The following is an 85,703-nucleotide window of genomic DNA, read 5'->3' as shown; positions in this document are numbered from 1 at the left end:
GCAGCCGCCACCGCTCGCCGGCATCTTTCACGCCCCCGATACGCCGTTCGATCAGCGCGAGCTCGTCCAACGAGAACCCGCGGGCCTTCTGTACTGCCAGGGACTGTTTGCGGGTGAATTTCGTCGGCCCGTAGTACACCTTTTGCATCGCATCCCACGCGCGTGCCCGATCCGGCGCCATCCCGGCACCCAGGGCAACAGGCAGGTCGAAGTGCCGCAGCGTCTCCATGGATGCTGCGGCCATCGCCTGAATAAACGCGTCGAACGGGTTCATGCCACGAACACTAAAACAAGCGCAACCCCACACAACCCCCGAACCGAAATCTGTGGACAACTCGCCACACCAGTAACAAAGTTGTCCACAGCCGGGCAAGACCCTTACGTTTTCCCCGTGATGGGGGTAGCGTTCCCGCGCCATCCGCTATTGAAACTAATCTTCATCAAGTGTTGAAAAGAGTTTTCATTAGTTCGGTGGTGTTCCTGCTCGCGGTGCTGGGCATCACGCCGGCGCACGCGCAGGTGCAGCGCCTGGATCAAGGCCACATCGACGCGTTCAACGTCACGGCAGACGGCGGCGAGCTGACTTTGGATCTGAAGGAAGACGCCACCGGCAGCCACGTGCGCCACGCTCCGGAGGACGTGGAATTGGTCGTCGGCCAGGATGCGTACACGGAGCGCACGGCGGAGATCCCGGAGATCGGCAAGGCCGGCTATATGCTGCCGCAGACGCAGCGCTCGGATCTGATCTGGCCGGGCTGGGATACCCAGGGCGCGCGCGATATCGGCGCGATTGATCTGGAGTTTGTGGAGGTTACCGGCCCCGGCGAGGTCTACCTGTTCCAAACCGGCAGCTTCGGCTCCCTGGATCCGGTGCTCGATGGCGGCTCGACGCGCCTTGAGACGGGCTCCGTGATCGCCCAGGAGGAGCCGGCGCACGTCCATGCGAACTGGCTGTTCACCGAGCCCGGCACGTATCAGATGCGCGTTGTGGCCACCGGCGACGGCGCGAGTTCGAACGAGGCCACCTACACCTGGATCGTCGGCGACGGGGAGGCGGCGTCGGCGGCGAAGGCTGAGGCGCCTACGGAGGCACCCGCCGCGCAGTCCAAGGCGGCGACGAGTGCTGCGCAGTCGAGCACCGCAACGAAGAAGGCTGCTCAGCAGCAGCCCGAGAAGCAGGCCCAAAAACCGGCCCAGAAACCTGCGCAGCAACCGGCCGAGAAACCGGCGCAGCAACCAGCCCAGCAGGAGCAGCCCGCCGAGGAGCGCCCGGACACGCTTGCGGAGACCGGCACGACGGTGATGACCGTCCCGTTCGCGGTCCTCGGCCTCGGCGTGGCGGTGTTCGGCGCGTCGATGTGCTGCCTGGATACGGCGTTGCGCCGCAAGCTGTTGGCACTTGCGGGGGTTGGGAAGTGAGGCGTGCCCGGGCGTTGGCGGCGTGCGCGTTCGCCGTTGCTCTTACGGGCTGCTCGCAGGCTCCGGGGGAGGTTGAGGGGTTGAGCGTGGTGGCGTCGACAAGCATTCTTGCGGACGTTGTGCGCAACGTCGCCGGCGATAACGCCGAGGTCAAGACGCTGATGCGCCGCGGCGCCGACCCGCACTCGTACGAGCCGACGCTGCACAACACGCGCGATATCGCGTACGCGGACGCGGTGTTTACCAACGGGTTGTTGCTGGAGCCGCAGGCGCTGACCCGCACGATTGATGCGACGGCGCGCCCGCAGGCTCGGGTGGTGGCGCTGGCGGAGCAGACGCAGCGCTTCGGCTACGCGCCGATTCCGCTGGTGGAGGACGCGAGCCTGGACACGGTGTGGCTGGGGTTGCGGTTTGCGGCGGATCTGCCGCGCACGGCGGTGGCGGAGCTTGAGCTTGTCGACGCCTCCGGCCCCGGCACCGCCTCCGCCTTCATCCTCGGCACCTTCGGCACCCCGGAGCTGCTGTTCGACTCCACGGGTGGTGCCACCACGCTGCCGGTGGACGCGCACACCCACGTCAGCTGGGCGTTTTCCGCTCCCGGCGTGTACGAGCTGAAGCTTCGCGCTTCGGTGCGCGACGCGGTGGACGCGCCGGTGCGCAGTCAGACGGAGCAGACGGTCACCCTCGTGGTGGGCCAGGACCCGGCGCAGGCCGCTCCGGGCAAGCATGCGGTGGAGCGCGGGCACGTTGACATCGCCACGGTCGCCGGCAACGACAACACGCAGCTGACCCTGCGCACGGACGACGAGGGCGACCTGGATCCCGCGGGCACGGTGGTCGTGGTGCCGTCGAAGACGCTGCAGCCGATCCCGCCGCAGCGCGAGTTCCGCTTCCTCGGCGACCCGGGCGAGGAGACGTACCTGCTGCCGCAGGCGGTGCTGGGCCGCCACGTCCACGGCGAGCTGGATCCGCACATCTGGCACGACCCGGCCGCGATGGACGCGGTGGTGCAGGTGGTGCGCGACGAGCTTTCTGCGGCGGATCCGCGCCACGCCAGCGCGTACGCCGACAACGCGGAGCGCTACCGCGCCCAGCTCAAGCAGGTGGCGCAGGAGGTGCGTGAGCAGCTCGACCAGGTCCCGGAGGCCAACCGCAACCTGGTCACCACCCACCACGGCTACGCGTATCTGGCGCGCGCGTACGGGCTGCGTGTGGCCGGGTTTGTCACCCCGAACCCGAGCGTGGAGCCGAGCCCGCGCGACCTGATGGCGCTGTCGCGCACGCTGGAGAACCTGGGTGTGCCGGCGGTGTTCGTCGAGCACGGCAACGAAGACGAAACGCCCGTTTTGAACGAAACCGCTGCCTCGCACGGGGTTGAGGTGTGCCCGATCTGGGGCGACACCTTGGACCCGCCGGGGGAGGGGCCTGCGCAGACGTATGTGGATCTGGTGCGGGCCAATGGGGCGTCGATAAGCAAATGTTTGAAAGGACAACCATGAAGATTCCCGCCATTATCACCGCCGCAATGATCGCGGCCGCACCCGTCGCTGCCGCCCAGGTGCCGGACAACGACCCGGCGTTGCAGCAGGTCGTCGGCGTCGACGAGCAGGTCGCCCCGCTGGGCGAGCGCGCCGTCATCGACGCCGGTCACGCGGACCTGGGCCCCGTCTTCGCCGACGGGAAAATGCAGTTCCTGGTGCGCGACGACACGCAGGACACGCCCGTGTGGCGCCACCTCGAGGACGTGGTCTTCGCCGTCGGCGACGGCGCGAAGCAGACCCTGCCGGAGACCGACCAGTTCGCGTTCACCGGCGCGAAGCCGGGGGCCGAGGTGTGGGTGATCCCGCAGACCGAGGCCGCCGGCGTGCCGTGGCTGGGGTGGAACTCGCAGGCGCCGTCGCTTCTGGAACGCTCCGCCAACGGGATGAGCCTGGAGTTCGGTGGACACGAAGGCCCGGGCCAGTTCTCCCTGTTTGTCCAGCCCGGCGGGTTCCACGAGCCGCAGCAGTTGTGGAACGAGCAGGAACCCGGCACGCAGTCGATGTGGGTGGAGCCGAACACGCACAGCCACGCCAACTGGGTGTTCACCGAGCCGGGCGCCCACCTGGTGGGTGTGCGCGCGACGGTGGAGGACCAAGACGGCACCGTGCACACCGACGAGCAGGTCGTGCGCATCGCCGTGGGTGTTGACCCGGCGGAGGCGGCGGATGCGACGTTCGGCGAGTTCCGGGCTGAGGGGCAGGCCGGCGCGGAGCAGCAGAACAACGGCCTGAAAATCGGGCTGCTGGCGGGCGCGGGCGTGCTGCTGATCGCTTTGATTGCGCTGTTTGTTGTGCGGGGCCGCCGATGAGAAGGATTGAGGTGCGCGACCTGGCGGTGTCGTATCCGGGCCGCGACGTGTTCCGCGGGGTGGACCTCACGCTGCGCGGCGGCGAGTTCGTCGGCCTGCTCGGGCCCAACGGCGCGGGCAAGACCACCCTCATGCGTGCGGTGCTAGGCCTTATCCCTGCGGACGCCGGGACGGTCTCCGCTGGCAGGCGCCCGGTGCGCAAGGTGGTGGGGTACGTGCCGCAAGCGCACAACGTGGCCTGGGATTTCCCCATCGACGTCTACGACGCCACGCTCAACGCCACCCTGGGCCAGCGCCCGTGGTGGCAACGCGCTGGCGAGCGCGAGCACCGCGCCGCCGAGCGAGCTTTGGAAATGGTCAACCTGACCGACCTGGCCGCGCGCCCAATCCACGACCTGTCCGGCGGCCAGCGCCAGCGTGTGCTCATCGCGCGCGCCCTGGTGCGGCGGCCGGGCATGCTGCTTCTCGACGAACCGTTTACCGGCCTGGACATCCCCACCACCGAGCACCTGCTGCGGCTATTCCGCCGCCTGGTGGACCGGGGGCTCGGCGTTGTCATGTCCACCCACAACATCGCCGAGGCCATCGATTCCTGCGACCGCTTGGTGCTGTTCAACCGCGGCGTTGTCGCTGATGCCGCGACGCATGAGCTTAACGACGACGCCCCGTGGACCCGCACCTTCTCTGTCGACGAGGATTCGCCGTGGCTGCGCGGCGTGCGAGCGCATTTGGAGGCTGCCCGTGCCTGAGATTTCGTTTGTGCAATTCCTGGCCGACATGGCCAACCCCCAGCTGGCGTTTCTGCCGCGCGCGCTGGCAGCCGCGGTGATCGCGGCGGTGCTGTGCGCGGTGGTGGGCTGTTTTGTGGTGCTGCGCGGCATGGCCTTTATCGGCGACGCGGTGGCGCACGCCGTCTTTCCGGGCATCGCGGTGGCGTTTGCCTGGCAGGTCTCCGTGCTGCTGGGCGGGGCGGTGGCCGGCGCGATCGTCGCGGTGCTGATCGCCGTGATGTCTCAGCGGCGCACCATTAAAGAGGACTCCGTGATCGGCATCGTGTTCACCGCCGCGTTCGCCTTCGGCCTGGTGGTGATCTCCCGGGCGGAGGGCTACACCGCCTCCGTCAGCTCGTTTTTGTTCGGCTCGCTGACGGGCGTCAGCTCCGCCACGCTGGCCGTCCACGCCGTCGCCGGCGCGCTAATCGTGGCCGTGGTGGTGGCGCTTCGCCCGTGGCTCACAGCGGTGGCACTGGACCGGGAGACCGCCCGCGCGATGAACCTGCCGGTCGCCGCGCTGGATCTGGCGCTGTACCTGTGCGTGACCTTCGCGGTGGTGCTGGCGGTGCAGACGGTGGGCAACATCCTGGTGGTAGCGCTGCTGATCACCCCGGCCGCCGCGGCGCGGCTGTTCACGGACAAGCTGGGCACGATGATGTGTATCGCCGCCGCGTTCGGCGTGGCCGGCAGCGTGGCGGGGGTGTGGCTGGCGTGGTCCTACGACTCGCCCACGGGCGCGACCATCGTTTTGGCCGTGACCGCCATCTTCGCGCTGAGCTGGCTGTTCGCCCCGAAACGCGGTGCGCTGGCCGGCTGGATTCAGGGGGTGCAACGGTGAAGCGATTCGTCGCAGCAGCAGCCGCAGCGGTGCTCACGCTCGCGGCCGCACCGCTTGCGCAGGCCGCGGAGCACAACCCCGGCGACCCGGGCCACAGCGTGGAGGTCCCGGAGATCGACCACCCGTGCGCCGGGCGCAAACTGCTCTACCACTCCCACAACGACGCGCTCTACGGCACCTACAAAAACGACAAGCTCACCGTGATGGCGGTGGACGGCCAGCAGGTCACCGACCAGGAAAAGGTTTGCTTCCGCCTTGCCCCGGACGCGGACGCGGACGGCAACGACGTCTCGACGCTCACCGTGCCCGAGGACGGCTCCCTGGACTTCCTCGGCGAGCCCGGCAGCACCGTGTGGGCCGCGCCGCAATCCGCGGACTGGACCGACAGCTGGCGGCCCATCTGGTCTGGCCTGGGCGCGTTCGACCCCGCCCATGAGGCGGGCGAAATCCCGGACAACTTCGTCGATAACGTCATGCACTTCGACCTGGTGGACATGGACGGCCCCGGCGACGTCAACGTGTTTTTCTCCTCGCGCGTGGGCGACCCGGAGCGGCTGTTTAGCTCCGCAGACGAGGACATGCGCACCATCACCTACGACGTCGGCGGCCACGGCCACTTCACCTGGACGTTTTCTGAACCAGGCATCTACAAGATGACCTGGCAGGGCCGCGCCGAGCTCAAAGGCGGCGGGGTGGAGCGCTCGGAGCCGGTGACCCAGTACTGGCTCGTCGGCGACGACGCCACCGTCGGCCTGCCCGAGGGCACCACCACCGACCTGCGCACCCCCAACACCACGGAGGAAACCACCACCGCCAGCCCCACGACGAGCGCGAAGCCGAAGCCCGCGCCGCGGCCCACGTCGTCGACCACGTCGCAGTCCACGTCCACGACCGCGCCAACGCCGACAAGCACCGGTTCCGCCGCGGCCGAGGACCGGCGCAAGCTCATCGAGGCCGGGCATATGGATATGGCGTTGGTGGCCGAAGGGGCGTCGATAGGCGCAATGCTCATCGACGACTCCGACCCCCACAACCAGGCCAAACGCGAATCCGGCAGCTTCATTTTTGCCGTGCCCGACGCGGCCAGAAAGACGCTGCCGGCAGGCGCGCGCGAGAGCTTTCCGGAGTCGCCTGAGGCGATGTGGATCCTGCCGCAGGCGCAGGAGAAAAACCTGCCCTGGCTGGGCTTTTCCACCACCCGGGTGGGGGCCGACGCGCTGTTGCAAGGTTCGAAGGTCACAGTGTCCATGCGCGACGTGTCCGGGCCCGGACGCATCTACACCTGGCACGAGGACCTGCGGGGCCTGCGCGTGGAGCTGGACTCCGGCGACGCCTCCAAGCAGATCGAATACCCGGTCAACGCCCACGACCACCAAGGCTTCGGGTTCACCGAGCCCGGCGTGTACACCGCCACCTTCGCCTTCGCCGGCACGTCCGCCTCCGGCGAGGACTTCTCCGAGGACCTGGTGGCCGCCTTCGCCGTGGGCGACGAGGCCGTCGCCGCCGCACGCGACGGCCGCCTCGGCGACGCAGGCGCTTCCGGTGCCGGTGCCGGTGCCGGCAAGGGCAAGCTCACGCTGCCGGGTGCGCTGGCGGAAGGCATCCGCTCACTGGAAAAGGAGATTAAGAAGGCGGGCGACACGCTCGCGCCGCTCGCGCGCAAGACCAACGACGGCGGCAAAGGCGGTTCAGGGGCTGTTTCGACGCTGGCAACGCCGGCGCAGACAGCGAAGGATCGTCGCCAGGCGTCTGAGCCCACTCACGCCCAGCAACCAGCGCCCGCCCAGGCTGCGCCCGCCCAGGCTGCGCCCGCGCGTGCAGCGGAGACAAACTCCGCGAAACCAGCGGCGCAGGCGCAGCGCGCGCCGGAAGGCAGCCGAGCCAGCAACTCCTCAAGCAAGCCCAGCAACCGGCAAACCAGTAAAAGCAAGACCAGTGCCGACTCCCGGGAAGACTCCAAGTCCGCGAAGCCCGCAACGGTCTCCAGCAGCCCCGCGACGTCTGAGGCCCCAGCCGCGCCCGACGACTACGCCTCGTCGCGCAACCCCGCTGGCGGCAGCGGCACCGGGGTCCATTCGTCGCTCGACGCAGCCGGCGCGCAGCCAGACGGCCAGGAGGCGGACACGTCGCCGACCGCGGGCGGATTCTGGGCGGGCCTCGCCATCGGCGTGGGCGTCATGGCGCTGATCGGCGGGTGCGTCCTGTTCGTCGCGGCGGCGAGGTTGCTGCGGCGGGTGGAGCGGAGCGCGTCGTAAGGCAACGGCCCCAGCGCGCAAACCAGGAGTAAGGACCCCGGAGGACGGCTCAAAAAGGGCCGTCCTCCTGGTTTGTTGCTCCTAGTCTGTCTTGCGGGAACGAGGATGTGGGGCGCGGATGGAACGAAGCGCGTCGTAAAGCAAGGGAACCGGAGCCATCTCCACAACGTCAAACGGGTGGGGAGGGTTTTATGGCGAGCTATATTCCGCGGCCGAGGCCGGGATTCTTGGACGATTTGGAAAGAGTGCGGGGAAGGGGAACGCCGAGATGGCGCAATCTAAAAAGCCAGCGTCTCTACGAGTACGACCCTTTACGTGGCCACATTGAGGGTTATAACCTGCGAGGGGAGCACGTCGGCGTCTTTGACGCAGTGAGCGGGACGCAAATTGGAGATCCAATTCGTGGAAGGAAGATCGATGTTTAAGCCTTTTGTGGATCGCTGTTTGGCAGGCGAGGTGGAGCCAAACGACATCGACGACTGGGTGACGGCCTGGCACAACTCTGAACCGGGTAGTGAGCAAATGAGTCTCTACGAATACCTTGGATTCACCGAGGTTGAGGGGCGGATGTGGTCGCGAGACGCCAGGGCTCTAGCGCCGATCCTGGAGAACCGCCGCCAAAACCGTCAGCCCGCGTAACCCGCGATTTGGTCAAACCCGCTTCGACCCGCTAACATTCCCTACCGAAGTTTGAACGGCCGCAAAGGCCGAGCTCAAGTTTCACCGAAGACCGTCGGTCACTCTCGTGAGGGAGTCGAAGGCGCTCCACTTACGGGGCCGACCCACGCAGGAGAAACGCGGCACACTCCAACGTATGCCTCGTGCTTCTGCACGGGGCATTTTTGCTTGATACGCGTCAGCTTCGCGCGAAGCGAACGTCGATAGGCAAGATGCTCCGGGCGGATTGAACAACATGAAGTTATCGGAAGGAGGCGTGTGTCATGGCAAACCCGAAGAACACTGCGGAACTTGCAGCTCTGAAGGAGAAGTTCGCTGAGGCGGATTCCATCGTGCTGACTGAGTACCGTGGCCTGACCGTCGGCCAGCTGCAGCAGCTGCGCGGCGATATGGGCTTCGATGTCGAGTACCACGTCGCCAAGAACACCCTCATCAAGATCGCTGCAAACGAGCAGGGTATTGAGGGTCTCGATGATCTTCTCACCGGCCCGACCGCCGTCGCGTTCATTAAGGGCGACGCTGCTGTCGACGCTGCGAAGGTGATGAAGAAGTTCAACAAGGACCACGACGCGTTCGTGATCAAGGGCGGCTACATGGACGGCAACGTCCTGGACGCTTCCCAGGTCGACGCTCTGGCCGAGATGGACAACCGCGAGACCACCCTTGCCAAGCTTGCTGGCGCATTCGAGGGCTCTCTGGCAAAGGCAGCCGGCCTGTTCCAGGCTCCGGCATCCAAGACGGCCCGCCTTGTCGCTGCACTGCAGGACAAGCAGGAAGCCGCATAAACACTCTTTTACACCCGGGCTGTAAACGCCCAACAACAGAAAGGAAGCCACAATGGCTAAGCTCACCAAGGATGAGCTCATCGAGCAGTTCAAGGAAATGACCCTCATCGAGCTCTCCGAGTTCCTGAAGGAGTTCGAGGAGGTCTTCGACGTGACCGCAGCCGCTCCGGTTGCTGTTGCAGCTGCAGGCGCTCCGGCCGCTGGCGGCGAGGCTGCCGCTGAGGAGAAGGACGAGTTCGACGTCGTTCTCGAGGACGCTGGCGACAAGAAGATCGGCGTGATCAAGGTTGTCCGCGAGCTGGTTCCGGGCCTGGGCCTGAAGGACGCCAAGGAAATGGTCGAGGGTGCTCCGAAGGCTATCCTCGAGGGCGCTTCCAAGGACGACGCCGAGGCTGCCAAGACCAAGCTCGAGGAGGCTGGCGCAAAGGTCACCCTCAAGTAAGAGCTTTTTGCTTGACGACGACACCCCCGTCGCCGGTATCAACCGGCGGGCGGGGGTTTCGCGTGTCTGGGGTGCGCTACACTTTCCCACCATGCTGCCCACTTCCCGCATTCTTTCCGTGTTGCTCGCCGGCGTCGGTGCTGCGCTGGTGGTGGCGGGGCTGTTGGCGCCGAACGTGCTGCTTTCCGGCAACCGACTGCCGTTGGCGCTGGGGGAGGCCACGTGGACCATCACGGACCCGAACGGCACCCGCGACGGCGAGGCGGCGCCGGTGACGCGCCAGCTGCACATGGAGATCCAGGAGCCGTCCGATTCCGACACGGCGAGCGTGCGCGTGGGCGACACGCTGCGGGCGGGGGAGTCTGGCTCGGACTTCAACGACCTGCTTACGGCGTCGACGTGGTCGTTCGCGGTGGACCGCGTCACGGGTGCGGCGACCGGGCCGGCGGAGGCGCTTTTGGTCATGGGCATGCCCGCAACGCAATTGCCTATCGACGGCGCGTGGTTGACCTTCCCCGCCCCCGCGACACAGGACACAGTGGAGGTCTTCGACCCGGTGCTGCGCGGCGCCGCGCCGGCAGAGTTTGCTGGCGAGGAGGAGATAGCCGGTCGCACCGTGTACCGCTACGCGCAGCACATCGCACCGACGAACGTTGCCATGCGCTACGCGGACCCGCGCAACACGCTCACGATTGATGGGGAGCGCACCTTCCTGCACCACGCCGCCGACCGCGACATCCTGGTGGACCAAGAAACTGGTGTGGTCGTGGGCATCGACGAGAAGGTGGACGACTACTACGCAGACGCCGAGGGCACCGGGGTTCAGAATGTGGTCACCTATGACGGGGTGATGGACCGGCAGGACGTCGAGAAGCTTGTGCAGAAGGTGGGCGACGCGCAGACCGCCGCGGCGGACCGCGGGCTGTGGCGCGTGCTGGCCTGGGTTGGTGCGGCGCTGACCCTTGCGGGCCTGGCGGGCGCGCTGCGTCCGGGGCGTGCGGCGCGTCGCGATTGACCGCGCGCGGATGGCGGGTGGTAGGCTTCCGGCAGCAACCGCACGAGGCGCCCAGACGGCATCGGGCAGACCGGCGGAAGTGATGGCGGGGGCCTTTACAAACGGGGGAGATTACTCTATGGTTGTTCTTTGCGCTGGAAGCCGTCTCCAGTACGCATAGAGAGCCTTGTGCAACGGGATTGGAAAAACCCGATTTGACAAGGTGATTTTGTTGTCTCTGGGGGCGGGTCTTCCGAAGCAGACCGAATGCTAACTTATCCTGCGGAAACGCCACTGGGCCGCGAAGCCAGACGCGGTGCGGTGAGCCTCCGCCAGAGGTGCTGGAAGGACCCAACTTGGCAGTCTCAGACCAGACCATGAACATGGCTGATATCCCCGGGGCTCCCGAACGTTACTCGTTCGCGAAGATTAATGAGCCGATCACCGTCCCCGGGCTTCTTGATGTGCAGCTCGAATCGTTTGCGTGGCTCGTCGGCACGCAAGAGTGGCGCGAGCGCGAGCAGGCCAACCGCGGCGACGATGCACGCATCACGTCCGGCCTGGAGGACATCCTCGACGAGATCTCCCCGATCGAGGACTACTCCGGCAACATGAGCCTGACGCTGTCCGAGCCGCGCTTCGAAGACGTGAAGTACACGATCGACGAGTGCAAGGACAAGGACATCAACTACTCCGCGCCGCTGTACGTGACCGCGGAGTTCATTAACAACGACACGCAGGAGATCAAGTCCCAGACCGTGTTCATCGGCGACTTCCCGCTGATGACGGACAAGGGCACCTTCATCGTCAACGGCACCGAGCGTGTCGTCGTCTCGCAGCTGGTGCGCTCCCCGGGCGTGTACTTCGACGAGACCATCGACAAGTCCACGGAGCGCCCGCTGCACTCCGTGAAGGTCATCCCGTCGCGCGGCGCGTGGCTGGAGTTCGACGTGGACAAGCGCGACACCGTCGGCGTGCGCATCGACCGTAAGCGCCGCCAGCCGGTCACCGTGCTGCTGAAGGCACTGGGCTGGACCACCGAGCAGATCACGGAGCGCTTCGGCTTCTCCGAGATCATGATGTCCACCCTGGAAAACGACGGCGTGTCCAACACCGACGAGGCGTTGCTGGAGATCTACCGCAAGCAGCGCCCGGGCGAGCAGCCGACGCGCGACCTTGCGCAGTCCCTGCTGGAGAACTCCTTCTTCAAAGCCAAGCGCTACGACCTCGCACGCGTGGGCCGCTACAAGGTCAACCGCAAGCTCGGCCTGGGCGGTGACCACGACGGTCTGATGACGCTGACCGAAGAGGACATCGCCACCACGCTCGAGTACCTTGTGCGCCTGCACGCCGGCGAGACCGAGATGACCTCCCCGGCCGGCGAGATCATTCCGATCAACACCGACGACATCGACCACTTTGGTAACCGCCGCCTGCGCACCGTGGGCGAGCTGATCCAGAACCAGGTCCGCGTCGGCCTGTCCCGCATGGAGCGCGTCGTGCGCGAGCGCATGACCACCCAGGACGCGGAGTCCATCACCCCGACATCCCTGATTAACGTGCGTCCGGTCTCCGCCGCGATCCGCGAGTTCTTCGGCACCTCCCAGCTGTCGCAGTTCATGGACCAGAACAACTCCCTGTCCGGCCTGACCCACAAGCGCCGCCTGTCCGCGCTTGGCCCGGGCGGCCTGTCGCGTGAGCGCGCCGGCATCGAGGTGCGAGACGTGCACCCGTCCCACTACGGCCGCATGTGCCCGATTGAGACCCCGGAAGGCCCGAACATTGGCCTGATCGGTGCGCTGTCCACCTACGCGCGCGTGAACCCGTTCGGCTTCATTGAGACGCCGTACCAGAAGGTCAACGACGGCAAGCTCACCGGCCAGATCGACTACCTCACCGCCGACGAGGAAGACCGCTACGCCATCGCCGAGGCCGCGACCCCGATGGACAAGGACAACAACCTCACCGGCGAGCGCATCGAGGTCCGCCTGAAGGACGGCGACATCGGCGTCGTCGGCCCGCAGGGCGTCGACTACCTTGACATCTCCCCGCGCCAGATGGTGTCCGTCGCAACCGCGATGATTCCGTTCCTGGAGCACGACGATGCGAACCGTGCGCTGATGGGCGCCAACATGCAGAAGCAGGCCGTGCCGCTGCTGCGCGCCGAGTCGGCCTACGTGGCCACCGGCATGGAGCAGCGCGCCGCCTACGACGCTGGCGACACCGTCATTTCCAAGAAGGCCGGCGTGATCGAGAACGTCACCGGCGACTTCATCACCGTCATGGACGATGAGGGCGGCCGCGACACCTACATGCTGCGCACCTTCGAGCGCACCAACCAGGGCACCTGCTACAACCAGACCCCGATCGTCTCCGCGGGCGACCGCGTCGAGGCCGGCCAGGTCATCGCAGACGGCCCGGGCACCAAGGACGGCGAGATGGCGCTCGGCCGCAACCTGCTGGTTGCGTTCATGCCGTGGGAAGGCCACAACTACGAGGACGCCATCATCCTCAACCAGCGCGTGGTGGAGGAGGACATCCTCACCTCCGTGCACATTGAGGAGCACGAGATCGACGCCCGCGACACCAAGCTGGGCGCCGAGGAAATCACCCGCGAGATCCCGAACGTCTCCGAGGACGTGCTCAAGGACCTCGACGAGCGCGGCATCATCCGCATCGGCGCGGACGTGCGCGACGGCGACATCCTCGTGGGCAAGGTCACCCCGAAGGGCGAGACTGAGCTGACCCCGGAGGAGCGCCTGCTGCGCGCCATCTTCGGCGAGAAGGCCCGCGAGGTGCGCGACACCTCCCTGAAGGTGCCGCACGGCGAGCAGGGCAAGGTCATTGCCGTGCGCCGCTTCTCCCGCGAGGACGACGACGATCTGTCCCCGGGCGTCAACGAGATGATCCGCGTGTACGTGGCTCAGAAGCGCAAGATCCAGGACGGCGACAAGATGGCCGGCCGCCATGGCAACAAGGGTGTCGTGGGCAAGATCCTGCCGCAGGAGGACATGCCGTTCATGGCTGACGGCACCCCGGTGGACATCATCCTGAACACCCACGGTGTGCCGCGTCGTATGAACATCGGCCAGGTGCTGGAGATCCACTTGGGCTGGCTGGCCAAGGCCGGCTGGACCGTCAACCCGGACGACCCGGCGAACGCCAAGCTTTTGGAGACGCTGCCGGAGCACCTCTACGACGTGCCGGCCGATTCGCTCACCGCAACTCCGGTGTTCGACGGTGCCTCCAACGACGAGATCGCAGGCCTGCTTGCCAACTCCAAGCCGAACCGCGACGGCGACGTCATGGTCGACGGCGAGGGCAAGACCACCCTGTTCGACGGCCGTTCCGGCGAGCCGTACAAGTACCCGATTTCCGTCGGCTACATGTACATGCTCAAGCTGCACCACCTGGTGGACGAGAAGATCCACGCCCGTTCCACCGGCCCGTACTCCATGATTACGCAGCAGCCGCTGGGCGGTAAGGCCCAGTTCGGCGGCCAGCGCTTCGGCGAGATGGAGGTGTGGGCGATGCAGGCGTACGGCGCCGCCTACACCCTGCAGGAGCTGCTGACCATCAAGTCGGATGACGTGGTGGGCCGCGTGAAGGTCTACGAGGCGATTGTCAAGGGCGACAACATCCCGGATCCGGGCATCCCGGAGTCCTTCAAGGTGCTGCTCAAGGAGCTGCAGTCCTTGTGCCTGAACGTGGAGGTCCTCTCCACCGACGGCACCCCGATGGAGCTCGACGGCGACGACGACGAGTTCGATCAGGCCGGCTCCTCGCTTGGCATCAACCTTTCCCGTGACGAGGGTGCAGCGGCGGACACCGCCTAAGCGCTAGGTAGCCGTCGTAAAGCTTTTGCTTTTCGACGGCACGACGAACGAACAGCACACATCTAGAAGAAAAGGAACTTTTACGTGTTTGACGTAAACCTCTTCGACGAGCTTCGCATCGGCCTGGCCACCGCCGACGACATCCGCCGTTGGTCCCACGGCGAGGTGAAGAAGCCCGAGACCATTAACTACCGCACGCTCAAGCCAGAGAAGGACGGCCTGTTCTGCGAGCGCATCTTCGGCCCGACCCGCGACTGGGAGTGCGCCTGCGGCAAGTACAAGCGCGTCCGCTACAAGGGCATCATCTGTGAGCGCTGCGGCGTTGAGGTGACCAAGTCCAAGGTGCGCCGCGAGCGCATGGGCCACATCGAGCTGGCCGCTCCGGTGACCCACATCTGGTACTTCAAGGGCGTTCCGTCCCGCCTGGGCTACCTGCTGGACCTGGCGCCGAAGGACCTCGAGCGCATCATCTATTTCGCTGCGAACATTGTCACCTCCGTTGACGATGAGGCCCGCCACAACGACATGTCCACCCTTGAGGCGGAGATGTTGATGGAGAAGAAGGATGTCGAGGACGACACCAACTCCGAGATCGCGGACCGCGCGCAGAAGCTGGAGGAGGACCTCGCTGAGCTCGAGGCTTCCGGCGCGACCGCCGCTGCCCGCAAGAAGGTGCAGAACGCTGCGGACAAGGAAATGCAGCACATGCGCGAGGCTGGCGAGCGCGAGGTTGAGCGCCTGGACGAGATCTGGACCACCTTCCAGAAGCTCGCTCCGAAGCAGATGATCATCGACGAGAACCTCTACGAGGAGCTCGTTGACCGCTACGAGGACTACTTCACCGGCGGCATGGGCGCGGAGGCGATCCAGACCCTGATCCGCAACTTCGACCTCGACGCCGAGGCCGAGGAACTGCGCGGCATCATCGCCGAGGGCAAGGGCCAGAAGAAGGTCCGCGCGCTCAAGCGCCTGCGTGTCGTCGCCGCGTTCCAGCGCTCCGGCAACGACCCGGCCGGCATGATCCTGGACGCGATCCCGGTGATCCCGCCGGAGCTGCGCCCGATGGTCCAGCTCGATGGCGGCCGCTTCGCCACCTCCGACCTGAACGACCTGTACCGCCGCGTGATCAACCGCAACAACCGTTTGAAGCGCATGATCGACCTGGGCGCGCCCGAGATCATCGTGAACAACGAGAAGCGCATGCTGCAGGAGTCTGTTGACGCTCTGTTCGACAACGGCCGCCGCGGCCGTCCGGTCACCGGCCCGGGCACCCGTCCGCTGAAGTCCCTGTCCGACCTGCTCAAGGGCAAGCAGGGCCGCTTCCGTCAGAACCTGCTGGGTAAGCGTGTGGACTACTCCGGCCGTTCCGTGATTATCGTCGGCCCGCAGCTGAAGCTGCACGAGTGCGGTCTGCCGAAGCGCATGGCGCTCGAGCTATTCAAGCCGTTCGTGATGAAGCGCCTGGTGGACAACGACTACGCGCAGAACATCAAGTCCGCCAAGCGCATGGTGGAGCGCCAGCGCCCCGAGGTGTGGGACGTCCTCGAAGAGGCGATTTCGGAGCACCCGGTGCTACTCAACCGCGCGCCGACGCTGCACCGCCTGGGCATCCAGGCCTTTGAGCCGAAGCTGGTCGAGGGTAAGGCCATCCAGCTGCACCCGCTGGCTTGTGAGGCGTTCAACGCCGACTTCGACGGCGACCAGATGGCAGTCCACCTGCCGCTGTCCGCAGAGGCGCAAGCTGAGGCCCGCGTGCTCATGCTGTCGTCGAACAACATCCTGTCCCCGGCGTCCGGCAAGCCGCTGGCGATGCCGCGCCTGGACATGGTCACCGGCCTGTACTTCCTGACCATGGAGAAGGGCCCGCAGGAGATCGGCGGCGAGGGCGCGTACGCACCTGCCGACGACAACGGCCCGGCCCGCGGCGTCTACTCGTCCTACCGCGAGGCCATCATGGCCTACGACCTGGGTGTGCTGGGCCTGCAGGCCCCGATCAAGGTGCGCATCGACCACCTGCGTCCGACCCCGGAGATCGAGGCCGAGCAGTTCCCGGACGGCTGGGAAAAGGGCCAGGCGTGGATGACGGACACCACTTTGGGCCGCATCATGTTCAACGAGCTGCTGCCGTTCAACTTCCCGTACCAGGAAGGCGCCATGGTCCGTAAGGGCGGTGGCGGCGGCAAGCTGCTGCTGGGCGACATCATCCAGTCCATGGTTGAGAAGTACCCGATGATCACCGTCGCGCAGGTGCTGGACAAGATGAAGGACGCAGGCTTCTACTGGGCGACCCGTTCCGGCGTGACCATCTCCATGGCCGACGTGCTCATCCTCCCGAACAAGACCGAGGTCCTCGAGCAGTACGAGAAGGAAGCCGAGGCCATCGAGCGCAAGTTCTGGGAGAAGGGTGCGCTGACCGAGGAGAACCGCTACGACCGCCTGGTCGAGCTGTGGCAGGACGCCACCAACAAGGTGGGTCAGGCCGTGGAGGACCTGTATCCGGACGACAACCCGATTCCGATGATCGTGAAGTCCGGTGCTGCCGGTAACATGCGCCAGATCTGGACCCTGGCCGGCATGAAGGGCATGGTCGTGAACTCGCGCGGCGAGTACATCACCCGCCCGATCAAGACCTCCTTCCGCGAAGGTCTGTCCGTGATGGAGTACTTCAACAACTCCCACGGTTCCCGCAAGGGCCTGGCCGATACCGCGCTTCGTACCGCGGACTCCGGCTACCTCACCCGCCGTCTGGTGGACGTGGCGCAGGACGTCATCGTCCGCGAGGAGGACTGCGGCACCCGCCAGGGCGTCAAGGTCCCGGTGGCTGAGGCGGCAGGCGACTCCTTCGTGCGCCACGACCTGGTTGAGACCTCCGTGTCCGGCCGTGTCCTGGCAGCCGATGTGAAGGACGCCGACGACAAGGTCATCGCCGAGGCTGGCACCGAGCTGACCGAGGAGCGTATCGACGAGCTCGTGGCAGCCGGTATCGCCGAGATCAAGGTCCGCTCCGTGCTGACCTGCCAGACTCCGACCGGTGTCTGCGCGAAGTGCTACGGCAAGTCCATGGCGTCCGGCCAGCTCGTCGACATCGGCGAGGCAGTCGGCATCGTGGCCGCGCAGTCCATTGGTGAGCCGGGTACGCAGCTGACCATGCGTACCTTCCACCAGGGCGGCGTCGGCGGCGATATTACGGGTGGTCTGCCGCGTGTGCAGGAGCTGTTCGAGGCCCGCGTGCCGAAGAACCGCGCCCCGATCGCGTCCGTGGCCGGCACCATCTCGCTCGAGGACGAGGGCAACTTCTGGACCCTGACCATCCACCCGGACGACGGCTCCGACCTGGTGGTCTACGAGAAGCTGTCCAAGCGCCAGGGTCTGGCCCAGGTGCGTCGCCCGATGGAGTCCAACCCGGACGCCATGATCGAGCGCGGCCTGCGCGAGGGCGACCACGTCGAGGTGGGCGAGCGTCTGCTCCGCGGCGCCGCCGACCCGCACGACGTGCTCGAGGTCCTCGGCCGCCGTGGTGTGGAGAAGCACCTGATCGACGAGGTCCAGGCCGTGTACCGCACCCAGGGTGTGTCCATCCACGACAAGCACATCGAGATCATCATCCGCCAGATGCTGCGCCGCGGCACCGTCATCGACTCGGGTTCCACCGAGTTCCTGCCGGGTACCCTGGTGGATCTGTCCGAGGCACGCCAGGTCAACGCCGCAGCGGTGGCGGACGGCGGCGAGCCGGCGGAGATGCGCTCCGAGATCATGGGCATCACCAAGGCGTCGCTGGCCACGGAGTCCTGGCTGTCGGCGGCCTCCTTCCAGGAGACCACCCGCGTGCTCACCGACGCCGCGATCAACAAGCGCTCCGACAAGCTGATCGGCCTGAAGGAGAACGTGATCATCGGCAAGCTGATTCCGGCCGGTACGGGCATTTCCCGCTACCGCAACATCCAGGTCAAGCCGACCGAGGCGGCTCGCTCCGCGGCGTACTCGATCCCGACGTTCGGCGACTCCATCTACGGCGATGAGGGCTACGGCGAGTTCACCGGTGCCTCCGTCCCGATGGACGAGTTCGGCTTCGAGGAGCTGTAACACCAGGCCCAGCATTCTGGCTTAGCTAGGTCTGCGTGAGAAACGCCCGGCTTCCCCGCGAGGGGAGGCCGGGCGTTTTGCTTTTCGACGGGCCGCTCTACCGCACCCGGACGCCGCGGGCCGCGCGGGTGATCCCCACGCCGCCCATGAGTGCGAGGCCGCGAACGCGGATCACGGGTGCGTCGGCAGGCAGCTGCGCGACGGAGAGGGTGCAGGAGGGGTGGTCCTCCATCCCGAAGCCGCCCATGATGCCCACGCCGTCGTCGATCACGCGGACGTCCTCGGGCACGATGATGTCGATGCCGCCCATGATCGAGAGTGCGTAGATCGTGGTTTCGCGCGAGGCGAGCCGGGCTTCGCGCAGGTCGAGCGCGTTGCCGCCCATCAGGGTGATGGAGGTATGCGTCGGTGCCACGAGCCACTGCCCGGTGCGTTCGGTCCCGCCCATGACACACAGGGAAAACGAGGAACCACCGCTTTCGCCAGAAACCCTCGTTTGGGAGGGAGCGGCCTCCCGCTCGGCATGCGCGACGGGGGAGAGATCCTCCACCAATGCGGGGAGCTCATCGGCGTACGTGGCGGCGTAGAGAGCGCGGGAGCGCTCGTCGAACTCGGACATGGAGAGCTGCCCGTCGGCGAACGCTTCCTGGAGATGCTTGGCGGCGGTGTGACGCTCTGCGTCGGAGGCGCGTTTACGGGGCGGGGTGGGGTTGTCCATGACTTGGACAGTAGTGGACAAAGTTGGCAAGAGCAGGAGAACAGCACGCGAAATTGGGCGCGTTCTGCTTAGATTCGACGTGTGAACGAGAAGGCGGCGGGAAGCCAGCCCGTGCGGGGTCTGGCCAAGTCGGTCGCGGCGGACCTCAGGACGAGGACGAACGCGACCATCGCGGGCTTGCTCGCGCTCGCCGGTGTGACGGGGCTTGCCGGCGGCTTCGGGGAGGCGGCGCCGGAGGAGGTCGTCTCCGCCGCTGATCTGGACCAGCCGGAAGAACTGGAGGTAGCGCCCCTGGCTGTCCAGGTGCAGCGCACCTACCTCCTCGACGGAGCGCGGGTGGTGCACATGCGGTTGACAAACACCGCGGAGCGTCCCATCTACGCTCTGCAGTGGCAACAGGCGTTTCACCTCGAGGATTCGTCGCTGGCGGCAGACGCGCAGCCGAAGTTCCACAAGATCGACGCGCGACTCACCGGCGACGAGGACCTCGAGAGCGTCCCGCTGCCGCACAACCAGGTGCTGAATCCGGACGTGCCCCAGGACATCGCGCTGGTGTTCAGTGGCGACGGCAGCGGCGACACGCTGGTGGTGTGGTCGATGGAGTACCGCAAGTCGTTCCTGGACGGCGACAAAACCTGGTTTGCCAAGGAGCGCGTCGCGGAGGTGGAGCTGCAATGAATTTCCGCAAGGTGTGGACCACAGCCGCGGCGCTTGCGTTGCTTGTGTTGGGCATGCAGCTTCGCGACGTGCTGCCCAACGCCGCAGACCGTGCCGCCGAAAGCTTCGACTACGCCAGCTCAGCCCCGATTATCGGCGACGTGGACGACGTGCAGGTCACATTGGCCGCCAATTTCAACGGCACGGCTTCCAAGCGGTGGAGGACGAAAGCCAGATCGGCCTTTACGCCCCGGAGGGCTTCACCATCTGGGCGGTGCTGACCCAGTGGAATGCCTCGGAAGAGTCCGTGCTGGAAAACTGCCGCATGTGGGTGACCGGCTCAGACGGCAAGGAGTACCTGCGTAAAGACGGCCTTTTCGGCACACCCATCGACGACTTCAGCGCCCTGCACGCATGCACGCCCCCGGGGGAGGCCGGCCCGGTGGTCCGGGTGGGCGAGATTGGGTCCACCGAGCTGCACCTCGAGCCGGGGGATCCACGCCCGGGCGAGTGGCGCAAGGTCACCCCGCTCGCGCTGCCGGACGGCGTGCAACCGGAAAAGCTGCATTTTGGGTGGGACTTTCCCCACTTTGTCACGGTGGAGCTGCCGGAACCGAAGGTTTACGTGGATGCGCCTGCGGATTCCTCTTCTTCCGGCGAGTAGCTGTGGCGCAGGAAGAAATCCAGGCCTGAGGCGATCAGGCACACCACAACCAGCAGGTAGACCGCCCGCGCGACCACGAGCAGGTAACTGAGGGCTTGTTCCGCGACCACCTTGCTGTCCACAGGACCGATCAGGGCGCGCCCCAGCTCCACCACGCCGAGCTCGACGCTGGTGGCGAGCATGAACATGATGCAGAAGATGGTCATCGGAATCAGCCCCGCCCGCGCGAGCGTTCCCAGCCCCTTGAGCGTCGCCTTAATCGGCCCTGCCACGGGTTTGAGCGCCTCGTCGACTGCGTGCTTTGCTTCGTTGTGGGCGGCGGTCTGCATCCGTTTGCGGATGCTTATCGACGTCCCCTTCGGCACCTCCTCCACCTTCGCCTCTTCCACCTTCTTGGCGGTGAGTGTGGTGCCGAAGACAACGGCACCGAGCGTCAGCCAGGCGACCGGGACGGTCACCAGCTGGTTCAGCGCCGGTAGCTGGTCGGAAAGCCACTCCCACGCTGCGCCGAGGGCACCGGTGTGCTCGGCGGCGTCGGTCTTTAATTCCTCGTAGCGCCGGTGGACGGGGGCGAGACTGCGCCAGGACAGGGCCCAATCCTGTACCGCGCTTAAACGGTTGGTCAGAAACACCGACACCGTGGTCATCCACAGCACTTCCAGGTAGGCGGCGAGGTAGGTCAGACCGAGGCCCTTTTCCGCCAGGGCGAAGTAGCCGATGATCTTGCGCAGCACGATCGTGCCGGCGATCAGGCCGATGAGGGCGGCGGTGTCGTCGATAAATGCGCGCGAGAAATCCGCTTCGAAACCTTGGTTGAAGTACTCGTCGTAGGTAGTCGCCCGCCGGAACGCGGCGAGGTCTTCTTTGAGCAGGCCGTGTGTGGAGTACACGGTGAGAAACGAGATGAGCATGCCGCCTGCAGAAAGCAACCGCACCTTGGAAGAGCCGTCGTTGCGGCTCGGGAATGTCGCCGCGAGGAAGGGAAGAGAGGGGCGCAGAAGCCACAGCGAGAAGATGATGGACAGCATCACCATCAGCGGGGCCAGCGGCATGACCAGGCTGGCGGCGAGGCTGCTGAACGTGGAGAGCCACACTGCGAGCCAGATCACCGTCTGGCGCGCGGCCAACCCGAGGCAAATGACGGTGACCAGTTGGGGCAGGTGCCGAAATAGCAGATACGCTGCGCGTGCCGGAATCGCGGCGGACTCGACAGCCACGTCGCGCAGCGAGCGGGAGACACCCGTCCAAGGAGTCATAGCAGCAGTGTAACCGGAGGGGTGCGAAGGCGCAGTTTGCTTTGCGACGTTCTTTCGGTGTAGTTTTGACGAGGTTTCGCCCGTGTCACGCGGTGCGAAGTACTCGAACTCCATGCGACTCGTTCACACGGTAGTTCATGCAATCGGCAGGGCCCCGAAGAAGAGCCCCCATTTTTGCATGTATGGCCGGGTGTGGGCGGGAAGCGCTAACAGAAAGAGCGTGAATGCCTACTATTCAGCAGCTGGTCCGTAAGGGCCGCCACGATAAGTCCACCAAGGTGGCGACCGCTGCGCTGAAGGGTTCCCCGCAGCGTCGCGGCGTGTGCACCCGTGTGTACACCACCACTCCGAAGAAGCCGAACTCTGCTCTGCGTAAGGTCGCGCGTGTGCGCCTGACCTCCGGCATCGAGGTTTCCGCATACATCCCGGGCGAGGGCCACAACCTGCAGGAGCACTCCATGGTGCTCGTGCGCGGCGGTCGTGTGAAGGACCTGCCGGGTGTGCGCTACAAGATCGTCCGTGGCGCTCTGGATACCCAGGGTGTGAAGGACCGCAAGCAGGCTCGCTCCCGTTACGGCGCGAAGAAGGGACAGTAAACAATGCGTAAGCAGCAAGCACCGAAGCGTCCCGTAGTCAAGGATCCGGTTTACAACTCCGAGCTGGTCACCATGCTCGTGAACAAGATCCTGCGGGACGGCAAGAAGTCCACCGCAGAGCGCATCGTCTACGGCGCTCTCGAGCAGTGCCGTGAGAAGACCGGCACCGACCCGGTGGGCACCCTGGAGAAGGCAATCGGCAACATCCGCCCGGACCTCGAGGTTCGCTCCCGCCGTGTCGGTGGCGCGACCTACCAGGTGCCGGTTGACGTCAAGCCGGCCCGTTCCACCACCCTCGCCCTGCGTTGGCTGGTCACCTTCACCCGCCAGCGTCGCGAGAACTCCATGATGGAGCGCCTCGCCAACGAGATCTTGGATGCTTCCAACGGTCTCGGCGCATCCGTGAAGCGCCGCGAGGACACCCACAAGATGGCCGAGGCCAACCGTGCCTTCGCCCACTACCGCTGGTAATCGCTGGAGCAAGGCGAAGCATGGAAACCCGGAAACTGCATACCCGCTTCCCAGGGAAGCGAGCTGGTGCGTTTCCGGGTTTTTCCAGCTGAGGCGAACCTCACGCTGCCACTTCAGTGAAAAGGTGGCAGAATTGACAAAGGACAACTGACCGACAACGGCGCCGCAAGGCGTCGACGACTTCAAAGTTGGGGTATCAACGTGGCACAAGAAGTGCTTAAGGATCTGAACAAGGTCCGCAACATCGGCATCATGGCCCACATCGATGCTGGTAAGACCACTACCACCGAGCGCATCCTCTTCTACACGGGTATCAACCGCAAGGTTGGCGAGACCCACGATGGTGGCGCGACCACTGACTGGATGGAGCAGGAGAAGGAACGCGGCATCACCATTACGTCCGCTGCCGTGACCTGCTTCTGGGAAAACAACCAGATCAACATCATCGACACCCCGGGTCACGTGGATTTCACCGTTGAGGTGGAGCGCTCCCTGCGCGTGCTCGACGGCGCTGTTGCCGTGTTCGACGGCAAGGAGGGTGTGGAGCCGCAGTCCGAGCAGGTGTGGCGTCAGGCCGCGAAGTACGACGTTCCGCGTATCTGCTTCGTCAACAAGATGGACAAGCTGGGCGCTGACTTCTACTACACCGTCGGCACCATCGTTGACCGCCTCGGTGCGAAGCCGTTGGTTATGCAGCTGCCGATCGGCGCTGAGGATGACTTCGACGGCGTCGTGGACCTCATCGACATGAAGGCCCTGATGTGGCCGGGCAAGGTCGAGACCGGCACCCCGCCGCAGATCCAGGAGATCCCGGAGGATCTCAAGGAGAAGGCTGAGGAGTACCGCGAGAAGCTGCTCGAGACCGTCGCAGAGTCCGACGAGGAGCTCATGGAGAAGTACTTCGGCGGCGAGGAGCTGACGAAGGAAGAGATCCAGGCAGCCATCCGCAAGATGACCATCGCCTCCGAGATCTACCCGGTGTTCTGCGGTACCGCATACCGCAACAAGGGCATCGAGCCGATCCTCGACGCTGTCGTCGCATACCTGCCGAGCCCGATCGACATCGGCGACGTCCACGGCACCTCCGTCGACGGTGAAGAGGAACTGACCCGTAAGCCGTCCGTCGAGGAGCCGTTCTCCGCTCTGGCGTTCAAGATCGCCGTGCACCCGTTCTTCGGCAAGCTCACCTACGTGCGCGTCTACTCCGGCCAGGCTATCCCGGGCGAGCAGATGCTCAACTCCACGAAGTCCAAGAAGGAGCGCGTGGGCAAGCTCTTCCAGATGCACGCGAACAAGGAGAACCCGGTCGAGCACGCCGACGCCGGCAACATCTACGCGTTCATCGGTCTGAAGGAAACCACCACGGGCGACACCCTGTGCAACCCGGACCACCCGATCATCCTCGAGTCCATGGACTTCCCGGATCCGGTGATCCAGGTGGCCATCGAGCCGAAGACCAAGGCTGACCAGGAGAAGCTGGGCACCGCTATTCAGAAGCTCGCCGAAGAGGACCCGACCTTCACCGTCCAGCTGGACGAGGAGACCGGCCAGACCGTCATCGGCGGCATGGGCGAGCTGCACCTCGACGTGCTGGTGGACCGCATGAAGCGCGAGTTCAAGGTCGAGGCGAACATCGGTTCCCCGCAGGTTGCGTACCGCGAGACCATCCGCAAGAAGGTGGAGTCCCTGGACTACACCCACAAGAAGCAGACCGGTGGTTCCGGCCAGTTCGCGAAGGTCATCGTCACCATCGAGCCGTACTCCCCGGACCCGGAGGAGCTGGAAGAGGGCGAGTCCGCTTCCTACAAGTTCGAGAACGCTGTCACCGGTGGCCGCGTGCCGAAGGAGTACATCCCGTCCGTCGACGCTGGTATCCAGGACGCGATGCAGTACGGCTTCCTCGCCGGCTACCCGCTGGTGAACATCAAGGCCACCCTCGAGGACGGCGCTTACCACGACGTCGACTCCTCGGAAATGGCGTTCAAGCTCGCTGGCTCCCAGGTGCTGAAGGAAGCTGTCGCCAAGGCGAAGCCGGTCCTGCTCGAGCCGGTCATGGCCGTCGAGGTTGTGACCCCGGAGGAGTACATGGGCACCGTCAACGGTGACATCAGCTCCCGCCGCGGCCAGGTCTTCGCTATGGAGGACCGCTCCGGCGCGAAGGTCGTCAAGGCGAAGGTGCCGCTGTCCGAGATGTTCGGCTACATCGGCGATCTGCGTTCCTCCACCGCCGGCCGCGCGAACTTCACCATGGTGTTCGACTCCTACGCTGAGGTTCCGCAGTCCGTCGCTCAGGAGATCATCGACGAGCGCAACGGCAACAAGTAGTTGCCGCCCGCCCCTCCTCACGGGTCCGCACCGCGTGCCAGCGGTGCGGCGCGGATTCCGCGGAGGCGGGGCGAGAGGGCAGCGGCCGCGCTGAGGTACCGCCCAGGAACAGGGCGGTGTCTGAGCCGGCCGTTACCCTCTAGGTCGATCCGGGGGAAACGGCGAGGCCGGTTTGAAAAACGGCCGCTGGAAACCTAGGATCTTGTAACTGGCACATTGTGAAATGGCTCCCGTATCCGTGCCCTGCGCTGGGCGCGGGCCGGGGCGTATGTAAACCACGTGGCTGCGAAGGTCGTAGTCACCATGAAGTCCAGGAGGACAACAGTGGCAAAGGAAAAGTTCGAGCGCTCTAAGCCGCACGTGAACATCGGCACCATCGGTCACGTCGACCACGGCAAGACCACCACCACCGCCGCTATCACCAAGGTGCTGGCTGACGCTTACCCGGAGGAGAACAAGGCCTTCGCCTTCGACTCCATCGATAAGGCTCCGGAGGAGCGCGAGCGCGGCATCACCATCAACATCTCCCACGTGGAGTACAACACCCCGAAGCGTCACTACGCTCACGTGGACGCCCCGGGCCACGCCGACTACATCAAGAACATGATTACCGGCGCTGCTCAGATGGACGGCGCAATCCTCGTGGTTGCTGCAACCGACGGCCCGATGCCGCAGACCCGCGAGCACGTGCTGCTCGCTCGCCAGGTCGGCGTTCCGTACATCCTCGTTGCACTGAACAAGTGCGACATGGTCGACGATGAGGAAATCATCGAGCTCGTCGAGATGGAGGTCCGCGAGCTGCTGGCTGAGCAGGACTACGACGAAGAGGCTCCGATCGTCCACATCTCCGCTCTGAAGGCTCTCGAGGGCGACGAGAAGTGGGTCCAGTCCGTCGTTGACCTCATGCAGGCTTGCGACGACGCCATCCCGGATCCGGAGCGCGAGACCGACAAGCCGTTCCTGATGCCGATCGAGGACATCTTCACCATTTCCGGCCGCGGCACCGTGGTTACCGGTCGTGTGGAGCGTGGCGTGCTCAACCTCAACGACGAGGTCGAGATCATCGGTATCCGCGAGAAGTCCCAGAAGACCACCGTCACCTCCATCGAGATGTTCAACAAGCTTCTCGACACCGCCGAGGCTGGCGACAACGCAGCTCTGCTGCTCCGTGGCCTGAAGCGCGAGGACGTTGAGCGTGGCCAGGTTGTTATCCACCCGGGCGCTTACACCCCGCACTCCAAGTTCGAGGGTTCCGTCTACGTCCTGTCCAAGGACGAGGGCGGCCGCCACACCCCGTTCTTCGACAACTACCGTCCGCAGTTCTACTTCCGCACCACCGACGTCACCGGTGTTGTGAAGCTGCCGGAGGGCACCGAGATGGTCATGCCGGGCGACAACGTCGAGATGTCCGTCGAGCTGATCCAGTCGGTCGCTATGGACGAGGGCCTGCGCTTCGCTATCCGCGAGGGCTCCCGCACCGTCGGCGCTGGCCGCGTCACCAAGATCCTGGACTAATTCCAGACCTGGTGTAACCAGCTGACGTAGAAGCCGTCCTCCCCGCTGGGGAGGGCGGCTTTTCTCATGCGTTAGGCTCTGATGCGTGCACGACCCCACCCGTATTCCACGACTGACCCAGGCCGTGCAGCGCGCCTGGGAGGGCCAGCCGGACCTCACTCTCGCTCAGCTCATCGGGGTCCTGCAGAACAGCGGCCTCGGCTGGGGCACGACCGACGAGGAAGCCGTCGAGTTGCTCGAGGCATTGGAGCGCGAGCATCCTTCGCTTATCGACGCCAACTCCGGCCCCCACACGATCACCACCGTCAACCCGCCGCACCTGGTCACCATCACGGGCGGGTATGTGGTGGTGCGCAGCGGCGCCGACCCTGAGCGCATGCCGGCGGTGTGGCACATCGGTGGCATGCGCAAGGCGGGACCCGGATTGCCGCTGGTGATCGCCGATGCGGAAGGGGTGGAGCACCGCTTAGGGGTTGTGTCGTTGGTGACGCGGCTTACGGGGGCACCGGAGGCGTCGATAGGCATGGCCCGCGAAGACGTGGGCAACAGGCGGTGGCTGGTGCAGTTCGACGACGGTGCGAGGGCTGTGGTGGGGCAGCGCATCCGCATATGGCGGGTGGAGGGGCGCGCCGTGGTCAGCGAACGCGTCGCCTGGAGCGAGATCCTGCGCTGCGAGCCGGGAGCAGACATGGAAATAGCCCCAGCGGGTGGCGGGAAGCCGCTCACGCTGGGGCGGGTGAAGCTCGTGCTGGAACTGGAGCGCTAGGCGGCGATCCGGTCCAGGTGGAGCTTCCACACCGAGTCAATCTCCATGGTGTGGTTGGCCATGCGGAAGTCCTGGTCCGCAGCCTCGATGACGCGCACGGCGTCGTCAAACGGGTACTCGGGGTTGGCGAATACGGTGAACGTCGCTGTCGGGCGCTTGCCAACCATCGCCACCTTGCAGGAGGCGCGGCGGATCTCGTTGGCGTGCTCCAGGGAGGTGCAGGCCGCCTCGGAGACGCGCTGGACGTTGATAATTGTCTCGCCGTGCTCCGGGTCCGCAGGCAGAATGCCACGGTTGGAAAACGCGCGGGAGCGGATGTTCGCCAGCAGGATCCACAGGCCCAGGATCGCCGCGAGGATAGCGCCGATGATCAGGGCGGTGATGTAGTGGTCCTGGTAGCCCAGGTCGATCAGGCGGGTGCGGTCGACGAAGTCGGCCGCGTCGACGAGGTAGGGGATCTGCCAGTACTCGGCGATGGGGAAGAGGCCAGCAAGAATCAGCAGTAGGCCGAGCAGGAAGACTGCCAGGCGGTTGAAGAAGCTGAGTGTCTTAGTCATCGCGTCACCTCCGGGGTCGTCGAGTCAATGGTGGAACCGGACGGCTGCTGCGGCACGTTCGCACGCTGCGCGGCAACCTGCTGCGAGCCCGGGTTGGGCAGCAGCTTCACCGACACAGCAGGCTGCGCCTTCAGCACGCGGAACTCGTCGTTGAGCGCGCGGGTGATGCGTTCCTGCATCGCCGTGCCGGAGCCGTCGTCGACCACCTGCACCTTGACGGACTTGCGGTTCGCCTTCGTGCTCACCTGCTCGCCGCCGAGGTCGCCGCGAGTGGTGAACGTGGTCTTGCGGGCGATGTCCACCGGACGGGTCCAGATGGACGCCGGCGAGTTCACGCGCACGTGCCCGTGGGGGCGCGGCTTGAACGTGAAGAACACCAGGAACAAGCCGACCAGCACGAGGAGGATCCCCACAACGACGGCGGTGACGTCCGCCTCGAAGGAACCGAGGAAGTCCCAGGTGCGGCCCAGCCAGGAGTCCGACGGGGCCTCATCGCCGTAGAAGTGGTACCACAGATCGCGCGCAGCCACGCCAGCAAGAGCCAGCAAGAGCAGGCTGATCAGCACCGCGAACCAGCGCGAGGCGGGGTTGCCCAGCGGTTCGTCACCCGGGTGGGGGCCGACAGCTGCGTTATTGGGCGCCGCGTTGTTGGGCGCAGTGTTAGCGGGAGCGGTCATAGTACTTCACCACCGGTTCAATCGTGATCTGCTTAAGCGGCTTCGGTGCTGGTGCCTGGGGCACAATCACAGGCTGCGGCGCAGGCGCGGAAGTGATCGGGGCCCGCGCCACCGGCTCCACCACGATGGGTTTAAGCGGCGGACGGTTAACCGTGATCGGCTTCAGCGGTGCGCGGTTCGGCATAGGAACATCGCGGGGCTGGGCGAAGCGCGTGACGTCCACAGGCTTGAGCGGCTGCAGCGGGGGCAGCTGCGGGTGGCGGGGGATAACCCCGTTCGCCTGCGGCGCCCACGTCCGGACTGGCTCCGGCGGGAACGGTACGCGTGCCTCCGTCGGGGAGGTGTGGATGGCAGCGAGACGCTGCGGCTCCGGCACCTCCGGCGAGAAAGTGCGCACCGGCTCCGGGGTCTGCACGCCTGCCGCGCGGACCGGTTCCGGCTTCTCTGGGTGCTCGACCTCGATCGGGGCGGGGACGACCACGTCCCTCATGTCGTCGACAAGCGAGCGCGCCTTGATCGGCGCGAGTTGCTCGCGCGGTTTGGTCACGGGGTGCTCCACGTGGGTCGGGGAGACCTCGACGGGGGTAGGAATCACGAAAGCTTCGTGCTCCGCCACCTGGTCCCAGGTCACGCGGCCGGTGTCGGGGAGGGTTTCCACATTGGCCACAGTGACCTTCACACGGGAGACATCCAGGCCCACCAGCGTGCGAATGTGCGCGATGATGGTTGCGCGCACAGCGTCGGTGATGGCAGCAACCGGGGCGGGGTAGGAGGTGGCAATTTCGGTGTCCACCGCCACTGTGCCCGTCGCCTGGTCCAGCCGGGCGTGGATCCGCGGGAAGCTGCGTCCCGCCAGCCCGGCCAGCTTTGCGTCGATAGTCCGGCAGCCCGGTACCGCCGCAGCTGCCACCTCAGCGACGCGCTCGATGGTGCGCTCACTGACGTGGTAGAAGGAATTATCCATTAGCTTCGGCCTCTGCCGGTGCCGTTACTCAGGGCCGCGGACAGATCCAGACGGCCGTCGAGCTGGGCCCCGACAACCCCGCCGATGATGGTGAACAGCAGCAGCCAGAGCAGGCCCGGCCAACCGCCGAAGGTGACAAAGAAGGCGACCACGACACCGATGAGGATGCCTGTCAGCGCCTTGTTGGCAAAAAGATTCATAATAAAACCACGTTTCGGGTTATGAGGTTGGGGCGGGCCGCGCTACTGCGCGTCGCCTGCGACAACGTCCACGAACTCCGCGTCGGATGCGCCGAGCACAGCCGCGCGGACATCCTCGGCCACGTCCTGCACTTTGCGGCCGGAAGCGACATCGAAGATGAAGTGGACTTCAAATCCGGTTCGGCCGTCCCGAGAGATGGCCTTCAGACCTTCAATGCGGGTGTTGGGCAGGTAGGTCGCAATCTCGCCTACGCGGCCGCCGTGCAATCCGGCGACCCCGTCGACGGCGACGGCAGCATCGCGGACGCCCTCCGCAACCTCGCGGCTAACGGGGGTGTACGCCATGGCTTACTGGTTGATCGACTGGTTGACAGCCTGGTAGTTGGCGTTCGCGGCGGAGTTGGTCTCCTCGTACTGCTCAGCACCCTCCTGCTCCGGCAGGTGAACGTCGTGCACGGTAACGTCCACGCGGTCCACAATCAGACCGGTCATGCGGGTGATTGCGACGGTGACGTTCTCGCGGATCGCGTTCGCCAGCTCGTGGATGGCAACGCCGTACTCCGCGATGATGGCGACAGCGACGGAAGCGTGGCCGTCCTCGACTGCCACGTTGACGCCCTGCTGGACGTTGGTGGAGGAGGTCAGGGACTCGCGTACAGCGCCCCACATGCGGGCAGCGCCGCCGCCGAGGTTGTTCACGCCGGAGACCTCGCGGGCAGCGATACCTGCGATCTTGCCCACAACGTTGTCGTCGATGACGGTGGAGCCGTGCTCGGTCTCCAGGTTCTCGTTGCGCGGGCGGACCTGCTCCGGCTCCACAGCGGTGGAAGAAGAAGCCGGGGTGTTCGCGCCGGTCTTCGCTGCGGCGGTGTCCGGGGTGTTTGCAGAGGTCTCGTTGACGTTCTTGTCGGCCATGACGGTCCTTTCAATCTGTAAATACTGTGTCTCCGCGCGCTCTCAAATATGAGGCGCACGGCCTGGAAATAAAGGGTACACACATATATCTGGCCCAGCCGGGCCAGAAAGAAGGTGATACCAAGTTGAAATAATCCGGGACCGGCCGAAGGTTCGTCGATAAGCGGGCTTGTGCTTCCTGCAACCTTGTGTTTTAATACCCAGGTTGCCTTGACATGGACCGGATGAAACTGGTCGGTGGCCAGGCAAACATGACACCTTCCAACCGGAAGAACCGGAGAAGGGCCATGGCAAATTCACAGCGGCAGTACGCAAGGGTCACGCACCCTTCCGAGTCTGACACCCAGGCACGTGCTTATAGACGGGCACGCCTTGGCGGAAGCACTGAAACAGCATGAATTTGCTCGGTCACCTTCCGGACGTGTCATGACAGTCAGAAACGACACTGGCGTTGAGCCAAGGGCCCAGCCCGGACAACGTTATAGAGAAACTAGAAGCTACAAACCCCACCGCTTCAGCCCGTTTCTCACTCCGTTCGAAACGAGCGGAAGGGAATAGGACGAACGTGGGGATGCGAGGAAGAGGTAAGCGTGGCGGGACAGAAGATCCGCATCAGGCTCAAGGCTTACGACCACGAGGCGATCGACGCATCCGCGAAGAAGATCGTCGAGACGGTCACCCGCACGGGTGCCCGCGTCGTTGGCCCGGTGCCGTTGCCCACCCAGAAGAACGTGTACGCCGTTATTCGTTCTCCCCACAAGTACAAGGATTCTCGCGAGCACTTCGAGATGCGCACTCACAAGCGCCTCATCGACATTCTCGACCCGACGCCCAAGACGGTGGACGCGCTCATGCGCATCGACCTGCCGGCAAGCGTCGACGTGAACATCCAGTAGAGCAATCCCCAACGTAAGTAGTGGAGAACTAACAACATGTCTGAGAACCAGATCAAGGGCATTCTGGGCAAGAAGCTCGGCATGACCCAGATCTTCGACGAAGACAACCGAGTTATCCCGGTTACCGTCGTCGAAGCTGGGCCGTGCGTGGTCACCCAGATCCGTACCCCTGAGACCGATGGCTACTCCGCCATCCAGATCGCCTACGGCGACATCGATCCCCGTAAGGCAAAGAAGCCGCAGGCTGGCCACTTCAAGAAGGCCGGCGTGAACCCGCGCCGTTTCGTCACCGAGATCCGCATGGATGACACCTCGGGCTACGAACTCGGCCAGGAGTTCAACGCAACCATCTTCGAGGGCGACACCTACGTGGACGTCGCCGGCACCACCAAGGGCCACGGCTACGCCGGCGCTATGAAGCGCCACGGCTTCGCCGGCCAGGGTGCCGCACACGGTAACCAGGCTGCGCACCGTCGCGTGGGCTCCATCGGCGCCTGCGCAACCCCGGGCCGCGTGTTCAAGGGCACGCGCATGGCAGGCCGCATGGGTGGTAACCGCGTTACCACCCAGAACCTGAAGATCCAACGCATCGACGGCGACAACAACCTCATCCTGATCAAGGGCGCCATCCCGGGCGCTAAGGGTTCCGTTGTTACCGTCAAGACCGCAGTGAAGGGCGGTGCTCACGCATGACGAACCTGACGCTTGACGTCCACACCGCTGACGGAGCCACCAAGGGCTCTGTCGATCTCCCGGCCGAGTTCTTCGACCGTGAGGCATCCGTGGCGCTGATGCACCAGGTTGTGAACGCACAGCTTGCTGCCGCACGCCAGGGCACCCACGCGACGAAGACTCGCGGCATGGTTTCCGGTGGCGGCAAGAAGCCGTTCCGACAGAAGGGCACCGGCCGCGCACGCCAGGGTTCCATCCGCGCTCCGCACTACACCGGCGGTGGCACCGTGCACGGTCCGCAGCCGCGTTCCTACGCGCAGCGCACCCCGAAGAAGATGATCAAGGCTGCCCTCGCGGGCGCCCTGACCAACCGCGCACAGAACGAGCGCATCCACATCGTGGAGGACCTGGTTCCGGGCCAGACCCCGTCGACCAAGTCCGCCCGCGCTTTCATCGAGCGCCTCACGGACCGCAAGTCGGTTCTGCTGGTGATCGGCCGTGATGACCAGAACTCCCGTCTTTCCGCAAGGAACCTGCCGGGCGTCCACGTCATTGAGCCGACCCAGCTCAACGCATACGACGTGCTCAACGCTGACGACGTTGTGTTCTCGGTCGAGGCGCTGCACACCTTCGTCAACCGCGGCAAGGAGCTCGCTACCGCCGCTGCGGAGGAGGAGAAGTAAATGGCTAAGATCGCGAACCCGCGCGACATCATCATCGCGCCCGTGCTCTCTGAGAAGAGCTACGGCCTGATGGAGCAGAACACCTACACGTTCTTCGTCGCTCCGTCGGCCAACAAGACCCAGATCAAGATTGCCGTGGAGCAGATCTTCGGCGTCGACGTCGCTTCGGTGAACACCGCTAACCGCGAGGGCAAGCGCAAGCGCTCCCGCACCGGCTACGGCCAGCGCAAGGACACCAAGCGCGCCTACGTCACGCTCCGCGAGGGCAGCGACTCCATCGACATCTTCGGAGGTGCGACGGCCTAACGGCTATCGCACAGCGAAGAGGACGATAGAAAAGGAACCATTATGGCTATTCGTAAGTACAAGCCGACAACTCCGGGTCGCCGTGCCAGCTCTGTTTCCGCGTTCGACGAGATCACTCGCTCGACCCCGGAAAAGTCGCTGCTGCGCCCGCTCCCGAAGAAGGGCGGCCGTAACACCCACGGCCACATCACCACCCGTCACCGCGGCGGTGGCCACAAGCGTCGCTACCGCGTGATCGACTTCCGCCGCTCCGACAAGGACGGCGTGCTGGCCAAGGTCGCTCACATCGAGTACGACCCGAACCGCACCGCAAACATTGCGCTGCTGCACTACTTCGACGGCGAGAAGCGCTACATCATCGCGCCGAAGGGCCTGACCCAGGGCACCGTCGTCGAGGCTGGTCCGAACGCCGACATCAAGGTCGGCAACAACTTGCCGCTGCGCAACATCCCGACCGGTACGACCATCCACGCAGTAGAGCTCAAGCCGGGCGCTGGCGCGAAGCTGGCCCGCTCCGCGGGTGCTTCCATCCAGCTGCTGGGTAAGGAAGGCAATTACGCGGTCCTGCGTATGCCGTCCTCCGAGATCCGCCGCGTGGACATCCGCTGCCGCGCCACCATCGGTGAGGTCGGCAACGCCGACCAGATCAACATCCGCTGGGGCAAGGCCGGCCGTATGCGCTGGAAGGGCTGGCGCCCGACCGTGCGTGGTGTGGTTATGAACCCGGTCGACCACCCGCACGGTGGTGGCGAGGGCAAGACCTCGGGTGGCCGTCACCCGGTGTCGCCGTGGGGCCAGAAGGAAGGCCGCACCCGCAACCCGAACCGTTATTCGAACAACATGATCGTGCGGCGTCGCCGCTCGAAGAAGCGCTAAGAGGAGGTAAACAGACATGCCACGTAGCCTGAAGAAAGGCCCGTTCGTCGATGAGCACCTCCTCAACAAGGTGGACGCTCAGAACGAGGCTGGCACCAAGCAGGTCATCAAGACCTGGTCGCGCCGTTCGACCATTCTCCCCGATTTCATCGGTCACACCTTCGCCGTCCACGACGGCCGTAAGCACGTGCCGGTGTTCGTCGACGAGTCCATGGTCGGCCACAAGCTCGGCGAGTTTGCACCGACCAAGACCTTCAAGGGTCACGTCAAGGAACAGAAGGGACGTCGATAAGCAATGGCTGACACCATCACCACTGCATCCGCGACGGCCAAGTTTGTCCGCGTCTCGCCGATGAAGGCCCGCCGCGTGCTGGCACTCGTCCGCGGTAAGGACGTTGCCGAGGCCCTCGCGATCCTGAAGTACGCACCGCAGGGTGCTGCCAAGGACGTTGCGAAGGTTGTCGCCTCCGCAGCTGCGAACGCTGAGAACAACTTCGGCCTGGACCCGCGTACGCTCGTCATCTCCGAGTGCTACGCAAACGAGGGTCCGACCATGCGCCGCTACCAGCCGCGCGCTCAGGGCCGCGCCTTCCAGATCCGGAAGCGCACCTCCCACATCACCGTTGTTGTCGAGTCCAAGGAAGGGGCCAAGTAATGGGCCAGAAGATTCACCCGCACGGCCTGCGCCTGGGTATCACTTCCGACTGGAAGTCCCACTGGTACGCCGACAAGAACTACGCCGACTACGTTGCGGAGGACATCAAGGTCCGCGAGTGGCTTGAGAAGAACCTCGAGCGCGCCGGCATCTCCGACATCGTCATCGAGCGCACCCGCGACCGCGTGCGTGTGGACATCCACACCGCTCGTCCGGGCATCGTCATCGGCCGCCGCGGTGCCGAGGCCGACCGCATCCGCCGCGAGCTGGAGAAGCTCACCGGCAAGATGGTCGCGCTGAACATCATCGAGGTCAAGAACATCGATGCCGACGCAACCCTGGTTGCGCAGTCCATCGCCGAGCAGCTGGTCAACCGTGTCGCGTTCCGTCGCGCCATGCGTAAGGCCATCCAGTCCGCGATGCGCAACCCGCAGGTCAAGGGCATCAAGGTTATGACGTCCGGCCGCCTCGGCGGCGCGGAAATGTCCCGTGTCGAGCGTTACCACGAGGGTCGCGTTCCGCTGCACACCCTGCGTGCGGAGATCGACTACGGCACGGCAGAAGCACACACCACCTTCGGCGTCATCGGCGTCAAGGTGTGGATCTACAAGGGCGACGTCGTGGGCGGTGTCCGCGAGTCCGAGCTCAACGCTCCGAAGAACGAGCGTGGTGGCCGTGGCGACCGTCGCCCGCGCCGCGGCGGCCAGCGTCGCCAGCGTGCAGAGCAGAAGAAGGAGGGCTAATTCATGCTCATCCCTAAGCGCGTGAAGTACCGCCGTCAGCACCGCCCGAACCGCTCGGGCGTGTCCAAGGGCGGCAACCAGATCACCTTCGGCGACTACGGCCTGCAGGCGCTCGAGCCGGCGTACATCACCAACCGCCAGATCGAGTCCGCACGTATCGCCATCAACCGCCACGTCAAGCGTGGTGGCAAGGTGTGGATCAACATCTTCCCGGACCGTCCGCTGACCCAGAAGCCGCTCGGCGTGCGTATGGGCTCCGGTAAGGGCCCGGTGGAGAAGTGGGTGGCCAACGTCAAGCCTGGCCGCATCCTTTTCGAAATGTCCTACCCGAACGAGGAAACTGCACTGGAGGCTCTGCGCCGCGCTGGCGCTAAGCTGCCGTGCAAGGTCCGCGTGATCAAGAAGGAGGACCAGTTCTAATGGCAACCGGTACCCCCGCATCTGAGTTCCGTGAGCTGAGCGACGACGAGCTGCGCACCCGCCTGACCGAGGCGAAGGAAGAGCTGTTCAACCTGCGCTTCCAGCTCGCCACCGGCCAGCTCACCAACAACCGCCGCATCTCCACCGTGAAGCGCGACATCGCTCGCATCTACACGGTGCTGCGCGAGCGCGAGCTTGGCCTGTCCGTCGTCCCCGAGTCCACGGGAGCTGAGGCATAACCATGAGTGAGGCAAACGTGACTGAGAACACCCAGGTCAAGGCAGTGCAGAAGCGTCGTCGTGGCTACGTCGTGTCCGACAAGATGGACAAGACGATCGTTGTCGAGGTTGAGGACCGCAAGTCCCACGCCCTGTACGGCAAGATCGTGCGTACCACGAACCGCGTGAAGGCACACGACGAGGAGAACATCGCCGGTGTCGGCGATCTCGTCCTGATCGAGGAGACGCGTCCGCTGTCCAAGGACAAGCACTTCCGTCTCGTCGACATCATCGAGAAGGCCCGCTAAGAGCATCTCGCTTCTCGACGACACGTACCCGTCCAACCCCCGTGTTGGGCGGGTATTTTCGTGTTTTGGTCCCCTGAGGGTGGGGTTTTCCACTTTTTACAGCCCCCTAAACAGGAGTACGATTTTTCCCATGTGTGGAATCGTTGGATACGTAGGCGCCGGCACCGCTGAGCGCGACGCGAAAAATGTCATTGTCGAGGGACTTCGCCGCCTCGAATACCGCGGATACGATTCCGCTGGTGTTGCCGTGGCCAACAACGGCGTCATCGAGTGCCGCAAGAAAGCCGGCAAGGTCGCGGACCTCGAAGCCGAAATTGCGGACAACCCCATTGCGTCTTCGAAGCTGGGCATCGGGCATACCCGCTGGGCAACCCACGGCGGCCCGACCGACGCCAACGCCCACCCTCACGTCGTCGGCGACGGCCGCATGGCTGTGGTCCACAACGGCATCATCGAGAACTTCTCGGCGTTGAAGGCGGAGCTCGTCGATAAGGGCTACAGCTTCAAGTCCGAAACCGACACCGAGGTGGCAGGCACCCTGCTGCTGGACATCTACGACAAGGAAGCGGACCGCGACCTCACCCGCGCCATGCAGCTGACCGCACAGCGCCTCGAAGGCGCCTTCACCCTGCTGGCGATCCATGCGGACCACCCGGACCGCATCGTGGCCGCGCGCTGGAACTCCCCGCTGGTCATCGGCGTGGGCGAGAACGAGAACTTCCTCAGCTCCGACGTCGCCGGCTTCATCGAGTTCACGCGCGACGCCGTGGAGATGGACAACGGCCAGATTGTCACCCTGACCGCCGACGGCTACGAGGTCTGCGACTTCGACGGCAACCCCGCCGAAGCCAAGCCGTTCACCGTGGAGTGGGACGTCACCGCCGCGGAGAAGGGCGGCTTCAACTCCTTCATGGAAAAGGAGATCCACGACCAGCCCTCCGCCGTCCGCGACACCCTCTACGGGCGCTTCGACGAGCACGGCAAGCTCATCTTGGACGAGCTGCGTATCGACGAATCCCTGCTGCGCTCCATCAACAAAATCATCATCGTCGCCTGCGGCACCGCCTCCTATGCAGGTCAGGTGGCGCGCTACGCCATCGAGCACTGGTGCCGCATCCCGACGGAGGTGGAGCTCGCCCACGAGTTCCGCTACCGTGACCCGATTGTCAACGAACGCACCCTCGTGGTGGCCGTGTCCCAGTCCGGCGAAACCATGGACACACTCATGGCCGTGCGCCACGCCCGCGAGCAGGGCGCGAAGGTGATCGCCATCTGCAACACCGTCGGTTCCTCCATCCCGCGCGAGGCAGACGCGTCGCTGTACACCTACGCCGGCCCAGAAATCGCCGTGGCGTCGACCAAGGCGTTCATCTCCCAGATCGTCGCCGCCTACCTGCTCGCCCTGTACCTGGCGCAGGTGCGCGGCAACAAATACGCCGACGAGATCAGGGCAATTATCGACGAGCTCCAGGCCATGCCGGAGAAGATCCAGCAGGTGCTTGATCGCGGGGGACAGGTGCGCACTCTGGGTGAGGAGCTCGCAGACTCGAAGTCGGTGCTCTTCCTCGGCCGCCATGTCGGCTTCCCGGTGGCGCTGGAGGGCGCACTGAAGCTCAAGGAGGTGGCCTACCTGCACTCTGAGGGCTTCGCGGCCGGTGAGCTGAAGCACGGCCCGATTGCACTGGTGGAGGAAGGCCAGCCGGTGTTCATCATCGTGCCGAGCAAGAAGTCCCGGAACAACCTGCACGCCAAGGTCGTGTCCAACATCCAGGAGGTCCGCGCACGCGGCGCGGTAACCGTCGTGATCGCAGAGGACGGCGACGAGGATGTCGTGCCGTACGCCGACCACATCATCCGCATCCCGGAATCGGCAGGCCTCATGCAGCCGCTGCTGTCCACCATCCCGCTGCAGATGTTCGCTTGTGCTGTTGCCGAGGCGCGCGGCCTGAACGTGGACCAACCGCGGAACCTGGCGAAGTCCGTCACGGTGGAGTAGCCAGCTAGCTTGATCCGGCCAACTCGTGGGCGTGCGGTGTGTCGGCGCCGGGGCGTGAGACGGTGATCGACGCGGCGCGGACGGCGAACTGAAGAATCTCGCGCCACTCTTCCTCGCCCAGGGAGAGGAGCCCCTCGCGGTCGAGCCCACGGCGGTCGAATTCGTGCACGAGCGCGGCCATCACGGTGTCACCCGCGCCAATCGTGTCCGCCACCTCTACCTCAATGGAGGGCACTGTGACGGAGCCGAACGGCGCGCGCACCGAGATGCCCTCACCTCCCAAGGTGGTCACTACTACGGGAACGTGGGCGGTGTCGCCGATGAAGCCCACCTCCTCGTCCGAAAGCTTGAGCACCGTCACGTTCTCCAACATGCCGCGCAGAAAAAGGCGGTGTTTTTCAGACGCGAAGGCGGGGCGGATGTTCGGATCCAGGCACACCACCGCGCCCAAATCCGCAGATTCGCGCGCGGCGGCCGCATAGCGCAGCGACGCCGGCTCCAGTGCCAGCGACAGCGTCCCAAAAACCGCGTACCCGGCGGAAACCGGCACGGGTTCCGCGAGACGATCGGCAGTGCCGTCGACGTAGAAGGTGTACGACGCTGAGCCGTTCTCCGCGAGCGACGCCACCGCCAAGGACGTGGGTTCGCTACCGATGGGGCAGTGGGAAAGGTCCACGCCAACGTCGATAAGCGAAGTGCGAAGCGCCTCCCCGAACGCATCCGCGGACAAGCGCGACTGGAACGACACCTGCGAACCCATGCGCCCAAGAGCGCGGGCGACGTTAAACGGGCCGCCGCCGAGCGCCGGAGTGAGCGGCGCGAGCGGGTGCGGCGAGGATGGCACGAGGTCGACGAGCGCTTCTCCGTAAACGGTGATCATGGGGCACACTAAACCATCAAAAGGGGGCCGATTGCTAAGCGGACTATGTCAATTCGTCGTCTATTCGGGCGACCAGGGGCAGCCTGGATGTAGCTTCCGATGTTGCATCATCTGATGAAATATCTCGGAAGAGCGGAGCGCATCACGGTTTCCGAGAGTATCGCTCAAATTGAATTGGGCGGAAAACGCGAATACCGAAGTAATTCTCAGGCGTTTTGTGCGAGCGCAGGTTCACTTAAGCGGCACCGGAGATTCGGCGGCGCAACTCGGTCGCGCGTGGAGTATCGCCCAAGCCGTGAGCTTCCAAGTACTCCAATACTGACTGGTCCGCAGTAATCTCTCCACGGAGTATGCGACGGCCCTCAAGTTCTAAGCTGGACGACAGCGGTTGCCCTGCCATAATCATTGAAGCCCGGACAGCGGCAACCTTTTGGTCCTCATTGTGTGGGTCGCTCATGAGCCCAACCTTACTGGCTGTCCCACCGGTTTGGAATGGTTGTGGATCAGGATGAGCAAGCGTGCTGATTTGACCATAAATTCTGCAGTGATCGACCGCGCACCTAACGAACGGGGCCAGCCTGGCGGTAGAGGCGGTGGAAGTGATGGACCGGGCCGTGACCCTGGCCCACGTTCAGGTCATCGGCGTGGGCGATCGCCTCGTGCAGCCACTCCGAAGTCCACGTCACTGCGTCGTTCGCAGCGGCGGGGGAGCGGTCGCCGAGGGCCAGGCGAGTGGCAAGCGCAGACGACAGCGAGCAGCCCGTGCCATGGGTGTTCTTGGTGTCCACACGCGGAACCTCCGCGACGTGGACCACGCCGTCCGGCTGTACAAGGGCGTTCGACGCGGCGCCGGATTCAAGGTGGCCGCCTTTTACCAGCACAGCCACCCCGGTCGCGTTGGCGTACTCCTTGCCCTGCTCTATTGCGGTGTCGAAATCTTTGGCAGGCTCATTCTGGGTGAGTACGGCGAGCTCCGGAACGTTCGGGGTGACCACGGTGGCGTGATCCTTCACAAACTGGCGCAGCGCCTCCTCGGCATCCTGGGTGAGTAAGCGATCGCCGCTGGTGGCCACCATCACCGGGTCCACGACTACGACGGGCACGCGACGGCGCTTGAGGAAATCGGAGACGGTCTTGGTGGTTTCCGCATCGCCGAGCATGCCGATCTTCACCGCGTCGACCTCCACATCGTCGAAGACGGAGGCGAGCTGCGCTTCGAGGAACGCCTGCGGCGGGGTGTGGATCTCGCGAACGCCCTGCGTGTTCTGCGCGACCAGGGAAGTGACCACGCACATGCCGAAGCCTCCCGCGGCGGCGATCGACTTCAAGTCCGCCTGGATCCCGGCGCCGCCAGTCGGGTCGGTGCCGGCGATTGAGAGAACGTTGGGGATTTGGCTGTAAGCGCGGCCTGTCATGGAGCCATCCTTTCGCGATTGCGGATAGTGATGGTCCCGACGGTACCGAAGACGAGGAGGTTCGCGTCGTGGCGGCGGGTCCAGTCGAAGGTCGACCTGCCTACACCATGAAGGGGAAAACGGTGCCTAGGACTACGACGGTGAGAAGGCCGAGGAGCGTTCCGCCGATCGTCACCACGGCGATGTCCTTGTATCCCTGACGGTGGGTGATGCCGCAGACCAGCAGCATGGTGATAATTGCGCCGTTGTGCGGCAGTGAGTCGAAGGAGACGGAAGCCATCGCGATGACGCGGTGCAGGAGGTCCGGGCTGACGTCGTTAGCTAATGCGAGCTGATACAGCTGCTCGCCGAACGCCTCAAGGGTGATGGACACGCCGCCCGAGCCTGAACCTGTGATGCCGGCGATGCCTGCTGCGGCGATGATGCCGACGACGACAGGGTTGTCGCTCACGTTGAAAAGACCGTCGCGAATCACGGCGAACACAGCCAGCGATGCAACGACGGCACCATAGCCAACTTCGGAAGCGGTGGTGAAGGCGGGCAGCACGGCGTTGGTCGCGCCGTCGGTGAGCGACGCCAGGTACTCCTTCGCCATAGAAGGGCGGAGGGCGAAAATGAGCAGGCCTGCCACGAACAGGCCCAAGGTGACAGACCAGACGCCGATCACGGATTGCAGGGAGGTGCTGCCGAAGCGCTCCTCCGCCAAGTACGAGGTGTCCACGTTCGGGCCTATTGCGTAGACGTACAGAGCATTCACCCCGATCACCACAAGGATCGGAAGGAGGGAGATGAGTCCACGTTTAGTCAGCGAGCCGGTGCGAACCGGAGTGTTTTCTAGGGCGGTGGAGACAGTGGGACCCTCACCGGAAATCTCGGTGACCTTGTTTTCTTTCGCCTCGACCTTGTCTGCAATTTCAATCTCTGGGCCGAGTTTTTTGGCTCGGTAGGTTAGCCACGCAACGCCGACCCCGAAGACGACTGCGCTGCCAATCAGTCCCAAGAAGGATGCTGCGAATGTGGTGGTTTCGAAGTAGCGGGTGGGGATCACGTTAAGGATCTGGGGAGATCCAGGCATTGCTGTCGCCGCGAAAGTTCCAGCGCCGAGAGCCACTGCCGCGGGCATCAGGCGGAACGAAACTCCTGCTTCGCGGAAGAGTGCCCTCGCGATGGGGGCCACGGTAAACACAACCACCCAAACGGAAACGCCACCGTAGGTCAGCAGCGCGGTCACGAGGGTGACCACCATCAACACGTTCGGCTTCTTAAACAGCTGGGGGATCCAGCGTGCCAAATCAGTGGCGTAGCCGCTGACTGTCATCAACCGCCCAAAAATGGCTCCGGCTAGGAAAAGCGGGAAGTAGTTGCTGATGAACTTGCCAACTGCCGGCATGAAAATCTGCGTGTAGGAAGCGAGGAGTGGCTCACGGGAAAAGGCCAGTGCGATGAGCGTGGCCAGCGGTGCCATGGCGATGACTGAATGGCCCCTGTATGCCATTCCAATCAGGAACAAAAGCGACAAAATGATGCCGATGAACGGGATGACCATGAGCGACTTCCTTCAGACAGTTGTGATGTGAACCACTTTGGCCTGAAAGTAGTGAGTTATATCCCATCGGTCTATGAACCGGCAGGATACATTTGCAGGCGAAAATATATCCTGCAGGGTATTGGGGAGGGCGGGTGGTTCGTTAATTTTCGATCGAGCCGCCGAGTGACTCCCGAATCCGCAGAATCTCTAAAGCGCTGGCTACATTCAAACTCCTCGGATACTGCGCCCAGTCGGGCCCGAGGAGCGCCGAGATCCGTGCCAACCGTTGCGAGACCGTCTTAGGGTGGATCACCAACTCGTCTGCGGTGAGACGAGCGTTGAAGTTGTTGCGCACATAGCAATGCATGGTTGCGATGAGGTCGGTGCCTCGGTCCTTGTCGTACGTGATGACGGGCTCTATCTCTTTGCGGATGATCATGTCCGCTCGCGCTTCGTCGGAGCTTAAGGCCGCGCCGACGAATCCGAAACTTGCGGCGTTGGCAACCGCTCCCTGGGCTCCCATATTCTTCGATGCAACCGCGAGCGAAGTGGCCTCCACGATGAGCTCCGGGTAGCGCGCCGGCGTGCCCACTGCCGAAAGCCCGGCGTAACCGTCCCCGGTTTCTCCAAGGAAGGTTTCGGTCAGCGCCTTGCTGCGCTGCTCCAACTCACGGTTGGGGATAAGGAAGATAACCCGTGTTCCCTGGTCTTCGACGAGCCCACCAAACTTCTTGACCAGTCGCATTACCTCCATGGAACGCAAACCTCGACGGTTGGGCTTCGAGGGGATGATGACAAGGGCTGCGGCTTCGTCGAGCACTTCCTCAACATCGAGCTTTCTGGCGCTGTCCGCCAAGTAGCGGGGAGAACGGCCAGCGAGAAAATCCTGCAACAACTCGCCACGGGTCCGCTCGTCAGCCGCGGCCCGCGATTCCTCCATCTGGCCCACTACACCCAGCACCAAGGCTGCCGATTCCGCCGCGGCGGCAAGCCAGCCATCTGTGGGCTTCTCGGGTGCTTCCACGTGGAAGAAACGGGCGATTCTTCCTGCGTTGGGAATCTCGTTGACGTAGCGCCATCCCCGCTCCGGGGCGGCGCTGGCATCAGAGTTGGCGATGGACGCGTGCACGCCGAAACTCGTCGAAATGCTGTCCAGGATGAGCTCGCGCACCTTGGATGACGCGGTACCCGCGGCGACGGCTCCGAGGGGGTCAAACACACTCGACCGGAACGCCTCCGCACGGCGGGTGGAGCTTCGCAGACTGCGCAACTCTTCTTCCGTGTCTTCGCTTTCTTGAACCCTGCGCAGCGCGGGCCCCGCCACCGACGCAATCTCGCTGAGCAGCTCCAGGTCAAACTGAGTGAACTCTCTTTCGTGGCGCTCGGCGGCTAACAATGCCCCGATCGTCTTCCCGTCCGCGACGAGAGGAGCCGCAGCGTATGCGACGAGACCCTCCTTTTTCAGGATCGCATCTATCTCCGGGTCGTGGTTGAACTCGTTGTCGCCCCAGTAGTTGGAAGTAGCGAACATCCGGCCCGTGGAGACCACCAGGCCAGCAACACCGACGCTGCGTCCTGTTCTCACAGAGGAAAAGCGGACCGCCGGCTCACCGCTCGCGGTAATCGCAGTGATGCTTTCTTCCTCGTCGTCCGATGTGGCGATGTAGGTCAACTCGCAGCGCAAGGCGCTTCGGACGTCTCGGCAAAGGACCCGCACTAGAGTCGCTGAATCCGTAACAGCAGTCAGGCGCGCGACGGTGTCGTACAACTCGTTACGCACCGCCACGCGCCTTGCTGCCGCGGTAGTGGATTGCCCGTGGTCCCTGTCCATATCGGAGGGAAGCTTACCGGGCGAATCGGGCTCCGGAGGGCTAATTAGCCGCGGCGAAGACCGGGCTGTGGCCTGCTACCGCGAGGTCGTCCCACACCAGCTCTACCGGCATGCCGCAGTGGATGTCCTCCGGATCCCCCTCGAAACGCCCGGTGACATGCACGGGGCCGAGTTGGACGATCACAATGCCGTAGGGAAGTTTGTCCTGGTGGTACGGGTCGAAGGCCCTGTACATCACGGAAAAGGAGTACACCTCACCCGACGTGGGCATCTGATGCCACTCAAAATCAGAACCTTGGCACTGGAAGCAGCGGTCGTGCGGTGGCCACTGCCACCTCTCGCATTGAGTGCACTGGCGCACCCGGATTTCCTTCTGCTTCAGCCCTTCGAAGAATTGCTGGTAGCGAGGGTCGTCGGCGGCGCCCGGCATCAAGACGTCGTTGCTAGCTTCGATAGTGTTCTCTGCCATTTCAATCTCCCAACAAAGTTCGCTGTTGTCTTTTAGTTCCGAGCGAGCACGACCGCGGATCCGTCCCCGAAATCGCCGTAGCCAGTCACCAGACCGACCTCTGCGTCCTGGACTTGGCGTTCGCCGCACTCGCCGCGAAGCTGTCGAACCGCCTCAACGATGTGGTTCATGCCCGCGACGTGCGCCTCGGAAAGTAAGCCGCCGTGGGTGTTCACCGGCAATGTGCCGCCGAGGCCGATTCGGCCGTCCGCCACGAAATCGGGCGACTCGCCGCGCTCGCAGAAGCCAATCTCTTCCAGCTGACGCAGCACGATGAACGTGAAGCAGTCGTAGAGCTCAGCGAAATCGATGTCGTCGGTAGTCACGCCAGCGATCTGCAGTGCGCGCGGGCCAGCTTTAGTGATGCCCATGTTCAAGATGTCGCGACGACCCAGGATGTCGTCCGGGTAGTCGGCGTGGCCCTCTGTAGAGGCGAGAATGGAGACGCCTTTGTCGCTGTTGCCCTTCCTGGACACCAGCACCGCGGCCGCGCCGTCCGTCTCAAGCGAAATGTCGAAGAGGTGGAACGGTTTGACCAGGACCTTCGAGTTGTCGTAATCCTCTTCCGTCAGCTTGCGGGATTGGAAGTAGGCGTTCGGGTTCAGGTTCGCGTGCTTACGGGTGGTCAGCGAGACGGTCCGCATCGCGTTGGGGTCGATGTTGTACTCGTGGATCCACCGGTTCGCGTGGAAGCTGTACCACTGCATGGGGGCGAAAATGCCAAGCGGCATTTCTAGGTTCTGGCGGATCTCTTTCCCCGGGACGTAGATCGCGGAATCGGTTTGGTCCGCGGAACTGAAGCTGTGCTTGCCCGAGTACGCGTTCCAGCCCAAAGTGACCAGTACGTTCTCGGCCATCCCGCAGGACACTGCAGCAGCCGCCTGACCCACCGCCGCGGCCGCAGACGCCCCGCCGATGTGTACATGGGAGTGGTAGCGGAGGTCGGTGATGCCGAGCGCGTTGATGAAGTCCTCGTTGGAGGGAATGTCGTTCCAGGCCATCACGATGCCGTCGACATCGCTGGTGTCCACGCCCGCGTCTTTGCATGCCTCGATGGCCGCGTGGATGATCTGTTGCGACTCGCTTCGCTCAGTGCCGCGGGTGTACTCGGTCTGGCCTACTCCGATGATGTCAGCGTTGAATTGGCTCATGGAATCACTTCTCCTCGTCGGACTGGGGGTTTTGCACTTGCGCTTCCTCGATGAGGAACGGGGAGCGTGCGCGTCGCGATCCATCGATTTCTTCAATGGAGGTGCGGAACGTGGCGAAGTGCGAATCGTCGATGCACTCGTCGGCAGTGTTGATAGGAGCCCAGGGGAGACGCCGGCGCTGCCCCTCGGTGAATAGCCACCCACTGTTGCGGTGGTTGACTAACTCTCGGAACTGCTCCACAAGCTCTGGCTGGTTCTGGCTGCGGTACGCGTCCTCGGTGAGCTTGTCCGACTCGACGACATCGGCGAAGCCTTCGTCACGCATCCACTGGCGGAAATCCGCGTAGCGCTTGTCGTCCACGTAGAGCGGGAGTGCTAGGAAGTACTTGCCGTCGGCAGCCTTGTGCTGCCACTTCGCGGTTTTCACCGGCATGGCGTGGCGGCCGGTGTGGCGTTCCACTTCGCGGTCGGTGTAATCCCAGTACGGGATCGCCATCTCCGTGGACACTGAAAGTGCGTGCTGCACCGAGATGTCCAGCGGCTCCACGGCAGCTTGCTCGTCGGTCTGCAGCTGGGTGAGTTCGGCCAGGATCGCGATTGTGGTGAGCATGCCAGCCACGTGGTTCGCTTGGCCGCCGGTGGGGGCCATTGGCATGCCGGCTTCCTCGCCGTCGTCGTAACCGCAAGAGCCGAGGAAGCCGCCTGCCGCAAGAAGCGTCAGGTCGGATGCCGGGCGGCCTGCCCAGGGGCCAGTCATGCCGTAGGGGGTGATCGTGGCGATCACCTGGCGCGGGTTATCGGCGTGGAGCTGCTCAACCTGCTCTGCGGAAAGCACTGGCCAGCCCTCTCCGGCAAGTGGAGAGTTGATGATGATGTCCGCGTCCTTCGCACGGTCTTTCGCGCGCTCGATAACAGAGTCGGTCTCCTCGAGCGTGATGCCTGCGAGGTAGTGGTCCTCGTGCGGCGCCGGGGTGTAGTCCGCGTCAACTAGCTTGGTGACGTTCGCGCCGAGGTCGTGCAGCAACCTCGCGGTGTAGCTACTGAATTGGTCGCCGAGGTAGATGACGTTCACATTGGCAAGCGACCGGTTGAGAATGTTGGGGTGCAAGAGAGTGCGTCCTTCCTACCAGAGCGAGTTCGCAATAGTTACTTCGTGGGGCACGCCTTCCGGCCACAAAACCCCGTTGTCATCGAGTTCGTCTAGGCGCTTCTCATCGAGGTCGAGCACAGAGGCCAAGATGTCCCGGGTGTCCGCGCCCAGTACCGGGAATTGGTCGGCGAACTGCCAGCCGCCTTCGCTGAGCAGGAAGCGGTAGGGCAGCGACTGCACGTTGTGGGTCTCCAACCTCGGGTGGGCACGCTGTTCCAGCAGGCCGCGGTGGGCGAGCTGCGGGTCGTATTCCACACGGTCCTGGCCGCCTTGCACCGCTGCGGCGGGGATGCCACGGGAGGTGAACAGGTCAGCCGCCTCGTACTTCGTCTTCGAGCTGAGGAACGAGGCGAGCTGCTGGGCAATCTCACCCCGGTGGCTCGTCGTCTCGGCCAGGGTGACCTCCGGCAGGCCGTCGACAAACTCGCGAAGCGTGTCCCAATGCTTTTCTGTCTCGACGGTCAGCGCCACGTAATCGTTGGAACCGCCGCCAGAGGTGGGGAAGATGTCGCTGATTGGTGCCTGATCGCCGCGGAAGCCGACGTCGGTGCCGGCGTCGTCGATGCTCGTGTTGCCGCCGGGGTAGCCGCCGGGCGGGCGGATGCCGTTTGTCAGGTACTCCGTCAGCATCGGACCCACCAGAGCCAAACCGGTTTCCACCTGCGACAAGTCGACGTGTTGACCCTCGCCGGTTTCACGCGCTTGCAGGACGGCGGCCGCGACAGCGATCGCACCCATGTAACCGGCACACACGTCGAGGTAGGAGTAGCCCCAGCCTGCGGGGTCGCGCCCCGGCACGCCGACCGCCGCGGTCATGCCGCTCATTGCCTGGGCGGTCGGGCCCCACGTGTTCTTGTCCGCATGCGGCCCGGTGTGTCCGAAGCCGGAGATCGAGACGTAGACGATCTTCGGGTTGATCGCTTTCATCTCGTCGTACCCAAGACCCCAGCGCTCCATAACCTGGGCGGAGAAAGACTCGGTTACGGCGTCAACCTCGCTGATGATGTCCTTGACCACCTGCAGACCGTCCGAGTCTTTCACGTTGATGGTCATCGACTCTTTGCCGACGTTGAGGTTGGAAAAGAAGGCGCCGTTGTTGAGGTTCTTCTCCTCGGTGTCCGCGCGGTACATCGCGGTGCGCATCGGGTCCGGTCCCTTCGGCCACTCCACCTTGAGCACCCGCGCGCCCAAGCCCGCGAGGTAGCGGGTCATGGTGGGGCCGGCGACACTCCAGGTGAAATCGAGGATCCTTACCCCTTCGAGTGGAAGGGCAGTGCCAGTCTCCGTCATTATGTTCCTTCCTTGCCAAGTGGCATCGATAGTGACCTAAAGCACTACGAAGAAACGATAATGGCGTGCGTCTCACTGTTGTACATCGTTTCCGGATATAGTTCCGTACCGATGTATATCCTGGTGGGATATGTAAACGGTTAGGCTGCGGCGATGGCGAGCTGCTCGTTGAAGCGCTCGTAGTCGCCGCGCACCTTCGCCAGCGGCTCCACCACAACGGTCTCCGACATCGTCGCGACCTCTCTCTGTAACGCGGCGCGGGTGCGCCGCTTCACGCCCGAGCCGATCAGCCCGCCGAACACCGCGGTGATAAGGCCCACCACAAGCCCGCCGAGCAGTCCGGCGAGGATAAGCAGCGTCGGAATCGGCCACCCTTCCACCTGCGGCACAAGGTCGGCGCCCAGCAGCGGGGTGAGGATGCCGGGCACGAACGCAACGAGCAAGTACCAGATCACGCCGAGCAGAGCGGCGAGTAGGAACAGCCACTGCAGCACAGTGAGCAGGCTCCAGCTTTTCGACGGCTCCGCGGGCAACCTCGTCCGCGCCACCGCCCGGTCCAACTCCGCGGGAAGTGCTAGCGAGACTTCATCGGCGCGGTCGGCTACGGCCGCCTCCCACGCCGGCGGTAGCCCAGCCGCAGCGTCCGCGGCGTAATCGCGCAGGCCACGGTTGGCCACGGCCTTCGAAGCGGCGTCGAGCTCCGGCATGGACGTGCGGTGCACCCCGACTTCGTCGGCGTCCTCGCGAAGACCCAGCCTGCGCAGCGGGTCCGGCTTGAAACGGGTAATCCAGCTGGTTACCAGCCACCAGGTGCGCTCGTGCAGCCGCTTGCGGTAGGCAGCCGCGGTGGTCTCCGCGATATGGTCGGCGCCGGCGGCTTGGGTGAGCGCGGCATCCAGTTCGCGCTTGGCCTGCTTTGCCGGGGCCCGCGTCGCCTCGCCGGCAGGCGCGGCGAGGTCCCGCGTCACGGCCTGAATGTCAGCCTCGATGCGGGCGGTCTGCGCAGTATGGGCCCGCGCCACCTTGGCGATCGCGCCGCGCAAGCGCTCAATGCCCTCACCGGTGAGGGTGGAGGTGGGGATGACGGTGATGTTGCGCAAGCCGTCGTCGATAAGCAATTGCTCGAAGCTGCCCGCAACCGTGCCCACATCGCCGGCAGCGAGCAGATCCGCCTTGTTCAGCACCGCAAGCGTGACCTCGGAGTGTGTGGCGTGCGGGCGGATGAATTGATCGTGGATGACGCCGTCGGCGTACTTCTCGGGGTCCGTGACCCACACCAGCACGTCCACCTGGCCGGCAAGGCGCTCGGCAATGGCGCGGTTGGACGCCTCCACCGAGTCGAAATCGGGCAGGTCCAGCAGGATCAGCGGGCCTGCGCCGCGGGCGAACTCGCCTTCACGTGCGCGGCGGTCCTCCACACCCAGCCAGTCCAGCAGCTCCTCGGAGCCCTCCGGCTCCCAGATCGCGGCCAGCGGCGAGGAGGTGGTGGGGCGGCGCGCCGCCGCCTTGCCCAGATCCTCGCCCACAACCGCGTTGAACAGCGAGGTCTTGCCGGAGCCGGTGGCGCCGAAAAAACCCACCACGGTGTGGTCGCCGGACAGCGCGCGGCGTTCCGCGCCCGCCCTTGCCACGCGCTCGAGGCCCTCGCGGTTGGTAGGTGAAAGGTAGGGCGCGCCGATCTGCGCGGCCTCCTCGAGCGCCTCCAGCCGCTCGGTCAGGCCAGTCTTCTTCCTAAACATTGCCGTCCCCCTTGCCGAAGTTGCCGCGCAACTGGTCGAACAGCCCGCGCAGCGTGCCGCGCTCGAAGCTGTCCTGCACGTCCTCCTGCTGTGCGGGCAGCTGCGGGGCGTCTTGCCTATCGACGAGCCCAAGGAGCCTCACGTCCACAGCGCGCTTCGCCTCCGCGGAAGCCTCCCGCATCTGCTCTGCGGTCGCGCCCTCGAGCAGGGGATCCGTCAGTGCGTGGTAGCGGTCGCGCTCCGCGGCGAAGAGCTCGCCCAGACGCTGGTTCAGATCCTCGCGTGCTTGGACGACCATGCGGCGCACCGTCTCCTCGCCGAAGATGGTCTCCAAAAGCTTCTGGCCCACCACGGCGGATCCGCCCGCGATGGCCACCTCGCCGCCGGTAATACCCGCCGTCGAGGCGAAGACCACCAGCATCAGCGCCACGGTGACCACGTTCAGGCCGAAGGACATGATGCGGGCGCGCTGGCGCTTGTCGCCCGCGGTGTCCTGGATATGCTGCACCATGTCCTTTTGCCAGTCGCGCACCAGCTGCGCGGCCTTGTCGGAGATATCGGCGCTGGCGCGGGCGAGCGCCGGATCCGCCTCCGCGCGCAGCTCAGGGGCCACCGAACCGGTGTGGGACCACGCGCGCGACGCGGCGGTCTCGGCGGCATCCACAATCACGGCGTGCAGGCCGGACTCGATCTCGGTTTCCACCTCGCGAAGCGGCGCGGGCTGGCCGGTGAAAAAGCTGCCCACCTTGTCCACGGCACTGGAGAACCAGCGCTCGAAACCGCGGAACACGTCGGAGGTGCCGATGACGTCCTGCCAGCGGTCCATCACCTCCGAGCGCAGCAGCTTGCCGTCGGAAGTGGCGTCGATGACGTGCCGGTTCGCGGCGGTGTAGAACTCGTGGATCGACTCGTCCAACTGGTTGGCAAAGCTCTCCTGGCGCTCACGGCCGCCCACCAGGGCGTCCACGCGGGTCAGGACAGATTCCACGGCTCCCGCGACGGTCTTGCCGGCCACGTCGCGCCGGGCTGCGGTGTCGTCCGCGAGCGTGGTCAGGTACTCGCGAAGCGGCGCGACCAGCTCCTCGCCCAGGAACTCACCGGCCTGGTCGCCGCCCAGGTCCGCCACGAACGGGACGGTAAACACGGTGGCGTTGGACAGCCCGGCGTCGTTCATCATGCGGCGCAGGTCGTCCGGCACCGTTTCTGCGGCCTTCTCGTCGAGGCGGTTGAGCACCACCACCACCTCGATGCCGCGGCCGGCGGCGTCGTTGAGGAAGTTCCACACCAGCTGGTCCGCGTAGCGCGCTGGGGTGGTGACGAAGATCCACAGGTCCGCGGCGGCGAGGAGCTGGGACGCCAGGGCCCGGTTCTGGTCGTCGATGGAATCGAAATCGGGGGCGTCGAGAAGCGCCAAGCCCTCTGGAATCCGGGGCGTGTCCACGACACGCAGGGTGGTGGAGCGCTCATCGCCCGCGCCGTGGGAGCGGGCGAGGCCGGGCAGCACCTGCGGGGAGTTGAACCAGTCCGCGTCGCCCGGGTTGGCCACCAGCACCGGCTGGCGGGTGGTGGGGCGGATCACGCCCGGGTTGGACACCCGCTCGCGCAGAAGCGCGTTGACAAGAGTGGATTTGCCGGAGCCGGTGGAGCCGCCGATGACGGCGAGCAGGGGCGCGTCGAGATTGGCCAGGCGCGGCAGCACATAGTCGTCGAGTTGGTTGACTACGGCGCGGGCTTCGGAGGCGACGCCGACAGGCAACGCTGTGTCTGCCACCGCATCGCGCACGCCGCGCACGGCCTGAAGGACATCTGGGGCCGAGTGGGAAACAGGTGTATTCACCTGTCCCATTCTGGCAGACGGTGGGGGACTAGTCCTTGTAGTCCGTCTTGGTCAGGTTGAGCCAGCCGTAGAGCCCGCCCATGATGAAGCCGCCGCCGACGAAGTTGCCCAGCCACACGACAACCCAGTTGCGGATGACGTTCCAGTTGGTGAAGCCCTCGATCGTCTCCGGGCCGAGCGTGAAACCGCCCAGGCTGGTGAGGATGAAGTTCGCGATGGAGTGCTCGTAGCTCATGGTGGCAAACGACGGGATGATCAGGATGACACCCCACAGCTTCGCGCTGAAGTCCTTGCCGGCCTGGGTGGCCAGCATGAAGGCGATGTTCACAACGACGTTGGCCAGGATGGCCTCGACAAACAGCGTCGCACTCGACTTCTGCAGCTTGGCCACGAGCAAGTCGTGGAGGAATCCGTCCACCTCGACCATCTGGCCCATGGTGGTCCGGGAAATCAACCATGAAATCGCCACTGCACCAATGAGGTTGAAGACGGTGACGAACAGGACTAGCAACAGGCCCTTGACCACCGTGTTCTTCTTATGCAGTGCACCGTAGGTCATGAACATCATGTCGCCTGTGGCAAGTTCGCCTTGCAGCACGATGATGATGTACAGCGTGGAGGCGAAGATGGCGCCGAACGCGTACTTGCCCCAGCCCGGGGCGTAGCCGTCCAGCAGTTGGGCAGTGGAGGCGGCGAACGCCGTCATGATGCCCAGGTACACGCCCGCCAGAACTGCACGGGTGGCAAACCGGGCGGGCTCTTGGGTAAAGAGGTCAACCTTGTTCTTGATCGCCGTAGGGGCGGCTTCGTAAAAACTCACGGGTTCTAACGTACAAGAGGTCATACCTTATGGCGAAACATTGCTGTGTTGCTGAAAGGGCCGTGACCTGGGTTGATGGTAAATTCGCGGCGTGATGTGGCTAGATTCACAGACGCAAGTCAATTTCTAGGGGTGTTGTTCGGGTAGGGGGCGGGTGACGGGTGGGCCGCGTCTCGGGTGTGGCCGGTCGCGCAGTGAAAGAAAATCCTCGTTTGCGACACACGTCGCAAAATCTGGCGGTAACGTCATCGACGCAAGGTCGTCTTTTATGGAGGCCAGCGCCCACTGTTTTCCGTGACTTTTTGGAGATTGCAATGAAACTTCGCCGTCTTGTTGCCGCAGCGGCTGTCGCTTCTACCGTCGTTGTCGCTGCGCCGGCAGCATCCGCACAGCCCGCGCCGGAACCGCTGAACCGCGTTCTGTACGAAATCTACAAGGTTGGTGGCTGGGAGGCTCAGAACATCATCCTCGTGCCGGCAGCGTTGTCTTCCCTGAACATCATCGTCGGCATCATCCAGTCCATCGTCGCCGCCGCAAAGTAAAACACGCGACTCGAAAAGTCCCTGAAAGGAATAAGTGAACATGAAGTTCCGTCGTATCGCCGCTGTTGCTCTCGCGGCTGCTGTTGTAACCGGCGCCAACGCCCCCGTCGCAGAGGCGGCCACCTATCCGGAGCCGCTGAACCAGGTCATCAACGAGATGCGCGCCTACGGTGGCCCGCAGGCTCCGAACCTGCTGCTGGTCCCGGCTGCCCTGTCTTCGGTCGGTTGGATCCTCAGCATCCTATCGCTCGCTGGCGTGCTTGGCGTCGGTGCCGCCACCGCAAGCTCTGTCTAAAACTGTAAGGCGAGCTATTCGTCCCGCCCCCCGCCCGTCGGGGAGCGGGCGTTTTGCTTTCTTGGGTGAGATTTGGGGAATCGGCCCAGCTCGTGGTTGAATACTCCAGTTGTCTACTGCTGGTCGGGTGCGACGCGCGTTTCCGAGCTGAGCATCCGAGACCCTTCGACCACGTGATGGTTCGTCGATAAGCAATAGGCACCGAAAGCATTGACCACGTGCGTGCAGGACGGAAATCTGGCGCACATTGATCCAGGTCAGGAGACCAACTGTGATTCAGAAAGAATCGCGTCTGAAGGTCGCCGACAACACTGGTGCACGCGAAATTCTGTGCATCAACGTTCTCGGCGGTTCTGTTCGACGCTTCGCCGGCATCGGCGACACGATTGTCGCCACCGTGAAGGAAGCTGCCCCGGGCGGCAACGTCAAGGAGGGTGAGGTCGTCAAGGCTGTCATCGTCCGCGCGAAGAAGGAAACCCGTCGTCCGGACGGCTCCTACATCTCCTTCGACGAGAACGCTGCCGTCATCATCAAGAACGACACCGAGCCGCGCGGCACCCGCATCTTCGGCCCGGTCGCTCGTGAGCTGCGCGACAAGCGCTTCATGAAGATCGTGTCTCTCGCACCGGAGGTGATCTAAGTATGAAGATCAAGAAGGGCGATATGGTCCAGGTCATCGCCGGCAAGGACAAGGGCGCTCAGGGCCGCGTCATCGAGGCGTACCCGCAGCGTGACAAGGTCCTGGTCGAGGGCGTGAACCGCATCAAGAAGCACGTCGCAAACTCCTACACCGAGCGCGGCGCCGAGTCCGGCGGCATTGTCACCCAGGAAGCCCCGATCCACGTGTCCAACGTGATGATCCTGGATTCCGACGGTAAGCCGACCCGCGTCGGCTTCCGCTTCGACGAGGACGGCAAGAAGATCCGCGTAGCCAAGTCGAACGGGAAGGACATCTAATGACTGAGAGCATTCAGAACTACACCCCCCGCCTGAAGACGCGTTACCAGGACGAGATCCGCACCAAGCTCAACGACGAGTTCTCCTACGACAACGTCATGCAGATCCCGGGCCTGACCAAGATCGTCGTGAACATGGGTGTGGGCGACGCCGCCCGCGACTCCAAGGTCATCAACGGTGCGCTCGAGGACCTCACCGCGATCACCGGCCAGAAGCCGCAGCTGCGTCGCGCGAAGAAGTCCATCGCTAACTTCAAGCTCCGCGAAGGCATGCCGATCGGCGCGAAGGTCACCCTCCGCGGCGACCGCATGTGGGAGTTCCTGGACCGCCTGCTGACCGTCGCCCTGCCGCGTATCCGCGACTTCCGAGGCCTGAACGACAAGCAGTTCGACGGCAACGGCAACTACACCTTCGGCCTGTCCGAGCAGACCATGTTCTACGAGATCGACATCGACAAGATCGATCGCGTCCGTGGCATGGACATCACGCTCGTTACCACTGCCACGAACGACGACGAGGGTCGCGCCCTGCTGACGCACCTCGGCTTCCCGTTCGCTGACAAGGACGGCAAGATGAAGCGCGCGTAAGTTTGCGCTTGCTTGACGCCCCCGGTTCTTTCTGGACCGGGGGCGTTTTGCGTGTGTGGGGTTGGGCGCCTCGGGCGTCTTGCTAACCGTAGATTTCGAACGGAAGACTTCGAAAACGGTGCTAAATCGGGTCGTTTTCGAAGTCCTCCGTTCGAAAACCAAGCGCTAGGGTGTGCGTGTACCCCGCCACACGTGCTTTCAGTTGCCGGAGTCGGGCGGGAACGCCAAATCGAGCAGCTCTATGTCGGTGAGGGTTTCCGGGTTGTGCCACAGGACAGCTTCAATCCGGCCGTCGTGGTTGTAAAGGGTGACCCAGTGCTCGTAGAGGACGATTCCTGCACGCCCGTCGTCGGCCCAGGGGATGCCGAGGTCGTCGAGTTTCTCAGTGAACCTCGACACCGGGATGTGGAACGGGATGCCCAGGAAACTGGCGTTGTTCTGCGGGCTGATCTCGAGCTCGGTCACCACCCCGTCCTTCTCTGTGGCCGTGGCCGCGAACGCTTGTCCGTCCAGGCTCAGGGTCGCCTGATACCCGTTTCCGAGGAATTCGTCCCAGTTCATGCGGTCGATGATGGGGGTCGGCTCAGGATTGCCCATCGCGTCCAGCACATCCTCGAACCTCAACGGGCAGTCCATGGTGAAATCGACGAGCGGCTCGTAATCTGCGCGGTCCTCGGCCGGTTTGGTGGGGGAGGTGGTGCGTGCGGCTGCCGCAGCGGCTTCGGCTTGCACGTTTGCGTCGTAGATCTTCCGCACTGTCTCAACGGGGCCAACAATCGACACCACTCCAGGCTCGTAGGCGACGGTGACGCCCTGCTCATCGACGCCCGCGCGTTCGATCATGCGCGCGCCTATCGACGGCCCGTCCTCCGCGAGCACCGGTGGGAGGAAGTCATCGAAGACGAACACGTTGCCCACGTCGTCGATCTCGGTGAAGTGGAGCGTTTCGCCGGTGACCCGGCTGCGTGCGGCGGCGAGCGAGCGGATGAAGTGGAGGTAGTCGTCCTTGTTGGGCGACAGTGCGACTCCTAACTGTTCCCAGTATTTCACCCTGTTCGATGTGAGGTCCGCGATGGCATCCAACGCGTTCATGGCGATGTCATCGACCGGGTCTGGGGCGTCGGGCCATGCACCATCAACCGCGTTGTCGAGTTGGTCGTAGCAGGTGTCCATCCGGGCACGTGCGTCGTCGTGAAGCGAAAAGTCCCTCGTTGCTTCATCGAACTCGATGCTGTTGATGATGGCGGTGACCTCCGGCCACCTCGCTGTGCAGGGCCGGGCGTAACCGTGGAGGAATACTTTCGCGGTTTGCAGGGCGCCGAGCGCTGAGGCGGTTGTGGATCCGGCGTGTTGGAGTGCTTCGTCGTAGAACATCGGACGTTGACCTCCTCGTGTGAATGGAAGCTTTCTGTTTCTTCGCACATGCGAGTTATTATGCGCTTCGTAATTTATGCAGGCGAGACGGCAGGAAGCGTCCATGTCATTCTTCTCCCGGGGTGCGATTATCGCACCCAAGGAATTTAACCGCTGGCTCATCGTCCCGGCAGCGTTGGCGATCCATCTCTCCATCGGGCAGGTGTACGGGTTCTCTGTGTTTAAGAAGGCGATGATGGAGCACTTCGGGGTGGGGGAAGTTGCCGTGGGGTGGATCTTCTCGCTGGCTATCGGGATGCTGGGCACCTCGTCTGCGCTGTTCGGCTCGTGGGTGGAAAAGGTCGGCCCGCGCGCGTCAATGTCTGTGGCAGGCGTGCTGTGGGTGGTCGGTTTCCTGGTGGCCACGCTGGGCATCAGCACCGGCAACCTCTGGCTGGTGTACTTCGGCTACGGGTTCATCGGCGGCATTGGCCTGGGCATCGGCTACATCTCTCCCGTGTCCACGCTTATGAAGTGGTTCCCGGACCGGCCGGGCCTGGCCACCGGGCTTGCGATCATGGGCTTTGGCGGCGGCGCGCTCATCGCGTCGCCGGCGTCGAATCGGCTGATGGAGGCGTTCGGCGGCGGGGCCGAGCTCGCGGACCGTGCCGCGGGTCTCGAACCGACGTTCATCACCCTTGCGGTGGTGTATCTGTTGGTCATCGCCATGGGTGCGTACTGCATCCGGCTGCCGCACCCGGACTGGACCCCGTCGGGCGCGCCGAAGACCAAGGTGAAACCGGCGAAGGTCGCCATCGTCGGAGCCAACGTCAGCGCAAACAACGCGATTCGCACACCACAGTTCTGGTGCCTGTGGGTGATCCTGTTCTGCAACATCACCGCCGGCATCGGCATCCTGGAAAACGCCGCGCCGATGGTGCAGGACTACTACCCGGCGCTGAGTGCTGCGGCCGCCGCCGGCTTCGTCGGGTTGCTGTCGCTGGCCAACATGGGCGGTCGCTTCATCTGGTCGTCCGCCTCCGACGTGATCGGCCGGAAGAACATCTACATGGTCTACCTGGGCGTTGGCTTGATCTTCTACTTCGTGGTGGCGTCCGCCGGCCACACCAGTCTGGCGCTGTTCGTTGTCAGCACCCTGATCCTGCTCACCTTCTACGGCGGCGGGTTCGCCACCATCCCGGCGTACCTGCGCGACCTGTTCGGGGTCTACCAGGTCGGCGCGATCCACGGCCGGTTGCTCACCGCCTGGTCCGCGGCGGGCGTGGCGGGCCCGCTGATCATCAACATGGTGGGGGAGCGCCAGGCCAGCCGCGGCAACTCCGGTCCGGAGCTGTACCAGCTCTCGCTGTACATCATGTGTGTGCTGCTCGCGGTGGGGCTTGTGGCGAACGTGTTGGTCAGGCCTGTTGCGGAGAAGTGGTTCGAGGACCCGGAGAAAGTGGCCGCGAAGGTGGAGGCGGATCGTGCGTCGGCGAGAGAGTCCGCAACGACGGCGGCCAGCGGTAGAGCTGGATCCATCCACGCGCTGGTGGCGACCGTGCTCGCGCTAGTCATCGCGGCGCTGCTGGTCTACGGGCTGTGGGAGACTGCAGTGAAGGCCTCGCAGATGTTCGCCGGCTAAGCCCCCTTAGGCCCCGGCGTAGACGCTGAAACGTTCGGCGCTCACCTCGCCGACGAGCACGGTGTTGGTGGCCCGGGCGAGTTCCACGGCCATCGACGTTACGCCGGCGGTGGTGGCCACCGCGCCGAATCCGGCTGCTGCGGCGGCGCGCACGCTTTCGAAGCCCACCTGCGCATCGGTGGCGAGGGTGAGGGTGGGGGACGGGAGGGCGTCGAGAAGCATGTGCCCCGCAAGCTTGTGCACGGCGTTCAAAGGATCGAGGTCCTGGCGCCCCGCATCGCCCGCGACGGCCGTGGGCAAGTCGCGCGTGCGGTGCTGCGACAACACCCCGGGAAGCGCGAAGATTGCGGACGGGTCGAGCTCCATGAACTCGTCGCGCACGTCGAGGTTGGCGGCGAGCTCGCGCACGCGTTGCTCCGCGGAGATGCCGCACGCGTCGCCGGGGATCGGGTCGATGAATTGCGGGGCCGAGGGTCGCGCGAGCTGGACATCCAGCAGGTTGTAGGTGTTTTCGCCGCCGATCGCGCCCTCGCAGTAGCGGGCGGTGACCACGTCTTCGACACGCGTGATCATCCCGCGCGCCAGCAGCAGGCCGTGGGCGAGTTCGATGTCGTGGCCCGGGGTGCGCATCAGCGTTGCGACGCTCACACCACCGGCCCGAATCTCCAACGGCTCTTCAACCGCGACCTGGCCCGCACGGGTGTCGCGGGTGCCGTCGGCGGAAATCTTGGTCACTGCGAAGCTGCGTTTGGTCCTGCTCACGGAAACCGATGGTATCGCCGGATTGTTAACTCGCGAACTTGCGGCGAATCTACGTGCGAAAACGCGGGTTATCCACAGGGGTGCGAACGCAAATTCCACAAGCCCGAAAACATCCGCCTTGACGCCCCGCTACAACTGCACCCACACATCCGAACACAGAAAGGGGTGGGTGCGTCCGATGCGTACCGAAGGCAAGATCAAACAACGACTGCAGAAACTGCTCAACCAGGCCCGCGACCGTGAGGGCACGCCGGAGGGCGACGCGTTCTACGCCAGGGCGTTCGAGCTCATGGCGGAGTACGGCTACGAACAACGCGACCTGGACACCGAGGACGGCGACGAGGTGGGTCAGCGCACCTACGAGTTCGCCGGCGCATACACCGAGATGCAGGCGAACCTGCTGCTGACCATCGCATTCGCGCTGCACTGCACCGGATTTTCGCAGCGCGTGTACAACTCCACGCGCATGAAAGACGCCGTCATCTTCGGCTGCGCGCGCCACCTGGAGCGGGTGGACATGCTCTACGCGATGCTATTGCCCGTGATGCTGGCGGATGCGCAAAAAGTGCGCGCGACCAGCTGGAGCGAATCAGCGGTGGTGCGCCGCCGCAACTTCATGTCCGGCTTCGCCGCCAGCATCGGCGCACGCCTCGCCGAAGCTGAAAAGACCGTGGAGGAATCGGACGGGGAGTATGGGCTCGTGCTTGTCGACGACTTCCAGAAAGCCACCGAAGCCCGCGACAATTTCGCCGCAGAGATGGGCTTCTTTTTAGGCAGTTTCTCGTCCAAGCGGTCCTTCGACGCGGATGCGTTCGACCAGGGCCACGAGGCGGGGCAGCGCTCCGACATTGGGCAGACGCGGGTGCGCTCGCTCCCGGCGCTGCCGTTCTAGCGGGGACTACACGTCGTTCACGAGCCACGCCGCCGCGGCCACGATCATCGCCTCGGCCGCGCGGTCGAGCGTGGGCTGCAGGTCGGGCGCGAAGGTCGGGGAGTGGTTGCCGGGGGCGTTTTCCCAGTCCTTGAAGCCGCCCAAGCCCCAGTAGGTGTACGGCACGCCGAGCGCGTCCGGGATGATCGAGAAGTCCTCCGAGGCGGGGATCTGGTCCAAGTCCCTGGCATCGCTGCCGAAGTGGGCGTCGAATGCGCCGCGAACGCGGGAGGTGGTCTCCGGGTCGTTGTCCGTGAGCGGGTACTCGTCGTAGAAGGTGATCCCCGCCTCCCGCGGGCTGCCCGCTGCGGCGCACTCGCCCTCGACGATGCGGGTGATCGCGCTGCGCAGCGTGTCGCTGACCTCGCGGGTGTAGGCGCGAGTGTTGACCAGAAGTTTGGCGGTTTCCGGGATCACGTTCGCCTTCACGCCGGAGTGGATCGCGCCGACGGTGAGCACTGCGGTGTCTTTCGCCTGCACCTCGCGGGAGACCACCGTGTGCAGGCGGGTGACGATGTTGGAGGCGAGCAGGACCGGGTCCACGCCCTTTTCCGGCATGGAGCCGTGGGTGCCTTTGCCCCACACGGTGATCTGGGCGGAAAACGCCTGGGACATGAACGGCCCCGGGTGGGTGCCCACGACACCTGCGGGCAGCATCGGCAACACGTGCTGGCCCAGGTAGACGTCCGGCTTCGGCATTGCCTCGCGGATGCCGTTGGCCAGCATCACCCGCGATCCGGCGTACGCCTCCTCCGCGGGCTGGAACACGGCGACCAGGGTGCCGCGCCAGCAGTCGCGGTTGGCGGCGAACGCCTCCAGCGCGCCGAGCACGCCCATGATGTGGAAGTCGTGCCCGCAGGCGTGGGCGACGTGCTCCTCGCGGCCGCTGACAGCGTCCACCTGCGTGGCGGTGGAGGCGTAGGGCTTGCCGGAGCGCTCCTGCACCGGCAGGCCGTCGATGTCCGCGCGGATGGCTACCACCGGGCCGGGGCCGTTCTCCAATACGCACACGGTGCCGGTTTCGCCCACCTGCGTGTGTGGCAGCTGCAGCGCGTCCAGCCGCGAGCGGATCTTCGAGGACGTCTGCAGCTCCTGCAGCGACAACTCGGGATGCTGGTGGAACCAGACGTAAAGTTCCTCGCGGGCCTCGCGCGTGGCGGCCAGCGATTTAACAAGCTGTGCAAGGGCTGTATCCATGCAGGGCAGTCTATGGGGTTGTGAAAGTCCTGCGCCTCGGTGGGGCGGTGAACGTGGCCGTCGATAAGCGATTTGCTCATTGATGCAGGAAAGCGGTAAGTTACCCCCTCGGACTTGCGCGCCGACGATTCGGCCTGCGCAAGCCGAAGTACATTTGAACATCCAACTTTGTTGCAGGCCCCCCGCCAAGATGCGGACCGCGTGCAAGGGAGGCGGCGAGCGGCCCACGCTACTGAGTGTGGGCAGCGTGAGTAGCCCCCGACAGACCATGCGGAAAACGCGACCTCAAGCGCTCACGCGCGGCAGGTCACCCGGTGGATGGGAACCGCAACGAGAAAGGTAACGGTCACCACAATGACCATGACTGATCCGATCGCGGACATGCTGTCGCGCGTGCGCAACGCAGCAACTGCGCAGCACGACACCGTGTCTATGCCTTCGTCCAAGATCAAGGTGAACATCGCCGAGATCTTGAAGCAGGAAGGCTACATCGAAGACTACAAAGTTGAGGAAGAGAAGGTCGCCAAGTCGCTGACGCTCAACCTCAAGTACGGCCCGACCCGCGAGCCTTCTATCGCTGGTCTGCGCCGCGTGTCCAAGCCGGGCCTGCGCGTGTACGCGAAGTCCAACGACCTGCCTCAGGTGCTCGGTGGCTTGGGCGTGGCAATCATCTCCACGTCCCACGGCCTGCTCACCGACCGCCAGGCTCAAGAGAAGGGTGTAGGCGGGGAAGTCCTCGCTTACGTCTGGTAAAGGGGAGGTTGAAAGACTTATGTCTCGTGTAGGTAATGCACCCATCGCAATCCCGAACAACGTCGAGGTGAAGATCGACGGCCAGCACGTCGAGGTCAAGGGCCCGAAGGGCACCAAGGACCTGGATATGCCGGCACCGATCACCGCTTCCGTCGAGGACAACCAGATCCTGGTGGCTCGTCCGGACGACCACCGTGACAACCGCTCGCTGCATGGCCTGACCCGCTCCCTGATCAACAACATGGTCGTGGGCGTGACCGAGGGCTACAAGATCAACATGGAGATCTTCGGCGTCGGCTACCGCGTGCAGCAGAAGGGTAAGGACCTCGAGTTCTCCCTCGGCTACTCGCACCCGATCCTGATCGAGGCGCCGGAAGGCATCACGTTCTCCGTCGACGGCAACACCAAGTTGGCCATCGAAGGTTCCGATAAGCAGCAGGTTGGCCAGATTGCGGCAAACATCCGCCGTCTGCGTAAGGATGACCCGTACAAGGGTAAGGGCATCCGTTACGCCGGCGAGCAGGTCCGCCGCAAGGTCGGAAAGACGGGTAAGTAATCATGAGCAATACTGCAGAGAACACCAAGCGCACCCCGGTTGGCAAGGACATCTCGTCCCGCCGCCGCGAGGCACGCGCACGTCGCCACAACCGCATCCGCAAGACGCTGCGCGGCACCCCGGAGACCCCGCGTCTCGTTGTGCACCGCTCCTCGCGTCACATCCACGTCCAGGTCATCGACGACCTCGCAGGCCACACCCTGGTCTCCGCGTCGTCCATCGAGGCGGACGTGCGCAACCTGGAGGGCGATAAGAAGGACAAGGCTGCCAAGGTTGGCCAGCTCGTCGCTGAGCGCGCCAAGGCTGCAGGCATCGAAGCAATCGTCTTCGACCGCGGCGGCTACAAGTACCACGGCCGCGTCGCGGCTCTGGCTGAAGCAGCTCGTGAAGGTGGTCTGAAGTTCTAATGATCACCGCAAACATCACCATCAACGGAAGGATCGCGTAATGGCCGAACGTGAACGGCGTGACGGCGGGCGCTCCGCCGACAACCAGAAGAACAACGACCGCGGCAACCGTGGTGGCCGTGGCCGCCGCGACGACCGTCGCAACAACCAGAACGACGAGCGCGATAAGTACATCGAGCGCGTCATCACCATCAACCGTGTTGCCAAGACCGTCAAGGGCGGCCGCAACATGTCCTTCACCGCACTCGTCGTCGTCGGCGACGGTGAGGGCATGGTCGGCGTCGGCTACGGCAAGGCAAAGGAAGTTCCCGCCGCGATCCAGAAGGGCGCAGAGGAAGCTCGCAAGAACTTCTTCCGCGTCCCGATGATCGGCGGCACCATCCCGCACCCGGTTCAGGCAGAAGAGGCCGCAGGCATCGTCATGCTCCGCCCGGCTGCTCCGGGTACCGGTGTGATCGCCGGCGGCGCTGTCCGTCCGGTGCTCGAGTGCGCTGGTATTCAGGACATCCTGGCCAAGTCCCTTGGCTCGGACAACGCCCTGAACGTGGTCCAGGCAACCGTCGCAGGCCTGAAGCAGCTTGTCCGCCCCGAAGAGGTGGCTGCCAAGCGCGGCAAGTCCGTCGAGGAAGTTGCACCGGCTCGTATGCTGCGCGCACGCGCAGGACAGGAGGCCTAAGCACCATGGCACTGAAGATTACGCTGCACCACGGCAAGATCGGCGAGAAGCCGACCACCCGTAAGAACCTCGAGGCTCTCGGTCTGCGCAAGATCGGCCAGTCCGTCGTAAAGAAGGACAACGCTGCTACCCGCGGCCAGATCCTCAAGGTGCGCCACCTCGTCACCGTTGAAGAAGTTGCAGGGGAGTAGATACACCATGGCTGACATCATCAAGCTCCATGATCTGCGCCCGGCAGAGGGCGCAAACAAGGCCAAGACCCGCGTTGGTCGCGGTGAGGCCTCCAAGGGCAAGACCGCTGGTCGCGGCACCAAGGGCACCAAGGCTCGTAAGCAGGTTTCCGCTGCTTTTGAGGGTGGCCAGATGCCGCTGCACATGCGTCTGCCGAAGCTGAAGGGCTTCAAGAACCCGAACCGCGTCGAGTACCAGGTGGTCAACGTCGCGGATCTGGCAGAAGCCTTCCCGCAGGGTGGCGACATCGCCATCGCCGACATTGTTGCCAAGGGCCTCGTTCGCCCGAAGCAGCCGGTGAAGGTGCTGGCAGAGGGCGACATCAACGTCGCGCTCAACGTCACCGCGAACAAGTTCTCCAAGTCCGCTGAGGAGAAGATCAAGGCTGCTGGCGGCTCCGCCAACGTCGTTGAGTTCTCCAAGCGTGCGTAAGAGCACTTAGCTTTACGACGAACCCCCGCCCCGGACATTCCCGTCCCGGGCGGGGGTTTCGCCGTTGGTGGGGGAGCGCATCCTGACACATTACGGCGGCCGTTAGCGCCGAGCTGGGCCGATAGGGTCCGCCTGACAGATTCCGCTGAGAAGTGTCTGGGGCGTGGGGGATTTGTTCACTGGCGCGGTCGGTCCGAGTGAACAAATACCTAGTTGGGTGGGCAATGTGTTCATTCTGCCCAGGTCGGAGAAATCGACGGGCGGATCTGTTCACCGGCCGGTGAATCAATTTTGGCGGGGGAGCCGGCCCCTCCCGCCACCTCTGACACATCACGGCAGCCGTTTGTGCCGACCTGGGCCGATAGGGCCCGCCTGACGGATTCCGCCACGATGCGTCAGCAGGGACGCCTGGGAGGAGACTGGGAGTCGCGCCCGAACCCAACCTGAAATATCAACTTTCCACCGGGTGCTGTTAGGGTGGTTAGGTCAAAAGACCGCCCCGCCGGTTTTCGCGTGCCCGCGAAACCCGGGCGAGGAGTCGAATGTCCACTACCTCCCGTCCGTGGCGCGGCGGGGGCCAGGAGGCTTTGTGTCCGCTATTGCTCAGGCGTTTAAGGACCCGGATCTACGTAAGAAGATCCTGATCACCCTTGCGCTGATGTTTCTGTACCGCGTCGGCGCCCAGATCCCCACTCCGGGCGTGGACTACGCGCTGATCAACTCCCGTCTGGAGGAGATCTCCCAGGGCGACCAGGCGACGATGTTCTCCATCATCGGTCTGTTCTCCGGTGGCGCGCTGCTGCAGCTTTCCATCTTTGCCATCGGCATCATGCCGTACATTACGGCCTCGATTATCGTGCAGCTGCTCACCGTGGTGATCCCGAAGTTTGAGGAGCTGAAGAAGGAAGGCCAGTCCGGCCAGGCGAAGATGACGCAGTACACCCGCTACCTCACGGTGGCGCTGGCGCTGCTGCAGTCCGCCGGCATCGTGGCGCTGGCGGACCGCGAGCAGCTGCTCGGCCAGGGCATGCCGGTGCTGATCGAGGACCGCAACATTTGGACGCTTCTGATGATGATCATCGTCATGACCTCCGGTGCGGTGCTGATCATGTGGCTCGGTGAGATCATCACCGAGAAGGGCGTTGGCAACGGCATGTCGCTTCTCATCTTCGCCGGCATTGCCACCCAGATCCCGTCTGAGGGCGCGTTCATTCTCCAGCAGTCTGGCGCGGTCACCCTGACCCTCGTCGTGCTGGCGCTGATCGCGCTTGTCGTCGGCATCGTGTTCATCGAGCAGGGCCAGCGCCGCATCCCGGTGCAGTACGCCAAGCGCATGGTGGGCCGCCGCCAGTACGGCGGGTCCTCGACCTACCTGCCGCTGAAGGTGAACCAGGCCGGCGTGATCCCGGTGATCTTCGCGTCCTCGCTGATGTACGTGCCGGTGCTGATCACCCAGATCGTCACCATGAACAACCCGACTCCGCCGGACAACTGGTGGATGAACCACGTGATGGCGTGGCTGCAGAACCCGGGTTCCTGGCAGTACATCCTCACCTACGTGGTGATGATCATCTTCTTCTCCTACTTCTACGTCTCCATCCAGTACGACCCGGTGGACCAGGCGGAGAACATGAAGAAGTACGGCGGCTTCATCCCGGGCATCCGTCCGGGCCGTCCGACCGCGGAGTATCTGGCGTTTGTGATGAACCGTCTGCTGTTCGTCGGCGCCATCTACCTCGCCGTGATTGCCGTTCTGCCGAACTTGGCTATGGACGCCGGCATCACCGGTTCCGGCCAGATGGGCATGAGTGCCTTCGGCGGCACCGCGATCCTGATTATGGTTTCCGTGGCTCTGACCACGGTCAAGCAAATTGAATCCCAGCTCCTGCAATCCAACTACGAAGGACTTCTGCGATAATGCGTCTCGTTCTCCTTGGCCCTCCCGGTGCCGGCAAGGGCACCCAAGCCACGATTCTCTCCGAGAAACTCGGTGTGCCGCACATCTCCACGGGCGATTTGTTCCGCGCCAACATCGGCGAGGGCACCCCGCTCGGCGTTGAGGCGAAAAGCTACATCGACGCGGGCAAGCTCGTGCCTACCGACGTCACCGCGCGCATGGTCGAAGACCGTCTGAACCAGGATGACGCGAAGGAGGGCTTCCTGTTGGACGGCTTCCCGCGCACCGTGGAGCAGGCTGAGATCCTCACCGAGCTGCTGGAGAAGAAGGGCGAGAAGCTCGACGGCGTGCTCAACTTCGTGGTCGACGAGGACGTGGTGGTCGAGCGCATGCTCGCCCGCGGCCGCGCAGACGACAACGAGGAGACTATCCGCACCCGTCTCGGCGTCTACCGCGACGAGACCGCCCCGTTGATCCAGCACTACGGCGACCAGATCATCTCCATCGACGCCGTGGGTGACGTGGACGAGATCAACCAGCGCGCCATGGAGGCGCTGGGCAAGTAGCCCGCCCAGTGTGAAGGCCGGTGTGTTCGCACCGGCCTTTCGCATTTCGCCTATCGACGACCCAAAGGACCACCACGCACATGGTTTTCAGAAAGCGCAAGATCGCGGCCAAAACGCCGGAAGAGCTCGACGCCATGGAGGCAGCCGGACGCATCGTCGGCACTGCTCTCCAGGAGGTCCGCGCCGCCGCCAGACCTGGCGCGAGCACGCTCGACCTGGACAAGGTGGCCGAGACGGTCATCCGCGACCACGGCGCAACCCCGACGTTCCTGGGCTACCAGGGCTTCACCGGCTCTATCTGCGCGTCGGTGAATGAGGTGGTCGTGCATGGTATTCCGTCGTCAAGCGTTGTGCTCAAAGAAGGCGACCTGGTCTCCATTGACTGCGGCGCCACCCTCGACGGCTGGGTGGGCGACAGTGCGTGGTCCTTCGGCGTCGGCGAACTGGCACCGGAGGTGGACGCCCTCAATCGTGCGACCGAGTGGGTGCTCGCGGAAGGGCTGAAAGCGATGGTGCCGGGCAACAAGCTCACCGACGTCTCGCACGCGCTCGAGCTGGCCACCTTTGCTGCCGAGGAGCGCTTCGGGGTGGAGCTGGGCATTGTGGACGGTTACGGTGGCCACGGCATCGGCCACACGATGCACGAAGAGCCGTACCTGGCCAACGAAGGCAAGCCGAATCGTGGTCCCGTCATCCAGGAGGGATCCGTGCTGGCTATCGAGCCGATGCTGATCCTCGGTGGGGAAGTGGACACCGAGGTGCTGGCGGACGAATGGACGGTGGTGTCGGTGGACCGGGCGCCTGCCGCCCACTGGGAGCACACCGTTGCCGCAACTGCCGGGGGACCGAGAATTCTTACGCCGCGCGTGTAGTTTTCTGGCGCGTTGTAGTGCGTTTCATGACAGGGAGGTTATACTTCCGCCATGTCTTACCGCCCCCGCCACGCAAAGCAGTCGCCGCTGAAGCGACGCGCAACCACGTTCGCCGCCGGCCTCGGCGTCGTTGCCTCCCTGGCAGCACCGGTGTCCGCTCAGGCCGCGCCTGCGCAGAACCCGGTCGCCATGTCCAGCCTGGACTCGCTGTCCAACCAGGCCACCTCCTCCTTCAGCAACCTGGACAAGTCCGCGCGCGATGCAGCATGGAACATCCGCAACGGTCTGCGCCAGCAGGCCGACGGCCTGGCCGCCATCAACCCGGAGCTGCCGGCGAAGGCGAAGCAGCGCATCGACGAGATCCTCGAGACGTTCTTCCCGGGCCTGATCGCCGAGAAGACTCCGAAGCCGAAGCCTGCGCCGAAGCCGGCTCCCGCCCCGAAGCCTGAGCCCGCTCCGGCTCCGGCACCGGCGCAGCAGCAGAACCCGCGCGGCGACTTCAACTACGGCCCGTGCCCGGCCGACGCGAAGGCATGCGTCGACATCGACGGCCGCCGCTCCTGGCTGCAGAACAACGGCGTCATGTACTACCAGTCCGGCCTGATCGGCCCGGGCAAACCGGGTCAGGAGACCCCGCGCGGCACGTTCTACGTCAACCGCAAGGTCAAGGATGAGATCTCCTGGGAGTTCGGCAACGCCCCGATGCCGTTCGCGACCTACTTCACGTACAACGGCATCGCCTTCCACCAGGGTGACCCGAACTACCTGTCCAACGGCTGCGTGCGCATGTACCGCGGCGACGCAGAGCGCTACTTCAACGACCTGCAGATCGGCGACAAGGTCTACGTGTTCTAACTAGGACCCGAATCGAGCCCCGGCTAGCGCTGGGGCTTTTTGCGTTTTCGCAGGTAAATGGCTAATGTAGTCCAGCGGTGTTTGTGCATGCCTGCACGAGCGCCGCATGTAACCGGTAAATACGTCTGCTGCCTGCACTTTCAGGCGGCGTAGGAAGTGGAGTGTATGGCGAAAGAAGGCGCAATCGAGGTTGAGGGCCGCATTGTCGAGCCCCTGAAGAACGCGATGTTCCGGGTCGAACTGGACAACGGGCACGAAGTTCTCGCCCACATCAGTGGCAAGATGCGCCAGCACTACATCCGCATCCTTCCGGAGGACCGCGTCGTGGTGGAACTTTCCCCCTACGACCTGGACCGCGGGCGTATCACGTACCGCTACAAGTAAGCATTTCAGCCTCCTCACCCAGATCTGCCCTGGTGGCGGATCGTGCACCTCTGGCCACGGTGGCTGGAGCCGCGCGTAACCTCAACCCACTCTCCGGCACGGCCCGGACAAAGCGTTGTTTGGCGTGGACGGGTGGGGAGAAAACCACCGTAACAACCCGAAAGGCACGTACCTCATGGCACGTCTAGCTGGTGTTGATCTCCCGCGCAACAAGCGCATGGAGATCGCACTTACCTACATTTACGGCATCGGTGCAACCCGAGCCAAGGAACTGCTCGAGAAGACCGGTATTTCTCCGGACCTGCGCACGGACAATCTGTCCGACGATCAGCTCGCCGCACTGCGCGATGCGATCGAGTCCTCCTACACCGTAGAGGGCGATCTGCGCCGCGAGGTGCAGGCAGATATCCGCCGCAAGATTGAAATCGGCTCCTACCAGGGCATGCGCCACCGTCGTGGCCTGCCCGTCCGCGGCCAGCGCACCAAGACCAACGCGCGCACCCGCAAGGGCCCGAAGAAGACCATCGCAGGAAAGAAGAAGTAACCTATGGCTGCTCAGACTCGTTCCGGCGCGCGTCGCGGACGCCGCGCCGTCAAGAAGAACGTGGCCGCAGGCCACGCGTACATCAAGTCCACCTTCAACAACACCATCGTGTCCATCACGGACCCGCAGGGCAACGTGATCTCCTGGGCATCTTCCGGCCACGTCGGCTTCAAGGGCTCCCGTAAGTCCACGCCGTTCGCCGCGCAGATGGCTGCAGAGAACGCCGCCCGCAAGGCGATGGACCACGGCATGAAGAAGGTCGACGTCTTTGTCAAGGGTCCGGGCTCCGGCCGCGAGACCGCAATCCGTTCTCTCCAGGCCGCCGGCCTGGAGGTGTCTTCGATCTCCGACGTGACGCCGCAGCCGTTCAACGGCTGCCGTCCGCCGAAGCGTCGTCGCGTTTAAGGCTGAAAGGAAAGAGGTAAAGAGACATGGCTCGTTACACCGGCCCTGCTACCCGTAAGTCCCGTCGCCTCCGCGTCGACCTCGTCGGCGGCGACATGTCCTTCGAGCGCCGCCCGTACCCTCCGGGGCAGGCTGGCCGTGCTCGCATCAAGGAGTCCGAGTACCTGCTCCAGCTGCAGGAGAAGCAGAAGGCTCGCTTCACCTACGGCGTAATGGAGAAGCAGTTCCGCCGCTACTACGAAGAGGCGAACCGTCGTCCGGGCAAGACTGGCGACAACCTGCTGATCCTGCTGGAGTCCCGTCTGGACAACGTGATCTACCGCGCTGGTCTGGCTAAGACCCGCCGTCAGGCACGTCAGCTGGTCTCCCACGGCCACTTCACCGTCAACGGCAAGCACATCAACGTGCCGTCCTTCGCGGTGACGCAGTACGACATCATCGATGTCCGCGACAAGTCCCGCAACATGCTGTGGTTCGAAGAGGCTCAGGACGAACTGCTCGACGCCGTCGTTCCGGCCTGGCTGCAGGTCGTTCCGGACACCCTGCGCATTCTCGTGCACCAGCTGCCCGAGCGCGCTCAGATCGACGTCCCGCTGCAGGAGCAGCTCATCGTCGAGCTCTACTCGAAGTAAACTTTCGTTTGCTTCACCCCGCGCACTGCCGACGTGTTCGGCCGGTGCTCGAAAATCTTCCATTTATCCGTTCCTACCGGCTTCAAATAGCGGGAGCCGACAAAGGAGAAGTTCATGCTCATCTCTCAGCGTCCTGAACTGACCGAGGAGTACATCGACACCAACCGCTCGAAGTTCATCATCGAGCCGCTCGAGCCTGGTTTCGGTTACACCTTGGGCAACTCTCTGCGCCGCACGCTGCTGTCGTCCATCCCGGGCGCAGCCGTGACCTCCATCAAGATCGACGGTGTGCTCCACGAGTTCACTACGATCACCGGCGTCAAGGAGAACGTCTCTGAGATCATCCTCAACATCAAGGACATTGTCCTGTCCTCCGACTCCGACGAGCCGGTTGTCATGCAGCTTGCTGTTGAGGGCCCTGGCGACGTCACCGCAGGCGACATCGAGCCGCCGGCTGGTGTGGAGATTCACAACCCGGATCTGCACATCGCGTCGCTGAATGAGCAGGCTCGCCTCGAGATGGAGCTTGTTGTCGAGCGCGGCCGTGGCTACGTCCCGGCCATGCCCAACTCCGGCGGTGAGGCCGGCCGCATCCCGGTCGACCAGATCTACTCGCCGGTCACCCGCGTCGCCTACAAGGTTGAGGCGACCCGTGTTGAGCAGCGCACCGACTTTGACAAGCTGATCATCGATGTGGAGACCAAGAACTCCATGACCGCACGTGACGCCCTCGCGTCGGCCGGTTCCACACTGGTGGAGCTCTTCGGCCTGGCGCGCGAGCTGAACACCGCGGCCGAGGGTATCGAGATCGGCCCGTCGGCGCAGGAGACCGAGTACATCGCCGCGTACTCCACGCCGATCGAGGACCTGAACTTCTCCGTTCGCTCCTACAACTGCCTGAAGCGCCAGGACATCCACACCGTCGGTGAGCTCGCAGAGTGCACCGAGTCTGACCTGCTGGATATCCGCAACTTCGGCCAGAAGTCCATCAACGAGGTCAAGATCAAGCTCGCCAGCCTGGGCCTGACCCTCAAGGACGCTCCGGAAGATTTCGACCCGACCCAGATCGAAGGCTACGACGCCGAGACTGGCGACTACGTCGACACCAGCGCGGACGAGACCGAGTAACACCACAGAGCACGCGCTCAATTAACCGCACACGAGGAGTACGAAAATGCCTACCCCGAAGAAGGGCGCCCGTCTCGGAGGCTCGGCCGGCCACCAGAAGCACATTCTGTCTAACCTGGCCCTGGCCCTGTTCGAGCACGGCGCAATCAAGACGACGGACGCGAAGGCACGCATGCTGCGTCCGTACGCCGAGAAGCTGATCACCAAGGCGAAGAAGGGCACTGTGGCTGACCGCCGCGCCGTGGCCGCTGAGCTGTCGAACAAGGAGGTCGTTGCTTACCTGTTCAACGAGCTCGCACCGAAGTTCGCCAACCGCGAGGGCGGCTACACCCGCTCCATCAAGCTGGAGAACCGTGCCGGCGACAACGCTGCGATGACCCAGATCTCTCTGGTGCTCGAGGAGACCGTGTCTTCCGAGGCAACCCGCGCAGCACGCGCCGCCGCTTCCCGCCAGGCCGAGGAGGCCAAGGCTGAGGAGACCGCCGAGGCTCCGGCTGAGGAGACCGCAGAGGAGAAGTAGTCCAACACTTCCTCCCTTTGCGCCAAGCGCCCGGGTCGCACCGCAACGTCGGTGCGCCCCGGGCGCTTTGCTGTGCGTGCACGTTCCGGCGATAGAATGCCTCACCATGGACGACACGCTGCGCCTGCGCCTGGACATCGCCTACGACGGCACCGACTTCCACGGCTGGGCCCGCCAAAAAGGGGACCTGCGCACTGTCCAGCAGACCATCGAGGATGCGCTCTCGCTCGTTCTGCGCGCCGACGTCGCGCTCACCGTCGCCGGCCGCACCGACGCGGGCGTGCACGCCGCCGGCCAGGTCGCGCACGCGGACATTCCCTCCGAATCGCTCAACCAACGCTCGATTGAGGGGGATCCGGGGCGGCTGGTGCGTCGATTAGCAAAATTGCTCCCTGAAGACGTCCGTGTCTTCGGCGTCGCCCAAGCCCCCGCGGGCTTCGACGCGCGCTTTTCCGCGCTGACGCGCACCTACTGCTACCGGGTGACTACCCACCCCGCAGGTGCCGTGCCCACCCGCGCGCGCGACACCGCCGTGTGGCCGAAACCAGTCGACCTCGACGCGGTGCAAGCCTGCGCCGACGCACTCGTCGGCCTGAATAACTTCGCCGCCTTTTGCCGCCCGAAGGAGCACGGCACCACCATCCGCGAGGTGCACAGCTTCACCTGGCGCGAAATTGAGCCGCACCTGTACGAGGCGCGCATCACCGCCGACGCGTTCTGCTGGAACATGGTCCGCGCGCTCGTGGCCACCTGCCTGACCGTCGGCGAAGGCAGGCGCGCGCCCGAGTGGCCGGAGGAGCTTTTGCTTCTCGACGCCCGCTCGCCCGACGTCCCCCTCGCCCCCGCCCGCGGGCTAACCCTGGTGGGAGTGGAATACCCGGAAGATGCCGACCTGGCGGCGCGAGCCGAAGCGACGAGAGCCACCCGCGAGATGTAGCATGCTTGGGTTACATCAGTACTGGGAGGTGCCATGACCACAGTCGCAGCCGCGTGGTTTGCCGTGGTGTTTTTCACCCTCCCCGGCTTCGTGTTCTCCTGGGTCGCCGGCATGAAAGCCCCGGCCGCAGGCGCGGCTGCCCTGCCGGTGACCTTCGGCCTGTTCGGCGTGACATCCTGGTTCTGGGGGCTGACCAGCGCGCCGTACAACCTGTGGACCTTCGGCGTGAGCATGGTCGTCGCCCTTCTGGCGGCCGCTGCGTGGCGGTACTTGTTCGTGCGCCGGGCGCGCCGGGGTGGGGCCGTGAACTGGCGCCGGGCGCTGTTTCCCGGCGACGTGCGCAGGGAAAGCATCGCGGATCCGTACTGGGTGCTGCCCGCCGTCGGCGTCGGCGTGGGTGCGTTCATGGCAGCCTCGGAGCGGCTGCGCTGGCTGGAGCGGATGCCCAACGGTGTTTTCAACATCGTCCAGGGGTGGGATGTGCAGTGGCACGCCAACCTGGTGCGCTTCATCATGGACGAGGGCATCGCCTCCGCCACCCGCATGGGCGAGCTGCAAAACGTGGAGTCGCAGCTGAAGCTGTTCTACCCGTCCGCCTACCACGCCGGTATCGCCCTGTTCGGCGAAACGGCGGGCCTGGACCCCATCCCGGCGCTGAACATCGCCTCCGCCGTGCTGCCCGCGCTAGCGCTGCCGGCCACACTCGCGTGCCTGGTGTTCGCGTTTTTGCGCTCCACCGGGGTCACGGCGCAGATCGCCGCGGCGCTCGCCGCGATCATGGGGTATGCCGCCCCGCAGCTGTTCTGGATCCCGGATTACGTAGGCATGTGGCCCTACCTGTTCGCCGTGGCACTCACCGGCACCGTGACGTGGCTGCTTGTCACCGTGCCGCGCCGGCGCGCCAGCGCCCTGCCCACGGCGCTCGCCTTCGTGGCGGTGCTGTGCGTGCACCCGTCCGCAGTCACCATCGTGGTGCTCGCCGTGGGCTTCTACTGGCTGACCTCCACCCTGATTCGCCCCGAGCGCACGCGGCTGACGGATACGCTGTGGATCGCACTGCCCGCCATCGCCGGCGTTGTCATGTTCGTTCCGCAGGTGCTCGCTGGCTCCGCCCAAGCGGGCGAGGTGGCCTCCTGGCGGCCCGAGGAAACCCTGGGCGTCGGCGGGGCGTGGGGCACAGCCGCGCGCATGGAAACGCGCCACGTGCTGCAGTTCTTCCCGGCATACGACTCCACCGTGCTGCTCTGGCTCGCCGCCGCAGGCGCCGTGGTGTGTCTGCTGTGGCGCCGCCAGATCTGGCCGGTGCTGTTCTACGCGGTGTCCCTGGCCATTACCGCCAACGCCCTAGTGCCGTTCGGCAACACCTTGGGCCGCCTGCTCGACTACGTGGGCAACCTGCACTACAGCACCGGACACCGCCTGATCATGCCGGTGGTCATGGCTGTCACGGCCTCGGCCGCCATTGCGGTGGCGGCGGGGATTCGCGTGGTCACGGCGGCGCCCGTCGCTAAGCGGTATGCGAAAGGCGAACGCATCAGCGCAACCGCGAGCATTGTCGTCGCCTGCATCGTGGCCTCCGCCGCGATCCCGATGCTCCGCGAGCACACCGACCACGGCGCCGAGCAAACCTACGCCGCTGCCCGCGTCACCGACCGCATGGTTAACGCCGACGACCTCGAAGCCTTCGACTGGCTGGCCACCCAACCCGCCGCCTGGGAAGGCCTGACCGCAGGCGACCCGGCCGACGGCTACTCCTGGATGTACGCCTACAACGGCGTGCCCACGTTGAACCGCCACTACCTGTGGCCCAACGGCGGACGCGGCACCAACGGCGACATCATGTACTGGAACGCCGACTTCATCGGCGAGGGCGAGCACAACCTCGTCGACGAGACGGTGGAGAACTTAAACGTGAAGTTCTTCCTGCTCAGCCCCGGCCCGTTCTGGCACTACCAGTACCCGCCGTACGAGATGCTGCGCGACTTCTGGGTCTCCGAGGGTGTCACACCCGTCTACCGCAAGGGCTCCACGGCGATCTTTGCGGTGAACAGCCAGTTCAGCGAGGCGGAGCTGGAGGAGATGGTCGCCGATGGTAAGGAGCACGGCTCGGACGAGCTGTTTGCGCTCGCGGAGGTGGGCGCGACGCAGTAAGCTTTCCGCCAGGTGTTTTTCTCGGGGGAGGGGAATTTGTCATGGCGAAGCTGTTGCCAACCACGCGTGCCCAGGTATCGGGGCACAAGTTCATGCGCCGTCGCATGGAGCACGGCCTGATATTCGGGGATATCCGCATGATCCACGACCCGTTGGCGTCCAGGCGCCGCGCGACCATCTTCGGCACTGCGGCGGTGGTGATGATCGCGGGCGTGATGGGGTTGTTCGCGTGGATGCGGCCGAATGCGGATCCGGGGGATGCGCCGATTGTGCGCGCCGCTGACGGCACCTTGTACGTGCGCGTGGGCGAGGCGGCGCACCCGGTGACAAACTTGGCGTCGGCGCGCCTGATCGCGGGGCAGGCGGCTGATCCCGCGCGCATTGGCGACGAGAAGCTCGCCGAGTTGCCGCGGGGTGTGCCGGTGGGCATCGTTGCGGCACCCGGCATGTTCGCACCCGAGGACGCGCCCACGGCCAGCTGGTCGGTGTGCGGCGCGGACACGATCACGGTGGTTGCGGGCAAGGCCCCGGAGCCATTGCCTGTCGACGCCGCCGTCCTCGCCGCCGACACCGCCCGCGAGTGGGTGGTTACTGATGAGGGGCGGCGCCTGCTGCCGGAAGCGGACACCCCGGAGGGCCGTGTGATCCGCCGGGCGCTGGGGATCACCCCGGATACGCCTCGGTGGACACCGCCGACGCAGGTCATTTCGGCGCTGGAGGAGCTGCCGCCAGCGGCGCTGCCGGATCCGCTGCCGCAGATCATCGACGCGGACGATACATCCTGGGCGTTGGCGGACGGCCGCATCCAGCCGGTCACCGACACCCAGCGCACTATGCTGCTGGACGCCGGGGCGAAGGCCGCCGTCGCGAGTCGTGAAAGCCTGGCAACCTATCCGGACGCGGAGGAGGAGCTGCGCCTGCCGGGGCAGCGGCCGCGGTGGGTGGAGCCGCACCTGGCGTGCGTGGACCAGGCCCGCGGCGGGGCGACCGTAGACGAGGTACCGGAGGGGATCGAGCTGTCCGGCAGGTCCGTGGCCACCCACTTCTCGGGGCTGGATGGCGGCTCCGTCGGGGTGGATTCGGGCCACGGGTTCCACGTCGTCTCCGCTAACGGGCTGCGCCACCGCGCACCGGATGCGGAAACACTGGCCAACGTGGGCGCGGCGCACGTCGAAGAGGTGCCGTGGGAGATCATCGCCCTGCTGCCGGAGGGCGCGGAACTGACCCGTGACGCGGCGATGACGGCGACGTACTAGGGCCGGCTGCTAGGCACGCCTGGCGCGCAGCGCGACCATCACCGCCGCACACGCGAGCGCCGCGCCGGCGAGCGCGCCGAGCCGGCCCACGGCCGCGTTGGGTTGCGGGTCCACGGGTCTCACCTGTGCGGTCGGGCGGTCCGCCAGCTCGTGCGGCGACAGTTGGGTCAGCACGTCCAGCGGGTCGATGGCGCCGCCGCCGGGTTGGGCGGAGGCGTCGAGAAGCGAGCGCACATGTTCCGGGGTGATGCCGGGGTAGCGCGACTGCAACAGCGCCACCGCGCCGCTGACCACCGGGGCGGCGAAGCTCGTGCCCGCGTACGGGTGCACGCCGTCTTTCACCAGCGTCCCCTCGGCCCACCCGCCCGGGGCGAGCGCCGCCGGCACGTGGCCCGGCGCGGAGAGCGCGGCGGGTAGGGAGTAGTCGGCGATCGTGTGGTCGTCGGCGCGCGCGGCCACCGCCAGTACGGTGGGGAAGCGGGCGGGGAAGACTTCGAAGCCCGGTTCGCAGTCCGGCCCGGCGTTGCCTGCGGCGGTGACGACAACCGCGCCTTGCGCCTCGGCGCGGTGGAGGGCGACGGTGATGCCGGAGGTGTCGATGCGCGCTGCGAACCCGGGCTCCAAGCACGACACGACGGAGATATTCAGCACGCTGGCGCCCTCGTCGAGGGCGTTGTGGATCGCGTCGGTGAGCGTTTGCAGGTTGCCGGCGTCGACCTCGCGGTAGTGCGCCGAAGTCTGGCGGACCGAGATGATCTCCGCTTCCGGGGCGATGCCGAGGGTCCGCCCGGCGATGATCCCGGCGACGGCGGTGCCGTGGTTGTCGCAGTCGTGCAGCGCGTCGGCGGCCACGAAGTCGCGGCCCGGTCGCAGGTGCGTGATCTCGGGGTGTGGCGCGACGCCGGTGTCGATCACCGCCACGCGTACGCCGGCGCCGGTGGCGAATTTCCGCAGCGCCTCGGTTGCGGGTGAAGCAGCGGGCCTGTCGACGAGCGCCGGCACCGCGCACGCCACATCCTGTGCGGCAGCAGGCACCGGTGTGAGACTGAAGGCGAACAGGGCACTTGCGGCGAGTTTGCGCATGTTAGAGCCCCCGGATCATGTCGAACAACCCGGTCAAGTGCACCGCTAGCGGGATCACCGCGATGGTGGCGGCGATCTCTGCCCGCTCGAACCACACGATGGTGGTCGGCTCCACGTCCGGCACGCGCGGCGCCCACGCGACCGTCGCCGCGGCGGCAAGAGCCGCGAGCGCGGCGACGGCGATGCACGCCGCGTGCCCAGTCTGCGCCGCGGCGGCAGAGGCGGCGACCACGGCGGAAAGCGCCACTGCGGTCAGGCACGCCCGCGGCATCGACCAGTGCTGGCGCGAGGCGTAGACCACCAGCGCCGCGGCGACACCCAGGCAGAACGCGAACGTCCACGCCCCGCCGGCCCGCCCCAGCCATAACAGCGCCGGCACGCAGCACACGGCGATCGCCGCCGAGATGGCGGCGGCGATGGTGGACGCGGCGGCGCTGCGGGCGTCCACGTCGTACTGGTAGTCGTCGGAACGGTCAAACTCCTCGCCGGCAGTAGGCACACGCGGCACCGTCAGCCCGGCGGCGCGGGTAGCCGCGCCGGGCGTGGCCATCACTCCGAGCACTCCGGTCAGCACGGTCAGCGCGGGCGGGGCGAGGGGTCCGGGCAGCCACATGCCGGCCGCGCCGGTGCCGGCGAGCACGCAGACCGCGACGGTGAACGCCACCTGCGCCGCTCCGGCTAACCTGAGCGCCACCCCGATCCCGACGGACACCGCCGCCGTGAGCAAACCCGCCAACGCCCCGAGTCCGAGCGAGGTTGCGCCGCCACCACCGGCGACCCACACGCCCGCGGCGAGCCCCGCCAGCAGCGGCACGGCCGCAAACGCCGCGCGCGATCTGCCTATCGACGCCACCGCCAACGCCAGCAGCGCCACCGCAGCAAGCGCGACCGGCCATGGGGCGAACACCCGCGCCAGCAGCAGCACTGCCGCAAGCCCTGAGAACGTCGCCGCCACGTCCAGCCCGCGCACCTGCCGGGCCGCATCGGCCGCCCCGGCCAGGGCGTCGGCCGCGTCGCGCACGACCGGCGGGGGCGTGGGCTCTTGCGGGCGGAGGGAGACGGTCGCGCCGTCGTGAAGCTTGAGCGCGTACAGCGGCGTGTGCATATCCAGCACCGCCCCGCCCGCGGTGGTGGCTTGCCACGGGCGGTGAACCTCCGGCAGCTCCACCAGGCGCGCGAGCTCCGGCAGCACCTCCGAAAGCGTCGACGACGTCGGCAGCGTGACGTCGATGTCGCGGTGGAACGTGACAACCGAAATGCGGACAGTGACGCGCACGATGTGGTGCGCAGACGTTGCAACCAACTTCAAAACCCCCGAACAATCAGGCGCGGCCCCCATTCGCCGCGCGACGGGAAACAGTATGGCTTACAATCCACAGCGCGTCCACAGTTCGGGGGAACTGTGAGAAAACACGAGGGGGGAAATCCACGATGCTTGGCCTCGACTACGACCAAGTGCTCGCACCAACAACCGGCACCAACGATGCGGCGATCGACGTCGCGCCGCCGCCGACCGGCAGCTTGCGCGCCGAGCCCGTGCCCGCGGCGCAGAAACCGCAGTCGCCGCCGGTGATAAAGATCCTGCTGCCGGTGGTGATGGTGGTGGCAGTCGGCGCGGTGATGGTGCTCATGGCCACCTCGGGCCGCGCCGTGAGCCCCATGATGCTGATCTTCCCGTTGATGATGCTTTTCGGGCTGGCCGGCATGTTCAACCCGCAGGAAAAGCAGGGCGACATCGACGAGACCCGCCGCGTCTACCTCCGCCACCTCGACGCGCTGGCGGTCAAGGCGCGCGCAAACGCCGCGATGCAGCGCACGCACGCCGCCGCGCTGCACCCCGCGCCGGGCGAGCTGGTGGCCGCGGTGCCGGTGGAGCGCGTCTGGGAGCGCACAGGTGCCCCGACGGTGCGCCTAGGCACCGGCGCGGGCGCGCTATGCACACCGGTTGACGTGGACGATCCGGGCAGCCCCGAGGACCTGGACCCGGTGTGCGCGGTGAGCCTGCGCCGCGCTGTCGCGGCGGTGAGCACGGTGCCGGGGATGCCGATGCTGGTGCAGCTCGACGCGTTTCCCGCCATCACGCTCGCAGGTACTACGGCGGCCGATGTGGCGCGCTCGATCGTGTGCCAGCTGGCGTTCTTCTACGGCCCGGAAAAGGTGCGCATCGACGCGCCGTTCGCCTGGGCGAAGTGGCTGCCGCACACGCGCTCCGAGGGAGCGTTTCGCATTGCGCTTATTGACGCCAAAGGCTCCCCCGCACCCACCGACGCCGACCTGGTGGTGACCATCCACGACGACCCGGACTTCTTCGTCGACCCGGACGCGTTCCACCTGATCTGCACCGACGCGCTGCAGGCGGTCACGGCCCAGGGGGTGGAGCAGCTTGGCGTGCCGGATGAGTTCACGGAGGCGGAGGCGGAGTTCGTCGCTAGGCACTTAGGCTTCTACCGCCGCCCCGATGGCGCGGTGGAGGCCGGCGGGGACTTTCTGTCCATGCTGGGCGTGCCGGACATCGACGCCCTGGATGCACACACGATGTGGCCGGGGGTGCGCAACAAGCTCACCGTGCCAATCGGCGCGACCCCCGACGGCCAACCGGTGTACCTGGATTTGAAGGAGGCGGCGCTCGGCGGGATGGGCCCGCACGGGCTGTGCATCGGGGCGACCGGGTCCGGCAAGTCGGAGCTGCTGCGGACCCTGGTGGTGGCGCTGGCGGCAACGCACTCGCCGGACGAGCTGAACTTCGTGCTCGTGGACTTCAAAGGCGGCGCGACGTTTTTGGGTTGCGATTCGCTGCCGCACACCGCCGCGGTGATCACCAACTTGGAGGACGAGGCGGTGCTGGTGGAGCGCATGTTCGACGCAATTTCCGGCGAGATGCACCGCCGCCAAGAGCTGCTGCGGGCCGCCGGCAATTTCGCCAACATCACGGACTACACCAAGGCGGGCAACACGTTGCCGTCGCTGGTCATCGTGGTCGACGAGTTCACCGAGCTGCTCACCCAGCACCCGCACTTCGCGGACCTGTTCGTGGCGGTGGGCAGGCTCGGCCGCTCCCTCGGCGTGCACCTGCTGCTCGCCTCGCAGCGGCTGGAGGAGGGCAAGCTGCGCGGACTGGATTCGCACCTGTCCTACCGCATCGGCTTGAAAACGTTCTCCGCCGGCGAGTCCCGCCAAGTCCTCGGCATGCCGGACGCCTACGAGCTGCCCGGCGAGCCCGGCTCCGGCTACCTCAAAGCCGGCATGGACCTGACCCGATTCCGGGCGGCGTACGTCTCCGGCCCGCTGACCCGAACCGTGGTGGAGCACCCCGGCGAGCAGCACGTGCGGCTGTTCACCGGCGACGAGATCGAGCGCACACCCACCGCGTACGTCGAGGAAGACCGCTCCACCACGCTGCTGGACGCGGTGGTGGCCAAGGCTGCGCAGGTCGCCGAGGTCCGCGGCATGCGCGCGCACCAGGTGTGGCTGCCGCCGCTGCCAGCACGTATCCCGCTGCCGCAGCTGGCGCAGACGGACGGGGCGCTCGGGCTTATCGACGAGCCGTTCAAGCAACGCCAAACCCCCTTCCACCTGAACCTGGATACTGCCGGCGGGCACGTCGCCATTGCGGGCGGGCCGCAGACGGGCAAGACGATGGCGGTGCGAAGCATCGTCGCCACGCAAATCCGCGCGGGGCTTGCCGTCTACATCATCGGCGACCTGCCGGAGCTGGAGGCGCTGCCGCACGTCGCCGGCGTGGCCAGCATGAAAGACGCCGAGCGCACCCGCCGCGTCATCGACGAAGTCACCGGGTTCCTGGACCACCCGCGGCCGGTGATGCTGGTCGTCGACGGCTGGCACGCCCTCGACGAGGACCTGCGCGAACCGCTCGCCCGCATCGCCTCCGAAGGCCCCGACGCCGGCATCCACCTCGTGGTGACCACCCAGCGTTGGAGCGCGATCCGCCCGAACGTGCGCGACCTCATCGGTACCCGCCTCGAGCTGCGGCTGACTGAACCGATGGACTCGCTGATCAACCGCAAACACCAGGAAAAACTGCCCGCCACGCCCGGCCGCGGCCTGACCCCGGACGGCAAAACCGTGCAGCTCGCCTTCACCAGCGGCGAGGACATTGCCCACCTCGCCACCACCGACCAAGCACCGGTGGAAAAGTTGCGGGTGCTCCCGGAGGCCGTGGCTACGCACTCGCTTCTCGACGGCCAAAGGATCCCCCTCGGCATCGGCGGGCCAAACCTCGAACCCGTGTACTCGTCCGAGCACGTGCTCGTGATCGGCGCCGGCGGCTGCGGCAAATCCACCTTCATCGCCAGCGCCATCACCGCGGTGGAGCACATGGGGCGCGAGGCCGCCCGCATGGTGGTGCTCGACCCGAGGCGCGCGCACCTGGGCCGGGCCAGCGAGGACATGGTCGCCGCCTACGCCGCCTCCACCAGCGCGATCACACAGGCCGCGAAATCGCTCGCCGTGACTTTGACCGAGCGCCTGCCCGGCAGTGATGTGACACCCGAGCAGCTGCGCGAGCGTTCCTGGTGGACCGGGCCCGAGCTGTACCTGATTATCGACGACTACGAACTCGTCGGCGAAGAACCCTTACGCCCAATCGCGGAACTTTTGCCGCACGCGGCCGATATCGGCCTGCACGTCGTGGCCGCCCGCAAGTTCGGCGGCGTCTCGCGCGCGATGTTCGGGCCGTTCCTCACCGCCGTAAAAGACCTGCACCCCGACGTGCTGCTCATGGACGGCACCCGCGACGAAGGCGCCATCTTCGGCGTGCGACCCACCCCGCAACAACCCGGCCGCGCCACCTGGATCCACGGCGAAGCGCGCGGCACCGTCCAACTCCCGGAGGCACCATGACCGAGCTGCGCATCACCGCCACCGACGCATCCACCGTGATCACCGGCGCGGCCAACATCCACCGCTTCGACGCACCCACCAGCCGCGAAATCGCCGGCACCGTCCGCAGCGTGTTAGGCCCCGACCCGCACGGCGCGCCGGTGCACATCGCCGCCGACCCGCAACGCCTGCGCGAACTCACCCACGCGCTCGCCGACTACGACATCGACCTGACCACCGAACCCCTCCAACCCGCCCCGCACACGCCCGACGACGCACCCGAAACCTTCCACCGGCCACCACCCGAGCAGGAATCGCGCTCCGGCACCTGGATCATCGCCGCCGTCGTCGCCGCAGTCGCCCTCGCCTGCGCCGCCGTGATCTGGGGCTTAACCAGCGGGGGAGCGCAGTCGCAGGCTCCTGCGCAGGAGGAAACGGAGCAGTCACAACCACCGTCACCGCCGCAGGTTGCCCAGTCGCCGTCTCCTGAGCAGCAGGAGGAACGGGCGGAGCAAACGTCGATAAGCATTGAGCGCGAGGGTCTCACCGTCCAACTCCCCGCGGGCTTCACCCTCGAAGCCGACGACGACATGTGGCGCGCCACAGGCGACGACCCCAACTTCCGGCTGCAAATCGCCGTCGAGCACCTCTACCAACTTCCGTCGCGCAGCATGGCCGAACAACTGCTCGCAGACATCGAAGCCGACCCGGAAGTCGAACTCGTCGACACCGACGGCGTTTTTGTGTCCTACCTCGAGCGCGCCGCCGACAGCTCGCAATCACTCTGGAAAACCTGGCCCAACGGGACGGTGCAGCTGTTCGTGGGCTGCCACACGCGCGCCGAACCCACCGTCGTGCAACGCGCCACCTGCCGCATGGCCATGGAAACCGCTGAATATAAGGGGGCTGACGTGGGGCCGTAAAAAAGTTTTGAAAACGATGGAACCGGAAGGGCCAAACGTCAGTCAGATATACGGACAGCACAGAAGTTGTCCGGCCCAACACACAACGAGGGGGAAAGAAACCATGGAGCAGTTCGCAACCGAAGCCGAGGTCATGCGCGCCGCTGCAGACCGCACCGACGACACCAACGCCGACGTCAACCGCGAAATCGACCGCGTCCAGCAAGTCGCCGAAGCCACCCGCGGCTACTGGGTGGGCAACGCGCAGCGCAGCTTCGACGACTTGATGCTGCGTTACGACGATGCCCAAAGGCGCCTCTCCGAGGCCCTGAGCGCAATCGCCGTGAACATCCGCGACAACGCCAAGAACTACGAAACCACCGACGCCACCAACACCGACAGCCTCCGCCAGATCGCCGGCGGACTCGCACTGTAAAGGGGAAACAATGCAGATCAAGTACGACTTCGCGCAGATCGCCGGCGCCGCAGAGGACATGCGCGCCTCCGCCTCCCGCATCAACGGCGACCTGGCCGAACTCAAGCAGATGCTCCAGCCCATGGCCCAGACCTGGGAAGGCACCGCAGCCGCGGCCTACCAGGCGCACCAGGCCAAGTGGGACCAGGCGGCAGCGGATCTCAACCAGATCCTCAACCAGATCGCCAACACCGTTGAAGACGGCAACACCACCATGCTCGCCGTCAACAACGCAGCCGCGAACAGCTGGGGCTAAACAAGACTTGCGTCGCGGGCCGTGAGCGGGCCGTTTTCATCGGGGGACGGGCACGGCTTGCAAGCGGCCCGCGGCGCAACCACTCGGGGGATACGGGGGACGTGCCGCCGCAGGTGATGGGGGAATCACCTGCGGCGGCACTTTTTTGTTTTCCGGCAGGTGTGCCGTAGGGTGTTATCCCTGTGTGTCCCGCCGGATGCGCTTTTCGGGTCTCCACCGGCCGCCGTCAAGCGCAAAGGGGCAGGCGAAGTATTTGGCCGGCAGCCATCTAGACAGACTTTAAGGAGTCATGCATGTCTACTTACCACCCGAAGAGCGGTGACATCACCCGTAAGTGGTACGTCATCGACGCAACCGACGTGGTGCTGGGCAAGCTTGCTTCCACCGTCGCAGACATCCTGCGCGGTAAGCACAAGCCGCAGTACGCACCGAACGTCGACACCGGCGACCACGTCATCGTGATCAACGCCGACAAGATCCACATCTCCTCCAACAAGCGCGAGCGCGAGATGCGTTACCGCCACTCCGGCTACCCGGGTGGTCTGAAGTCCATGACCCTGGGCCGCGCGCTGGACGAGCGTCCGGATCGCGTGATCGAGGAAGCTGTCAAGGGCATGATGCCGCACAACAAGCTTTCCCGTCAGTCCATCAAGAAGCTGCACGTCTTCGTCGGTGCCGAGCACCCGTACGCTGGCCAGCAGCCGGAAACCTACGAGTTTAAGCAGGTGGCACAGTAATGACCGAGCCGAACAACTTCGAAAACACCGCCGCTGAGAACCTGGGCACCGACGTCGACGCCGCAACCGCCGCGACCGAGGAGTTCAACTACACCATCGGCGACGCCATCGCCCCCGAGGCTGAGGCAACCGAGGAGACCGTTGAGGTCGCTCCGCTGCACGAGGGTCCGATCCAGACCGTTGGCCGCCGTAAGCGCGCCATCGCTCGCGTGACCGTCGTCGAGGGCGAAGGCAAGATCACCGTCAACGGCCGCGAGTTCGAGGACTACTTCCCGAACAAGCTGCACCAGCAGGACATCCTCACCCCGCTGACCCTGCTCGAGCGCGAGGGCCAGTTCGACATCAAGGCCAACATCTCCGGTGGCGGCCCGACCGGCCAGTCCGGTGCTCTGCGCCTGGCTATCGCCCGTGCACTGAACGTCTACAACCCGGCTGAGCGCACCACCCTGAAGAAGGCTGGCCTGCTCACCCGTGACGCCCGTGCCGTGGAGCGCAAGAAGGCAGGTCTGCACAAGGCCCGTCGCGCACCGCAGTACTCCAAGCGTTAATCGCTTTTTGCGCGCGTTATACGCCGTTGTCCGTTTTGGACGGCGGCGTTTCGCGTTGTCAGGGCAGGGTTTGTCGCGTAGGGGTGGGTGCTGCGGGTGTCAGGGTCCTGTGCTTCGGGGTCCGAAGAGTTGGTCGAGTGCTCCGCGGTCGGTGTTTCTCAAGTGGTATCCCCGCGGTGAGACCCACCAGGGCGCGCCTCTGATCATCGCGATGCGGCCGCGTTTGTTGCGCCAGGGGTCGTCGTCGTTGATGCGGTTGTGGTACGTACACAGCGGCACCAGGTTGTTCATGTTGGTGTAGCCGCCGTGCTTCCACGCATCCACATGGTGAATCTCGGCACCATACGCCCCGTGCCTGCAGCCTGGGAAGGCGCACACGGGTGAGACCATGCATGCCATATCGCGCTGCTTCTGGTTGGCGAAACGCTCGGTGTCGTACAGGTTCACCGCCCCTTCCTCCGGATGGAACGCGGCAACCTCCAAGGCCTCGCCGAACTCTTGCTGAAGGTATTCTGCCCCGGTCATCATGGTGCCGTCAGTCAAGGTGAGGATGACGTCGTCGCCGTCGCCGGCCATGATGCGGGCGTGCTCGGAAATCGGCACCATCACGATCGGCCTGGGGGCTGCGGCAACCACCCCGCCGGTTTTGCCTTCGACGATGCGCCAGAACGCCTCTTCCATCTGCGGTGCCGCGGGCTGTGCGGCGTCGATGTCTTGCCGCAGGCGGTGTTCGAGGTCT

At 65.1% G+C, this 85,703-nt stretch carries 89 protein-coding genes and 2 pseudogenes; 65 read left to right on the top strand and 26 right to left on the bottom strand.

Annotated features, from left to right (window positions below; all coding sequences use genetic code 11):
* Window positions 1–274: pseudogene (locus HMPREF3151_RS08075) on the bottom strand (HNH endonuclease); the annotation flags it as partial.
* Window positions 275–444: 170 nt separating this feature from the next.
* Here HMPREF3151_RS08075 and HMPREF3151_RS08070 point away from each other — a divergent pair.
* From HMPREF3151_RS08070 to HMPREF3151_RS08015, 13 genes are all read left to right on the top strand, one after another.
* Window positions 445–1,419, top strand: coding sequence for a choice-of-anchor M domain-containing protein (locus HMPREF3151_RS08070; RefSeq protein WP_141741372.1), 975 nt, complete (start codon window positions 445–447; stop codon window positions 1,417–1,419).
* Window positions 1,416–2,918 (top strand): anchored repeat ABC transporter, substrate-binding protein, encoded by a 1,503-nt coding sequence (locus HMPREF3151_RS08065; RefSeq protein WP_070475027.1) that lies wholly within the window; start codon window positions 1,416–1,418, stop codon window positions 2,916–2,918. The genes HMPREF3151_RS08070 and HMPREF3151_RS08065 overlap by 4 nt, the downstream gene beginning before the upstream one ends.
* Window positions 2,915–3,769 (top strand): choice-of-anchor M domain-containing protein, encoded by an 855-nt coding sequence (locus HMPREF3151_RS08060; protein ID WP_070475026.1) that lies wholly within the window; start codon window positions 2,915–2,917, stop codon window positions 3,767–3,769. The genes HMPREF3151_RS08065 and HMPREF3151_RS08060 overlap by 4 nt, the downstream gene beginning before the upstream one ends.
* Complete coding sequence (locus HMPREF3151_RS08055) at window positions 3,766–4,518, top strand: anchored repeat-type ABC transporter ATP-binding subunit (RefSeq protein WP_070475025.1); 753 nt, start codon at window positions 3,766–3,768, stop codon at window positions 4,516–4,518. Before HMPREF3151_RS08060 ends, HMPREF3151_RS08055 begins: the two co-directional genes overlap by 4 nt.
* Window positions 4,511–5,380 (top strand): anchored repeat-type ABC transporter permease subunit, encoded by an 870-nt coding sequence (locus HMPREF3151_RS08050; protein WP_256365532.1) that lies wholly within the window; start codon window positions 4,511–4,513, stop codon window positions 5,378–5,380. The genes HMPREF3151_RS08055 and HMPREF3151_RS08050 overlap by 8 nt, the downstream gene beginning before the upstream one ends.
* Window positions 5,377–7,635, top strand: a complete 2,259-nt coding sequence (locus tag HMPREF3151_RS08045) for a choice-of-anchor M domain-containing protein (RefSeq protein ID WP_070475024.1) — start codon at window positions 5,377–5,379, stop codon at window positions 7,633–7,635. The genes HMPREF3151_RS08050 and HMPREF3151_RS08045 overlap by 4 nt, the downstream gene beginning before the upstream one ends.
* 191 nt (window positions 7,636–7,826) lie before the next feature.
* Complete coding sequence (locus HMPREF3151_RS12285; protein WP_083290255.1) at window positions 7,827–8,060, top strand: colicin E3/pyocin S6 family cytotoxin; 234 nt, start codon at window positions 7,827–7,829, stop codon at window positions 8,058–8,060.
* Window positions 8,053–8,274: a hypothetical protein gene (locus tag HMPREF3151_RS08040; protein ID WP_070475023.1), complete on the top strand. Its 222-nt coding sequence runs from the start codon at window positions 8,053–8,055 to the stop codon at window positions 8,272–8,274. The genes HMPREF3151_RS12285 and HMPREF3151_RS08040 overlap by 8 nt, the downstream gene beginning before the upstream one ends.
* Window positions 8,275–8,576: 302 nt before the next feature.
* Window positions 8,577–9,098, top strand: a complete 522-nt coding sequence (rplJ, locus tag HMPREF3151_RS08035; protein WP_070475022.1) for a 50S ribosomal protein L10 — start codon at window positions 8,577–8,579, stop codon at window positions 9,096–9,098.
* Window positions 9,099–9,150: 52 nt separating this feature from the next.
* Window positions 9,151–9,540, top strand: coding sequence for a 50S ribosomal protein L7/L12 (gene rplL / locus HMPREF3151_RS08030; RefSeq protein ID WP_070475021.1), 390 nt, complete (start codon window positions 9,151–9,153; stop codon window positions 9,538–9,540).
* Window positions 9,541–9,631: 91 nt separating this feature from the next.
* On the top strand, window positions 9,632–10,555 hold the full coding sequence (locus HMPREF3151_RS08025) for a cell envelope lipid trafficking protein PgfA (protein WP_070475029.1): 924 nt from the start codon (window positions 9,632–9,634) through the stop codon (window positions 10,553–10,555).
* A gap of 317 nt (window positions 10,556–10,872) precedes the next feature.
* A complete protein-coding gene (locus HMPREF3151_RS08020; protein WP_070475020.1) occupies window positions 10,873–14,370 on the top strand; it encodes a DNA-directed RNA polymerase subunit beta in 3,498 nt (1,165 codons plus the stop codon).
* A gap of 84 nt (window positions 14,371–14,454) precedes the next feature.
* Window positions 14,455–18,453: a DNA-directed RNA polymerase subunit beta' gene (locus HMPREF3151_RS08015; protein ID WP_070475019.1), complete on the top strand. Its 3,999-nt coding sequence runs from the start codon at window positions 14,455–14,457 to the stop codon at window positions 18,451–18,453.
* 97 nt (window positions 18,454–18,550) lie between these two features.
* On the opposite strand, the gene HMPREF3151_RS08010 is transcribed toward HMPREF3151_RS08015, so the two are convergent.
* Window positions 18,551–19,171, bottom strand: a complete 621-nt coding sequence (locus HMPREF3151_RS08010) for a DUF1707 SHOCT-like domain-containing protein (protein WP_070475018.1) — start codon at window positions 19,169–19,171, stop codon at window positions 18,551–18,553.
* 81 nt (window positions 19,172–19,252) lie between these two features.
* Here HMPREF3151_RS08010 and HMPREF3151_RS08005 point away from each other — a divergent pair, with 81 nt between their 5' ends.
* The 3 genes from HMPREF3151_RS08005 to HMPREF3151_RS08000 are packed head-to-tail and all read left to right on the top strand — an operon-like array spanning window position 19,253 to window position 20,492.
* Entirely contained in the window at window positions 19,253–19,849 is a 597-nt protein-coding gene (locus HMPREF3151_RS08005; RefSeq protein WP_070475017.1) for a hypothetical protein, read from the top strand.
* Window positions 19,846–20,109 carry a hypothetical protein gene (locus HMPREF3151_RS12035; protein ID WP_168160621.1) on the top strand — a complete coding sequence of 88 codons (264 nt, stop codon included), beginning with the start codon at window positions 19,846–19,848 and terminating at the stop codon, window positions 20,107–20,109. Before HMPREF3151_RS08005 ends, HMPREF3151_RS12035 begins: the two co-directional genes overlap by 4 nt.
* Window positions 20,046–20,492, top strand: a complete 447-nt coding sequence (locus tag HMPREF3151_RS08000; RefSeq protein ID WP_070475016.1) for a hypothetical protein — start codon at window positions 20,046–20,048, stop codon at window positions 20,490–20,492. Before HMPREF3151_RS12035 ends, HMPREF3151_RS08000 begins: the two co-directional genes overlap by 64 nt.
* Here the strand turns inward: HMPREF3151_RS08000 and HMPREF3151_RS07995 are convergent.
* Complete coding sequence (locus HMPREF3151_RS07995; RefSeq protein WP_070475015.1) at window positions 20,450–21,748, bottom strand: hypothetical protein; 1,299 nt, start codon at window positions 21,746–21,748, stop codon at window positions 20,450–20,452. The two genes, HMPREF3151_RS08000 and HMPREF3151_RS07995, sit on opposite strands and share 43 nt — an antisense overlap.
* A 224-nt stretch (window positions 21,749–21,972) precedes the next feature.
* Here HMPREF3151_RS07995 and rpsL point away from each other — a divergent pair, with 224 nt between their 5' ends.
* The 5 genes from rpsL to HMPREF3151_RS07970 all read left to right on the top strand — a co-directional run bounded on the left by rpsL (window position 21,973) and on the right by HMPREF3151_RS07970 (window position 27,421).
* Window positions 21,973–22,344: a 30S ribosomal protein S12 gene (rpsL, locus tag HMPREF3151_RS07990; RefSeq protein WP_034997208.1), complete on the top strand. Its 372-nt coding sequence runs from the start codon at window positions 21,973–21,975 to the stop codon at window positions 22,342–22,344.
* 3 nt (window positions 22,345–22,347) lie between these two features.
* Window positions 22,348–22,815, top strand: coding sequence for a 30S ribosomal protein S7 (gene rpsG / locus HMPREF3151_RS07985; protein WP_070475014.1), 468 nt, complete (start codon window positions 22,348–22,350; stop codon window positions 22,813–22,815).
* A 201-nt stretch (window positions 22,816–23,016) separates the two neighbouring features.
* Window positions 23,017–25,140: an elongation factor G gene (gene fusA, locus HMPREF3151_RS07980; protein WP_070475013.1), complete on the top strand. Its 2,124-nt coding sequence runs from the start codon at window positions 23,017–23,019 to the stop codon at window positions 25,138–25,140.
* Window positions 25,141–25,464: 324 nt separating this feature from the next.
* Entirely contained in the window at window positions 25,465–26,655 is a 1,191-nt protein-coding gene (tuf, locus tag HMPREF3151_RS07975) for an elongation factor Tu (RefSeq protein ID WP_070475012.1), read from the top strand.
* Window positions 26,656–26,740: 85 nt separating this feature from the next.
* Window positions 26,741–27,421: a hypothetical protein gene (locus HMPREF3151_RS07970; RefSeq protein WP_070475011.1), complete on the top strand. Its 681-nt coding sequence runs from the start codon at window positions 26,741–26,743 to the stop codon at window positions 27,419–27,421.
* On the opposite strand, the gene HMPREF3151_RS07965 is transcribed toward HMPREF3151_RS07970, so the two are convergent.
* From HMPREF3151_RS07965 to HMPREF3151_RS07940, 6 genes are read right to left on the bottom strand one after another with little or no spacing between them, the layout of a single operon-like run.
* Window positions 27,418–27,978, bottom strand: coding sequence for a hypothetical protein (locus HMPREF3151_RS07965; protein ID WP_070475010.1), 561 nt, complete (start codon window positions 27,976–27,978; stop codon window positions 27,418–27,420). The two genes, HMPREF3151_RS07970 and HMPREF3151_RS07965, sit on opposite strands and share 4 nt — an antisense overlap.
* A complete protein-coding gene (locus tag HMPREF3151_RS07960; protein WP_070475009.1) occupies window positions 27,975–28,655 on the bottom strand; it encodes a hypothetical protein in 681 nt (226 codons plus the stop codon). Before HMPREF3151_RS07960 ends, HMPREF3151_RS07965 begins: the two co-directional genes overlap by 4 nt.
* Window positions 28,639–29,619: an Asp23/Gls24 family envelope stress response protein gene (locus tag HMPREF3151_RS07955; protein WP_070475008.1), complete on the bottom strand. Its 981-nt coding sequence runs from the start codon at window positions 29,617–29,619 to the stop codon at window positions 28,639–28,641. Before HMPREF3151_RS07955 ends, HMPREF3151_RS07960 begins: the two co-directional genes overlap by 17 nt.
* A complete protein-coding gene (locus tag HMPREF3151_RS07950; RefSeq protein ID WP_034997223.1) occupies window positions 29,619–29,819 on the bottom strand; it encodes a hypothetical protein in 201 nt (66 codons plus the stop codon). The genes HMPREF3151_RS07955 and HMPREF3151_RS07950 overlap by 1 nt, the downstream gene beginning before the upstream one ends.
* 42 nt (window positions 29,820–29,861) lie before the next feature.
* Window positions 29,862–30,164: a hypothetical protein gene (locus HMPREF3151_RS07945; RefSeq protein WP_070475007.1), complete on the bottom strand. Its 303-nt coding sequence runs from the start codon at window positions 30,162–30,164 to the stop codon at window positions 29,862–29,864.
* 3 nt (window positions 30,165–30,167) lie between these two features.
* Window positions 30,168–30,734, bottom strand: coding sequence for an Asp23/Gls24 family envelope stress response protein (locus HMPREF3151_RS07940; protein ID WP_070475006.1), 567 nt, complete (start codon window positions 30,732–30,734; stop codon window positions 30,168–30,170).
* 590 nt (window positions 30,735–31,324) lie between these two features.
* Between HMPREF3151_RS07940 and rpsJ the strand changes: the two genes are divergently transcribed.
* The 12 genes from rpsJ to glmS all read left to right on the top strand — a co-directional run bounded on the left by rpsJ (window position 31,325) and on the right by glmS (window position 38,507).
* Window positions 31,325–31,630, top strand: a complete 306-nt coding sequence (gene rpsJ, locus HMPREF3151_RS07935; protein WP_034997227.1) for a 30S ribosomal protein S10 — start codon at window positions 31,325–31,327, stop codon at window positions 31,628–31,630.
* Between the two features lie 36 nt (window positions 31,631–31,666).
* A complete protein-coding gene (gene rplC, locus HMPREF3151_RS07930) occupies window positions 31,667–32,323 on the top strand; it encodes a 50S ribosomal protein L3 (RefSeq protein WP_070475005.1) in 657 nt (218 codons plus the stop codon).
* Window positions 32,320–32,985: a 50S ribosomal protein L4 gene (gene rplD / locus HMPREF3151_RS07925; protein ID WP_070475004.1), complete on the top strand. Its 666-nt coding sequence runs from the start codon at window positions 32,320–32,322 to the stop codon at window positions 32,983–32,985. Before rplC ends, rplD begins: the two co-directional genes overlap by 4 nt.
* The gene (rplW, locus tag HMPREF3151_RS07920) at window positions 32,986–33,291 is read left to right on the top strand and encodes a 50S ribosomal protein L23 (RefSeq protein WP_070475003.1); all 306 of its coding nucleotides are present in this window, start codon (window positions 32,986–32,988) and stop codon (window positions 33,289–33,291) included.
* Window positions 33,292–33,333: 42 nt separating this feature from the next.
* The gene (gene rplB / locus HMPREF3151_RS07915; RefSeq protein WP_070475002.1) at window positions 33,334–34,167 is read left to right on the top strand and encodes a 50S ribosomal protein L2; all 834 of its coding nucleotides are present in this window, start codon (window positions 33,334–33,336) and stop codon (window positions 34,165–34,167) included.
* A 16-nt stretch (window positions 34,168–34,183) separates the two neighbouring features.
* Complete coding sequence (rpsS, locus tag HMPREF3151_RS07910; RefSeq protein WP_018017481.1) at window positions 34,184–34,459, top strand: 30S ribosomal protein S19; 276 nt, start codon at window positions 34,184–34,186, stop codon at window positions 34,457–34,459.
* Window positions 34,460–34,462: 3 nt separating this feature from the next.
* The gene (gene rplV, locus HMPREF3151_RS07905; protein WP_070475001.1) at window positions 34,463–34,822 is read left to right on the top strand and encodes a 50S ribosomal protein L22; all 360 of its coding nucleotides are present in this window, start codon (window positions 34,463–34,465) and stop codon (window positions 34,820–34,822) included.
* Window positions 34,822–35,565, top strand: a complete 744-nt coding sequence (gene rpsC, locus HMPREF3151_RS07900; RefSeq protein ID WP_034997239.1) for a 30S ribosomal protein S3 — start codon at window positions 34,822–34,824, stop codon at window positions 35,563–35,565. Before rplV ends, rpsC begins: the two co-directional genes overlap by 1 nt.
* Before the next feature lie 3 nt (window positions 35,566–35,568).
* Complete coding sequence (gene rplP, locus HMPREF3151_RS07895; RefSeq protein WP_070475000.1) at window positions 35,569–35,985, top strand: 50S ribosomal protein L16; 417 nt, start codon at window positions 35,569–35,571, stop codon at window positions 35,983–35,985.
* Complete coding sequence (gene rpmC, locus HMPREF3151_RS07890; protein ID WP_070474999.1) at window positions 35,985–36,224, top strand: 50S ribosomal protein L29; 240 nt, start codon at window positions 35,985–35,987, stop codon at window positions 36,222–36,224. Before rplP ends, rpmC begins: the two co-directional genes overlap by 1 nt.
* A gap of 2 nt (window positions 36,225–36,226) precedes the next feature.
* The gene (rpsQ, locus tag HMPREF3151_RS07885) at window positions 36,227–36,511 is read left to right on the top strand and encodes a 30S ribosomal protein S17 (RefSeq protein ID WP_070474998.1); all 285 of its coding nucleotides are present in this window, start codon (window positions 36,227–36,229) and stop codon (window positions 36,509–36,511) included.
* 130 nt (window positions 36,512–36,641) lie between these two features.
* A complete protein-coding gene (gene glmS / locus HMPREF3151_RS07880) occupies window positions 36,642–38,507 on the top strand; it encodes a glutamine--fructose-6-phosphate transaminase (isomerizing) (protein WP_070474997.1) in 1,866 nt (621 codons plus the stop codon).
* A gap of 4 nt (window positions 38,508–38,511) precedes the next feature.
* Here the strand turns inward: glmS and HMPREF3151_RS07875 are convergent, their stop codons facing one another.
* The 11 genes and pseudogenes from HMPREF3151_RS07875 to HMPREF3151_RS07825 all read right to left on the bottom strand — a co-directional run bounded on the left by HMPREF3151_RS07875 (window position 38,512) and on the right by HMPREF3151_RS07825 (window position 52,656).
* Window positions 38,512–39,387, bottom strand: a complete 876-nt coding sequence (locus HMPREF3151_RS07875; protein ID WP_070474996.1) for a carbohydrate kinase family protein — start codon at window positions 39,385–39,387, stop codon at window positions 38,512–38,514.
* Between the two features lie 575 nt (window positions 39,388–39,962).
* Window positions 39,963–40,802: pseudogene (gene thiD, locus HMPREF3151_RS07870) on the bottom strand (bifunctional hydroxymethylpyrimidine kinase/phosphomethylpyrimidine kinase); the annotation flags it as partial.
* Window positions 40,803–40,902: 100 nt separating this feature from the next.
* Entirely contained in the window at window positions 40,903–42,348 is a 1,446-nt protein-coding gene (locus HMPREF3151_RS07865; RefSeq protein WP_070474995.1) for a GntP family permease, read from the bottom strand.
* 142 nt (window positions 42,349–42,490) lie between these two features.
* The gene (locus tag HMPREF3151_RS07860) at window positions 42,491–44,110 is read right to left on the bottom strand and encodes a helix-turn-helix domain-containing protein (protein ID WP_168160620.1); all 1,620 of its coding nucleotides are present in this window, start codon (window positions 44,108–44,110) and stop codon (window positions 42,491–42,493) included.
* 91 nt (window positions 44,111–44,201) lie between these two features.
* The gene (locus HMPREF3151_RS07855; RefSeq protein WP_070474993.1) at window positions 44,202–44,630 is read right to left on the bottom strand and encodes a Zn-ribbon domain-containing OB-fold protein; all 429 of its coding nucleotides are present in this window, start codon (window positions 44,628–44,630) and stop codon (window positions 44,202–44,204) included.
* A 32-nt stretch (window positions 44,631–44,662) separates the two neighbouring features.
* The gene (locus HMPREF3151_RS07850) at window positions 44,663–45,820 is read right to left on the bottom strand and encodes a thiolase C-terminal domain-containing protein (RefSeq protein WP_070474992.1); all 1,158 of its coding nucleotides are present in this window, start codon (window positions 45,818–45,820) and stop codon (window positions 44,663–44,665) included.
* Between the two features lie 4 nt (window positions 45,821–45,824).
* Window positions 45,825–46,928, bottom strand: coding sequence for a CoA transferase (locus HMPREF3151_RS07845; protein WP_070474991.1), 1,104 nt, complete (start codon window positions 46,926–46,928; stop codon window positions 45,825–45,827).
* A gap of 15 nt (window positions 46,929–46,943) precedes the next feature.
* On the bottom strand, window positions 46,944–48,260 hold the full coding sequence (locus HMPREF3151_RS07840; RefSeq protein ID WP_083290251.1) for a CaiB/BaiF CoA transferase family protein: 1,317 nt from the start codon (window positions 48,258–48,260) through the stop codon (window positions 46,944–46,946).
* 140 nt (window positions 48,261–48,400) lie between these two features.
* Entirely contained in the window at window positions 48,401–49,999 is a 1,599-nt protein-coding gene (locus HMPREF3151_RS07835) for a GTPase (protein ID WP_070474989.1), read from the bottom strand.
* A complete protein-coding gene (locus tag HMPREF3151_RS07830) occupies window positions 49,992–51,845 on the bottom strand; it encodes a GTPase (RefSeq protein WP_070474988.1) in 1,854 nt (617 codons plus the stop codon). The genes HMPREF3151_RS07835 and HMPREF3151_RS07830 overlap by 8 nt, the downstream gene beginning before the upstream one ends.
* Window positions 51,846–51,864: 19 nt before the next feature.
* Window positions 51,865–52,656, bottom strand: a complete 792-nt coding sequence (locus tag HMPREF3151_RS07825) for a formate/nitrite transporter family protein (RefSeq protein ID WP_070474987.1) — start codon at window positions 52,654–52,656, stop codon at window positions 51,865–51,867.
* Window positions 52,657–52,970: 314 nt separating this feature from the next.
* Between HMPREF3151_RS07825 and HMPREF3151_RS07820 the strand changes: the two genes are divergently transcribed.
* The 5 genes from HMPREF3151_RS07820 to rplE all read left to right on the top strand — a co-directional run bounded on the left by HMPREF3151_RS07820 (window position 52,971) and on the right by rplE (window position 55,037).
* Window positions 52,971–53,198, top strand: a complete 228-nt coding sequence (locus HMPREF3151_RS07820) for a hypothetical protein (RefSeq protein WP_070844964.1) — start codon at window positions 52,971–52,973, stop codon at window positions 53,196–53,198.
* Window positions 53,199–53,238: 40 nt separating this feature from the next.
* Window positions 53,239–53,493, top strand: a complete 255-nt coding sequence (locus tag HMPREF3151_RS07815) for a hypothetical protein (protein ID WP_070474985.1) — start codon at window positions 53,239–53,241, stop codon at window positions 53,491–53,493.
* 271 nt (window positions 53,494–53,764) lie between these two features.
* Window positions 53,765–54,133, top strand: a complete 369-nt coding sequence (rplN, locus tag HMPREF3151_RS07810; protein ID WP_070474984.1) for a 50S ribosomal protein L14 — start codon at window positions 53,765–53,767, stop codon at window positions 54,131–54,133.
* A gap of 2 nt (window positions 54,134–54,135) precedes the next feature.
* Window positions 54,136–54,450 (top strand): 50S ribosomal protein L24, encoded by a 315-nt coding sequence (rplX, locus tag HMPREF3151_RS07805; protein WP_063937568.1) that lies wholly within the window; start codon window positions 54,136–54,138, stop codon window positions 54,448–54,450.
* Complete coding sequence (rplE, locus tag HMPREF3151_RS07800) at window positions 54,450–55,037, top strand: 50S ribosomal protein L5 (RefSeq protein WP_070474983.1); 588 nt, start codon at window positions 54,450–54,452, stop codon at window positions 55,035–55,037. The genes rplX and rplE overlap by 1 nt, the downstream gene beginning before the upstream one ends.
* A gap of 198 nt (window positions 55,038–55,235) precedes the next feature.
* Here rplE and HMPREF3151_RS07795 read toward each other — a convergent pair whose 3' ends face one another.
* Window positions 55,236–56,411, bottom strand: a complete 1,176-nt coding sequence (locus HMPREF3151_RS07795) for a hypothetical protein (protein WP_070474982.1) — start codon at window positions 56,409–56,411, stop codon at window positions 55,236–55,238.
* Between the two features lie 103 nt (window positions 56,412–56,514).
* Here HMPREF3151_RS07795 and HMPREF3151_RS07790 point away from each other — a divergent pair, with 103 nt between their 5' ends.
* Window positions 56,515–58,032 carry an OFA family MFS transporter gene (locus HMPREF3151_RS07790; protein ID WP_070474981.1) on the top strand — a complete coding sequence of 506 codons (1,518 nt, stop codon included), beginning with the start codon at window positions 56,515–56,517 and terminating at the stop codon, window positions 58,030–58,032.
* Between the two features lie 6 nt (window positions 58,033–58,038).
* On the opposite strand, the gene HMPREF3151_RS07785 is transcribed toward HMPREF3151_RS07790, so the two are convergent.
* The gene (locus HMPREF3151_RS07785; RefSeq protein ID WP_070474980.1) at window positions 58,039–58,794 is read right to left on the bottom strand and encodes a formate dehydrogenase accessory sulfurtransferase FdhD; all 756 of its coding nucleotides are present in this window, start codon (window positions 58,792–58,794) and stop codon (window positions 58,039–58,041) included.
* A gap of 178 nt (window positions 58,795–58,972) precedes the next feature.
* Here HMPREF3151_RS07785 and HMPREF3151_RS07780 point away from each other — a divergent pair, with 178 nt between their 5' ends.
* Window positions 58,973–59,686, top strand: coding sequence for a DUF2786 domain-containing protein (locus HMPREF3151_RS07780; RefSeq protein ID WP_070474979.1), 714 nt, complete (start codon window positions 58,973–58,975; stop codon window positions 59,684–59,686).
* Between the two features lie 6 nt (window positions 59,687–59,692).
* Here the strand turns inward: HMPREF3151_RS07780 and HMPREF3151_RS07775 are convergent, their stop codons facing one another.
* Complete coding sequence (locus HMPREF3151_RS07775; protein WP_070474978.1) at window positions 59,693–60,922, bottom strand: amidohydrolase; 1,230 nt, start codon at window positions 60,920–60,922, stop codon at window positions 59,693–59,695.
* A 354-nt stretch (window positions 60,923–61,276) separates the two neighbouring features.
* Here HMPREF3151_RS07775 and rpsH point away from each other — a divergent pair, with 354 nt between their 5' ends.
* The 19 genes from rpsH to eccB all read left to right on the top strand — a co-directional run bounded on the left by rpsH (window position 61,277) and on the right by eccB (window position 76,124).
* Window positions 61,277–61,675 carry a 30S ribosomal protein S8 gene (gene rpsH, locus HMPREF3151_RS07770; RefSeq protein ID WP_034997275.1) on the top strand — a complete coding sequence of 133 codons (399 nt, stop codon included), beginning with the start codon at window positions 61,277–61,279 and terminating at the stop codon, window positions 61,673–61,675.
* A 19-nt stretch (window positions 61,676–61,694) separates the two neighbouring features.
* A complete protein-coding gene (gene rplF, locus HMPREF3151_RS07765) occupies window positions 61,695–62,231 on the top strand; it encodes a 50S ribosomal protein L6 (protein WP_070474977.1) in 537 nt (178 codons plus the stop codon).
* A gap of 2 nt (window positions 62,232–62,233) precedes the next feature.
* Window positions 62,234–62,638: a 50S ribosomal protein L18 gene (gene rplR / locus HMPREF3151_RS07760; protein WP_070474976.1), complete on the top strand. Its 405-nt coding sequence runs from the start codon at window positions 62,234–62,236 to the stop codon at window positions 62,636–62,638.
* Window positions 62,639–62,678: 40 nt separating this feature from the next.
* Window positions 62,679–63,314, top strand: a complete 636-nt coding sequence (gene rpsE / locus HMPREF3151_RS07755) for a 30S ribosomal protein S5 (RefSeq protein WP_070474975.1) — start codon at window positions 62,679–62,681, stop codon at window positions 63,312–63,314.
* Between the two features lie 5 nt (window positions 63,315–63,319).
* Window positions 63,320–63,505 (top strand): 50S ribosomal protein L30, encoded by a 186-nt coding sequence (gene rpmD / locus HMPREF3151_RS07750; RefSeq protein WP_070474974.1) that lies wholly within the window; start codon window positions 63,320–63,322, stop codon window positions 63,503–63,505.
* A gap of 7 nt (window positions 63,506–63,512) precedes the next feature.
* Window positions 63,513–63,977 carry a 50S ribosomal protein L15 gene (rplO, locus tag HMPREF3151_RS07745; protein WP_070474973.1) on the top strand — a complete coding sequence of 155 codons (465 nt, stop codon included), beginning with the start codon at window positions 63,513–63,515 and terminating at the stop codon, window positions 63,975–63,977.
* 589 nt (window positions 63,978–64,566) lie between these two features.
* Entirely contained in the window at window positions 64,567–65,895 is a 1,329-nt protein-coding gene (gene secY, locus HMPREF3151_RS07740) for a preprotein translocase subunit SecY (protein WP_070474972.1), read from the top strand.
* The gene (locus HMPREF3151_RS07735) at window positions 65,895–66,440 is read left to right on the top strand and encodes an adenylate kinase (protein ID WP_070474971.1); all 546 of its coding nucleotides are present in this window, start codon (window positions 65,895–65,897) and stop codon (window positions 66,438–66,440) included. Before secY ends, HMPREF3151_RS07735 begins: the two co-directional genes overlap by 1 nt.
* Window positions 66,441–66,520: 80 nt before the next feature.
* Window positions 66,521–67,312, top strand: a complete 792-nt coding sequence (gene map / locus HMPREF3151_RS07730) for a type I methionyl aminopeptidase (RefSeq protein ID WP_070474970.1) — start codon at window positions 66,521–66,523, stop codon at window positions 67,310–67,312.
* 51 nt (window positions 67,313–67,363) lie between these two features.
* Complete coding sequence (locus HMPREF3151_RS07725) at window positions 67,364–68,167, top strand: L,D-transpeptidase (protein WP_070474969.1); 804 nt, start codon at window positions 67,364–67,366, stop codon at window positions 68,165–68,167.
* 165 nt (window positions 68,168–68,332) lie between these two features.
* A complete protein-coding gene (gene infA / locus HMPREF3151_RS07720; RefSeq protein WP_019193979.1) occupies window positions 68,333–68,551 on the top strand; it encodes a translation initiation factor IF-1 in 219 nt (72 codons plus the stop codon).
* A gap of 175 nt (window positions 68,552–68,726) precedes the next feature.
* A complete protein-coding gene (rpsM, locus tag HMPREF3151_RS07715; protein ID WP_034997293.1) occupies window positions 68,727–69,095 on the top strand; it encodes a 30S ribosomal protein S13 in 369 nt (122 codons plus the stop codon).
* Between the two features lie 3 nt (window positions 69,096–69,098).
* On the top strand, window positions 69,099–69,500 hold the full coding sequence (gene rpsK, locus HMPREF3151_RS07710) for a 30S ribosomal protein S11 (RefSeq protein WP_063937554.1): 402 nt from the start codon (window positions 69,099–69,101) through the stop codon (window positions 69,498–69,500).
* A 26-nt stretch (window positions 69,501–69,526) separates the two neighbouring features.
* Complete coding sequence (gene rpsD, locus HMPREF3151_RS07705; RefSeq protein ID WP_070474968.1) at window positions 69,527–70,132, top strand: 30S ribosomal protein S4; 606 nt, start codon at window positions 69,527–69,529, stop codon at window positions 70,130–70,132.
* Window positions 70,133–70,246: 114 nt separating this feature from the next.
* A complete protein-coding gene (locus HMPREF3151_RS07700; protein ID WP_034997298.1) occupies window positions 70,247–71,260 on the top strand; it encodes a DNA-directed RNA polymerase subunit alpha in 1,014 nt (337 codons plus the stop codon).
* A 46-nt stretch (window positions 71,261–71,306) separates the two neighbouring features.
* A complete protein-coding gene (rplQ, locus tag HMPREF3151_RS07695) occupies window positions 71,307–71,780 on the top strand; it encodes a 50S ribosomal protein L17 (RefSeq protein WP_070474967.1) in 474 nt (157 codons plus the stop codon).
* Window positions 71,781–71,886: 106 nt separating this feature from the next.
* Window positions 71,887–72,717: a tRNA pseudouridine(38-40) synthase TruA gene (truA, locus tag HMPREF3151_RS07690; protein ID WP_070474966.1), complete on the top strand. Its 831-nt coding sequence runs from the start codon at window positions 71,887–71,889 to the stop codon at window positions 72,715–72,717.
* Window positions 72,718–72,750: 33 nt separating this feature from the next.
* Entirely contained in the window at window positions 72,751–74,868 is a 2,118-nt protein-coding gene (locus HMPREF3151_RS07685; RefSeq protein WP_070474965.1) for a DUF6541 family protein, read from the top strand.
* Window positions 74,869–74,909: 41 nt separating this feature from the next.
* Window positions 74,910–76,124 carry a type VII secretion protein EccB gene (gene eccB, locus HMPREF3151_RS07680; RefSeq protein ID WP_070474964.1) on the top strand — a complete coding sequence of 405 codons (1,215 nt, stop codon included), beginning with the start codon at window positions 74,910–74,912 and terminating at the stop codon, window positions 76,122–76,124.
* Between the two features lie 9 nt (window positions 76,125–76,133).
* Here the strand turns inward: eccB and HMPREF3151_RS07675 are convergent, their stop codons facing one another.
* Both HMPREF3151_RS07675 and eccD read right to left on the bottom strand, forming a co-directional pair.
* Entirely contained in the window at window positions 76,134–77,159 is a 1,026-nt protein-coding gene (locus HMPREF3151_RS07675) for a S8 family serine peptidase (RefSeq protein ID WP_168160619.1), read from the bottom strand.
* A gap of 49 nt (window positions 77,160–77,208) precedes the next feature.
* On the bottom strand, window positions 77,209–78,510 hold the full coding sequence (gene eccD / locus HMPREF3151_RS07670; protein ID WP_168160618.1) for a type VII secretion integral membrane protein EccD: 1,302 nt from the start codon (window positions 78,508–78,510) through the stop codon (window positions 77,209–77,211).
* A 128-nt stretch (window positions 78,511–78,638) separates the two neighbouring features.
* On the opposite strand from eccD, the gene eccCb reads away from it, so the two are divergent.
* The 6 genes from eccCb to rpsI all read left to right on the top strand — a co-directional run bounded on the left by eccCb (window position 78,639) and on the right by rpsI (window position 84,964).
* On the top strand, window positions 78,639–82,067 hold the full coding sequence (gene eccCb / locus HMPREF3151_RS07665; protein ID WP_070474961.1) for a type VII secretion protein EccCb: 3,429 nt from the start codon (window positions 78,639–78,641) through the stop codon (window positions 82,065–82,067).
* Complete coding sequence (locus tag HMPREF3151_RS07660; RefSeq protein WP_070474960.1) at window positions 82,064–82,969, top strand: type VII secretion-associated protein; 906 nt, start codon at window positions 82,064–82,066, stop codon at window positions 82,967–82,969. The genes eccCb and HMPREF3151_RS07660 overlap by 4 nt, the downstream gene beginning before the upstream one ends.
* 103 nt (window positions 82,970–83,072) lie before the next feature.
* Entirely contained in the window at window positions 83,073–83,384 is a 312-nt protein-coding gene (locus HMPREF3151_RS07655) for a WXG100 family type VII secretion target (protein ID WP_034997307.1), read from the top strand.
* Between the two features lie 10 nt (window positions 83,385–83,394).
* Window positions 83,395–83,679: a WXG100 family type VII secretion target gene (locus HMPREF3151_RS07650; protein ID WP_070474959.1), complete on the top strand. Its 285-nt coding sequence runs from the start codon at window positions 83,395–83,397 to the stop codon at window positions 83,677–83,679.
* 293 nt (window positions 83,680–83,972) lie between these two features.
* Window positions 83,973–84,416, top strand: a complete 444-nt coding sequence (gene rplM / locus HMPREF3151_RS07645; RefSeq protein ID WP_034997310.1) for a 50S ribosomal protein L13 — start codon at window positions 83,973–83,975, stop codon at window positions 84,414–84,416.
* A complete protein-coding gene (gene rpsI, locus HMPREF3151_RS07640) occupies window positions 84,416–84,964 on the top strand; it encodes a 30S ribosomal protein S9 (RefSeq protein WP_070474958.1) in 549 nt (182 codons plus the stop codon). The genes rplM and rpsI overlap by 1 nt, the downstream gene beginning before the upstream one ends.
* A gap of 99 nt (window positions 84,965–85,063) precedes the next feature.
* Here rpsI and HMPREF3151_RS07635 read toward each other — a convergent pair.
* A partial coding sequence (locus HMPREF3151_RS07635; protein WP_168160617.1) for an HNH endonuclease signature motif containing protein occupies window positions 85,064–85,703 on the bottom strand: 640 nt, incomplete at its 5' end.

This window comes from Corynebacterium sp. HMSC05H05 (assembly GCF_001807265.1).
GTDB lineage: Bacteria > Actinomycetota > Actinomycetes > Mycobacteriales > Mycobacteriaceae > Corynebacterium.
Note: the sequence above shows the minus strand (reverse complement) of the source record. Positions and strands in the feature narration are given on the sequence as shown.

Coding starts and splice junctions, on each gene's coding strand:
- HMPREF3151_RS08060 (WP_070475026.1), top strand. CDS start 2,915: ATGAAGATTCCCGCCATTATCACCGCCGCAATGATCGCGGCCGCACCC.
- HMPREF3151_RS08055 (WP_070475025.1), top strand. CDS start 3,766: ATGAGAAGGATTGAGGTGCGCGACCTGGCGGTGTCGTATCCGGGCCGC.
- HMPREF3151_RS12285 (WP_083290255.1), top strand. CDS start 7,827: ATGGCGAGCTATATTCCGCGGCCGAGGCCGGGATTCTTGGACGATTTG.
- HMPREF3151_RS08040 (WP_070475023.1), top strand. CDS start 8,053: ATGTTTAAGCCTTTTGTGGATCGCTGTTTGGCAGGCGAGGTGGAGCCA.
- rplJ (WP_070475022.1), top strand. CDS start 8,577: ATGGCAAACCCGAAGAACACTGCGGAACTTGCAGCTCTGAAGGAGAAG.
- rplL (WP_070475021.1), top strand. CDS start 9,151: ATGGCTAAGCTCACCAAGGATGAGCTCATCGAGCAGTTCAAGGAAATG.
- HMPREF3151_RS08025 (WP_070475029.1), top strand. CDS start 9,632: ATGCTGCCCACTTCCCGCATTCTTTCCGTGTTGCTCGCCGGCGTCGGT.
- HMPREF3151_RS08010 (WP_070475018.1), bottom strand. CDS start 19,171: ATGGACAACCCCACCCCGCCCCGTAAACGCGCCTCCGACGCAGAGCGT.
- HMPREF3151_RS12035 (WP_168160621.1), top strand. CDS start 19,846: ATGAATTTCCGCAAGGTGTGGACCACAGCCGCGGCGCTTGCGTTGCTT.
- HMPREF3151_RS07995 (WP_070475015.1), bottom strand. CDS start 21,748: ATGACTCCTTGGACGGGTGTCTCCCGCTCGCTGCGCGACGTGGCTGTC.
- rpsL (WP_034997208.1), top strand. CDS start 21,973: ATGCCTACTATTCAGCAGCTGGTCCGTAAGGGCCGCCACGATAAGTCC.
- rpsG (WP_070475014.1), top strand. CDS start 22,348: ATGCGTAAGCAGCAAGCACCGAAGCGTCCCGTAGTCAAGGATCCGGTT.
- HMPREF3151_RS07965 (WP_070475010.1), bottom strand. CDS start 27,978: ATGACTAAGACACTCAGCTTCTTCAACCGCCTGGCAGTCTTCCTGCTC.
- HMPREF3151_RS07960 (WP_070475009.1), bottom strand. CDS start 28,655: ATGACCGCTCCCGCTAACACTGCGCCCAACAACGCGGCGCCCAATAAC.
- HMPREF3151_RS07955 (WP_070475008.1), bottom strand. CDS start 29,619: ATGGATAATTCCTTCTACCACGTCAGTGAGCGCACCATCGAGCGCGTC.
- HMPREF3151_RS07950 (WP_034997223.1), bottom strand. CDS start 29,819: ATGAATCTTTTTGCCAACAAGGCGCTGACAGGCATCCTCATCGGTGTC.
- HMPREF3151_RS07945 (WP_070475007.1), bottom strand. CDS start 30,164: ATGGCGTACACCCCCGTTAGCCGCGAGGTTGCGGAGGGCGTCCGCGAT.
- HMPREF3151_RS07940 (WP_070475006.1), bottom strand. CDS start 30,734: ATGGCCGACAAGAACGTCAACGAGACCTCTGCAAACACCCCGGACACC.
- rplC (WP_070475005.1), top strand. CDS start 31,667: ATGTCTGAGAACCAGATCAAGGGCATTCTGGGCAAGAAGCTCGGCATG.
- rplD (WP_070475004.1), top strand. CDS start 32,320: ATGACGAACCTGACGCTTGACGTCCACACCGCTGACGGAGCCACCAAG.
- rplW (WP_070475003.1), top strand. CDS start 32,986: ATGGCTAAGATCGCGAACCCGCGCGACATCATCATCGCGCCCGTGCTC.
- rplB (WP_070475002.1), top strand. CDS start 33,334: ATGGCTATTCGTAAGTACAAGCCGACAACTCCGGGTCGCCGTGCCAGC.
- rpsS (WP_018017481.1), top strand. CDS start 34,184: ATGCCACGTAGCCTGAAGAAAGGCCCGTTCGTCGATGAGCACCTCCTC.
- rplV (WP_070475001.1), top strand. CDS start 34,463: ATGGCTGACACCATCACCACTGCATCCGCGACGGCCAAGTTTGTCCGC.
- rpsC (WP_034997239.1), top strand. CDS start 34,822: ATGGGCCAGAAGATTCACCCGCACGGCCTGCGCCTGGGTATCACTTCC.
- rplP (WP_070475000.1), top strand. CDS start 35,569: ATGCTCATCCCTAAGCGCGTGAAGTACCGCCGTCAGCACCGCCCGAAC.
- rpmC (WP_070474999.1), top strand. CDS start 35,985: ATGGCAACCGGTACCCCCGCATCTGAGTTCCGTGAGCTGAGCGACGAC.
- rpsQ (WP_070474998.1), top strand. CDS start 36,227: ATGAGTGAGGCAAACGTGACTGAGAACACCCAGGTCAAGGCAGTGCAG.
- glmS (WP_070474997.1), top strand. CDS start 36,642: ATGTGTGGAATCGTTGGATACGTAGGCGCCGGCACCGCTGAGCGCGAC.
- HMPREF3151_RS07875 (WP_070474996.1), bottom strand. CDS start 39,387: ATGATCACCGTTTACGGAGAAGCGCTCGTCGACCTCGTGCCATCCTCG.
- HMPREF3151_RS07865 (WP_070474995.1), bottom strand. CDS start 42,348: ATGGTCATCCCGTTCATCGGCATCATTTTGTCGCTTTTGTTCCTGATT.
- HMPREF3151_RS07855 (WP_070474993.1), bottom strand. CDS start 44,630: ATGGCAGAGAACACTATCGAAGCTAGCAACGACGTCTTGATGCCGGGC.
- HMPREF3151_RS07850 (WP_070474992.1), bottom strand. CDS start 45,820: ATGAGCCAATTCAACGCTGACATCATCGGAGTAGGCCAGACCGAGTAC.
- HMPREF3151_RS07840 (WP_083290251.1), bottom strand. CDS start 48,260: ATGACGGAGACTGGCACTGCCCTTCCACTCGAAGGGGTAAGGATCCTC.
- HMPREF3151_RS07835 (WP_070474989.1), bottom strand. CDS start 49,999: ATGTTTAGGAAGAAGACTGGCCTGACCGAGCGGCTGGAGGCGCTCGAG.
- HMPREF3151_RS07830 (WP_070474988.1), bottom strand. CDS start 51,845: ATGGGACAGGTGAATACACCTGTTTCCCACTCGGCCCCAGATGTCCTT.
- HMPREF3151_RS07820 (WP_070844964.1), top strand. CDS start 52,971: ATGAAACTTCGCCGTCTTGTTGCCGCAGCGGCTGTCGCTTCTACCGTC.
- HMPREF3151_RS07815 (WP_070474985.1), top strand. CDS start 53,239: ATGAAGTTCCGTCGTATCGCCGCTGTTGCTCTCGCGGCTGCTGTTGTA.
- rplX (WP_063937568.1), top strand. CDS start 54,136: ATGAAGATCAAGAAGGGCGATATGGTCCAGGTCATCGCCGGCAAGGAC.
- rplE (WP_070474983.1), top strand. CDS start 54,450: ATGACTGAGAGCATTCAGAACTACACCCCCCGCCTGAAGACGCGTTAC.
- HMPREF3151_RS07795 (WP_070474982.1), bottom strand. CDS start 56,411: ATGTTCTACGACGAAGCACTCCAACACGCCGGATCCACAACCGCCTCA.
- HMPREF3151_RS07790 (WP_070474981.1), top strand. CDS start 56,515: ATGTCATTCTTCTCCCGGGGTGCGATTATCGCACCCAAGGAATTTAAC.
- HMPREF3151_RS07780 (WP_070474979.1), top strand. CDS start 58,973: ATGCGTACCGAAGGCAAGATCAAACAACGACTGCAGAAACTGCTCAAC.
- HMPREF3151_RS07775 (WP_070474978.1), bottom strand. CDS start 60,922: ATGGATACAGCCCTTGCACAGCTTGTTAAATCGCTGGCCGCCACGCGC.
- rpsH (WP_034997275.1), top strand. CDS start 61,277: ATGACCATGACTGATCCGATCGCGGACATGCTGTCGCGCGTGCGCAAC.
- rplF (WP_070474977.1), top strand. CDS start 61,695: ATGTCTCGTGTAGGTAATGCACCCATCGCAATCCCGAACAACGTCGAG.
- rplR (WP_070474976.1), top strand. CDS start 62,234: ATGAGCAATACTGCAGAGAACACCAAGCGCACCCCGGTTGGCAAGGAC.
- rpsE (WP_070474975.1), top strand. CDS start 62,679: ATGGCCGAACGTGAACGGCGTGACGGCGGGCGCTCCGCCGACAACCAG.
- rpmD (WP_070474974.1), top strand. CDS start 63,320: ATGGCACTGAAGATTACGCTGCACCACGGCAAGATCGGCGAGAAGCCG.
- rplO (WP_070474973.1), top strand. CDS start 63,513: ATGGCTGACATCATCAAGCTCCATGATCTGCGCCCGGCAGAGGGCGCA.
- HMPREF3151_RS07735 (WP_070474971.1), top strand. CDS start 65,895: ATGCGTCTCGTTCTCCTTGGCCCTCCCGGTGCCGGCAAGGGCACCCAA.
- map (WP_070474970.1), top strand. CDS start 66,521: ATGGTTTTCAGAAAGCGCAAGATCGCGGCCAAAACGCCGGAAGAGCTC.
- HMPREF3151_RS07725 (WP_070474969.1), top strand. CDS start 67,364: ATGTCTTACCGCCCCCGCCACGCAAAGCAGTCGCCGCTGAAGCGACGC.
- infA (WP_019193979.1), top strand. CDS start 68,333: ATGGCGAAAGAAGGCGCAATCGAGGTTGAGGGCCGCATTGTCGAGCCC.
- rpsM (WP_034997293.1), top strand. CDS start 68,727: ATGGCACGTCTAGCTGGTGTTGATCTCCCGCGCAACAAGCGCATGGAG.
- rpsK (WP_063937554.1), top strand. CDS start 69,099: ATGGCTGCTCAGACTCGTTCCGGCGCGCGTCGCGGACGCCGCGCCGTC.
- rpsD (WP_070474968.1), top strand. CDS start 69,527: ATGGCTCGTTACACCGGCCCTGCTACCCGTAAGTCCCGTCGCCTCCGC.
- HMPREF3151_RS07700 (WP_034997298.1), top strand. CDS start 70,247: ATGCTCATCTCTCAGCGTCCTGAACTGACCGAGGAGTACATCGACACC.
- rplQ (WP_070474967.1), top strand. CDS start 71,307: ATGCCTACCCCGAAGAAGGGCGCCCGTCTCGGAGGCTCGGCCGGCCAC.
- truA (WP_070474966.1), top strand. CDS start 71,887: ATGGACGACACGCTGCGCCTGCGCCTGGACATCGCCTACGACGGCACC.
- HMPREF3151_RS07685 (WP_070474965.1), top strand. CDS start 72,751: ATGACCACAGTCGCAGCCGCGTGGTTTGCCGTGGTGTTTTTCACCCTC.
- eccB (WP_070474964.1), top strand. CDS start 74,910: ATGGCGAAGCTGTTGCCAACCACGCGTGCCCAGGTATCGGGGCACAAG.
- eccCb (WP_070474961.1), top strand. CDS start 78,639: ATGCTTGGCCTCGACTACGACCAAGTGCTCGCACCAACAACCGGCACC.
- HMPREF3151_RS07660 (WP_070474960.1), top strand. CDS start 82,064: ATGACCGAGCTGCGCATCACCGCCACCGACGCATCCACCGTGATCACC.
- HMPREF3151_RS07655 (WP_034997307.1), top strand. CDS start 83,073: ATGGAGCAGTTCGCAACCGAAGCCGAGGTCATGCGCGCCGCTGCAGAC.
- HMPREF3151_RS07650 (WP_070474959.1), top strand. CDS start 83,395: ATGCAGATCAAGTACGACTTCGCGCAGATCGCCGGCGCCGCAGAGGAC.
- rplM (WP_034997310.1), top strand. CDS start 83,973: ATGTCTACTTACCACCCGAAGAGCGGTGACATCACCCGTAAGTGGTAC.
- rpsI (WP_070474958.1), top strand. CDS start 84,416: ATGACCGAGCCGAACAACTTCGAAAACACCGCCGCTGAGAACCTGGGC.